The organism is Micromonospora sp. NPDC049497, from assembly GCF_044465805.1.
Lineage (GTDB): Bacteria > Actinomycetota > Actinomycetes > Mycobacteriales > Micromonosporaceae > Micromonospora.
Genome location: NZ_JBITMC010000009.1, coordinates 1 through 115,343 on the forward strand (window position 1 = coordinate 1; position 115,343 = coordinate 115,343).

The window sequence follows — 115,343 nt, forward strand, 5'->3', positions numbered from 1 at the left end:
GCAACACCACCGGACAACTCGCCACCACCGAACAACTCACCGACCCCCACTACTGGACCCGCCACATCCTCGCCCCCGTCCACTACGCCCACGGCGTCACAGCCCTACACGACAAGCACGCCGTCCGCACCTTCCTCGAACTCGGACCCGACACCACCCTCACCGCCCTGCACACCCACACCCGGCCCGAGGCGCTCGCCGTGCACACCCTGCACCGGGAGCGGGCAGACCAGCACACCCTCCTCGCGGCCGCCGCCACCGTGGCCGCCCGCCCCACCGGCGGCTACCCTCATCTCGACCTGCCCACGTACCCCTTCCAGCGCACCCGGCACTGGCTGCCGCCCACCACGGACCCCGCTCCGGCCCACCCGGCCGTCGAGCCGGCCGGCGGTCACCCGCTGCTCGGTGCGCCGTCGGACCTGGCCGGCACCGCGGGACGCTGGTTCACCCGCACCCTGGTCCCCGACCGGCTCCGCCTCGTCGACCAGCACCGGCTGCTGGGCACGGCGGTGTTCCCCGCCACGGCGCTCGTCGAGTGGGCGCTCGCCGCGGGTCGGGCCGACGCCACGGACACCCGGTGGACCATGGAGGGGATCACCTTCGACGAGTTCCTCCGCTGCGCCGACGGGACCACGCTCACCCTCCAGGCCAGCGCGCAGCCCGACGGACGGGGGCAGCGGGTGCGCTGCTTCAGCCGCCCCGCGGATGAGCCGACGGCGCCCTGGGTGCAGCACGTCACCGTCGCCGCCGTGCACGCCGGGACCACGCCCCCACCGCCTCGGCTGCACCTGGCCGGTGCACGGGCCGGCATGACCGCCGAGGACCTCGACGGGTTCTACGACCGGCTCTGGCGGATCGGCGTCGAGTACGGGCCCGGCTACCGGGCGATGACCCGGCTGCTGCGCTCCGGAAGCGAGGCCCTCGCTCTGGTCGAGGTGGACGAGGCGGAACGGGACGGCGACGGGTGGCTGCTGAACCCGATGGTCCTCGACGCCTGCCTGCACGTCGGTGCCGCGTTCGGCGTCAGCGAGGACGACTTCTGGCTCCCCGCCGGCATCGAGCGGATCGAGGTGTACGACCGGTTGCCCCGCCGGGTCTGGTGCCGGGCCCGTTCCCGAAGCGGACCGGAGGGCGGCGAACGGACGATGGACCTCGACGTGGTCACCGCGCTCGGCGAGCCGGTGGCCCGGCTGACCGGCGTCCGGCTGCGCGCGCTGCCGCGTACCGTCGTCACCGGCCTGGCCGGGTCGCGGCTGCACCGCTACGACGTGGCCTGGCAGCCGCTGCCGGGCCGGCCGACGCGGCGGGCCGAGGTCGGCCCACGCGACACCTGGCTGGTCTGCGGCCGGGACGCCGAGGTCGTCGCGGACTGGCACGCCAACCTGCTCGGACTCGGCTGCGCCGCCGCCGCGCTGGTGTTCACCGACGGTGGCCGGGTGCCGGCGACCGCGTCTCTGCGAGGTGGCACCGTACCGGTGGACCCCGCCGACGAGACGGCCCTGGCCCGGCTGGTCGACACGGCCCGCGCGGACGGCGTCAAGCTGCGCGGCCTGCTGCTGCACGGCGCGGCCGACGCCGACGCGGACTCGGCCGACGCCGCCTACCGCGCCGCGCGGGACGCGCTCGCCGTCCTCCGCCAGGTCCTGCGGGCGTACGGCGACGACGCACCGGACGTGGTGCTCTGCACCGCCGGCGCGGAGGCGCCCACCGGGGACAGCGTGCCGGTGCCGGCGCAGGCGGTGCTCGGCGCGCTGACCCGGGCGGTACTGACCGAACACCCGCACCTGCGCTGCGTGCAGGTGGACCTCGACCCCGCCGGCCCCGCGCCGGCGCTCTCCACCGTCCTCGACCGGGTGGTGGACGCCGACGGCGCCACCCACCTCGCGGTGCGGGACGGCACCTGGTACGAGGCCCGGCTGCGGGAGCGCGACCTGCCCCCGCCGGGTGCCGGGCCGGTGCTCCGCGCCGACGCGACGTACCTGGTCACCGGCGGCTTCGGCGGGCTGGGCCAGGCGGTGGCCGGGTGGCTGGCCGACCGGGGCGCGGGGCACCTGGTCCTGGTGGGACGGCGGATGCCGACGGTGGAACCGCCGCTGCTGGCCGCGCTGCGCGAGCGGGGCGTACGGCTGCGCTGCCTGGCGGTGGACGTCACGGACGAAGACGCGCTGGCCGCCGCGCTGGACGGGCTCGCCGGGGAGCTGCCGCCGCTGGCCGGCGTGGTGCACGCCGCCGGCGTGGTCGACGACGCGGCCCTGGCCGAGCAGGACTGGGACCGGTTCCGCCGGGTGCTCGACCCGAAGGTCCGCGGGGGTTGGAACCTGCACCGCGCGACGGAAGGTCTCGACCTCGACTTCTTCGTGCTGTTCTCCGCGTTCGGCGCGCTGGTCGGCTCTGCCGGTCAGGCCAACTACCTGGCCGCGAACGCCTTCCTGGACGCCCTGGCCCGACACCGGCGGGCACGCGGCCTGCCGGCGGTCAGCGTCGGCTGGGGGCCGTGGGCGCAGGCCGGCATGGCCGTCGATCAGGGTGTTCTGGGCCGGCTGGCCGCGCTCGGCCTGGACGCGCTACCCACCGCCGAAGCCCTGGCGGCGCTGGGCGCGCTCCTCGCCCCGCCGGCCGGAGAGCCGGTCGAGCCGGTGGTCGGCCTGGCCCGGGTGGACTGGCGCCGGTCGCTGACCGCGGCCGGCCGGGCCCGGCCGTACCGTCTGCTGGCCGAGGTGACGCCGGCCGACCTGGCCGGCGGCGGCGGTACGGAGCACGGCACGTCGGCGCCGGACCTGGCGATGCTGACGCTGACCGACCCGGTGGCGGCCCGTGAGGTGGTGCTCGCCGGGCTGTTGGAGCGGGCGGCGGTGCTGCTCGGCCTCAGCGCCGCCGACCAGGAGGCGATCCGGCCCACCTTCGCCGGGACCCGGCTGAACGAGCTGGGCCTGGACTCCCTGACCACGGTCCGGCTCCGCCAGCGGCTGCTGGTCGACTACGCCGCCGATGTACCACCGGCGGACCTCTTCGGCGGCGGGACGGCGGCCGAGGTGGCCGAGCTGATCTGCCAGCAGCTGACCCTGCGCAGTGTCATCGCGGCCGACGACGACTTCGACGACGAGGACGCCGAGGTGCTGACGCTGTGAGCGCGGACGGTCCGAACTGGAGGAAGGGTGTTGCGGTGAGCGGAACGGACGAGGGTGCGATCGCCACCCTGGTGGCCGACCTGGCATTGAGCGAGGTGCGGTTGAAGCTGGTCGGTGACGACCATCTGAGCGTGAGCGCCCCGAAGGGGCGGCTCTCCCCCGACCTGCGCGAGCGGATCACCCGGCACCGGGCGGAGCTGATCGGCTGGCTGTCCCGGGCCCGGCGGGCCGCCGATCCGGCCGGACCGCTGCCGGAGATCACCCCCGATCCGGCGGCCCGGCACGAGCCGTTCCCGCCGTCGGACATCCAGATGTCCTTCCTGGTGGGCAGCCGGGAAGGTCTTGAGTACCACGTCCGGCCGCACCAGTACATGGAGGTGGACTTCCCGGCCCTGGACCCGGCCCGGTTCGAACGGGCGCTGAACGCGGCGGCACGGCGGCACCGGCACAGCCTGGTGGTGGTCCGCGAGGACATGATGCTGGAGACGGTCCGCGACCCGGAGCCGATCCCGGTCGAGGTGATCGACCTACGTGGGCTCGACGAGGCCGGGCAGCAGGCCGGCATCGAACGGACCCGGGCCGCCATGCAGCGCCGGGAGCTGCCGCTGGACCGCTGGCCCTGGCTGGACGTACGGCTCTCGCTGCTGTCCGGCGGCCGGGTCCGGATGCACTGGAACAACAACAACTTCTTCAGCGACGCGCCCGGCACCGGCCGGTTCCTCAAGGACCTGCTGCACAGCCACGACCACCCGGACGAGCCGCTGCCGGAGCTGACGCTCGGCTACCGGGACTGCGTCCTGGCCCTGGCCGAGCTGGAGGAGTCGCCCCTGGGACGCGCGTCGAAGCGGTACTGGCTGGACCGGATGCCGGACTGGCCGACCGCCCCGGAGCTGCCCCTGGCACCCGGCTCGGACACCCGCCGCCGGTCGCGGCTGGAACGCCGGGAGCACGTGCTGTCGCCCGCACGGTGGGCGGCGTTCACCCGGCGGGCCGCCGCCCGGGGACTGTCCCAGACCAACGCCCTGTGCGCCGTCTACGCCGAGGTGCTCGCGGCGTGGAGCGGATCCCGGCACTTCCTGATCAACAACATGAACACCCACCGGCTGCCCCTGCACCCGCAGATCGGCGAGGTGATCGGCAACTTCTCCTCGCTCTACCCGCTCGAGGTGGACTGGCGGGCCGGCGGCCCGTTCCAGGAGCGGGCCCGGCGGTTGCAGGCCCAGGTTCTCGCCGACATGCAGCACGTCTACTGGAGCGGGGTGAAGGTGCTGCAGGCGGTCAACCAGTTCCGCCGCACCCCGGGCCGGGCGGTCTGCCCGTACGCGGTGGGCAGCGCGCTCTTCGTCGGGCAGACCGACCGGCCGGCGTACAGCCTGCTGGAGACACCGCAGGTGCTGCTCGACTGCGAGTTCTGGGAGCAGCGGGACGGCAGCATGTGGACGGTGTGGGACGTGCTGGAGGCGATGTTCCCACCCGGCCTGATGGACGACATGCTGGCCGGTTACGGGACGGTGCTCGACGCGCTCGCCGACAGCGACGAGTCCTGGGACCGCGAGTCGTTCGACCTGCTGCCGGCCACCGACCGGGACCGCCGGGCCCGGCTCAACGCGGCGGGGACGCCGGCCCCGCCGGGGCTGCTGCACGCCTCCCTCGCGCGGCAGGCCACCGCCCGGCCGACCCGGGCGGCCGTCGTCGCCGGGGACACCACCCTCGACTACGCCGCCCTGTACGAGCGGGCCGGCCGGCTCGCCGCGGAGCTGCGGGAGACCGGCGTGACCCCCGGTGACCTCGTCGCGGTGGCCGCCGGGAAAGGCTGGCAGCAGATCGTGGCGGTGCACGCCGTGCTGCTGGCCGGTGGCGCGTACGTGCCGATCGACCCCGGCTGGCCGGCTGAGCGGATCGGCTGGCTGCTGGCCGACACCCGAGCCGCCGCCGTGGTCACCGACGCGGACAGCCGAGACAGGCTCGCCGGCGCGGCGCCGGCGCCGCTGGTCGTGGTCGAGGACACCGCCGGTCACGGCCCGACACTCGGGTACGCGCCGCTGCGCGAGCCGGTCGACCTGGCGTACGTGATCTACACGTCCGGGTCCACCGGCCGGCCGAAGGGCGCCATGCTGGACCACCGCGGGCCGCTGAACACGGTGACCGACGTCAACACCCGCTACGGCGTCACCGAGCGGGACGTGCTCCTCGGCATCTCCTCGCTCTGCTTCGACCTGTCGGTGTACGACGTGTTCGGTGCCGCCGCGGCCGGCGCCACCCTGGTCCTGCCGGACCCGACCCGGCACGACCCGGCGTCCTGGCTGGCGCTGGCCAGGGACCGGAAGGTGACCGTCTGGAACTCGGTGCCGGCGCTCATGCAGCTGCTCGTCGAGGAGGCCGAGACGGCCGGGGCCCGCCTGCCCGACCTGCGGCTGGTGCTGCTCAGCGGGGACTGGATCCCGGTGACCCTGCCCGACCGGATCCGCGCGGTCGCGCCCGGGGCCCGGGTGGTCAGCCTCGGCGGGGCGACGGAGGCCTCCATCTGGTCGATCGCCCACCCGGTCGAGCGGGTCGAGCCGGAGTGGGTGAGCATCCCGTACGGGAGGCCGCTGACCAACCAGACCTGGCACGTCCTGGACGAGACGGGCCGGGACGCGCCCACCTGGGTGCCGGGACACCTGTACGTGGGCGGCATCGGGGTGGCCATGGGCTACCTCGACGACGCCGAGCGAACGGCGGCCGCGTTCGTGTCGCACCCGGTCACCGGGGAGCGGCTGTACCGTACCGGGGACCGCGGCCGGTACCTGCCCGACGGCACCATCGAGTTCCTCGGCCGGGCGGACTTCCAGGTGAAGATCCAGGGCTTCCGGGTGGAGCCGGGCGAGGTGGAGCACGCCCTGCTGGAGCACCCCGAGGTGGCCGGCGCGGCCGTGGTCGCCCGGAGCTCCGGCTCAGGGCGCCAGCTGGCCGCGTTCGTGGTCGGTCGGGACGGCCGGGACCGGCCCGACCCGGGGGCCGTCCGCGAGTTCCTCGCCGCCCGGCTCCCCGCGTACCTGATGCCCGCCCATCTGGTGGTCCGCGACGCACTGCCGCTCACCGGCAACGGCAAGGTGGACCGGCGGGCGCTGGAGGCCGTCGGCCTCGCCGACGGCGGCGGCGAACGCCGGCATGTGGCGCCGCGCACCCCGACCGAGACCGTGCTCGCCGAGATCTGGCGGGAAATCCTGCGGGTGGACCGGCTCGGGGTCGAGGACGACTTCTTCGACCTGGGTGGACAGTCCTTCGCGGCGCTCCGGGTGGTCGGGCAGATCGCGCAGCGGCTGGGCCGGCGGGTACCGCTGGGCGCGCTGCTGGAACGGCGCAGCGTGGCCGGGCTGGCCCGCTGGCTGGACGCCGCGCCGGCGGACTGGTCACCGCTGGTGCGGCTGACCGGCGAGCCGGGCGGCCGGGGCGCAGCACCACCCTGGGTGCTGGTGCACCCGGCCGGCGGCGACGTGCTCTGCTACCGGGACCTCGCCGCCCGGCTGGACCGGGACTGCCTCGCCCTGCAGGCACCCGGTCCGGCGGTCGGCCGGGAGCCGGTGGCCGACCTCACCGAGCTGGCCCGGCTCTACCTGGCGGTGCTGCGCCGGGAGCAGCCACACGGCCCCTACCTGCTCGGCGGCTGGTCCTCCGGGGCGGTCATCGCCGCGGAGCTGGCCCGCCAACTGGAGGAGGCCGGTGAGCGGGTGCAGCACCTGGTGGTCATCGACGCACCCGCCCCGCTGACGCCGCAACGGGCGGCTGACGCCGACATCCCGCTCTGGTTCGTGGAGGACCTCGACCGAGGCTTCGACCCTGACCTGGTCACCCCCGAGCAGCGACACGAGCTGGCCGCGCTGCCCGCCGACGAGCGGTTGGACGGCGCGGTGCGGCTGGCGGCCAAGCAGGGCGTGCCGGTGGAGGAGTTGAGCGGCGGCACACTCGCCGCCACGTACGCGGTCTTCGCCACCGTGGTGCGGGCCTGCGCCGGTCACCGGGCGGGGCGGATCGGCGCCGACGTCACCGTGCTGCGCGCCCGCGACGGCCGGGTCAGCGAGTTCGCCGACCACCCGTACGGCGAGCGTGCCGACTGGGGATGGGCCGAGCTGACCGGCGGGCGGCTGACGAGCCTGCCGGTCCCCGGCACCCACCACACCGTGCTCACCGCTGTCGGCGTGGCGCGGGTCGCCGCGGCGCTGAACGCGGCGACCCACGCCTGAGCCCGTCGAGCCGGCGGTTCGCCCCACCGTTCCGCACCCACCGCGCGACCGTCGCCGGTGGCCGACAAACCTTTGAGAAGGAGATCCACGGTGGCCCGTCAGTGGAAGGTCCTGCTGGTCACGTCCGTGGCCGTGATGATGGCACTGCTGGACGTGACGATCGTCAACGTGGCGCTGCCCGCCCTGGCGACGGCCTTCCCGGCGAGTTCGCTCGACGACCTGTCCTGGGTGCTCAACGCGTACAACGTGGTCTTCGCCGCGGCGCTGATCCCGGCCGGACGGCTGGCCGACCGGTGGGGCCGTCGCCGGGTCTTCCTCGCCGGGGTGGCGCTCTTCCTGGCCGGCTCGGCGGCCTGCGGACTCGCCCCCACCGTGGGTGTGCTGGTCGCGGCGCGGTGCGTGCAGGCGCTCGGCGCGGCGGCCATCATGCCGACCTCGCTGGGTCTGCTGCTGCCCGAGTTCCCGGTGCGGCGCCGGGCGACCGCGATCGCGCTCTGGACCGCCACCGGGACGGTCGCCGGGGCAGCCGGCCCGTCCCTCGGCGGTGCGCTGGTGGCCTGGCCGGGCTGGCGGTGGGTGTTCCTGGTGAACCTGCTGATCGGGCTGCCCGGGCTGCTGGCCGCGGCCCGGGTGCTCCGGGAGACGCGCGACGACAGTCCGGGCCCGTTCCCCGACGTGGTCGGGGCGCTGCTGCTCGGCGGCGGGGTCGGCGCGCTCGCCCTGGCGGTGGTCCGGCTGCCGGACTGGGGCGCCACGTCGGTGGCGTTCGGCGGCACCGTCACCGCCGGCGTGGCCCTGCTGCTCGCCCTGACGGTACGGTCGAGCCGGCATCCGGCGCCGATCATCGAGCCAGCGCTGGTCAGGATCCGCTCGTTCAGCGTCGCCAACCTGGGGTCGTTGGTCTTCGCCGCGGCGATGAACGCGCTGCTGCTGTGCAACGTGCTCTTCCTGACGCAGGTGTGGCGCTACGACAGCCTGGCCACCGGCGGCGCTCTCACCGCCGGCCCGGTGACCGCTGCGGCCCTGGCCCCGTTGGTCGGCCGGCTCGGGGACCGCTTCGGGCCCCGGGCGGTGGCGCTGCCCGGCGGGTTGTTCTTCTGCGCCGGGGCGTTGCTGCTCGCCCGCGCCCCGGGCCAGCCCGACTTCCTCGCCGACTTCCTGCCGGCGGCGGTGCTGATCGGCGCGGGGGCGGCGTTCAGCTTCCCCGGGTTCGGTCACGCCGCCTTCGCCGAGTTTCCCCGGGCCCGCTTCGCCACCGGGGTGGCCATCGCCTCGTGCCTGCGGCAGGTCGGCGCGGTCTTCGGCATCGCCGTCCTGATCACCGTCCTGGGCGACGGCAGTGGCACTCCGCTGGCCGTGTTCCACCGCGCCTACCTGGTGATCGCCGCCGGCGGCCTGCTCGCCGCCGGGGTGGCGCTCACCCTCGGGCGGGTGCACGCGAGGGACGTGGCGCACGTACCGGCGGCGCAGCCCGCTGCGGCGGTACGGTCGGCCGCCGGGGCGGCGGCACCGCCAGCCGGGAGCACGTCTGGCCGGTCGACCACCCGCCCGTGACCGGTTGCCTGCACCCTGCTCCTGCCGGCTACCGGGCCGGCCCTGGCAGGGACCGGTTCACCGGCCCCCGAACAGGGCCGTCCGCCAGGCCGTCCGCAGCGCGGCCACCAGCCTCCCGCCGAGGTCGGGGGCGAGCCGGCCGGTGGCCGGCACGGTGAGTCCGGCCGCCACCGCCGCCAGTTCGGTCCAGGTCGGCTCCGCCGGGGCCACCTGGACCCGGTGGCCGTGCCGGGCCGCCCAGGCGCGGACCACCGACCGGCGCGCGGTCTCCTGACCGGCGGCGAGAAGGTGCAGACACCCGTCCGCACGGCCGTCGGCGACCGCCGCCAGGAAGTCGCACAGGGACGGCGGCGAGGCCGCGGGGCCGGCGGGACCGGCGCCGGTCAGGGCCGCGACGACCACACCCGGGCCGGTGGCCGGGCCGGCGCACACGGCCGACACCGACCCCGTGGACACGCCCGACGCCGGGCCGAGGGTGCCGGTACCGGTCGGTGTCGCGACCGGGCCCAGGCCGGTGGCGGAGCCGGCCGGTGCCGGGCCGGCGGCGAGGACGAGCAGGCGGTCCCGGTGATCGCAGTGCAGTCCGACCAGTTCCGCGCCGGCCAGCGCCAGGTCGGGCAGCCCGGGCAGGCGGAACGCGGCGGGCTCGGTCGGACGCAGCCCCCAGCGCCGCCAGATCCGGGCCACCGTGCCGTTGGAGAGACCCAGCTCGACCCCGAGCGCTCGGCTGGACCAGGCAACCCCACCGGGCGGTGCGGTGCACAGCGTCCGCAGCACCACGTCGGTGTCCTGCACCAGCGGTCGGCGGCCGGGGCGTAGCCGGTCGCGTAGGCCCGGCACACCCTCCTCGGCGTAGCGGCGCAGCCAGGTCGCCACGGTCGGCCGGGTGGTGGCCAGCCGGCGGGCCGTCTCCGCGTACGACAGGCCGGTGGCGGCGGTCAGCACGATGGCGGCGCGCAGTGGTTCCCCACCCCGACGGTCACCTGTGGAGAGGAAGACGAGAGCCTTCCGGTCCTCCGGCGAAATGGCGATCGCCCGTTTCTGTGCCGGTTGCCCCATCTATCCAACCCCCCGGATCGAATTGCACACGTCGAGTTCGGACGGTATGGCCGCGCCAATGAGACGGTCAATCGCATGGCTGCGGCTAGGGGACGTCCGAGCAGTTCGTTCCCCACGATAAGGGCAATGTTTACGCGCCGTAGGGGGGTCTTCCAGCACTGCGTGACCGCGTTGTCCCGGTACCCCGAAAATGAGCCCCACACATTGATGTGTCGTAAATATCTTTACGTTTTCCGTATGGCCTTGGGATCGTCGGCCGTCGCACCATGGTGACACCCTGCCGGGCGGTTTTCGAGGAGTCCGCATGTACGACGCGATCGTCGTCGGTGCGCGCTGCGCCGGTGCCACCACCGCGATGCTCCTGGCGCGGGCCGGGCACCGGGTGCTGCTGCTGGACCGGGCGAGCTTTCCGAGCGACACGATGTCCACCCACTACGTGCACCCGCCGACCATCGCGCGGCTGGCCGGCTGGGGCCTGCTGGACAGGCTGCGCGCCACCGGCTGCCCGCCGCTGGAGGTGTCCCGCTGGACGCTCGCCGGGGTGCCGGTGACCGGCTGCGCGCCGGCCGTGGACGGGATCCGGGCCGGCTACGGCCCGCGCCGCTTCGTCCTGGACACCCTGCTGGTCCGGGCGGCCGAGGCGGCGGGCGCCGACCTGCGCGAGGAGTGCAACGTCACCGACCTGCTCTGGGACGGCGACCGGGTGGTCGGGATCCGGGCCCGAGGGCCGGGCGGCGAGTTCACCGAGCGGGCCCGGGTGGTGATCGGGGCGGACGGGCTGGACTCCGTGGTCGCCAAGAAGGTGCGGGCGCCGAAGTACGAGGCCGTGCCCTCGCTCTGCTGCGTCTACTACACCTACTGGAGCGGGTTCACCGCCGACTACGAGGTCTTCGTCGACCATCGCCGGCTGGTCGGGGCGGTACCGACCAACGACGGCCTCGTGATGGTCTGCGTGCAGGCGCCACGCGAGGAGTTCGACGAGGTCCGCAAGGACATCGAGGGCTCGTACCTCCGCTCGCTGGAGCTGGCCGCGCCGAGCGTCCTGGAGCGGGTCCGGTCCGGCCGGCGCGAGGAACGCTACGTCGGCACCGGCCGGCTGCCGAACTTCTTCCGTCGGGGCAGCGGCCCGGGTTGGGCGCTGGTCGGCGACGCCGGCTACCACAAGGACTCGATCGGGGCCAACGGGATCAGCGACGCCATCGGACACGCCGCGCTGCTCGCCGAGCACCTGGTCCCGGCGCTGGCCGGGGAGCGGCCGGTGGACCGGGCCCTGGTCGACTACACCGTCCGGCGCGATCGGGAATCACTGCCCACCTACCACTTCAACCTTCAGGCGGCCCAGCTGCGCCCGGCCGACGAGCTGCTCGACGTGCTCCGGGCGATCCAGGGCCACCAGGAGCAGATGGACCGCTTCTTCGGCTTCATCTCCGGGATGTACGGCTGGCCGGAGTTCGTCGACGGGGTGACCGCCGCCCTGGGCACCCCGGCCGGCGCTCCGGGCCGATGACCACCGTCCCCCGCTGGCGGCACCGCCGGCGGCCGTCCCGCCCCGACGACCCGAGACCCTGGCAGGAGAAATCATGACGGCGCCTGACCTACTGTCCGAACTGCACCGCCGCGGTGTGCGGCTGCGCCTGGTCGACGACCGGCTGGACGTCCGGGCCGCCGCCGGCGCGCTCACCCCGCAGCTGCGGGACGAGCTGCGCGAGCACCGGGACGCGCTGGTCGCGCTGCTGCGCCGGATGTCCGACGGCGGTGCCCCGCCGGAGATCGTGCCCCGGCCCGCGGAGCGGTACGAGCCGTTCCCGCTGACCGACATCCAGCACGCCTACTGGGTGGGCCGCAACCCGGCGCTGCAACTGGGCGGCGTCGCCACCCACTACTACTTCGAGCTGGACGGGCTCGACCTCGACCCGGCCCGGCTGGCGGAGAGCCTGCGCAGGGTGATCGACCGGCACGACATGCTCCGCGCGGTGGTCGACCCGGACGGGCGGCAGCGGATCCTGCCCGAGGTGCCGCCGTACGACCTGCCGGTGGCCGACCTGCGCGCGGTGCCCGACGACGAGCGCGGGGCCGCGCTGGCCAAGACCCGGGCGGAGATGGGACACCACCTGCTGCCGCCGGAGCACTGGCCGCTGTTCGACCTGCGTGCCTCGCTGGTCGACGCGCGCCGGATCCGGCTGCACGTCAGCATCAACGTGCTCATCATGGACGCGTTCAGCCTCCAACTGCTGTTCGCCGACTGGCGACGGTTCTACACCGACCCGGACTGGGCGCCCGAGCCGCTACCACTGTCCTACCGGGACTACGTCCTGGCCGAGGAGGCGGCCCGGGAGGGCCGCGAGTACCAGGCTGCCGAGGCGTACTGGCGGGACCGGCTGGACAGCCTGCCGCCCGCGCCGGCCCTGCCGCTGCGCGCCGGTGCCGGCGGCGGCCCCGGCCCCGACGCCGCGCCGGTGGAATTCGTCCGGCGCAGCGCCCGGCTCCCCCGCCCGCTCTGGGACACCTTGAAGGCAACCGCGCAGCGGTACGGGGTCACCGCGTCGGTGGCGGTGATGACGGCCTATGCGGAGGTACTGCGCACCTGGTCGCGCCAGGACGACTTCACCCTCAACCTCAGCCTGTTCAACCGGCGGCCGCTGCACCCGCGGATCGGCGAGGTGATCGGCGACTTCACCTCGGTGACCCTGCTCGCCGCCACGGCCGGCTCGGGCGAGTCCTTCGCCGACCGGGCCCGCCGGCTCGGTCGCCGGCTCGTGCAGGATCTGGAGCACTCGGCGTTCAGCGGGGTGCGGGTGCTGCGGGAACGGTCCCGGCGGCTGGGCGGCGGTCCGGGCGCCGCGATGCCGGTGGTGTTCACCAGCGCCCTCGCGCTCGGCGACCGGGAGGACCGGACACCGGACTCGCGGTTCTTCGGCGAGTTCGGCTACGGGATCAGCCAGACCCCGCAGGTCTGGCTGGACCACCAGGTCACCGAGGAGAGCGGAGACCTCTGCCTGGACTGGGACGCGGTGGAGGCGCTCTTCCCGGCCGGGCTGCTCGACGACATGTTCGACAGCTACCAGGCGCTGCTGCACCGGCTCGCCTCCGACAGCGGGTCCTGGGACCGGACCGACGCCCCGGTGCCGTTGCCGGCCCACCAGGTGGAGCAGCGGCGACGGATCAACCAGACGGCCGCCGGCATACCTGCGCGTACCCTCTGTGCGCTGGTGGAGGAGCGCGCCGCCGCGCAGCCCGAGGCGCCCGCGGTGATCACGCCGGACGGTTCGCTGACCTACGGCGAGGTGGTCGACCGGGCTCGCCGGCTGGCGGTACGGCTGCGCGAGCTGGGCGCGACCACCGGCCAGCTGGTGGCGGTGGTGCTGGACCGCTGCGCCGAGCAGGTGCCCGCGGTACTGGGCGTGACCCGGGCCGGGGCCGCGTACCTGCCGATCGAGCCGGCCTGGCCGGACGCGCGCCGCGCCGACCTGCTCGACCAGGGCGGGGTGCGGATCGTGGTGACCACCCCGCGGCTGCGCGACAAGCTGCCCTGGCCGGCCGGGCTGCGCCTGGTCACCCTGGACGACCCCGAGGTGCACGCCGCCGACCCGGTCGCGGCCGGTCCGGGCCCGGCCCCGGACGACCTGGCGTACGTCATCTTCACCTCCGGCTCCACCGGCCGGCCGAAGGGCGTGATGATCGACCACCGGGGCGCGGCCAACACGGTGCAGGACGTCAACGCCCGCTTCGGCGTCACCCCGGCGGACCGGGTGCTCGGCCTGTCCGCGCTGAGCTTCGACCTGTCGGTCTACGACGTGTTCGGCGCGCTGGCCGCCGGCGCGGCGGTGGTGCTTCCCGCGCCGGCCCGGGCCGCGGATCCGGAGCACTGGAGCGACCTGGTCCGTCGGCACCGGGTGACGGTGTGGAACTCGGTGCCCGCGCTCATGCAGGCCTGGGTCGACGCGCCGGCGGCGCACGCCGACCCTGCGGAGTCGTCGCTGCGGGTGGTCATGCTCAGCGGCGACTGGATCCCGGTACGGCTGCCCGCCGCGATCCGCCGCCGGCACCCGCGGGCCGCAGTGCACAGCCTGGGCGGGGCGACGGAGGCGTCGATCTGGTCGGTCCACTTCCCGGTCGGCGTGGTCGACGACGGCTGGGCCAGCATCCCGTACGGGCGCCCGATGGCGAACCAGACCATGCACGTCTACGACGACCGGTTCACCCCCTGCCCGGTGTGGACGCCGGGCGAGCTCTGGATCGGCGGGACGGGCGTGGCGCTGGGCTACTGGGCCGACCCCGTACGCACCGACGAGCGCTTCGTCCGGCACCCGGTGACCGGCGAGCGCCTGTACCGCACCGGTGACCTCGGCCGTTGGCTGCCGGACGGGACCATCGAGTTCCTCGGCCGCGACGACGACCAGGTGAAGCTGAACGGCTTCCGGATCGAGTTGGGCGAGATCAGCGCCGCGCTGTCCCGGCTGCCGGGGGTGGCCGAGGCGGTGACGGTGGTGGACACCAACCCGGGCACCGGCCGTCGCCAGCTCATCGGGTACGTGGTGCCGGCCGACCCGGCCGCGCCGGTACCCGCCGAGACGCTGCGCGCCGGGCTCGCCCGGGTGCTGCCCGAGTACATGGTCCCGCACCACTATCCGGTGCTGGAACGGGTCCCGCTGAGCGCGAACGGCAAGGTGGACCGGGGCGCCCTGCCGTCGCCCTGGACCCGGCTCGAGCCGGCCGGGCAGCCCGCCGCCCCCGGCGACGACGTGGAACGGACGATCCTCGCGATCTGGCAGGAGGCCCTGGACCGCGACGACTTCGGGGTCGAGGACAACTTCTTCGAGCTGGGCGCCGACTCGCTGCACGCGGTCCGGATCCTGGGCCGGCTCCGCGAGGAGTTCGGCATCGAACCGGACGCCGACGAGGGCCTGCCGATGCTCTTCGACAGCCCGACCGTGGCCGAGTTGGCCGAAACCGTACGCGGGCTGCTGCGGGAGCGGGTGTGACCGGCGGGCCCGGGGGCGGCTGGGACGACGTGGTGGTGGGCGCGGGTTCGGCCGGCGCCACCCTGGCCGCCCGCCTCTCCGAGCAGGCCGGACGGCGGGTGCTGCTGATCGAGGCCGGACCGGACCGGTTCGGCGGGGACGGCGCACCCGAGCAGCTCGGCCGTCCCACGCTCGCCGGCCTCAACTGGGAGTACGAGACCGTCGACGGGGAGCGGCCGGTGCCGTACCGGGTGGGTCGGGTGGTGGGCGGCTCGTCGGCGGTGAACGGCGCGATCGCTCTGCGCGGCCTACCGGCCGACTTCGACGAGTGGGCCGCCGCGGGCAACCCGGAGTGGGCCTGGTGGAAGGTGCTGCCGTACTTCGTGCGGATGGAGACCGACCACGACGTGACCGGACCGGAGCACGGCGACCGGGGTCCGGTGCCGATCCGTCGACTGACCGCGACCACGCCGCTCAGCGACGCGTTCGTCGACGCCTGCCGGCAGCAGGGGCTGCCCCCGACGGCCGACCTGAACGGTCCGCCGACGCCCGGGGTGGGGCCGCTGCCGACGAACTCCCGGCAGGGCCGCCGGATGGGTACCGCCGAGACGTACCTGGCCGCTGCGCGGAGCCGGCCGAACCTGACCGTCTGGCCGGACACGACCGCGCTGCGCCTCCTCGCCGAGGGGAACCGGGCCACGGGGGTCGAGGTGCGGCGCGACGGGCGTACGGTCCGGGTCCGGGCCGACCGGGTGACGCTCAGCGCCGGCGCGGTGAACACCCCGCTGCTGCTGCAACGCTCCGGCATCGGGCCGGCGGACCGGCTCGCCGCGCTCGGCGTACGGCCCTGGGTGGACCTGCCGGGGGTGGGCGCGAACCTCAGCGACCACCCGCTGCTGGGCATCTGGGCGGTGCCGCGGGCCGGACTGTGCCGGGCCGGCGACCCGTGGCACTCGGTGGTGGCGCGGGCGGCCAGCGACGGCGTGGACCCGGACCTGATGGTCTTCCTGAACTGCAACGTGTCCCCGGAAGATGTGCCCACCCTCGGCCCGATGCTGCGCGGGCGACCCGGCGTGTCGGTGGCGGTGATGCTGATGAACACCGACTCGCGCGGCAGCGTCCGGCTGCGGGACGCGGCCCCGGACAGCACGCCGGAGATCCGGCTCCACCTGGCCCGTGAGCCCCGCGACGAGCAGCGCCTGATGATCGGAACCCGGCTGATCTGGTCGCTGCTGCGGGCACCGGCGATGAGCGGGCTGCTGGACCGGGTGCTGCTCTGGACCGACCGGATGGTCGCCGAGGAGCCGCTGCTACGCCGTGCGGTACGCACCTTCGTCGCGCCCTCCTGGCACCCCACCGGCACCGCCCGGATGGGCCCGGCGGACGACCGGGGCGCGGTGGTCGACCAGTTCCTGCGGGTGCACGGCGTGGACGGGCTGCGGGTGGTGGACGCCTCGGTGCTGCCCGCCGTCCCCCGGGCCACCCCCAACCTGACCTGCGTGATGCTGGGCGAACGGGCGGCCGACTGGATGGTCTGATCCGGTGGGTGGGTGACAGCGATCTGTGCGACGTCTGCCAGCAGCGGTTGCGAACCTCGCCGCATGAGTGACGCCTTCCAGGCCCAGGGCCTGGTCAAACGATTCGGCAAGACGGTCGCGCTGGACGGCATCGACCTGTCCGTGCGCGCCGGTGAGGTGCACGGATTCCTGGGCCCCAACGGCGCGGGCAAGACGACCACGATCCGGGTCCTGCTCGGCCTGCTGCGCGCCGACGGGGGCACGGTGCGGCTGCTGGACGGCGACCCCTGGCGGGACATCACCCGGCTGCACAAGCGGCTGGCGTACGTGCCGGGTGACGTGAGCCTGTGGCCGCGGCTCTCCGGCGGGGAGACGATCGACCTGCTCGGCCGGCTGCGCGGCGGGCTGGACCAGCGCCGCAAGGCCGAGCTGCTCGACCGCTTCCAGCTGGATCCGCGCAAGAAGGGCCGGGCCTACTCGAAGGGCAACCGGCAGAAGGTGGCCCTGGTCGCGGCGTTCGCTTCGGACGTGGAGCTGTTCATCCTGGACGAGCCGACCTCCGGCCTCGACCCGCTCATGTCCGAGGTGTTCAACCAGTGCGTGAGCGAGGTTCGCCGGCAGGGCCGCACCGTGCTGCTGGCCAGCCACATCCTCGGCGAGGTGGAGAAGCTCTGCGACCGGGTCAGCATCATCCGTTCCGGGCGGATCGTGGAGACCGGCTCACTGGGCGAGCTGCGCCACCTCACCCGCACCACCATCCAGGCCCGGCTGGGCCGCCCGGCCGCCGGGCTCGACGAGGTGGCCGGCACGCACAACGTCACGGTGGACGGCGACCAGGTCAGCCTCCAGGTCGACCCGGACGCGCTGCCGGAGGTGCTGCGCCGCCTCGGCCAGTACGAGGCGCGCGAGCTGGTCAGCCAGCCGCCCACGCTGGAGGAGTTGTTCCTACGCCACTACGACGTCGGCCCGAACCGCAGCGGCGAGAAGGTCGGTGCCCGATGAGCGAGCTGGTCGGCACCGGGCGCCTGGCCCGGCTGGCCCTGCGCCGGGACCGGATCGGTCTCCCGGTGTGGGTGCTGCTCGCGATCAGCCTGGGTGCCGGCCCGGCCGCGTCGATCGCCGACGCCTACGCCTCGGCGGAGAAGCAGCGCGGGTACGCCGAGGGGGTGGGCAGCAACCCGGCAGCCGCGGTGTTCAGCGGGCCGAGCATCGGCGTGGAGCACCTCGGCGGGATCGTGGTCAAGGAGAGCGCGGTCTGGGTTCTGCTGCTGGTGGCGATCACCAGCATCATGCTGATCACCCGCTACACCCGCACCGAGGAGGAGAGCGGCCGGGCGGAGCTGGTCACCGCCGCCGCCGTCGGCCGGCACGCCCGGCTGGCCGCCGCCCTGCTCGTCGTCGGCGTCGCCGACCTGCTGATCGGGCTGGGCATCGCGGCCGGGCTGATGGGAGCCGGGCTCTCCGGCGCCGGCTCGCTGGCCTACGGGCTGGGCGTCACCGTGGTCGGCTGGGTCTTCGCCGCCGTCGCGGCAGTCACCGCGCAGCTGGTGGAGGCGGCCCGCACCGCGAACGGCATCGCCCTGGCCGTCTTCGGCGCCACCTTCCTGCTGCGTGGCATCGCCGACTCCGCCGCCGTGGCGAACGACGGCACCGGGGCCGCCCGGCAGCTCGCCTGGCTCTCCCCCACCGGCTGGTTCTACCAGATCCGGCCGTACGCCGGGGAGCGCTGGTGGGTACTGGGACTGGCCGTGCTGACCGGCGTGGCGATCACCGGCGTCGCGGTCGCGCTGAGCCGCCGTCGGGACGTCGGCGCGGGCCTGCTGGCCGCTCGGCTGGGTCGCCCGGAGGCGCGCCCCGGCCTGGCTACCCCGCTCGCCCTGGCCTGGCGGCTGCAGCGTGGCGGCCTGATCTCCTGGACGGTCGGGGTCGCGGTCGGGGCGGCGGTGCTCGGCTCGCTGGCCTACGACATCACCGACATGGTCGGCAGCAACGACAGCGCCGCCACGGCGATCCGGCAGCTCGGCGGTGCGGACGCGCTGGTCGACAGCTACCTGGTCTGGGTGCTGCGGATCCTCGGCCTGGCGGCCGCCGCGTACGCGGTCTCGGCGGTGCTGCGGCTACGGTCGGAGGAGTCCGGGTTGCGGGCCGAGCCGGTGCTGGCCGCGGCGGTGACCCGCACCCGGTACGCGCTCAGCCACGTGCTGGTGGCGGTGACCGGCGTGGTGGTGCTGCTGCTCACCGCCGGTCTGGTCGTCGGTCTGGTGCACGGGGCCCGCTCCGGGGACGTGGGCGGCGAGCTGCCCCGGATCCTCGGCGCGGCGCTGGTGCAGCTTCCGGCCGCGCTGCTGCCCGCCGCGCTGGCCGCGGCCCTGTTCGGGCTGCTGCCCAACGCCACGCTGGCGGCCTGGCTGTTCATCGGGACGATCCTGCTGATCGCCCAGCTCGGCCCGGTGCTCGAGCTCGACCAGTGGGTCATGGACGTCTCCCCGTTCACCCACCTGCCCCGGCTACCCGGGGGCGACGTCACCGCGATGCCGCTGGTCTGGCTGGGGGCGCTGGTGCTGCTGTTGGGAGCGGCCGGCCTGGCCGCCTTCCGCCGGCGGGACCTGGACACCGCCTGAACCCTGCGCACCCCCGAACCGGCCGTGGCCGACCGTGGTGGTCGGCCACGGCCCGTGCCCCGTCCGGGCCACGCGGTCTCGGCGACGGGGTGACAGTGATCTGTGCGGGCTCTGCCAGCGGGCACTGCCAGCATCGACGGCATGCGGTACGGATTCCAGGCTGAAGCCCTCGTCAAGCGTTTCGGCACGAACACAGCGCTCGGCAGCGTCGACTTCGCGGCCCGCCCGGGCACGGTCCTGAGCATGCTGGGGCCCAACGGCGCGGGTAAGACCACGGCGGTACGGATCCTCGCCACCCTGCTGCGCCCCGACTCGGGCACGGCGTGGGTGGGCGGGGTGGACGTGGTCCGCCAGCCGGCCCGGGTGCGCCGGCTGATCGGCATCGCCGGACAGGACACCTCGGTCGACGAGGACCTGACCGGCACCGAGAACCTGGTGCTCATCGGCCGACTGCTCGACCTGCGCAAGGCCGAGGCGGCCGCCCGGGCTGCGGAGCTGCTGGAGCGCTTCGAGCTGACCGAGGCGGCCGGCCGCCGCGCCGGCACCTACTCCGGCGGCATGCGGCGTCGGCTCGACCTGGCCGCGAGCCTGATCGGTCGGCCCGCGGTGATCTTCCTCGACGAGCCGACGACCGGGCTCGACCCGGCCAAACGGGAGGAGGTCTGGCGGATGATCCGGACGATGGCCGGCGACGGCACCACCGTCCTGCTCACCACGCAGTACCTGGAGGAGGCGGACACCCTCTCCGACGACATCGTCGTCCTCAACCGGGGCAAGGTCATCGCCAACGGCAGCCCGGACGAGCTGAAGCAGGTTGTCGGCGGGCAGACGATCCAGCTGCGCGCGACGGACCCGTCCCAGGTGGGCGAGGCCGCGGCCATCCTGGGCAGCGTGGCCGGGCACGTGCCCGAGCAGGTCGGTCCCGGGATGCTCACCGTGCCGGTGGTCGGCGACGGGGCGTTCACCGAGGTGGTCCGTCAGCTCGCCGCGTCGAACATCGCGGTGACCGAGCTGTCCCTGCGGCTGCCCAGTCTGGACGAGGTGTTCTTCACCCTCACCGGCCGGCACACCGCCGAGCCCGAGCGCGAACAGGAGGTGACCGCGTGACCGCGACCAGCGTCCCCAGCCAGTCCGCCGGTACGGTGACCGAGCCGGTCAAGCGCCCGTACGGGCTGCTCCGGCACAGCCTCGCGTTGGCCCAGCGGAGCCTGATCAAGGTGCGCCGCACCCCGGAGGGGCTCGCCCACGCGGTGCTCATCCCGGTGATCTTCCTGGTCATGTTCGTCTACCTGTTCGGCGGCGCGGTCTCCGGCAACACCGGGGAATACCTCCAGTTCATCTTCCCGGCCGCCCTGGTGATGACCGTGATCATCTCCGGCATCATGATCACCGGCGTGAGCCTGAACGCGGACATCCGCACCGGAGTCTTCGAACGGTTCCGCAGCCTGCCGATCGGCCGGTCGGCGCCGCTTATCGGCTCGGTCCTCGGCGACCTGATCCGGTACGTGATCTCGCTGGTCACCGTGTTCGCGTTCGGCTACCTGCTCGGCTTCCGAGTGGAGACCGGCCTCCTGGAGGCGCTCGCCGCCTGCGCCCTGACGGTCTTCTTCGGCTTCTGCCTGAGCTGGGGGTACGTGCTGGCCGGCGTGGTGTCGCGGGACGCCGCCGGGGTGCAGGGCATCGTCACGCTGACCATGTTCCCGCTGGCGTTCGGCACCAACATGGTGGCGCCCACCGACACCCTGCCCGGCTGGCTCCAGGCCTGGGTGAAGATCAATCCGGCGAGTCACGCCATGGAGGCATGCCGGGGCCTGCTGCTCGGCGGGCCGGTGGCCGGGCCGGTGATGCGGACCCTGCTCTGGTCGATCGGGCTGCTCGCGTTCTTCATGCCCCTCGCGGTACGTGCCTACCGACGGCGTACCTGAGCGTCGATGAGGGCGAGGGCGTCGGCCCTGTCGCGGGCCCGCCCTCGCTCGACGGCGACGGTGTGGACGTCCCTGCCCAGTACGTCGGCGAGCCGGCGACCCAGCTCGGTCGCGTCGGGGTGGAAAGAGTCCGGGCCGCGGTGCAGTGCGCTGGCCGCCCCGAGCAGCTCGGCGGCCAGCTCCGCGTCGCCGCACGCCAGGCACGCCGCCGCCGCGGCCACCCCGATCTCCGCCAGCACCGGCACGTAGCCCGGTTCGGCGGCCAGCGCGAACGCGGCGGAGAGATGCTCCCGGGCACCCTCCTGGTCGCCCCGTGCCACCGCCAACTGGGCCGAGGCGCACCGGTGCATGGCCCGGTACAGCGCCGCGTCGAAGGTGATCCGCTCCAGGTCGGCGCGGGCCCGGTCGTACGCCCGGGCCGCCTCGTCGAGGGCGCCGTCGTAGCGGGCCAGGTGGCCGAGCCAGAGGTGAGCCAGCACCAGGTAGCGGGCGGCGACCGGCCGGGCGGCCGGGGCGACCAGTGCGCGCAGTTCGGTCCGGGCCCGGGACAGGTCGCCGTGCCAGATCAGGGCCACGGCGAGCAGCACCCGCTGCAACGCGGCGTCAGCCGTCGGGTCCAGCGTGTGCAGCAGCGCCGCCGCCTCATCGGCGGACGCCATCGCCACCGGAAAGTCACCGAGCACGAGGTGGGCGTGCGCCTCGAAGGTGAGCGCCATGGCCAGACCCCACCGGTCCCCGGTCTCGCGGAACGCGGTCGCCGCGTGTGCCAGGTCGGCCCGCATGGCATCGGTGTCGCCGTCCTGGCCGTGCAGCAGGGCGGCCATCAGCAGGAGCGTGCCGCGCGCCCACGAATCGGGGTGGTCGCGCAGCCGGGCGATGGCCGCCAGGCCGGCGGCGGCGTCCTCCCGGAGGAAGGCCAGCGCCGGGTCGAGCAGGGCGGCGACCGGGTGGTCGTCCGGCCCGTCGCGGTCGGGCAGGCGGGCCAACAGCGCCTCGATCGGGAGGTCCCCACCGACCCGGCCGCCGGAGAGCACCGTGTTGAACAGGTAGGCGGCGGTGGCCGCCCGGCGCGCCGCCGGTGGCGCCTCACCGGGCAGCTCGAGCACCGCCCGCAGCCAGGCGGCCGCCTCCGCGTGATTGCCCTGCACCGTCCAGAGCGGACTGACGGCGGCTGCCAGTCGGACCGCGACCGCCGCGTCGCCGGTGTCGCACGCGAAGTGGAACGCGGCGAGCAGGTTCTCCCGCTCCGCGGTCAGCCGGGGCAGCCAGGCGACCTGCTCGGGCCCGCGCAGCCGGGGCTCCGCCCGCTCGGACAGCTCGAGGAAGTACTCGGCATGCGCCCGCCGGGCGGCGCCGACCTCGTCCTCCTCGGCCAACCGCTCCAGGCCGTACTCCCGGATGGTCTCCAGCATCCGGTAGCGCGGCAGGGGGCCGTCCAGCCGTTGCAGCAGCGACTTGTCGACCAGCGCGGCGAGCAGGTCCAGCGCGGCGGGTCCGATCGCCGGGGACAGCTCGCACAGGCGGGCCGCGCTGTCCGGGGTGACCGCACCGGGGAAGACCGCCAGACGCTGCGCCAGCCGGCGCTCGTCGGACTCCAGGAGGTCCCAGCTCCAGGTCACCACGGCGCGCAGCGTGCGGTGTCGGGGCATGGCCGTCCGGCTGCCGCCGGAGAGCAGCCGGAACCGGTCGGAGAGCCGGGCGGCCAGCTCCTCCACCGGCAACGTCCGGGTCCGGGCGGCGGCCAGCTCGATGGCGAGCGGCAGGCCGTCCAGCCGCCGGCAGACCTCGACCACCGCGGCGACGTTGGCGTCGGTGACGGCGAAGCCGGGCCAGACCGCGGCCGCCCGGTTGACGAACAGCTGCACGGACGAGGACTCGACGGCCTCGGCGACGGTGGCCGCCGGGGCGGGCAGGGCGAGCGGCGGCACCGGGCACAGCGCCTCGCCGACGATGCCCAGCGGTTCCCGACTGGTGGCCACCACCTGCAGCTCGGGGCAGCGGCCCAGCAGCTCGTCGACCAGCCGGGCGGCGGCGTCCACCAGGTGCTCGCAGTTGTCCAGCACCAGCAGCGCCGGCGCGACCGAGAACGCCTCGACCAGCTGATCGAGCAGGTCCCGGGGGGCCGGACCGTCCAGTAGGCCGGCCTCGCGCAGACCGAGCGCCCGCACCACCACCTGCGGTACGTCGTCCGGGTCGATCACGGCCGCCAGCTCCACCAGCCAGACGCCGCCGGGATGGTCGTCAGCGAGCGAGCCGGCGAGGGTGGTGGCCAGCCGGGTCTTGCCGGCGCCGCCCGGCCCGACCAGGGTCACCAGCCGGCCGTCGCGGAGCTGGCCGGCGAGGCGCCGCAGCTCCGCAGCCCGGCCGACGAAGGTGGTCAGCGGTGCCCGCAGGTTGCCCGGCCGGGTGGACGCACCGGGAGAGTCCGGGGTGGCGGCCCCGGCCGGCACTGGACCAACCGGCACCGGGACGGCCTCCGGCGCTCCCGCCGGGGTGAGCGGGACGGTGGCCGGGGTCAGCGCGGGATCGCGGCGGAGCATGGCCACGTGCAGGTCGCGTACCCGGGGGGACGGGTCGACACCGAGCTCCTCGGCGAGCCGGGTGCGGAAGTCCTCGTAGGAGCGCAACGCCTCGGCCTGCCGGCCGGTGGCGTAGAGGGCGTTCATCAGCAGCGCCCGGGGGCGCTCTCGCAGCGGGTGTCGGGCGGTCAGCTCCTCCAGCTCGGCGACGAGCTGGTCCGCACGGCCGGAGAGCAGGTCGGCCTCCGCCCGGTCTTCCAACGCGGACAGCCGCAGCTCCTCCAGCCGGGCGGCGGCCGCTGCGGCGTACCGCGTGTCGGTGGCGTCGGCGAGAGCGGGGCCGCGCCACAGCGACAGCGCCGTGGCCAGGCAGGTGCTCGCGGCGGCCGGGTCACCCGCGCGCAGCGCCCGCTGACCCTCGCGGGCCAGCCGCTCGAACCGGTACGCGTCCACCGCCTCCCGGGGCAGCTCCAGGCGGTAGCCGCCGTGCGCCGAGTGCAGGGCCGAGGCGATCGGCAGCGCCCGGCGCAGCCGGGACACCAGCGACTGGACGGCGTTCGTCGGGTCGGTCGGCGGGGTGTCCGTCCAGAGCGCGTCGGTCAGCGCCTCGACGGAGACCGTGCGGCCGACCTCGAGGGCGAGGAGGATCAACAGCCGGCGCAACCGGGCGCCGCCGATCTCGACCTGCCGCCCGTCGACGGCCACCGTGAGCGGTCCGAGGATGCCAACCTGCATGCGCACCATCATGTCACCGGGTGCCGACGCGGTGACGAACCGTCGACGTCGCGGTGGGCGCGGGCCGGTCGGCTCAGTCCGGCGTGGCGGGGCCGGACACCCGGCCGACCAGGTACGTGTAGAGGACGGCGGAGTTGACCCCGTCCAGGCCGAGGGCGGCGTGCAGCGCGTCGTCGTAGAAGCCGCAGAGCCCCACGCTGGACAGCCCCAGGCCGGTGGAGACCAGCGAGAGGTTCTGCGCCACGTGCCCGCCCTCCAGCAGCACCAGCCGGTAGGAGCGCAGGCCGTAGTGCAGCCGCTGGTAGGTCAGGTCGGCGACCACGAAGAGCCAGAGTGGACAGCCGGCCGCGTCGATCTTGCCGCCGGCCTTGGTGGCGGGCAGCCGGGGATCGGTCGCCGGCACCGCCGGGATGAGCTCGCCGGTCAGGTCCCGGGCGTCGAGCGGGAGCAGCGCGTGGGCGTCGGGGTCGTGCAGGTAGAGCCCGCGCGGCACGCCCTGGACGTCGTGGCAGTAGGCCAGCAGCCGCAGCGGGTAGCGGCTGCCGCCGCTGGGGTGGGGTCGGACCCGCAGCGACGCCTCCGCGCCGGGCATGGCCTTCTCCGCGGTGACCGCCGCGGAGTGGTAGAGCAACCGGCCCAGTTCCTCGGCGGTGAGCGGACCCTGGTACGTGCCGTAGGCGCTGCGCCGGGCGAGCAGCACCTGGGCCAGCCCCGGCAGGTCCGCGTGCTGCCCGGCCAACGGCAGCGGCGCCCCGCGTACGGGCAGCGGCTGCCGGCCCTCGGTGCCCGCGCCGACCAGGTCCGGCATCTGGTCGAGGATGGTGGCGGGCGCGTACTTGGCCTCCTCGTGCAGCCGGCGGTCGAGAGCCTCCGGGCCGTCGGCGAAGAACGGGCCACGGGGCGCGGTGCGGAGCACGGCCAGCGAGACCAGCCAGCTCGCCTGGGCCCGTTCGGCGGGGGTGAGACCGAGCCGCCGCTGGTGCAGTTCGACAAGGCGCCGGAACACCGACCCGGCGGGGGCGTCGAGCCGACCGGCGCGGTCGAGCCGGCGCAGGTCGGCGAGGACGCCGGCGAGGTGGGCGTGCCACTCCCCCAGCCCGGTGCCGGCGGTCCCGGCCTCCGTCCGGGTACGCCGGCACCAGTTCGTCCACTCCGCCTCGTTGCGCAGGAAGGCGGACTCCGCGGCGACCCGCCCCTCGGCCGCCGGTGCGGCCTCCTCCGTCGGGACCCGCATGCCGTCGCCCGGGTCGGCGGGGTCGGCGTCGCCGCGCAGCCAGGCCAGCGACGACGCCCAGTCGAGCCCGGTGGCGAGCACCGCGGCCAGCAGCAGGCCGGCGGCGGCGCGCAGCCGGGCCGGCGCGGACCGGGCCGCGGCCCAGACGGCCTGTTCCAGCTCGGGCGCGGCGGCCAGGTGGCGCTGCACGACGCCGGCCGCCCCGGGGCCGCCCGGACCACCGGCGGCGGGCGGCGGGGTCTCCGGTGGCGCGGCGGAGGCGGTGAGAGTCATCGGCGTACGCTCCCTCGGCGGTCGGGCGGTGAGCGCACGATAGGCAGCCCGGGAAGGCGGTCACAAGCGTCGAATCCGGGCAATCTGGGAGGTGACCGGGCGGCCTCCCGGGTGGACAATCCGCCCCCTCCGGAGCCTGCCGTCCGGCGCCCGGCCACCTGCCGGGACGCGCGCCGCCGCAGGGGTGCCGCCCGGCGGGGCCGACGCGCTGCGGGAACAGCAATCTGCGCGAAGACAGGCCGGCCGCGCAGGCGCACCCTCTAGGCGGACCAGGCCCGGTCCCGACGCGCCGAATCCGGCGCCGACCAGGCCGGATCCACCGGCCGCCCCGGCCGGGCAGCACCCGGAGAACCCCTACCGACACCCGTACCCGCCGGAGGCCCCAGTGACGACGGACCCCCAGTCCCGGGAGACCTTCCCGCTGACCGACCTCCAGGCCGGCTACCTCGTCGGCAGCAGCCGCCTGATCGAGCTCGGCGGTTTCCGCCCCACCATGTACGTCGAGCTGGACGTGGTCGACTTCGACCCGGAGCGGGCCCGGGCGGCGGTCGATCGGCTGATCGACCGGCACGAGCACCTGCGCACGGTGATCCTCGCCGACGGCGGCCAGCGGGTGCTGCCCGACACGGGGGTGAAGCCGTTCCCGCTGGCGGTGACCGACCTGACCCACCTGCCACCGGCCGGGCGGGAGACCGCGCTGCGAGAGGTACGGGAACGGCTGGCCGAGCAGGGGGTGGACCCGACCGGATGGCCGCTGTTCGAGGTGGTCGCCCAGCGGCTGCGCCGACACCGGTGGCGGCTGCACCTGGCGATGAGCCTGCTGCTGCTGGACTCCGGCAGCACCCGGCACCTCCTCGGCGAGTGGTGGCAGCTCTATCAGGACCCGCGGACGGCGCTGCCGCCGGCGGCCCGGACCTTCCGGGAGAGCATCCGCGACCTGGTCGCCTGGCAGGACAGCGAGCCGTACCGGGAGCACTGGCGGTACTGGGAGCGTCGGCTGGACGACCTGCCCGACGCGCCGCAACTGCCGCTGGCCGGCCCGCTGGCCGGAATCGACCCGGTCCGCCTGATCCGTCGGGTCTGCCGTCTGAGCGCGGCGGAGTGGGACCTGTTCTGCGCCGCCGCGCGGCGGCACCGGGTGCTGCCGCCGACCGCGCTCCTCCAGGTCTTCGCCGAGGTGCTCGGGGGCTGGGCCACGCAGCCCCGGTTCTGTCTCAACGTGCTGCACCAGAACCTGCCCGCTTTGCACCCGGAGCTGTCCGGGGTGGTCGGCCAGCTCAGCGCCACCCTGCCCCTGGAGGTGGACCTGGGCACGGGTGAGGACTTCTGGGAGCGGGCGCGGCAGGTGCAGCGCCAGCTCTGGCGGGACATGGCGCACAGCGACGTCACCGCGGTCCGGATCACCCGTGAGCTGGCCGCCCGGCGGGGCTGGACCAGCCGGGCCGCCCTGCCGTACGTCTTCAACAGCATGCTCGCGCCACGGCGGCCGGCCGGGCCGGCACTCGGGCGGCCGGTCTGCCGCCAGGTCGACAGTCACCTGCGGACCCCGCAGGTGCTGGTGGACAACCAGCTCCAGGACGCACCGGACGGCGGTGTGGACTGCATCTGGGACGTGGTGGACGACGCCTTTCCGGCCGGGCTGGCGGAGGCGGCCTTCGCGGCGTACGAGCGGACGCTGCGGGCCCTCGTCGAGACCGGAACGGCCCCCGAGCCGGTGCCACCGGCCCACCGAGCGATGGTGGCCCGGGACAACGCGCCCGCCGGGCCGCCGCCGGCCGGACGGCTGGAGGACGGCTTCCTGCGCCGGGTCGAGGAGCAGCCGGAGCGCCCGGCCGTGGTCAGCGACCGCCGGACGCTGACCTACCGGGAGCTGGCGGACGCCTCGGCCGCTGTCGCCACCACCCTGCGCCGGCACGGGGTCGGGCCGGGTGACCTGGTGCCGGTGGTGATGGCCAAGGGTTGGGAGCAGGTCGTGGCCGTCCTCGGGGTGTTACGCGTCGGCGCCGCCTACTGCCCGGTCGACGTCGCCCTGCCGGCCGAGCGGATCGGCCACCTGCTCGACGAGTGCGGGGCCCGGACGGCGCTGGTCCAGTCGCACCGGCCGGCCGACCTGGCCGGACGGGACGTGCGGGCGGTCCAGGTGGACCGGCTGCCGCCGGCCGGCGAGCCGGTCGCGCCGGCCGGCACGGCGGACGACCTGGCGTACGTGATCTACACGTCCGGCTCCACCGGGCGACCCAAGGGCGTCGCGGTGGCGCACCGGGCCGCCGTCAACACCGTGCTGGACGTCAACGAGCGGTTCGGGCTGCGCCCCGACGACCGGGTGTTCGGCATCTCGTCGCTCAGCTTCGACCTCTCCGTCTGGGACGTGTTCGGCAGCCTGGCCGCCGGCGCGGCGATCGTGCTGCCCGCGGCCGGACGTCAACCCGACCCGCTCGGCTGGGCGGACACGGCGACCCGGCACCGGGCCACGGTCTGGAACTCCGTGCCGGCTCTGGCCCAGATGCTGGTCGAGGTGGCGGCCACCCGACCGCCCGCGAACCGGCCCCCGATCCGGGCGTTCCTGCTCAGCGGGGACTGGGTGCCGACCCCCCTGCCCGACCGGCTCCGGCAGACCTGGCCGGGCACCCGGGTCACCGCGCTGGGTGGCGCGACCGAGGCGGCGATCTGGTCCAACAGCTACGAGATCGGCGCGGTCGACCCGGCGTGGCGGAGCATCCCGTACGGCCGGCCGCTGCCGAACCAGACCATGCGGGTGCTCGACGGCCGGTTCCGGCTGCGTCCACCGTGGGCGGTCGGGGGCATCTACATCGGCGGGACAGGGCTGGCCGACGGCTACTGGCGGGACCCCGAGCGCACCGCCGAGCGGTTCGTCACCGACCCGGCAACCGGGGAGCGGCTCTACCGCACCGGGGACCTGGGACGGTACTGGCCCGACGGCACCATCGAGTTCCTCGGCCGGGAGGACCGGCAGGTCAAGGTGCAGGGCTTCCGGGTGGAACCGGGTGAGATCGAGGCGGTCGCGCGGACCCACCCGCTCGTCCGGGACTGCGCCGTGACCACCCAGCAGGTGCCGGGCGGGCAGCGCCGGCTGGTCGCGATCGTGGTGCCCGGAGAGGGCGCGGCGCCGGACCGGGCGGCGCTCGCCGGATACCTGCGGGAGCGGCTGCCCGCCTACCTGGTGCCGGCGCGGATCCACCTGCTGGACCGGCTGCCGCTCAGCGGCAACGGCAAGGTGGACCTGGACCGGGCCCTCGCCACCGCCGAGGCCGCCACCCGCGACGACTGGTCCGCCACCCCGGACGGCGCCGGCCGTGCCACCCCGTTGGAGGAGCGGATCTGCCGGGCGTGGGCGGAGTTGCTGGAGGTGCCGGCGGTCCGGCCGGACGACGACTTCTTCGCCCTCGGCGGCAACTCGCTCCTCGCCCTGCGCCTGGTGCAGCGGCTCCGCGCCGACCTCGGCACCGAGGTCCCGTTCGGGCAGATCTTCGACGCCCCCACGGTACGCGGGCTGGCCGCCCGGCTCGCCGTCGGCGACGGCACCGTCCGCAGCGCCGTGCCGCTGGCCGACGGCACCGGCCGGCCGCTGTTCCTGTGCCATCCGGTCGGCGGGTCGGTGGCCCGGTACGCCGACCTCGCCCGCGCCTGGGCCGGCCCGGTGTACGGCTTCCAGAGCCCGGCCCTGGCGGGCCACGACCCGACCGACCGGCCCAGCCTGGCCGACCTGGCCGCGACGTACCGGGCCGAGCTGCGGCGGCTGGCGCCGGACGGGCCGTACCTGCTCGCCGGCTGGTCGATGGGGGGCGTGCTGGCCCACGAGGTGGCCGCCCAACTGCACGACGAGGGCGAGGTGGCCCTGGTGGTCATGGTCGACAGCGACATCCGGACCCTGCGGCTGCCGGCCGACGACCGGGAGCGGCACCGGGAGTTCCTCACCGACCTGGCCGGCGGCCGGCTGCCGGCACCGGTGGCCGCCGCGCTCGCCACCGCCACCGAGGCCGGACTGGCCGGAGCCGCGCACGCCGCTGCCCGGAGGGCCGGCCTGCTCCCGGTCGAGCTGGACGAGGCCGGGTACGGACGGCTGGTGCGGGTGCACGGGGATAACCTGTCCGCGCTGGCCGCCCACCGGCCCGCCCGGGGAGTGGCGCCGACGCTGCTGGTCGTGGCCGACCGGGTGACCCGCCCGGACCCGGTGCCCGCCTGGCGAGCGGTCTGCCCGGAGTTGACCGTGGAACGTTGGCCGGAGGACCACCATTCGATCGTGTCGGTCGCCTCCTCGGCCCGGTTGGCCGAGCGCATCGCCCGCTTCGCAGCCGACAGTGGGCTCGCCGAGCCGGCCGAGCCGGTCGAGGCCGGGCCGGCGGGGACGGGGGCCACGGCGCGGGACGCACTCGTCGTACCGTCCTGAGCGGGCGATCCGTCGACGGGGGCCGGATCGGGGTGTCCGGCCCGGTCGGAGGAGCCCTGCGGGCGGCGGGAGCGGTCAGGACCAGTCGAACGCCTGGGCGTCGGAGGAGAGGTAGCTGCCGTCGACCAGGTCCGCCCAGGTGGCGTAGCGGCGCAGGCCGTAGAGCAGGGGTCGTTGCGGACGCAGCCGGGTGACCGCCCGGACCCGGCCCATCACCACGGCGTGGTCGCCGACCACACTGTCGTCGGTCACCTCGCAGTCGGCGATGGTGTGCGCGGCGTCGAGCAGGTGCGGGCCACCGGCCCCGGAGCCGACGGTCCAGCGCACCCGCTCGAAGCGGTCGACCGCTCCGGAGGCGAACAACTCGGCGAAGGCCCGAGCCTGGTCGTGCAGCAGGTTCACCGCGAAGGAGCGACTCGCCGCGATCGCCTCCAGGGTGGGGCTGCCGCAGCGGAGGCAGACCAGCAGGATCGGCGGGTCGAGGGAGACGCTGCACAGCGAGGTGCACGTCATCCCCCGCGGCCGGCCGTCGGTGTGCAGCGCGGTGGTCACCGTGACGCCGGACGGAAAGCTGGCCATCAGGGGTCGCATGTCGACCGGCGGGGTGTCGGCCGGAACGAGCTGGTCCTTGGTGTTCATGGTGGGCTCCTCACGCCGGGGGTGACGCGGCTCCGGCGGCGACCACGCCGGGCGTGGGCCGGGGCCGGGAGGTGGATCGGGTCGCGGCGTGGACCTCCGCCACCAGTGCGGCGGTGAAGGACCCGAACGCGGCGCCGAGGAAGTGGAAGTGCCCGCCCGGGAAGAGCAGCCGCCGGAACGGTCCGGTGGTCTCCTCCGCCCAGGCCGCGATCGCCGCCGGTGGCGCCCAGTCGTCCTCGGCGCCGCCGAAGGCGGTCATCGGCACGGTCAGCGGCGGCCGAACGGGCGACGGGACGTACCCGGCCAGCGCACCGAGGTCGGCGCGGACCAGCCGCAGCAGTTGGGCGCGGAACTCGGGCACCTCGTGGATCCGGTCCGGCATGCCGCCCAGCGCGAACAGGTGACGCAGCATCTCGTCGTCGGAGACGTCGTACGGCAGGGTGGCCTTCGGGCCCCGGTAGCCGGCGGCCGGGCGGCCGGAGACGCCGAGCCAGACGGGTTCGACGCCGTACGCACCGAGCGCCCGGGCGGTCTCCGCCGCGACCACCGCGCCCAGGCTGTGCCCGAACAGGGCGAGCGGCGCGTCGGCCCAGTCGAGCAGGTCCTCGACCACCCGGGCGACGATGCCGGGGATGTCCCGCAGCGGCTCTTCGCGGTGCCGCCGGCCCCGGCCGGGCAGGTCGGGCAGGAGGAGGTCCCACTCCTGCGGGATGCCCCGGCTGAGCGGGAAGTAGGCGCTGCCGGAGCCGCCCGCATGGTGGAACGCGACCAGACGCAGGTCGGGGTCGGGTACCGGCCTCGGCCGGAGGAAGGCGCTCATCGGGTCACTCCCGTCCTCCGGCCGCGACCGGGCGGCCGGTGATGTGGTCGGCGATCGTCGCCAGCAGCGCCGCCAGCGGGCGGTCGATGGGCAGGTCCTCGGGGGTGAGCGCGATCTGGAACCGTTCCTCGATCCGGGTCATGAACAGGGTGGAGACGAAGGAGTCACCCCCGGTCTCCAGGAAGGACCGGCCCGGGTCCAGCTCCTCGTCGGCGTGCAGCACGTCGCGCAGCTCGGTCATCAGGTACGCCTCGATGCCGGCGCGGTCGGTGGGCAACGGCGCCACGTTCCCGCCGGCGGTCTCCGCCGACCCGCTGCCGGCCGCGCCGACCGGCTCGTCGACCCAGAAGCGCCGGCGCCGGAAGGGGTAGGTGGGCAGGTTCGGCAGGAACCGGGCACCGGCCGGACGCAGTTCGTCGAAGCGCACGTCGAGCCCGGCGAGGAAGAGCGCGGCCAGGGCGTCCAGCAGCAGCTCGGGGGCCGCCTCGGGGACGGCGGTGGCCAGCGGCGACAGGTGCTCCGTACCGCCCTCGCCCCGCCACGTCAGGCGGCCCGCCACCTCCGGTCGGCCGACGTCCCGCCGGGACCGGACCCGGATGCCGAGCCGGCCGAGCAGCGCGACCCAGCGGTCGGGCGCCTCGCCGGCCGGGTCGGCGGGGATCAGCCGGGGCCAGCGGGCCCCGACCCTGTCCAGCGCCACCTCCAGGGCGGTGTGGTCCGTGGCGGCCCAGAGGGTGATCGGGCCCAGCCGGCCGGCCGGGCCGGCCGGCTGTCGGACCCCCGCCGCCAGCCGGACGGCCAGCTCGTCGGCGGTGTCGCCGACCACCGCCACCCGGTGCGCGAGCGGGGCGCGGCCGGCGCGCAGGGTGTGGCAGAGCGACGGCAGGTCCGCCGGATCGGTGGCGCGCAGCCGCGCCACCACGGCCGCGCCGACGATGGCCAGGGCCTGGGAATCCCGGGCGGAGAGGGTGAGCAGCTCGGAACCGTGCGGCGCGACCGGCGCGACCGCCTCCCGCGGCCGGTACGCCTCAAGCACCACGTGGGCGTTGGTGCCGCTCATCCCGAACGAGTTCACCCCGGCCACCCGGCGGGGCAGCGCCGCCGGCCAGGGCGCGGTCCGCCGGGGCACGGTGAAGCCGAGCCGATCCCAGGGGATGTGCTCGTTGAGCGGGCCGTCGGACTCGTCGGCGGCCGGCGGAATCTCGCCGTGGTGCAGCATCAGCACGGTCTTCATCAGCCCGGCAACGCCGGAGGCGGCCTCCAGGTGGTTGAGCCGGGCCTTGACGCTGCCGACGCCGAGCGGGACGCCGCGCTCCCGGACCGCCGGGCCCAGGGCGGCGTCCAGGGCGCCCACCTCGACCGGGTCGCCGAGGAGCGTGCCGGTGCCGTGCGCCTCGACCCAGCCGACGTCGGCAGCGGCCACCCCGGCGTCGGCGAGGGCCGCCCGGACCACCTGCTGCTGGGCCGGCCCGCTGGGCACGGTCAGCCCGGAGGCCGCCCCGTCGTGGTTGACCGCGCTGCCCCGGACCACGGCCAGGATCGGCCGGCCCTCCCGTTCCGCCTCGTCCAGGCGCATGAGGACCAGCACTCCGACGCCCTCGCCGCGACCGTACCCGTCGGCGGAGGCCAGGAAGGACTTGGAGCGACCCTCGGGGGAGAGCGCCCGGCTCTGGCACAGCGACACCATCAGGTTCGGCGACAGCAGCAGGTTCGAGCCGCAGACCAGCGCGTACCGGCACTCCCCGGCGCGCAGCGCGCGGACCGCCAGGTGCATCGCCACCAAGGAGGAGGAGCAGGCGGTGTCCACGCTGACCACCGGGCCGGCGAAGCCCATCACGAAGCTGATCCGACCGGCGCCGAAGCAGAGTCCGCCGCCGGTGGCGTAGTACGGGTCGAGCGGCGTCTTGTCCTCCCGCACCGCCAGCCGCTCACCGTACTCGGAGGCCATCATGCCGAGGTAGACGCCGACGTCCAGCCGGTCGGCGCGGCGGATGGCCACCCCGGCCCGTTCCAGCGCCTCCCAGGCGGTCTCCAGCAGCAGCCGCTGCTGCGGGTCGAGCAGTTCGGCCTCCCGCTGGGAGATGCCGAAGAAGTCCGCGTCGAAGTGGCCGATGTCGGCCAGGAAAGCGGCCCGGTCCACGTAGGAGCGTCCCGGGCGGACCGGCCCCGGCCGGTACGCGGCCCGGAGGCCGGGCCGGTCGTCGGGGATGCCGGTGACCGCGTGTGCGTCGCCGCGCAGGAAATCCCAGAACTGCTCCGGCGTCCGCAGGTCTCCGGGAAAGCGCAGGCCGAGCCCGACGACGGCGAGCGGGGGGCGGTGCTCGCGCTCCAGTTCGCGGATCCGGGCCTGCTGCCGGCGGGAGAGCCGCAGCTGGTCCTCCACCAGTCGCCGCAACTCGGTGGCGTCCATCGTCACGTCCCTCACTCCTCCATCGCCAGGTCCGCCCGCACGGCCCGGACCAGCTCGTCGATCGACAGATCCGCCAGGTCGCCGTCCGTCCCGGCCGGGTCGTGCGCCGGACCGACGTACGACCCGGACCAGGCGCCGGCGTGCGACGCGGCGTCGGCCGGCTCGTCGTCGGGGTAGAGCAGGTCGATCGCGTACGCGGCGACCTGCGCGATGCTCGGGTGGTCGATGGCGACCGTGGCCGGCAGGTCGACGGCGAGCGCGTGCGACAACCGGGTCCGCAGGTCGATGACCATGATCGAGTCGAGCCCGAGGTCGACGAAGCCGGCGTCGTCGTCGAGCGCGCCGGGATCACCCAGCGCCTCGCCGGCCACCCCGCGCACCGCCACCCGGAGCCGGTCCTCCCGCTCGTCCGGCGCGGTACGGTCCAGTTCCTCGCGCAGCCAGCCGCGCGGCATCGCCGGGGTTGCCGGCGCGGGCCGGGCGCCGCGGTCAGCCAGCGGGAGCAGCAGCGCCGCCCGGGGGTGACCGGCCGCCCGCTCGACGTACGCCCGGGCGTCCACCGCCACCGCCACGAGCCGGTCCCGGCCGGTGGTGAGCGCGGCGCGCAGGACGGTCTCGGCCTCCTCGTCGGTGAGGGCCCGGACGCCCAGCCGGTCGATGGCCCGCCGGGTCGCCTCGGTGGCGGCGAGGCCGTCCTTCACCCGCGGTGTCCACGGCCCCCAGTCGACGCTCACCGCAGGCAGGCCGCGGTCGCGCAGCCGGGCGGCGAGGCCGGCCAGGTAGCCGTTGGCGGCGGCGTAGTTGGCCTGGCCGGCGGAACCGAGCACGGCGGAGACCGAGGAGAAGTGCACCAGCGCCGCCGGCCGCCGGCCGGTCAGGGCCTCCAGCAGCCGGTCCGCGCCGGCCGCCTTGCCGGCGAAGACCTCCTCGAAGGCGGCCTCGTCGAGCTGGTCGAACGCGCCGTCGGCGGTGCGCCCGGCGAGGTGCCAGACGCTGCCGATCGGGCCGTCGCTCTCCGCCTCCGCCACCATCCGCCGGCAGTCCTCCGGGTCGGTGACGTCGCCGCGTACCACCCGGATCCGGGTGCCCCCGGCGGTGAGCTGGTCGATCGCCGCGCTGGCCGCCGGGTCCGGCGCGGAGCGACCGGCCAGGGTGATGGCGGGGACGCCCTGCCGGGCGAGGAAGCCCGCGACACTCAGACCCAGCGCGCCGAGCCCACCGGTGACCAGCGCGGTGCCGGCGGTGACGGCGTCCGGCAGGTCGCCGTCGGGCGCCGGCAGGGGCCGGAGCCGGGCCACCCGGACGCCGTCGGCGCCCAGCCGCAGCCGGGTCTCGGGCAGGCCGCGGCGCACCTCGTCGAGGAGCAGCGCGGCGGCGTCGCCCGGGTCGGCGTCGGCGGCGAGCACGACCCGGACGAGGCGACGGTCGGTGTGCTCCGCCTCGACCGACGCGAGCATCCCCCAGAGCGCCTCCCGGACCGGGGCGGCCTCGGTGCCGTCGGCGCAGACCACCAGGTACGGCGCGGCGGCCGGGGCGGTCCGCAGGTCGTCGGCGAGTCGGCGGACGGCGGATTGCGCCGCCTCGGCCGACGCCCCCGGCTCGTCGGCCGCGAACCGCAGGTCGAGTACCAGGTCCGGTGGCGCTGCGCCGGGCTCGGCGGTGAGCGCGGCGACCGCCCCGGCGAACGCGGGCGCGACGTCGGCGCCGACGACGTCGACGCGCGGCGGCGCCGGCGCCGGGGTCGGCTCCGGCCGGTCCGGTTCCGGCACGGTCCAGGCCAGCTCGTGGACGTGGACGGCGCTGTCGCGCAGTGACCGCTCGAGCAGGTCCCGGGGGGCGTATCGGATGCGGAACCCGTCGACGGCCAGGACGGTTCGGCCGTGCCCGTCGAAGAGGTGCAGGTCCGCCTCGTCCACCAGCCGGGTGCCGTCCGGGCGGTTGGTCGCCCGCCGGGCCCGCACGTGGCCCCAGAGCTCCGCGGCGGGCTCGGGCCGGCGGGCCAGGGTGAGTCGGGCGGCGGCGAACGGGATCGCCAGGCCGGCTCGGCCGGCCTCCACCACGTCGTCCGTGCCGTCCGGGTCGACACCGAAGGCGACCGTGCTCTGCAGACAGGAGTCGAGCAGGCCCGGGTGGATGGCCCAGCCGGCCGGGTCCTCGTTCATCCGCACCGGTCGGGCGTACCGGACCAGGGCCTCGTCGTCGCGCAGCCACACCTCGGCGATCCAGCGGAACGACGGACCCAGCAGGTAGCCCATCTCCCGGAAGTGCCGGTAGAAGTCCTCACCGGCGAGGTGACGCTCGGCGGCGGCCCGGAAGGCGACCAGGTCGGGCACCGGTCGAGGCTCCCGCTCCGGCGCGGGCAGCAGCCGGGCGGACAGGTGCTCCTGCCAGTGGTCCCGCTCCGGGTCGACCAGGCTCTGCACACTCACCGTCCGGCCGCCGTGCTCCTGCTCGGCCTCGATGACCTGCATCTCGTACCGCTCGCCGTCGTGCAGCACCAGGGCCCGGGGAAAGACCAGGTCGGCGAGGGCCGGCGGGGTGCCGTCGCCGGCCAGCGCGGAGAGCACGGTGGCGGTCTGCGACGCGCCGGGCACCGACACCGTCCCGTAGAGCCGGTGATCGGTCAGGTGCGGCGGGAACTCGGTGCTCCGCTCGGTGCGGAACACCCGGCCGCGCAGGGCCGGTGAGCGGACCGGCGTACCCCAGGCGGGTGCGTCGGCGGCCGGGCCGGCGACCGGCAGCCGGTCGCCGGTCCCCGCGGTGGACGCCCAGTGGCGGGTCTCCGCGAACGGGTAGCGCGGGGCCGCGACGCGGGTGCCGGGGCGCGGGCGGGGCTGCACCCGCGACCAGGTGACATCCTGGCCGAGCGGGTAGAGCGCGGCGACCGCGGCGAGCAGCGCGGTGCGGTCCGGTGAGCCGCGGCGCAGCGACGACAGCAGGCCGCCGGCCGGCGCGAGGCCCGCGGCCCGGACCAGGTTCACCAGGGTACGGTCCGGACCGATCTCCAGGCAGACGTCCACGTCGAGCGCGGCGAGCTGCCCGGCGCCGGCGTGGAAGCGGACCGGCTGGCGGGCGTGGCGCACCCAGTAGTCGGCGTCGTACGTGTCGGGTCCGGCCACCGCTCCGCTCAGGTTGGAGATCACCGGGAGGGCCGGGGCCTCGTGGCGAAGCGCGGCGCACACGGCCCGGAAATCGTCGAGCGCCGGGTCCAACAGTCGCGAATGGAACGCGTGCGAGACGCTCAGCGCACGGTGCCGTACGCCCTCGGCCCGCAGCCGGACGGTGAGCGCCTCGATCTCCTCGGGCAGCCCGGAGACCACGGTGGCCTCGGGGCCGTTGACCGCCGCCACGTCCAGGCCGGTGCCCGCGACGAGGTCACGCACCCGCTGCTCGGTGGCGACCACGCCGAGCATCGCACCGGGACGGGTGGCCTGCATCAGCCTGGCCCGCTCGGCGATCAGGTCGAGGCCGGCGGGCAGGTCCAGCACTCCGGCCACGATGGCGGCGGAGATCTCGCCGACGCTGTGACCCATCACCACGGCCGGGGTGACGCCCCAGGAGCGCCACAGCTCGGCCAGCGCCACCTCCAGGGTGACCAGGGCCGGTTGGGTGACGCGCGTCTCGTTGATCGCGGTCCGGTCGTCGCCGTGCAGGACGAGGTCGGCCAGCGAGGCGCCCAGCGCCGGCGCCAGCCGCCGGTCGCACTCGTCGAAGACGTCGCGGAACACCGGCTCGGTGGCGTACAGCTCGCGGCCCATGCCGAAGAACTGGCTGCCCTGACCGGAGAAGAGGAACGCGATCCGGGGCGGTCGGGTCGCCGCGACCGGGTCGGCCGGCGGCGCGGCGGCGGCCAGCAGCTGCGCCCGGTCGCGCCCGAGCAGGACCGTCCGGTACGGCAGGTGGGCCCGGCCGGTGCCGGCCAGCGCGGCCAGGTCGGGCAGTTCCTCCGCCGGGCAGTCGGCGAGCCGCTCCCGCCATCGCTCGACAAGCCGGCACAGCCCGTCCGGGCTGGGCGCGGAGAGCGGGACGAGCAGGGTGCCCCCCGCCGCGCCGTCCGACGTGCCGTTCGGCGGGGCGGTGCTGCTCTGCGGGGCGGTGCCGTTGGGCAGCCCGTCGCGGTACGGCCCGGTCCAGACCGGACCAGGCAAGGGTCGGGCGCCGACCGGCGCGGGTGCCGGGTCGGCCAGCAGGACGTGGGCGTTGGTGCCCGTGAAGCCGAAGCCGGACACCCCGGCCAGCCGGGACCGGCCGGTCCGCGGCCAGGGCACGGGCGCGTCCACCACCCGGACGTCCATCCCGGTCCAGTCGATGTGCGGGTTCGGGGCGGCGAAGTGCAGGTTGGCCGGGATGGTGCCGTGCCGCAGGGCGAGCACCGTCTTGATCACCGACGCCATGCCGGCGGCCGACTCGCAGTGGCCGATGTTGCTCTTGACCGAGCCGAGCCGCAGCGGCCGGTCGGCCGCCCGCCCTGGTCCGAGCACCCGCCAGGCCGCCCCGACCTCGACCGGGTCGCCGAGCGAGGTGCCGGTGCCGTGCGTCTCCAGGAAGTCCACCGCGGCCCCGTCCACGCCCGCCTCGGCGAGGGCGGCACTGATGACCTGCTCCTGGGCCCGGCCGCTCGGCGCGGTCAGTCCGGAGGAGCTGCCGTCCTGGTTGACCGCGCTACCCCGGACCACGGCGAGAACGGCGTCGCCGTCCCGCCCGGCGTCGGCGAGTCGCTTGAGGACGAGCACCCCGCACCCCTCGGATCGGACGAAGCCGTTGGCGTCGGCGGAGAACGTGCGGCACCGCCCGTCCGGGGAGAGCATGTGCGCCCGGCTCACCGCCACCGAGGCGAGCGGGTCGACGATGACGTTGACCCCGCCGACGATCGCCGCGTCGACCTCGCCGCTGCGCAGTGCCCGGACGGCGAGGTGGAGGGCGACCAACGAGGAGGAGCAGGCGGTGTCCACGGCGAGTGCCGGCCCGGCCAGCCCCAGCACGTACGCCAGGCGGCCGGCGACGGCGTTGAGCGCGGTGCCGGTGCTGTAGTACGCGTCGAGCCGGTCCACCCCGGCGCCGGCCAGCACCCGGGCGTAGTCGCCGTTGCTGACCCCCACGAAGACGCCGGTCCGGGTGCCGGCCAACCCCTTCGGGTCGATGCCGGCGTCCTCCAGCGCGTGCCAGGCGCACTCCAACAGGAGCCGCTGCTGCGGGTCGAGGTTCTCCGCCTCGCGGGCCGGTACGCCGAAGAACCCGGCGTCGAAGCGGGCCACGTCACGCAGGAATCCGCCCTGGTCGGTGGTGATTCGCGGACCGGTGTCGGGGCCGGCGGTATGGAACGTGCGGTGGCTCCAGCGGTGCGGCGGCACCTCGCTGACCGCGTCCCGCCCGGATCGGAGCAGGTCCCACAGCTCCTCCACCGAGTCGGCGCCGGGGAAGCGACCGGCCATCCCGACGATCGCCGCCGGCCCGGCCGGGAGCGCCACCGTCCCGGTCACCGTGGCGACCGGGACGGCCGGCGCCCCGACCGGCGGGGCGGCCGCGGCGAGGTTCGTCGTCGGGACGGCCGGAGAATCGGGGTGGACCGTGGCGGCGGGTCCACCGTCGGGCGCCGGAACGGCGGCGTGGACCCGGGCGTGGTCCACCGGCCTGACGCCGACGGTGCCGTCCGGCGCGGGGTCGACCGCCGGCCCCGGGACGGCGGCCGCGCCGTCGCGCAGGGTCAGCACCTGGTCGGCGAGCTGGCGGACGGTCGGGTGGTCGAACACGTCGGCCACCTGGAGCGCCACCTCGAACGCCTCGGCGAGCCGGCGGGCCAGGTCCACCGCCATGATGGAGTCGAGACCGAGGTCGAAGAAGCCGGCGTCCTCCCGGATGACGTGCCCGTCCGGGTGGCCGAGCTGCGCGGCCAGCAGGCGGGCCACGTGGCCGCGGGCGGCGGCCGGGCGGGCCCCCACCGGCAGCGTGGCCAGCTCGGCCACCACCGACGGCTCCCGCTTCTCGCCGACCGGGAACCCTCCGTCCAGGATGGCGGGGGCACCGTCGGCGGCGGATGCGCCACCGGCGGCATCCGGCGTACCGGCGGCCGTGGCCGGCGCGGTGGTGAACAGCCCGCGCGGGCGCAGGCCGCCCAGCACGCCGTCCAGGCGCGGCCGGTCCAGCGGGCAGGCCACCAGGTAGCCCTCCGGCCCGGGCGTCTCGTCCCGCAGCGCCGCACAGCCGGTGGCCGGGTCCAGCGCGCCGACCCCGAGCCGGGCGAACCGGTCCCGGGAGTCACCGTCGGCCATTCCGGAGACCGCCCACGGTCCGTACGCGATGCTGACCGCGGGCAGCCCGAGCGACCGGCGGTACGCGGCGAGGGCGTCCAGTCCCCCGTTCGCGGCGGCGTACGCGGCGTAGCCCTCGGTGCCCCAGAGCGCGGAGACCGAGGAGACCAGTACGAAGAAGTCCAGCCGCAGGTCCCGGGTGAGCCGGTGCAGCCACCAGGCGCCGCCCACCTTGGCGCGCAGGGCGGCGGCGGTCCGCGCGGTGTCCAGGTCGACGGCGGGTATCCGGGTGATGGTGCCGGCTGCGTGCAGCACCCCGCCCAGCGGCGGCATGCCGCGCAGCGCGAGGGCCACCTGCCGGCGGGAGTCGGCGGTGTCGCATCCACCGCCGACGTAGCCGACCCCTATCCCGTCGTCGCGCAGCCGGGTCAGCAGGTCCTGTGCCGCGGTGTCCAGGTCGGCCTCGGCCCGGCGGCCGACCAGCAGCAACCGCCGGGCGCCACGCCGCACCAGGTCGACGACGAGTTCCCGGCCCACCGCGCCGAGTGCCCCGGTGACCAGGTAGGTGGCGTCGGCACGGACCCGCAGGCCGGACGGGGTGGGATCGGCGTCCCGCAGCCGGGCGGCGAGGATCCGGCCGGCCCGCACCGCGACCAGGTCCTCCAGCACCGGGCCGGGTGGGGCGGTGACCACATCCAGCACGGTGTGCAGATCGTCGTGGCCGGGCCGGGCGGGCAGGTCGATCACCCCGCCGAACGCCGGGCCGAACTCCAGCCCCAGCACCGGGGCGAGTCCGTGCAGGGGCCCGTGGTCGGTGGCGAGCACCTCGTCCGCCGGTCCGGTGCGGCGCGCGCCCCGGGTGACCAGAACCGCCCGCCGTCCGGCGACTCGGCCGCCGGCCAGGGCCGCCACGGCCGTGGTCACCGCGGCGACGGTGACCGCGACCCGGTCGACCGGGTCGTCGGCGTCCTCGGCGGGGTCGTCGAGGACCGGCGTCGCGGCCGGGACCAGCACGAGTGTCCCGTCGGACCGGTCGGCCCAGAACCGGGTCCACTCCCCCGGCTGCTCCGGCAGCGCCGCCGCCCGCCAACCGGGCGGGGCATCGCCCGGTTCCGGGGTGAGCAGCGTGCCGGCCCGGCCCCGGGCCGCCGCGGCGGCGGCCAGCTCGGCGAGGAGGGCGGCGTCGTCGCCGGCGAGGACCAGCGGGTCGGTACGGGTGTCGGGGGCCGGCCGGTCCAGCTCGGTCCAGAACACCTGGTGGGTGTGCGGGGCGGAACGCGGCTCGGCGGGTTCCCCGCCGGTGGGCCGCTCCGGGGCGTACCGCTGGCGTTGCCAGGGATAGCCCGGAAGGTCGAGGACTGCGCGTGGCTCCGGTCCGGCGGACGCGGCGGGGTCGACCTCGACCGGCGGCGCGCCCGCGGCCAGCGCGGTGAGACCGGCGAGCGCGGCGGCCGGGTCGGCGGCGGCGATCCAGGCGGCCACCGGCAGGCGACTGCGCCCCGCGGTGGCGGTGGCGGCGAACGCCGGGTAGTCCGCGAGCGACAGTCGCCGGACCCGCCCGGCGTACGAGGCGGCCAGCTCCCGCAGCGCCTGCGGCGTCCGGGCGGAGACCACGAAGCCGGCCACCGGACCACTCGGCGTGGCGGGTCTCCCGGTCAGCTCGTCCGCCGTCACTGCGCCGAGGACCAGGTGGGCGTTGGTGCCGCTCATCCCGAACGAGCTGACCCCGGCCAGCCGGCCGGCCCCGTCGGCCCAGTCGATCAGCCGGTCGGGCACCACGATCCCGGTGCCCCCGAGGTCGATCCGCGGGTTGAGGGTACGCAGGTGCACCACCGGCGGCACCTGCCGCCGCTGGACGCAGAGCACCGCCTTGACCAGGCCGGCCACCCCGGCCGCGGCCTCCAGGTGCCCGAGGTTGGTCTTGACCGAGCCGACCGCGAGGGGCGCGCCCCCGTTACGCCGGCCGAGAACGGTGGCCAGCGCCTCCATCTCGATCGGGTCTCCGAGCGCGGTACCGGTGCCGTGCGCCTCCACGTAGCCGACGTCGGCGGGGCCGGCGTCGGCTCCGGCCAGGGCAGCCTCGATGAGGGCCACCTGGGAGAGCACGTTCGGTGCGGTGAACCCGCTGGACCGGCCGTCCTGGTTGACCGCCGTACCCCGGATCACCGCGTGGATCCGGTCGCCGTCGCGGACCGCGCGGGCGAGTGGCTTGAGCACGAGCGCGCCGGCGCCCTCGCCCCGGGTGAAGCCGTTGGCCCGGGCGTCGAACGCCTTGCACAGCCCGTCCGGGGCCAGCGACCGGGTCTGCACGACCAGTCGGGTCGAGCGGGGCGACATGATCAGGTTCACCCCGGCGGCGATGGCGGTCTCGCATTCGCCGCGACGCAGCGCCTGGACGGCGAGGTGCACGGCGACCAGCGAGGACGAGCACGCCGTGTCGACCGCCATGGCCGGCCCGGTCAGCCCCAGGCTGTACGCGAGCCGGCCGGCCGCGAAGCAGTGCCCGTTGCCGGTGGCCCAGTAGGCGTCCGGCTCTCCCGGGAGCCAGTCCCGGTAGTCCTGGCCGGTGATGCCGACGTACAGCCCGGTGGGGCGGCCGGCGAGGTGGTCGGCCGGGACGGCGGCGTTCTCCAGCGCCTCCCAGGCGACCTCCAGCAGGAGCCGGTGCTGCGGGTCGAGGGCGCGGGCCTCCCGAGGGCTGATGCCGAAGAAGTCGGCGTCGAAGTCGAGCACCTCGTCGAGGAAGCCGCCGCGCTGCGGCAGCTCCGCCCACTCGGCGGCGAACGGGCCCTGCCGGGACACCGGCATCGGCCCGACCAGGTCCCGGCCGGCTGCCAGCGCCTCCCAGTACGCCTCGGTGTCGTCGATCCCGCCGGGCAGCCGCAAGCCGATACCGACGATGGCGACGGGCTGGTCGCCGCCCTGGTCGTCCAGCTTGCGGCGCAGTGTCCGGATGGTGGCCAGGGCCCGCTTGAGCTGGGCGTCCTGCCGCTTGGCGGCGGCGTTTTCGGTGTCGTCCATGACCTCGGTTCCTCGGGGCGGATGCGGTCGGGCGGGCATTGAGGCGAGGTCAGCCGGCCGGCACGGGCCGGTCGATGTCCGCCCCGTCCGGCACATCCGGTTCGGCGGCGGACGACTCGGCGGTGCGGGCCAGTTGCGCGCAGAGCGCGCCGGCCAGGGCACGGGCGCTGCCGTACGTCCACAGCAGGGTGGGCGACAGCCGCAGCCCGAACGCCTCTTCCAGCCGGTTGCGCAGCTCCAGGCCCATCAGCGAGTCGAGGCCGAGGTCCTTGAACGGGGTCTCCCGGTCGACCCGGTCGGCCTCCAGCCGGAGCACTCGGCCGGCCAGCTCGCGCACCTTCGCCTCGGCCAGGACGGCCTGCTCGGCGGCCGGTACCTGCAGCAGGGTGCCCCGGAAGCCGTGCGACGCGTGGGCGGCGTCGCCGTCCCGGGCCGCCGAGCGCAGCCACTGCCAGCTCGGCAGTCCGGCGGTGTCCGGGTACGCGTCGAACCAGCGCCGCAGGTTCAGCGGCACGTACCCGACCACCGGCTCGTCGCGGCCGAGCATCCGCAGCAGCGCCGGCCACGCCTCCCCGGTGGAGAAGCTCTCCATGCCCCGCTCGGCCAGCCGGGCGCCCCGGTTCTCGTCGGCGGCGGCCAGCCCGACGTCACCGAACGGGCCCCACTGCACGCTGAGCGCGGGCCGTCCGGCGCGCCGGCGGGCCTCGGCGAAGGCATCCAGCCAGGAGTTCGCCGCGCCGTACGCCGCCTGGCCGGCATTGCCGATCAACGCGGCGGCCGAGGAGAAGAGAACGAACAGGTCCAGCGGGTCGTCGGCGGTGACCGCCGCCAGGGCGAGCGCGCCGTCCACCTTGGGCGCCAGCACCCGGGCCACCTGCTCGGCGGTGAGGGTCCCGACGGTGGCGTCGTCGAGCAGGCCGGCGGCGTGGAACACCCCGCGCACCGGCGGCAGCGCGGCGCGCGGCCCGTCCAGCGCCCGGCGCAGCGCGGCCTCGTCGGCGACGTCGCAGCGGAGCACCTCGACGGCGGCGGTGCGGCGCAGCGCCGCGACCCGGGCCTGCACCGCGGGGTTGGGCGCGGAGCGGCCGATCAGCACCAGGCCACCGGCTCCGTGCGCGACGAGGAACTCGGCCAGGGCGAGGCCGAGCGCGCCGAGGCCACCGCTGATCACGTACGTGTCGTCGCGGAAGCGTCCCGCCGGCAACGGCACCGCGGTGACCGTGTCGACGGTGGTCGGGTCGGCCACCACCAGCTTGCCGATGTGGTTGCCGTGCGACATCTCGCGCAGCGCCTCGGCCGCCTCCGGGTACGGGAAGACCCGGGTGGGCAGCGGCGGCAGGGTGCCGTCGGCGATCCGCTGCCACACGTCGGCGAAGAGCCGGGCGAAGCGGTCGGGTCGCCGGTCCATCAGACCGGCGAGGTCGACGGCGGCGAGGGTGATGCCCTTGCGGAAGGCGTCCAGGCCGATCGGCCGTCCGGCGTAGATGTCCTTCTTGCCGATCTCGATGAACCGGCCGTCCTCGGCGAGCACGTCCAGGCCGAGCGGGATCGCCGCGCCGGTCAGCGAGTTGAGCACCACGTCCACGCCCCGCCCGCCGGTCGCCGCCCGGACCCGGGCGGCCCAGCCCAGGTCGCGGGAGTCGAAGACGTCGGTGACGCCGAGCGCCCGCAGGTGGTTGCGCTTGGCCTCGCTGCCGGCGGTGGCTACGACCCGGGCGCCGAGGGCACGGGCCACCTGCACGGCGGCCAGGCCCACCCCGCCGGCGGCGGAATGCACCAGCACCGTCTCGCCGGGGGCGAGCCGACCGAGGTCGGTCAGGGCGTACCAGGCGGTGGCGTAGACCAGCGGGAGGGCGGCGGCGTCGGTGTCGGTGAGTCCCGGGGGCACCGGCCTGGTGTGCCCGGACCGGACGGTGACGTGGCTGGCCAGTGCCCCGAAGGCGCAGGCCACCACCCGGTCCCCGGGCCGGGGTGTGGTGACCCCGTCGCCGACCGCGACGACCCGGCCGGCGCACTCGCCGCCGAGCAGGTCGGCCCCTCCGGACGGGTCGGGGTAGGTGCCGACGGCCTTCATCACGTCGATGAAGTTGAGCCCGGTCGCGGTGACCTCGATTTCCACCTCGCCCGGTCCGGGGGCGCGCCGGGCCAGCGGGACCGGGACGACACCTTCCCACCGTCCCGGCCGGGACGGGACGACCCGGAACGGCTGCGCCGGTGTACGCGGGACGGGCAGTTCGACGGCGTCCTCCCCCGGGCGCTCGCCGCGGGCCAGCCGGCCGACCCGGCGGCCGTCGGCGCGCAGCACCACCTGGTCGTCCTCCCCGCCGAGCAGTTCGGTGGCGCACCGGGCGGGCCGGTCGCGGTCGCCCGGGTCCACGTCGATCACCCGGGGATCCAGTTCGCCGTGTTCCCGGCGAAGCGCCCGCAGGTAGCCCCAGTACAGGGCCGCGCCCGGGTCGGGCCGGTCATCCGCCGCGACCGCCTGCGCCCGGCTGGTGACGACGGCGAGCCGGGGCGGCACGCTCCGGCCGGCGCAGGCGCGGGCCACGGCGGTGAGCCGGAGCAGGCCCTGCCGCTGCGCGGCGAGCCCGGCCTCGGCGTCCGGCGCAACGAAGACCACGCCGGCGGCTTCGGTGCGCGGATCGGTAGCGAGCGCGTCGGTGGCGTCGTCGACCGGGTCGGCGCCGGCCGCCCGCAGGGCGGTGACCAGGTCACCTCGGGCGGCCGGGCCGCACACCAGCCACCGGCCCGGGTTCGCCGGCACCACGGGCGGCTCGGCCGCCGTCCAGGCCAGCCGGTGCAGACGCGCGGCGTCGTCGTTGCCCGCAGCGGTCCGGGTCAGCGGCCGCAGGCGCAGGCCGCGCAGGCTCAGGACCGGCCGCCGCTCTGCGTCGAAGACGTGCACGTCGTAGTGCTCGGGGTCGTGCCGCACGGCGTGCGACCGGACGGTGGTCGGCGGATCGTCGAGGTCGGTGTGCAGCACGATCCGATCGACGGCGACCGGCACCACGGCCCCGTCGCCGGGACAGAGCGCGAGTGCCACCTGGAGGGCGCCGTCGGCGAGGGCCGGGTGCGGCGCGTGCGGCCGGTTGCCCGCGCGCAGCCCCTCCGCGAGGGCCACCTCGCCGATCGCCTCCGCGCCGTCCGGGTGCACCCGGAGGTCCCGGACCCGTCGGAACGCTGGACCGTAGGTGAGCCCGCGACCGGCCCACTCCTGGTAGAAGGCGTCCGGATCGTTCGGGGTCGCGGCGTCGGCCCAGTCGGGGTAGTCGGGGCCCGGTCCGTCGGCCGGACGGTAGGACACCCGGCCGCCGGCCGCCGCGGTCCAGCCGGCGGCCCCGTCGGGCAGGTGCAGCAGGCGTACGCTGCCGCCCTCGGTGACGTCGTCGCGCCACTCCACGGTGAGCCGCACGTCGTCGCCGGCGAAGGTGACCTCCCGGTCGAAGGACACGTCGTCGATGCTGCCGGGCCGCCCACCGGTCCGCGCCCGCGCGGCCAGCAGCAGCAACGCCAGCATGCCGGCACCGGGCAGCACCACCGCGTCGTGCACCCGGTGATCGGCCAGCCACGGTTGCTCGCCCAGCGTCAGCCCGACCGGAGCGTGCCAGGTGTCCACCTGCCCGGGCGCCGGTGCCAGCTCCACCTCGAACCCGCGCCCGCCCGCGCGCCGGGGCCGGGCCGCCGGCCAGTACCGTTCCGGCCGCATCGGATAGCCCGGCAGGTCCACCCGACGGCCGCGGGGCAGCCCGCCGAACGGGGCCAGCCCGGCCACGTACGACCGGGCCAGGGCTCGGGCCATGTCCTCGGCGGTGCCCTGGTCCCGGCGCAGGGTGGAGAGCACCGCGACCGCCTCGGAACGTTCGGCGGCGAGTTGCTCGACGGCGGGGGTGAGCACCGGATGCGGGCTGATCTCGACGACGTGGGTGACCCCGTCGTCGAACGCCCGCCGCATGGCGTCGGCGAAGAGCACCGGGCGGCACAGGTTCTCCACCCAGTACCGGGCGTCGAGGTCGGTGCCGCCGACCAGTCCGACCCGGACGGTGGAGAGAAGCGGCACGGTGCCGGCCCTCGGGCGGACCGGCTCCGCCGCGGCCAGCAGGTCGTCGCGGAGCGCCCCCATCTGCGGGCTGTGCGAGGCGTAGTCCACGTTTACCAGCCGGCAGAAGACCTCTTCGGCCTCCAGCAGCTCCTTGAGGGTCAGCACGTCGTCCCGGTCACCGGAGAGCACGCAGGAGCGGGGCCCGTTGTGCACGGCCAGGGCCACCGTCTCCTCGAAGCCCTGCAACGCCTCCCGGGCACCGTCGCGGTCGAGGTCCACCGCGAGCATCAGGCCCCGCCCGGAGGCCCGCCGGGCGATGGCGCTGCGCCGCGCGATCAGCAGGGCGGCGTCGGCGTAGGAGAGTGCGCCCGCCAGGGTGGCCGCGGTGATCTCCCCCTGGCTGTGCCCGAGCACCAGGTCCGGATGCACCCCGTTGGCCCGCCACAACTCGGCCAGCCCGAGCGACATCGCCCAGAGCGTCGGCTGAAGCATGTCGATCCGGGTGGTCCACTCGTCACCCGCCTCGTCCGCGATGACGGCAGTCAGGTCCCAGGTGACGTGCGGGTGCAGCGCCTCAGCGCAGCGGCGTACCACGTCGGCGAAGACGGGACTGCGCTTGAAGAGCTCCCGGCCCATCCCCCGCCACTGGGAGCCCTGGCCAGGGAAGACGAACGCGGTACGGCGGTGCGGCACGGCCCGGCCGGTGGGCAGGTCGGCGTCGGGGGCGTCCGGCCCGGTGGCGGCGAGCCGCGCCAGCCCGTCACGCAGCGCGGCCGGCCGCTCGGCGACCACCGCCGCGCGGAGCGGGAAGTGGTCCCGGTGCCAGGCCAGGGTCCCGGCGACCGCGGGCAGGTCGGCCTCCGGCTCGGTTACCCGGTCGGCGAGGTCGCCGGCGAACGCGACGAGCGCGGCCGGGTTGCGGGCGGAGAGTGGCACCACCGCGGGCAGGCCCGTGTCCGGCGGCTCGACGGCCGGGCCGGCGACCGGTGCGGGGGCCGGGCCGACCACGACGTGGGCGTTGGTGCCGCCCCAGCCGAAGGAGTTCACCCCGAGGTAGACGGGTTCGTCAGCGGGGAGCGTCAGCGGCTCCCGCACCACGGTGACGTTGAGCCGGTCGAACGGGATCTCCGGGTTGAGCGCGGCGGAGTGCAGGCTCGGCGGAACGGTGCGGTGCCGGAGCGCGAGCAGGACCTTGAACAGGCCGGCCATCCCGGCCGCCGCCTCCAGGTGGCCGATGTTGGTCTTCACCGACCCGATCGGCAGCGGCCCGACGGTGCGGACCTGGCCGAGCACCTCGCCGATCGCGCCGACCTCGATCGGGTCGCCCCGGCCGGTGCCGGTGCCGTGCGCCTCGACGTAGCCGAGCCGGTCCGGCGGCACCGCGCCGTCGCCGTACGCGAGGCGGAGCAGTTCGCGCTGCCCATCCCGACTGGGGGTCACCAGGCTCTCCCCGCCGCCGTCGTTGTTGACCACCGAGCGGAGCAGCACGCCGTGCACCCGGTCGCCGTCGCGCAGCGCCCGGTCGAGCCGCTTGACCAGGACGGCGGCGACGCCCTCGCCACGGACGAACCCGTCGGCGTCGGCCGCGAAGGCGGCGCACCGGCCGTTCGGGGAGAGACCCCCGAAGTGGGTGAGGCCGACGGACACGTCGGGCGCGAGGATCAGGTTCACCCCGCCGACGACGGCGGCGTCGATCTCGCCCGACCGCAGCGCCTGCGCGGCGAGGTGCAGGGCGACCAGCGACGACGAACAGCCGGTCTCCACGGTCAGGCTCGGGCCGCGCAGCTTCAACGCGTACGACACCCGGGCGGCGATCACGTCGAGGGCGTTGCCCACCAGGCTGTGCTGGCTGGTCGGGGCGCCCCGCTCCCGGCGGGCGATCTCGTAGTCGTGCCAGGACGCGCCGACGTAGACGCCGGTACGGGTACCGGCCAGGCCGGCGGACGGCTGCCCGGCGTCCTCCAGCGCCCGCCAGGTGACCTCGAGCATGAGGCGCTGCTGGGGGTCGATGTCCTCGGCCTCCCGGGGCGAGATGCCGAAGAAGGCCGCGTCGAACTGGTCCACCCCGTCGAGGAAGCCCCCCACGGCCTGGATCTCACGTTCCGGGTCGAGCTGGGCCGTGGCGTCCCACCGCTGCGCCGGTACGCCGACGACGGCGTCGCCGCGTCCGGTCAGCAGTCGCCACAGGGCCTCCGGATCATCGGCGCCCGGGAACCGCCCGGCCATGCCGACGATCGCGATCTGGTCTGCCGTGTCGAAGCCTGCCATCGCGTCCATTCACTGCCTCTTCGTCGACGGGACCACGGCGGGAGAGTGCACAAATTGCGGGTGCCATCATTCGTCACCCGTCGCTGTGGGAATTCCGTGGATGGCGGGGTAATTCGTCGCCGCCCACCAGAATCTACGCGGGTGGCGAATGGGCGGTAACCCCGATTCCCCCGGTCCGCACCCGAGGCCGACCCCTATCGCGACGCGGACGAATGACAGCGACCAAAGTCAATGTTGATCGCATCACACGCGCGACGGCGGCGGGCCCGTGACAGGATCAACGAGACCGCCGCCGTACCGCGTGACGGTTGCGGTCAGGGGCGCAGCCGCATCCGGACCAGGCCGGCGGTGGCCCGGGTCATCATTCCGCCGATCTCCTTCGGCGCCTTGCTCCGGCTCCACACCGCGTTGCGCGCCATCTTCGAGGGGGACGCGCTGAAGCAGCGGTTCTCCGGGTCCCCGAAGCCGAACGACGGGGGCAGGTAGTCGGCCGAGGCGATCTCACTGAAGATCCGCGCGGCGGCGTCCTTCGCGGTCAGCGTGCCGGCCTCCACCGCCTGGCAGGTCTGCCGGGTGAAGATGCCCAACTCGTTGAACTTCTCGCTGACCGGAAAGGGCGAGCCCGGGCGACGGCTGTCCTCCAGGGCGAGGAAGACCTTGTCGTCACCACTGCGGGAATAGCGGAAGTAGGCATCCTCGATGACGACGTTCCCGAGCATGGTGCCGAGCTGCCAGGTGCGGTTCACCGCATTCCACAAATCGTAGTCGCGGAACGCGACGAACGAGCTGTAGACGATGTCGTCGTGGAAGTCGAACAGTCCCTGCTGGAGCGTCTCCAGGTACTCGAAACGCTCCGTGGACCAGTTGCCGTCCCGAGCGGCGGCGATCAGCCGCCAGGCCATGATGTTGATCAGTTCGAGCGTGTTCGTCATGCCGCGCGAGTAGAGCGGGTCGATGAAGCCGGCCGCGTGCGAGGTCAGGCAGTACCGATCCCCGACGATCTGCTTGGCCGAGTACTGCAACCGGCCGGTGGAGACCCACGGCCGCACCGGCTTGGCGTCCTCGAACTGCCAGGCGATGTCCGGGAAGCGGTTCAGGAACCGGCGGAACTCCTCCTCCGGGGGGACGTCGGTCTTCGGGTGCACCCGGGGGTCGAGGGTCAGGCCGACGCTGACCAACGGGTTGAGCGAGTCCGGGTGGTTGTCGAACGGGATCACCCACATCCAGCCACCGTCGAAGACATGGTGCAGCGTGCCGTGGTGCCAGGGGTTCGGCTGGTCGTGGCCACGGCCGGCGGCCGGCGACCCGTCGTAGGGGCGTACCCCCATGAGATGGGTGAAGACGCTGCGCGAGTGCACCCGGGCCCGGGTGGGAATCTCGCGCAGCTCGAACTTGTCCGCCAGCGGCGAGCGGAAGCCCCCGGCGTCCACCACGTAGCTGGCCCGGAACTCCTCGCCCCGGTCCGAGCGCAGCACGGCGCCCTCGTCCGGGTCGATCTCCACGTCGACCACCCGGGTGTTGAGCCGGGTGTGCGCGCCGTACTTCACCGCGACCTGGAACAGGTACATGTCCACGTCCTGGCGGAACAGGTGCGACTCGGTCCGCAGCATCGACGGCACGACCAACTGGTTGATCTGCTTCGGGTCCTGCGGCGAGCCCTCGCGGTGGTAGACGAAGCCGAAGTTCTGCTTGCGACCGCAGTTGCGGGACACGTGCTTCTGCACGCCGCGGAAGCTGGACAGCGGCTTGATCTCCGGCACGCCGTACCGGTCAGCGATGATCCTGGTCATACCGGACGTGAACGGGATCGTGGACTCCCCGATCGCGAACCGTGGGTGGGCGCCGGCGTCCAGCAGCAGCACCTTGACGCCGTTGCGGGCCAGCACCGCACCGAGCATGCCGCCAGCGATACCACTGCCGAGGATCGCCACGTCGTACCGGTCGTCGCGTCCCGATCCGGAACTGTCGAGCGGCAATCTTCTCACCTCCTTCTCGTCGGGAAACGGTGTGCGGGGGCCCGACGGCCGGCGGGCGTCAACCCGCCACCGCCATGTCCAGCACGATCTCTTCGGGCAGGTCCGCCCGGGTCTTGACGCCGAGCTTGCGGAACGTCCGGGTGAGGTGCTGCTCCACCGTGCTGACGGTGATGCACAGCCGGCGGGAGATCTCCCGGTTGGTGTGGCCGCGGGCGGCCAGTGCCGCCACCCGGCGTTCCGCCCCGGACAGCAGCGACAGCGCCGCCACCCGGCTCACCTGCTCGGCCGGGTCGGCGGGTTCGGACCGCGCCGGTCCCGCCTCCAACGGCAGTCGCCGCAGGATCGGCCGGGCCCCGCACGCCCGGGCCAGCCGGGCCGCCGTCTCGACCAGCGGGCGGGCGCGGGCCGGGCGGCCGGCCTGGTAGTGCAGGCAGCCCAGGTCGCCCAGCGCCTGCGCGAGCTGGGCCTGGTCACCGCAGCCGCGCAACACCTCGACCGCCTCGGTGAGCAGGTCGGCGCGCTCGCCCGGCGGGCTGACCGCGGCCAGCACCCGCAGCGACATGCCGCGGGTCCGGGAGGCCCGCGAACCGACCAGTGCCAGCTGTTCGCGTGCGAGGGCCCGGGCCCGCGCCACATCGCCGGTGAGCAGGTACGCCTGGGCCGCCTCGGCCCGCCACGGCACCAGCGCCGGGCGGTCGAAGCGCCAGGAGGTCATCAGCTGGCCGCAGGTGGTGAGGTCGTTGAGCGCCGCGTGCGGGCGGCCGTTCTCCAACTGGAAGCGGCCCCGTGCGTGCAGGTAGTACAGGCCGAACCGGCTCTTGAACATGCCCTCCGGCACCGGCATCTCCAGATAGGTCGACGCCGCCTCGTGGTCGCCCGTGTCGGTGGCGGCCTGCACCAGGTTGGCCAGCGGCCCGCCGATGCAGACGCCCCAGCTCTCCAGCGGCACCTGCTTGAGCGCCGCCTCGGCGAGCTGCCGGGCCAGCAGCGGATTGCCCTGCCGCAGCGCGATGCTGGCGCGCAGGGAGGCGAACTCGGCCTCCCACAGCGGCACCTGCCACGCCCGCGCCTCGGCCAGCCAGTGGTCGCACCAGCTGGCCGCGGCGGGCAGCCGGTCGGCGAACTGGAGGGTGGCCACCGCGCACATGAGGGCTTCCTGGGTTTTCTTGGTCAGCCGCATGGCCCGCATGCACGCCTCGGCCTCCGCCACCGCCTCGTCCTCGTCGCCGCCGGCGAGCAGCGACGACAGCGCCGCCGCGCTGCGTACCCGAGGGTCGCGGGCGGAGCGACCGGTGGTGCGCTCCGCCGGGTGCAGCCGTCCGGAGACCAGCGCCGGGTACGACGCGGCGAGAACCTCCCGGGTCGCGCGCAGCTCGGCCGAGCCGGCCGGGTCGTGCTCCTCACCCCGCACCGCGATGCGCTCGATCGCCTCGGCCGCCTCCTCGAAGCGGCCGTGCCAGAGCAGGTACTTGGCCAGCATCAGGGCGTGCCGGTCACCCAGCCGCCCCTGCCGCAACGCCTCGGCCAGCTCACCCAGGTGCCGGACGCTCATCGACGGGTTCAGCAGCCAGGCCGCGCTGGTGAGCAGGGCCTTCAACGGGACACGCAGGCTCTGGTCGGCGCAGATCCGCAACGCCACCTCGACGCAGGCGTACGCGTCGGCGGCCCGGTTCTCCACCAGGTGCCGCTCGGCGGCGGCGCGCAGCACCGCCAGCGCCCAGTCGGGCAACGCCCGGTCGGGCAGCGCCGGGTCGGCGGCGACCAGATGGCGGGCCACCCGGGTCGACGGCGCTCCGTCGGAGTAGAGCAGTTCGGCGGCACGCCGGTGCAGCCGGGCCCGGTGGTGCGCCGGCACGCTGGCGCGCAACGCGGCGGTGGCGGCCGGGTGCCGCAGCGCGTTTCGGTCCAGCAGGCCGGCGGCGTCCAGCGCGGCCAGTCCGCTCCGGACCGTGGCCGGCTCCTCGTCGTCGAGCAGCCGGACCGCCAGCGCGCCGCTGTCGGCGCCCTCGTCGAGCACGGCGAGCGCCTGGGCCACCCGCATCAGCACCGGTCGGCCGCGCAGCACGCAGCTGAGCACCGCGTCCCCGTACGCCTCACCGACCACGACCCGGGCCCGCACGTCCGGCGACCGGTCACCGGCGCGCTGGTCCTCGACGAGCGCACGGACCAGCAACGGGTTTCCCGCGCTGACCTGGTGCACCTCGGTGGACAGCGCGGCGGCGGTGTCCGGATCCAGGTGACGGTGCAGCACCGTCGCCACCCCGGCCGGCGAGAGCCGCTGCAACGGGATCCGGCGGTAGCTGGGCAGCCGCAGCAGCTCGGCGCGCAGTCGCGCGTCGGTCGGCCGGGACAGTACGCACTCGGCGACGACGACGGCCACCCGGGCGTTGCGCAGCCGACCGAGGAGCTGGATCAGCCAGTGCTGGGAGACCGCGTCAGCGAACTGCACGTCGTCCACGCAGATGAGGACCGGCACCCGCTCGGAGACCTGGAGCAACTCGGTGCAGAGCTGGTGCAGGGTGGCGCTGGTGGCAGCGTCGAGGGTGCGCGGCTCGGCCTCCGGGATCGGTCCGGCGGCGCCGAGCCCGGCGAGCAACCCGGCGATCCGGTCGGCCGAGGCCCAGGGCGCGTCGGCGTAGCGGAGCAGTTGCCCGAGGACGCCGCCGGACGACTCCCGTTCGGCCCAGCAGCCCACCGCGGCCAGCACCAGAAAGCCGTTCTGCTCGGCCCGTCCCCGTACGGCGTCGAGCAGCTCGGACTTGCCGCAGCCGATGCCGCCGTTGACCAGGACGGCCCCGCCGGTGCCGCCGACGGACGCGGTCAACACCTCCGCCACGGCAGCCAGCTCGGACCCGCGTTCGACCAGGTGCATCTCTTCCTCCTCCTAAGCCGACGACCGGGCCGCCGGTACCGGGTCCGGCGCCTCCGCCGGCATGGCGATCTCCACCGGCCGGCGGTAGATCCAGGCGAGCATCGGTCCGGTCATCGCCGTGGTGACCAGCGCCATGACGACCATCAACGAGTAGAGGGAGCCGTCGAGCAGGCCGATCCGCAGCCCGACGCCCAGGATGATCAGTTCGGTGAGTCCGCGGGTGTTCAGCAACGTGCCCAGCGCCAGCGACGCACGGGGTGGAAGGCCCTGCAGGCGCGCTGCGAGATAGGTGCCGCCGAGCTTGCCGGCGACGGCGACCAGGAGGATCATGCCGAAGTCGAGCAGACCGTCCAGGCCCACTCCGCCGAGGTCCACGTTGAGCCCGGCGACCACGAAGTAGACCGGGAGCAGGAGTGCGGTCAGCTGGCCGGTCTGCCGTTGGATCGCCTCGCTGCGTTCCTCCGCGCCGCCGGTCGGCATCACCAGGCCGAACAGAAACGCGCCGAAGATGAAATGCATACCCATCGCCTCGGTGGCCGCGGCCGAGAGCAGGGCACCGCTGAGCACCGCCACCAGCCGGGGGACGCTGACGGGGTTGTCCGAATCGCCACCGGTCACCAGACGCCGCAACAGCGGGCGGACGACCAGGAACATCACGGCGACGTACGGCAGGAGCAGCAGAACGCGCCAGTGCCCGCCCTCGCCGCCGACGGAGGCCTGCACCGCGGCGAGGGCGACCCAGGCCACCACGTCGACCACGGCGGCGGTGGCCAGCGCGAAGGTGCCGACGGTGGTCCGGGCCAGTCCGCGGTCGGCGATGATGCGGGCGAGCACCGGGAACGCGGTCACCGACACCGACAGGCCGATGAAGATGATGAAGGCGATGGCGTCGCCGTTGCCGTTGCCCCGCAGCAGGTACCAGCCGAGCCCGAGGCCGAGGACGAATGGCAGCAGGGTGGCACCGACCGCCACCCCGGCGGTCTTGCGCCCCATGCCGCGCAGCACGCCGCGTTCCAGTTCGAGGCCGACCACGAACATGAACAGGGCCACCCCCACGTCCGCCATGCCGGAGAGCAGCGGCCGGACGGCGGTCGGGAACAGGTTCTCGGCGATCCAGCCGTTGAACAGGGTCGGCCCGAGCAGGATTCCGGCGAAGATCTCACCGACCACCGGCGGCTGCCCCAGCCGGACGGCGAGCACACCGAACCCGCGGGCGAGCAGCAGGATCAGCGCCAGGTCGACGAACAACATCTGGATCGTGTGGCTGGTCATCAGGCCCCTATTCACCTCCGGCGGTCCACGCGGCAGCCGCCGGGGCGGCTGCCGCGTGGGTGGGTCAGGCTCCGACGGCGGCGGTCGCCGCGTGTTCGGCGATGAGGTCGTCGACGTCGATGTTGAACAGCGGGTGACGGCCGCTGAGACCGGAGACCAGGGTGACGAAGTCCTCCCGCGGGTCGCGCTCGCGCTTCGGGTCGACGATCGTCTGGGCCTGCTCCCAGTAGAACTCCTTGTACCTCGTACGGTCGTAGAACTTGCCGACGAAGGTGCGGATCTCGTCGAAGAACGCCCGGTACGCGGTCGCGTACCGCTCCAGCGCGACCTCCTCGATCTCCGGGTGCTCCAGCACCTTGTCGACGATCTTCGACAGGGAGCTGCCGGCCAGGGTGGCCAGCGCCACCCCCGTGGAGAACAGCGGGTCGACGAAGGCGGCCGCGTCGCCGACCAGCGCCCAACCCGGGCCGTAGAACCGGTCACAGGTGTACGACCAGTCCCGGGCGGAGCGGAAGCCGCTGGACTGGCGGGCGTCCTTCAGCAGCTCCTTGAGCTGGGTGGACCGCCCGAGCTGGGCCCGGAACAGGTCCTCCAGGGACTCGTCCGAGGTGGCGGCCGCCGCCGAGGCGGTGACGTAGCCGACGCTCATCGTGCCCTTGTCGATCGGGATGCCCCAGAACCAGCCCCCCTCCAGCCCCTCGATGAGGATGTTGGTGTACTCGTCCCCCGGCAGCCGATCGGCGTTGTCGAAGTACGTCCAGACGGCGACGTTGCGCATGTCCTCGTGCCAGTTGACGTTGCTCAGCTTGCGCCCGAGGACGCGGGCCTGACCGGATGCGTCGATCACCAGCGAGGCCCGGGCCTCCTGGACCTCGTCGGAGCCCCGGATCGAGTAGCGGACGCCCACGACACGGCCGTCCTCCTCGATGTGCTCCTTGACGGTGGCTTCCTCGATGACGTGCGTGCCGAGCTCCCGCGACCGGTCCAGGATCATCGAGTCCAGGTCGGCCCGACGGACGTGGTACGAGTAGCTGTACGGGCCACCCTCGATGAAAGAGAAGCCCCACGGGATCTTCTGCGCGCCCCAGACCAGCGTGCCGCCGTGCTTCTTCTCGAAGCCACGCTGCTCCATCCGATCGAGGAGCTTCAGCTCCTCCATCGGGCGCATGAAGCCGGGGATGAGGGACTCCCCGATGTGGTAGCGCGGGAAGCGCTCGCGGTCCAGCACGAGGACGCGCCGGCCGCGCTCGCTCAGCAGCGCGGACAGCGTGGCGCCAGCGGGGCCGCCACCGATGACGACGACATCGAAGTCGTCTGGGATGCCGTAGAGATTGGACGACATTCGCAACTCTCCCTTGATCGGGCCACGAAAGGGGCGGGACGACCCGGGCGGACCGATGCCTGAAAACCGGCCCCGCGCGGTCCGACGGTGGTTCCCGGGTGCGCCTGGCCAGTCTGCGCAGGCTGTTCTGCAGACCCTCTGGACGTGGTCTTAAGGGCTTCCCTCGGCCTCTCCCGGTCCCCCACGACGCCCGCCGCCGGCCATCCGCGCCCCGTCCTCTCTCCTACCGGCATCCGGTCAGGTCAGCGGCCATCACAGGGCTCCTCGGCCCGACAGTCCACAGTGGTTACGAGATCGGCGCCAGAGGTGATCGGCAGCGGCCACGGGGGAAGCGCCACCTCTGCCCGATCCGGCCGGCGGCCCCGGACGCGGCGCGGCCCGTCCGCGTCTGTCGAGGCGCGGACGGGCCGGACGGAGGATGTGCGGCGCCGTGGAGGGTCAGGCGGGGTGATCCGTGGCGGCGGGGGCCGGCTGCCGCACCGCCGGAACCCGCCCCCCGGTGGGCGGCCCGAACCGCCCGGTGGCGGCGATGCCGGCCGCCAGCAGGGCCAACCCCACCCCGACCAGCGCCGCCGCGTGCAGGCCGTCCACGTACGCCAACCGGGCCGCGACGCGTGTCTCGGCACCCACCGGGCCGGCCTCCTGTGCCTGGCGCAGGGCGGCGCCCAGGTGGGCTCCGACCGCCGACGGGCCGTCCCGATACGCCAGGGTCAGCACCGTGCCGGCGAGCAGCACCCCGACCGCCCCGGCGACCTGGCGTACGGCGGTGGTGAAGCGGACCACGCCGAGCAGATCGTCCGGGGCCTCGGCGGTGGCCGCCCGCAGGGCGCCGGTGAGCATCGCGCCGAGGCCCGCCCCCACCGCGACCAGCCCCACCGTGACGCGGGCGGCGGTGGTGGCGGTGCCCACCGTGGTGAACAGCGCCAGACCGACGCCGAGCAGGATGGCCCCGGTCACCGCGGGTGCCCGCGGGCCGACCCGGGCGCCGAGCCGCTCGCCGAGGACCGCGCCGACCAGCAGCGCTCCGACCAGCGGCAGCAGCCGCAGACCGGCGGCGAGTCCTCGGGCGGAGCCCACCCCGTCGAGGTACGGCGTCAGCACGAACAGGAACCCGGTCATGAGCACGTAAACCAGTGCCAGGAGCAGGACCGGACGGCTCAGCCACGGACGGCGGCCGGCCGGCGGCGGCCGGAGTGCCGTCCGGGTCTCCGGGAAGAGCACCGCGACGAGTAGCGCGGCCACCACCACGATCGGCAGGTCGACCAGGAAGACCGAGCCCCACCAGTACCGCTCCAGCAACACGCCGGCGACCAGCGGACCGAGGCAGAGACCGAGGCTCACCGCGGCGGAGGCCACCGCGAACGCCCGCCCCCGTTCCTCCGGCGGAAACAGCACCGGCAGCATCGCCATCGCGGTCGGCATGACAGCGGCCGCGCCGACGCCCATGACCACCCGGGCGACCAGCAGCGCGGCGACGCTGTCGGCGAGCGCCGCGCCGGCCGCACCGAGCCCCAGGACCAGCAGGCCGGCCAGGAGTACGCGCCGCCGGCCGAGCCGGTCGGCGAGGTTGCCGAGCGGCACCATCAACAGGCCGAAGGTGAGCAGGTAGCCGACGAAGACGCCCTGGAGCTGCCCGGCCGACGCCGGTAGCCGGGTCATCAGCTCCGGCAGCGCCAGGAAGACGGTGGTGGTGTCGAGCCCGATCAGCAGCAGGCAGGCCACCACGGCGGCCAGTGCCCACCAGCGACGTGGCGGGGGCGGGGTCGACGGTGGCACGGCAGCTCCCTCATTCGGCGGTGGACGGACCGGCGGAACCGGACGGACGACGGCCCGCTGCGGCGGGTCTCAGCGGGCGGGCGCGGCGGACCGGGCGGTCACCTCGGCCCGGGCCGGTGACCGGCGGGCGGCCACCAACGAGCGCAGCACCGTGGCCGGTCGCAGCAGCGCCGACGGCGGGCAGAGCAGGTGCTGCATCTCCAACAGCACCTTGTGCACCTCCGGCGACACGTGACTGGCCAGCATCGCCTCGCGGGCGTACCGGTTGAGGAGGTCGGTGCCGAACGGCTTGGGGCCGGTGGTCTCGGGGTAGGCGAAGTCACCACCCGTCGCCATCCGCCACGGCGTCTCCAGCACCTTCGCCGCGGCCCGGTAGTAGTGCCGGGCCATCTCGGCGGAGGCGACGCCGAACTTGTCGAGGCTGCGGCCGAGCGCGAGCGCCTCCAGGGTGGCGGCGGTCATGCCCTGGCCGTACAGCGGGTTGAAGCTGCAGATGGTGTCGCCGAGGGCGACGTACCCGACGGGCAGCCGGTCGAGGCGCTCGAAGAAACGGCGGCGGGCGGCCGGGAACTGGCGGGTCTCCGGGTCGCTGAGCGGCTCGGCCCTCTTGATCAGATGAGCGATGGCCGGCGACGGAAGACCTTCGGCGAAGGCGAGGAAGCCGGCCGGGTCAGCCGGGGCGTGGTCCTTGTGCCAGCCGCCGATGGTCACCACCCAGCGGTCGCCCTCGACCGCGAAGGCCGCCGCGGCCCGCTTGTGGTGCGGCGGCACCGCCGCCATCAGGGCGAGCAGGGTGCCGTCGGGAAGGTCGCCGGGCTGGCGGCGGTAGATCCGGCTGGTGTAGCCGACGTCGATCCGAACGACCGCGTTCTCCGGAGCCGGGCAGTCGAGCTTCTCCAGCCAGCGGTCGGACCGGCCACCGCTGCGGCCGGTGGCGTCGACCACGAGATCCGCGGCGAGGGTACGGCCGTCGTCCAGCGCCACGCCGGTGACGCGACCGCTGACCCCGGTGAGGTCGGAGACGGCGAGCCGGTCGTGGATGGTCACGTTGGGCATCCGCATGACCCGCCGGCGCACGGTCAGCTCCAGGAAGGCCCGGGTCTGGCTGATCCCCAGCATGCCGCTGCGGAACCGCACCCGCAGCGCGCCCATCTGGTGGAACAGCAGGTCGGCGCCGGGGTCGAAAGGCACCGCCCCACCGGCGATCAGTTCCTCGGTCAGGCCCGGGTACAGCTCGTCGAGGGCGAGCCGGCCGCTGATGAGCAGGGCGTGCGCGTGCATGCCGTGCGGCACGCCGCGGCGGTCCTGCGCCTGGTCGGTCGGGAGGGTGTCCCGGTCGATGACGGTGACGCGGTCGAACCGGCGGGCGAGGGCGGTGGCCGCGGCCATCCCGCCGATGGAGCCACCTACGACGATGGCATGGCTACCGATCATGCTCACGGACTCTCCTCTGGGCTGGCTGTCGCGAAGCGAGACCATCGGGCGGCGCGCAACTCGCCGGCACCGCCGGGTGTGCCGAGTCTGCCGTCGCTGGTCTGGAGGTCTTCTGGTCGATGTCTGCACAGGCTCAGGCGGCACTCTCCTCGTACTGGTGGAGGACCTCCTCGTGGCGCTGGAGGCCGAGCATCCGGCCCAGTGCCGCCATCCGGCTGGCCTGGCTCTCGGCCTCGCTGCACTCGGTGGCGTAGACCCGGACCAGTGCCGGGAACCGGTACAGGCAGCCGGTCACCTCCTCGAGGAGGTGGTGGTCGACGAGGATCTGGAGCTGGTGGTGCGCCTCGACACGGGTCAGCCCGCCGAGCGCGGCCGCCATCGGTGTGGTGACCGCCGCGCTGGGGCAGCAGCCGAGCCTCCGGAACAACCGTGCGGCCTCCGGCGGCAGCCCGTGGTAGGAGACGGCCAGGGCGGCGCGGACGTCGGTGATCGAGTCGCCGCGTACCGCGAGGTGGTCCAGCCGGGTGTGCGGCAGCCGGTACCGACGGACCAGCTGGCCGGGGGTGAGGGCGGGCTCGGCGGCCAGCGTCACGGCCGCGATCCGCAGCGCCAGGGGCAGGCGTCCACACAGCTCGGCCAGCTCGGCGACCTCGTCCGGCTGGCCGGCCACCCGGCCGGCGCCGGCCAGGTTGGCGACCAGATCGGTGGCCTCCGCCGTGGACAACGGTCCCAGTGTCAGCCGGTACGCCCCGTCCCGTGCCGCCAGTCCGCGTTGCCGCCGCCGGCTGGTGACCAGGACGCAGGCCGGCCCACCGGGGATGAGCGGACGGACCTGCTCCGGGTCCGCCGCGTCGTCGAGCACCACGAGCATCCGTCGCCCGTCCAGCACGCTGCGGTAGAGGGCGCTGGCCGCGGGGAGGTCGTCGGGGATGCACCGAGGGTCGATGCCGAGGCCCTTCAGCGCGAAGGTGAGGGCGTCCAGCGGGGACAGCGGCGGTCCACCGTCCGGGGCGGCGCCGCGGAGATTGACGAAGAGCTGCCCGTCCGGGAAGCCGCCGGCTATCTCGTGGGCCAGTTCGAGCGCCACCGCGGTCTTGCCGGCACCCGGCCCGCCCTCGATGACGGCAACGGTCGTCGCACCGTGGTGCCGGCGGTCCCGCTCGACCACGTCGCGCAGTTGGGCGAGGTCGGCGTGCCGACCGGCGAAGCCGCGCGGCCGGCAGGGCAGCTGGGCGGGCCGCCGCACGTCGCCGTGCCGCGGCTCATGCGAGGCCGGCACCTCGGCCAGCAGCTCGGGCGGCGCCGGGTCGTTCAGGTCGGGGTGCCCGGCCAGGATCTGGTTGTGCAGGTCGCGCAGTTCCAGGACCGGTTCGATGCCCAACTCCTCGCGGAGCAGATGCCGGGTCTCCCGGTAGAGGCTCAGCGCGTCGGCCTGCCGGCCGCTTCGGTAGAGGGCGAGCATCAGCAGGCCGCGCAGCTTCTCCCGCAGCGGTTCCTTGGTCACCGCCTCGGCGAGCACGGTGACCGCGTCCGCCGGCCGGTGCAGGTCGAGCAGGAGCTCGGACAGCTCCTCCATCACGGTCAGCCGCAGCTCCTGCAGGCGGGTCCGCTCCACCGCGGCGAACGGCCCGGGCACGCCGAAGTACGCCTGGCCGCGCCACAACCGCAGCGCCGCCTGGTAGACCTCGGCCGCCTTCGCGCCCTCTCCCGCATCGCGCATCCGGCGCGCCTGGCGGTGCTGGGCCGCGAAGAGGGTCGTGTCCAGGTCGTCCGGGTTCATGAACAGGGCGTACCCGCCACCGGTGGAGACCAGGACGTCACCGAGGTCCCGACGGCTGCGTCCCGGTTCCAGCACCCGCCGCAGACCCGCGACGTAGGTGTGCACCCCGTTGGCCGCGGTCGGTGGCACCTCGCTGCCCCACACCGCGTCGATGATCTCCTCGAAGCCGACCACGTCGTTGACCCGGCTGGCCAGCAGGCCGAGCAGGGCCCGCTGCTTCGGCGGGCCGAGCGTGATCTCGTCCCCGTGCCGCCATGCGCGCATGGGCCCGAGCACGGCCAAACACAGTTGTTCCTGACGTTGTCGCACCGAACGCCTCCCCCGCGTCCGCGCGGGCCCCGCCGGCCGGGTGACACCCGGCCCGCGGGCCCGGCGGCAGACCACCCGTCGTTGCCACCCGCCGCCTCCTACGCCCGGACGGTCGACCCGCACAGGCGCGTGGGCCGAGCCGTCCGAACGTCATCCCGGTGGGCTTTTGGATGGGGGCCCGAAAACCGGCAGGATACGGTCGGAATCCGGACGCCCCAATTGCGTACTGTTGATTCTGGTTCTTTTTTTGTCGCTCTGCGTTTCCTTTCGGCGATGCCGCGCGGGCGGGTCGGCGTGGCGACGGTGAAGCACCGGCCCCGGTGCCGACGGCATCGGCAGGATCGGAGAAGACTCTCCCAGGGAAGGCGCATCCGCAGCCACTCCCATATTGCTACGGTAAGGAATCACCTGCGGTGGGTAGTCATCGACCACGGGCTATTTGGGTCGCACTCCCGACAAACGTCGCATGGGGGGTATGCGGCATTCAACCGGAAGCGACATCTGCTGGAAACACTGCCGTCGGCACTGTTTACCGGACGGCTCGTCGGGCCCGGCGAAATGCCGGTGAACGTTTCCCGCGGCAGATTCACGCGGCGCATTCACGCGGACGCGCGTGGTGGGATATTGTGGTTGATCCGGAACATGTTCCCCGGGTCGTACTCGGTCTTGACGGCCACCAGCCGCTCGTACGCGGTGGGGTCGAACGCCGCCCGCACGGTCTCCTCGGTGGCGTCGTGCACGCCCAGAAAATTGAACAGGCCCGGGGCCAGCCATGGCCGCAGCCGCTCGTGCAGGCCCTCGTGGGCCGCCCGCAGCGCGTCCAGGTCGACGCCGTTGGCCAGCGACATCGAGGAGAGGCTGAACACCGCGTCCCGGCCGCCGACCGCGTTCGGCACCGCCGGTGGGCGAGCGTACGCCCCGCCCAGGTGGCGCAGCTCCACCGCGTACGGGGCGCCGGCGTCCGGACCGGCCGCCGCCAGCAGCGCCGCCACCGTGTCCGGCGCCAGAGCGCGCAGTGTGACGTTGCGGCCGTAGCTCGCCGCCGGTTCGGTGGGCTCGTGGTGGATCGATCCGACCCGCTCGTACGGCAGCACCCCGAGGGTGTCCATCAGCGGGGACGCGGCCGCCCGCAGCGGCGCCACCAGCCGCTCCCCCTGCTCGGGCGCGCCGCACCAGGCGATCCGCAGGTGCATCACGTACCGCCCGCGCAGCGGCGCGGGCGCGGCCTCGATGTCCGGCACCATGACCATCAGCACCGAGGAGGTCATCTCGTCGGGCACGGTCCGGGTCCACTCGGCGTACGCGTGCAGGGCGTCGGGTGCCGCCTCGGCGCCGAAGTACAGGCCGCCGCCGTAGAGCTGGGTGACCGGGAACAGGCCGATCTCGATCGCGGTGACCACGCCGAAGTTGCCCTTGCCGCCGCGCACCGCCCAGAACAGGTCCGGCTCGTGCGCCGCGGTGAGGTGCCGCAGCCGGCCGTCGGCGGTCACCAGGTCGACGGCCCGCACGTGGTCCGCGGCGAAGCCGTGCCGCCGGCCGAGCATGCCGATCCCGCCGCCGGTGGTGTAGCCGACCGCGCCGACCACCGGGCTGGAGCCGTTCAGCGGCGCGAGGCCGTGCGGGACCGTCACGGCCAGCACGTCGCGCCACCGCACCCCGGCCGCCAGCCGGGCCGTACGCGCGGTCGGGTCGACGCGCACCCCGGTCATGCGTCCCGTGTGGACCAGCACCGCGTCGTCGGCCGGCACCGCCGGACCATGCCCGGTCGCCTGCACGGCGACCGGCCGCTCCTCGGCGGCGGCGAGGAGCACCGCGGCGGCCACGTCGTCGGCGTCCACCGCCTCGATCACCCGGGCGGGCTTGTGCTCGATGACCCGGTTGTACCCGGAGCGGTGTGTGTCGTAGCCGGCGTCGCCGGGACGGTGGACCGCTCCTGAGAACCCATTCATGGCAGCCACCATAATCGGCGGCCGGAGGATTCGAGACTACTTAACCCGCATGGGAAACATACTCTGTCGAACCTCCTTCCGGCACGACAGAGAGGCAGCATACGGCAAATGGCGGGCATCCGTCCCGCAGATGTCCGGAAGGCGACGGGTGAATGTCACCCAGCCCGCACACCACTCCGGCGTACACCCTGCGTATCGGTCTTCGACCTGGGATTTCGTCCGCTTTCCAGGGCACTCCGGCGACCGGAACCCGCCGACGGGCCCGAAGAGAGCAACCTGCGCGAAGACTTCTCGGCGATCGGCCGACATGCTGAAGCGGGCCGACCGGGCCATCGGCGCGCCCGCGTCCATTCCGCAGCGCCTGAGCCCGCACCGGCCCGCCCTTTTCCGCACGTGCTCGGCGGCCGTGATTGGTGACTCATGACAACCAAGTCGCATCTGAATGCCCGCGACGCGCCCGACCTCGACGACGTCGCCGTCGTCCGCCGGCACCTGCTGGGCGCCCCCGGACCGGAGGCGCCGGTGATCCGACGCCAGGTCGGCGCCAGGATCGAGGCGGCCGACGGCTCCTCGTGGCTCGACGCGGCCTCGGCCGGCTTCGGTCCCGGCCACCCGACGGTGACCGAGCGGCTCGTCGCGCAGGCCGGGCGCACCGCCCTGTCCAGCCGGATCCTGGTCAGCCGGCCGCTGGCCGAGGCGGTGACCGCGCTGCACCGGCTCTGCCCGGACCCGCTGACCGTGTCGTATCTCTGCAACAGCGGCGCCGAGGCCCTGGACTCCGCGCTCAAGCTCGCCAAGGGCACCCATCCGCGCCGTCGCCTCGTCGTCGGCTTCGCCGGCGCCGACCACGGCACGCTCCTGCACGGCCTGTCGCTGACGCACGGCTTCGCGGTCCTGCCTGACCAGCCGCTGCGTCCGGTGGCCGTGCCCCGCGACCGCCCGGACGAGCTGGTCGCCCGCGTGCGCGACGACGTCGCGGCGGTGGTGGTGGCGCCGGCCGCCCCGGGCCGCCGGCTGGCCGACCTGACCGCCGGCTGGTGGCGCCGGCTCCGGGCGGCCTGCGACCGGAGCGGGGCGTTGCTGGTGCTCGACGAGCGGCTCACCGGGCCCGCCCGGCTCGGCGTCGGCCTCGCCGCCGACCGGCTGCCGGCCGCGCCGGACGCCCTGGTGCTCGGCGAGACGCTCGGCGCCGACGCGGTTCCAGTCGGGTGTGTGGTCACCGGTCGGGACACCTACGACCGGGTCTACGCCCGCCGCAACCCGAGCCTGCACGGGTCGACCTTCGGCGCCAGTCCACTCTCCGCCGCGGCCGTCGCGGCCGTGCTGGCCGTCTGCGACGACGAGCGACTGGCCGACGGGCAGCGGGCGGTGGAGAACCTCGCCCGGTCACGGCTGGCCCCGCTGGTCGGTACCGGCGCGGTGACCGACATGGGGGCCGACGGCGCCCTGGTCTGGCTGCGGCTCGCCACGCCCGCCGCCGCGCGGGCGCTGGCCGCGGAGCTGACCCGGGAGCGCGTGCTGGTGCGCCCGCCGGACGGGGACGTGGTCGCTGTACTGCCCCCGCTCACCGCCGCGCCCGAGGACGTGACCGAACTCCTCGACCGGGTCACCACCGCCGGTGGCCGGTTCGCCACGACCTGGCCCGACGCCGGGCAGGAGGTACGCGCATGACCTCGCTGGACGACCGGCAGCAGATCTTCTCCGCGCTGGGCCGGCACTGGAACCCCACCGCCGCGACCATGCTGGCCGCCGCGGGGCGGCCGGTAGAGAGCCACGCCAGCGGCAGCCGGGTGTACGCGGAGGACGGCACCGACGCCCTCGACTTCGCCGCGAGCTACGGCGTCTTCCTGGTCGGGCACGGCAACCCGCGGGTCGCTGCGGCGGTCACCGAGGCGCTGCGCCAGGCCCCGGCGGCACCGCCCGGCACGGTGCACCCGGCGACCGCCGCGTTGGTCCGCGCGCTGCGCGAGATCCTGCCGGCCGGGCTCGACCGCTTCGTGCTGGGCTGCTCGGGCGCGGAGATCGCCGAGACGGCACTGCGCGCGGTCCAGCTGGCCCGGCCCGACCGGCACCGGATCGTGGTGGCCGACGGCAGCTACCACGGCAAGACACTGGCGGCCCTCTCGCTGCTCGGCCAGGGCAATCACCGCACCCCGTTCGAACCGCTCGGCGACCGCCTCGTCGTCGTGCCGTACGGCGATGCCGCGGCGGTGCGCGCGGAGGTGGCGGCCGGTTCGGTGGCGGCGGTGTTCCTGGAGCCGGTGCTGGGCGGTGCGCACCTCACGGTCCCGCCACCGGGGTACGTCCGCGAGGTCGCCGAGGCCTGCGCGGCCACCGACACCCTCTTCGTGGCCGACGAGATCCAGACCGGGTTCGGCCGCACCGGCCGGATGTTCGCGGTCGAGCACGACGGCGTTCGGCCCGACGTCATGCTGCTCTCCAAGGCGCTCACCGGCGGATTCGTACCGATCGGCGTCTGCGCGCTCAGCGCCGCGGTGGCCGACGACGCCGCCGGGCACCCCCGCTGGCACCCGTCCCTGCTGACCTCGGGCACCGCGGTCACCGGCGTCGCGGTGGCCGCCGCGGCGGCCACCGTCGAGGAGGTACGCGCCCGCGATCTGCCGTACCGGGCAGCCGAGCTGGGCCCCCGCCTCACCGGCGGCCTGGCAGAGGCCGTACGCCGGCACCCGAAGCACCTGCGGGGGGCGCCGGGGATCGGGCTGATGGCCGGCCTGCGGACGGCCAACCCGGCGGTGGAGCTGATGGTGTCGATCGGCATGGGACAGCGGGGTGTGCACACCGGGCACTCGCTCAACGAGCAGATCGCCGAGCCGGTGCTGCGCATGTACCCGCCACTGACCTGCACCGCCGAGGAGATCGACCAGGCGCTCGCCGCGCTCGAGGAGACGCTGACCTGGCTCGACCGGCAACCCCGTGCGATGACCCGCGCGGCGACCGCGTTGCTGCGCCGGCAGTACCGGCTGCCCCCGCGGCTGCTCCTGCGGATGAACAGATCCCCGATCCGGATGGACTGGCAGGCGGCATGACGATCACCCGATCCGCCACCGCCCCGGCGGCGCCGGCGGCAGCGACCATCGACGCCGACCCGCTGCGGGTGCGCGTGACGAGCCCTCCGTCGCCGGAATGGGACGCGGCCAGCGCTTTCGTCCGCGCCGGTTACGCCGAGATCTACGGCGCCCTCATCGACCCGTCACCGGACTGCTTCGTGCTGGCCGCCCGGCACCGGCCCGACCGGCTCGAGGAGATCGTGGCCTGCGGCGGCATGACCTTCAACTCGCCCCGCGGCTTCTTCTCCGAGCGCTACCTGGACCACTCGTTGGAGGAGGCCCTCCAGCGGGTCGCCGGGGCACCGGTGTCCCGCGACGACGTGGTGGAGGTCGGCTCCTTCGTGGCGGTCGGCGGCAGCGGCGCGGAGCTGATCCGCCTGCTGCCGCTGCTCGCCTGGTGCCAGGGCATGCGCTATGCGCTCTGCACGGCGACCGGTGCGCTGGCCGCGGCGCTACCGCAGTTCGGGGTGCCGTTCCTGGCCCTGGGTCGGGCCCGGCCGACGTGGATGACCCCCAGCGAGCGGAGGCGCTGGGGCACCTACTACGACCACGCGCCGACCACCGGCCTGGTGCCGCTGGACCGGATCGGCGATCTGGTCCGTGCCTGCACCGGCCGGTACCGCTTCCTCAACCTCGACGTCGCCCTGCGCCGCACGCTGCCCCGGGAGGCGATGACCGATGCTCGTTGAGGAACGGCTGACCCGCCTGGCCGCCGACGGGCGCACCCTGGTGGAGGCGCTGGACCACGACGGACGGCCGACCGCCGTGCTGTCCTACCGGGACGCCGTCGGTGCCGCCCGCGTGCTGTCCGCTCTGCTCCGGCTGGCGCAGACCCGGCCGGTGGTCGGGGTACTCACCGGCAACACCGCCGAGTTCGTGGTCGCCGACCTCGCACTGCTGCTCTCCGGCGCGGTGGAGGTGCCCGTACCGCTGGCGTTCACCGCCGAGCAGGCGGGCAGTCTGCTGCAGGAGGCCACCATCTGCCTGGTCGACGAGGCGGGCCGGCGGCGGCTGGCGGAGTGGGGCGCCGGGCGGGTGCTTCCGGCGGGCTGCCGGGTGGTCCCGGTTGAGCTGGCCGACCTGGTTGCCGAGGCGTCCGTGGCGGCTCCGCCGTGGCCCGACTCCCCGTGGCGCGACGAGCAGGCGATCTGCAAGGTGGTGCACACCTCCGGCACCACCTCCCGTCCCAAGGGCGTCCGCATCCGGGGCGCCGGCCTGGACGCGCTGATCCGGTCGCTGGACCGGGTCATGCCGGCCGACGCGTACACCCGCTACCTGTCGCTGGTCCCGTTCAGCCTGCTGATCGAGCAGGTCGCGGCGATCTACCTGGTGATCTGTCACGGCGGCACGGTCATGCTGCTGCCCCCGGACGAGCCGCTCGTCGGCACCTCGTCGTTCGCGGCCGGCGCGGTGCTGCGCTACACCCCGACCGCCCGACCGACCGCGCTGGTGGCCACGCCCGCCCTGGCCGAGGAACTGGCCGACCGGGCGGACCTGGTCGCGGCACAGGGCCAACCCGTGGTCCGGGAGCTCTTCGGGCGGGACGAGGCGCCGCTGATCTGCTGCGGCGGCGCGCCGGTCGACGTCAGCACGCTGCACCGGCTGGACCGGCACGGCCTGACCGTCTACGAGGGCTACGGGCTGAGCGAGAACAGCTCGACCGTCTCCTGGAACGTCCCGGGCAACCGGCGGATCGGTACCGTCGGGCAGCCGCTGGACCACGTCGAGGTGCGCCTGGCCGACGACGGCGAACTGCTGGTGCGCAGCTCGTCGCTGTTCGCCGGCTACACCGGCACCGACCCGTCCGCGTGTCTGGTCGACGCGGACGGCTGGTTGCACACCGGCGATCTGGCCGAGATCGAGGAGACCGGCCACATCCGCATCGTCGGCCGCAAGAAGAACGTCATCGTCACCTCGGCGGGACGCAACATCGCTCCGGAGTGGGTGGAGGCGCAGTACGCGACGCTGCCGTTCGTCCGGGCCGGCGCGGTGGTGGGCGACGGGATGCAGACGCTGCACGGCCTCTTCCTCATCGCTGACGGGACTGACGAGACGGCCGCCCGACACGGCCTCGCCGCCCTCGGTGCGGAGCGGCTCTCCGCGGTGGAGCGGGTCTCCGCCGCCTGCCTGCTACCCGCCGACGACGACCTGTACGGCCGGTACTTCACCGTGACCGGCCGTCCCCGGCGGGACGAGATCAGGGCGGCCATCGCCGACGGACGGCTGCCCTGCCGGCCGCTGGACCCGCCGGCCGACCGGCCGCCGTCGACCCCCACCCCCTTTGAGACCACCCTCGGGAGATGACCGCAATGCTGACCACAACCTTCGCCATGAGCCGCTACGGCGCCGGCAACGGGCTGCTCTGCACCGCCCCGGCGACCGCCGCGCTCACCGACCTCGACCCGCTGGTGACCGTCCGGCTGCTGCGCGAGTCGGGCTTCATCGTGTTCCGCGGCTTCCGCGCCGACCTGGAGCTCTTCTCCGCCCTGGTGCACGCGGTCTCCGGCCGGATCACCCTGGACCCGGCCCGCGAGTTCCACGGCGGGGACGTGGCGCAGAAGGTGGACGCCGGCACGGACGCGATCGGCCTGCACATCGAGAACGGCAACAGCCCGTTCGCCCCCGACCTGACCTGGTTCTTCTGCGAGAAGGCGGCGGCGGAGGGTTCGGAGACAACGGTCTGCGACGGGTACCGGGTCTGGGACGAGTTCAGCGAGGAAACCCGGGCGCAGTTCACCGCACAGGACATCGCGTACAGCCGCCGGGTCGAGGAGGACCGTTGGAAGGCGTTCGTCCGCCACCAGCTCGGCGACGCCAAGCCGGCCGACGAGATCACCGTGGACGACATGCGGGGGCTGGCCACCGGGCCGGGGAAGACCCTGATCGAGCCGCTGGACGGCGGCGCGATCCGCTACGAGTTCCAGGTTCCGGCCGCACACGCGACCCTGTTCGGCTCCCGCCTCGCGTTCGCCAACAGCATCCTGGGCCCGTCCTACAACTACGAGAAGCCGCGGATCACGTTCGCCGACGGCACCGAGTTCGCCGCCGAGCTGATGCGCGAGACGGAGGAGCGCACGGCGGCCCTCACCGAGGACCTCGCCTGGCAGGATGGGGACGTGGCGCTCATCGACAACACCCGGGTGATGCACGGCCGCCGGCGGATCCTCGACCCGGCCCGCACCATCTACAACGCGCAGAGCTATCTGTCCGACGACCTCCGCGCGGCGGTATGACGCACGTCGTCCAGGAACGGATCACCGTCCGGGCGCCGGCCGCCGCGGTGTACGCGGCGGTCAGCGACGTCCGGCGGATGGGTGAATGGAGCCCGGAGTGCGTCGGCGCCACGCTCGACGACGACCCGGGCTCGTCGCTCACCGTGGGCAGCACCTTCCGCGGCCACAACCGGCTCGGCCGGTGGCGCTCCTGGACGACCCGGTGCACGGTGACCGACGCCGACCCCGGTCGCCGCTTCGGCTTCGACGTCCGGCTGGCCGGCGCGTTGGTCTCCAGTTGGCGGTTCGACCTGACCTCCGCCCCGGACGGCGCCGGGACGGAGGTCGTCCAGTCGTGGTGGGACCGTCGCGGACCGGCCCGACGCCGGGTCAGCGCCCTGACGTCGGGTGTCCGCGACCGGTCCCGACACAACCGCGACGGCATGCGGCGGACTCTGGCAGCGCTCCGGGCTACCGTCGAGTGCGCAGCACCGCCTCACCGTTGATCTGCCGCTGCACGAACTCGAACGCTCGGTCGCCGACCTTCCGGCCGATCTCCCACGAGGCCTTGATCGCGGGTAGGAAGTGCACCCCGCCCCAGTAGCGGCTCATCCCGCAGTCGTGCATCCAGTCGGTCCAGGTGTCCCAGCTCAGCACGAGGTCCTCGCGCGGAGTGAGGCCCGGCTCGATGATCGAGGAACCGGCCGGCCGCTCGAACCGGAAGTGCACCTGGTCGGTGCCGAGGAACCGGCGGGCCGCCTGCACCTCGGCGGCGCAGAGCGCGGTCGAGCCGGAGGGATACTCGGCGTGGTCGGCCACCAACAGGTAGCCGCGCCACTGCTCGGCGGGCAGGTCGGTCACCCTGCCCTTGCCGGGCCCGCCCCAGGCGGTCACCGTCCGGCCCCGGTACACGTGGTGGACCGCGCTGAACGGGCGTACCGCGTCGTGGATGGTCTTGTTGTGCCAGGCGGCGATGGCGGCGTCGAAGGTGGCGGTCTCCACCGCCGCGTGCAGGTGCACCCAGGCGTCCAGGTCCAGCCCGGCGTTCTGGATCGCCGCCCCGACGGCGAGTCCGAGGCTGGCGAACTTGTCGTCGAAGAACTCCGCCTTCATCTTCTGCTCGTCGGTGAGGCCGGCGGAGGTGGCCAGCATGTCGTCCACCTGCGCCTTGTAGGCCGCCCTGTTGCGGTGGTCGCTGGCGGTCGGTGCCGGCAGCCGGAACGCCGCCGGGTCGGGGTAGCTGTACGGGGTGACGTGCTTCAGCTGCGGGGTGACGAACTTCTGGATCTGGAAGATGCCGTTGCCCTTGGTGACGATGGCCGGCTGCCAGTGCGACGGGTCGACCAGTTCGTCCGCGGTGTTGCGGGGTCGGTAGCCGGTGTAGTCGTCGTACGGCTGGCGGTGGTAGATCCGGCCGTCGTGGTCGCCGAGCTGGTTCATGCCGTCGTGCTCGCGCCCGGTCACCACGCCGTGGCCGGCGAGGTTGCCGATGCCGACCGGGGTGCTCGGGTCGGTGCTGTCGTCGGCCGGGTCCAGGCCGACCGACTGGAGCATCTCCCGCCAGGTCTTGGCGAACTGCGGCATCAGGCTGTTGAACACCCGGAACGAGGCGTACAGGATGGCGATGTTCTTGTAGCGGTTGGTCGCCGCCTCCGCGCGGGGCCGGCGGGGCAGTTGGGAGTAGATGCCCACCGCCGTCGGGTGGTAGGGGGCGATCGCGTCGAACCAGCAGATCTCCAGCAGGTTCGCGAACCGGATGATCAGGGTCGCGTCACTCGGCGCGACGGTGGCGTAGACCGCCGGACCGGCGAATGGCCCGAGCACCGACTCGGCGGCGTTGCCCTTGTCGAAGTCGAACGGCGGCAGCTCGGTGGCGGTCTCGGACGGCGCGGCGGCCGAGGCGGCACTGGTCCCGCTGAGGGCCAGGCCGACGCCGGCACCGGCCGCGCCGAACAGCACCGCGCGGCGGGAGGTGGCGTGCTGGCGCAACCGGGCCAGCCAGTAGTCCTGCATGAGTCGTCCTTCACGGGGAGGGCGCCGGCGATCGGCCGGCGCGAGCGAATTTCTGGACCGGGCCGCCGCCGGCCGGCGTGGCACGCCGGGACGGGGCCGGACACGCGATACCGGCGTGGATGGAGGCGGCACCCGGCCGCGTGACCGGGGTGGCGGGCGAGATCCGACGAGAACGGTCGGATCGGTCCGAGACAGCCGGACCGACGTCGGGAGGCGAACGGGCCGTCCCCAGGCGCGGTTCTCATCCTGGGAGTGAGGACCATCACTGTCTTCTCCCAGATTGCTGCGGGGACGGCCTACCGCGAACCGTGTCCGAACGACCCGCCGCCAGTTGCCCGACCGGCCAGCGTTACCCGTCGGTCAGCGTTCCCGGCGGGCAGCGCAACCGGTTGGTTAGGGGCCGTCCGGCCCGGGCTAGGGGTTGTCCACTCTGGTCGGCTGCGTTTGGCTGAGGTCGACGCACGCGTCGGCGCATCGTCGCGGTGGACGGACCGGCGCACCGCCCGCCCCGGATGGGGCGGCCACACTCCGGGGAGGAATCGCATGACGGAACGGGTCGAGACGGTCGTGGAGGCGCTCTACGACGGCTTGAAGCGGATGGACGCGCCGGCGGTGGTCAGCCTGTTCCACCCCGACGCGGAAATCGTCACCCCGAAGTCGCTGCCGTGGTCGACCGGCCACTACAGCGGGCTGGACGGAGCGATGGCGTACTTCACCGGGGCCCTGGCCATGCTCGACGACAACCGGTTCGACGTCGAGGAGATCCGGGTCTCCGGCGACGACTGGGCCGCGGCCATCGGCTGGTGGTACGGCCACTTCCGCAGCGGCGGCGAGTTCACCGTGCGCTTCGTGCACTTCTGGACGCTGCGCGACGGCAAGGTGATCAAGGGCGAGGGCATCTCCGACACCGACGGCATCGTCCGGGCCAGCCGCGGCGAGACGGTGAGCTGACTTCTCGGCGCTGCTCGACATCCTCCCCCCGGGGCGCCCCGGACCGGGGCGCCGCAGCCCCGCCCGGGGCCCTGACCGGTTGACGAAGCGTGAAGGGTTGACGCGTCCAGGCCGGACCTCGCGACGGTGGCACTCATGCCGGCGACCTGCCCGAGCGCCCCCGCGAGACAGGCGTCGACGTCCGTGGCGTGGTAGACCCGTTCGCTCGCCTCGATCCCGGCGAGGAACATCGCGTACACCGCCGCCATCCGGAGCGCCGCCACCGGTCGCAGCAGTTCCACGGCCCGGTCCGGGTCGCACCCGGGCAGGCCGGCCCGCCACCGCGCACACCATTCCTCGACCACCGGCACCGACGAGGCGGCGTCGAGCCCTTCGACCAACCGCAGGACGTCGAAGGCCGGGTGCCCGACGAACGCGTCCCCCCAGTCGATGATCACCCTCCGTCCGGAGCCGGCGCGGACGTTGCCGGGGTGCAGGTCGCCGTGGACCAGCGTCTCCGGCAGTCCACATCCACGCACCTCCGCCAACCGCGCCTCCAGCCCCGCGAGCAGGTGGTCCACCGACGAGGTGTCGTAGGCGGCCAGCCAGTCGCGGATCCAGCCGGCCAGGGTGTGCCCGCGCAGGTCCGGCACGCCCGCCGCCACCAGTTCATCCACGTCGGGGACGGACCGCAGGTGCACCGCGTGGATGTCGGCGACCATGGGCAGCCGCTCGTCGGCGCCCGCCCCGTAGCGGTCCTCCCCCGGCACGTGGTCGAGCAGCATCCGACCGTCGCCGTCGTCGGCGAGCAGCGTCGAGGTCCGCCCCGGCACCGTCCGGCCGAGCCAGCGCAGCACCGCGGCCTCGTGCCGGAAGAAGACCGGCACCTGCTTCAGCCAGGCCGTCCCGGACGGGCCGTCGAGCCGCCAGATCGCCGACAGGTTCCAGGTGCGCTGCTGGGTGGCGGTCTCCACCGGCCGTGCGAGCCGTCGCAACTCCTCGGTGGCCCAGGCCAGGCTGCGCGCCGGGCCGCCGGGTTCGGCGTAGGGCGCGCGCAGCGGGTCCGGCGCCAGGTCGACGTGCGCCGCGACGAGCGGCGTGGCGGGTGGGTCACCGACCTGTCCGAGGTACGTCACCGGGCCGCCGACCGCTCGCGGCAGGTCTCCGGCGAGCAGGCGCAGGACGGTCACCTCGACGCCGTACCGCCGGCGGGCCTCCGCCACCACGTCGCCGACCTCCTGCCACCACGGCACGGGCACGTCGAACGGCGGCAGAGCGCCCAGCGGCGTGCCGACGGAGTCGACCAGCACGAGGGTCACGGTTCGGGACACGCCGGCACGCTACCGTCGGTCCTCGCTTGGAGCGAGCGCATATCGGACGGCAAAGCATTAACGCTCGCGGCCGACAGCGCGGTCCCGTGCCGGGAGACCCGGCGCGGGACCGTCCGTGGTTGTCGTTCGTGGTCAGCGCGGTGGTCGTTCCTGCGGGGTGTCGGTGCTCTCGACTCGCGCGATGAGCAGCTTCAGCCGCGTGATCTCCTCGGCGAGTGCGGCGCTGCCGGCGGGGGTCAGCGTGATCCAGGTACGGCCGCGCCGACCCTCGTAGCCCTTCTCGACCCCGATCAGGCCGGCCGTCTCCAGCACGCTCAGGTGCTTGGAGAGGTTGCCGGCGGTCAGGTCGAGCTGGGTGCGCAGGAAGCCGAACTCGACCCGGCGGGCCTCGTGCGCGATGGTGAGGATGCCGAGCCGGACCCGCTGGTGCACCACGTCGTCGATGTCGGTGACCGGGTGCGCGGGTGCGGTCTCGTCCGGCGCGGGGTTGCCGGCGGGGTCGGTCATCGGGATCGCCGCAGCCGCTGGGCGAGCGCGAAGCCGACGCTGCCCAGCAGCAGCAGGCCGCCGGTGACGACCAGCATGGGCGCCGACTGCCACCGGCCGCCCCAGTGGGCTCCCCAGCCGAAGGTGATCGGCACGAGCACCACCGTCAGGTACCCGAGGGCGAACACCAGCAGCGCGGGGTGCCGTTCCAGCCAGGCGAGCACCAGCAGGGCGAGCCCGATCCCGCCGGCCGGGGTGAGCAGTCGGAACAGGACCTGGACGGGGGTGGACGGGTCGACGAGCTGCGGGGCGGGGACGATCCACGCCCCGGCGCCGGCGGCGAGGGCGGCGAACAGCACGACCGTGAGCGCGACACCGGTGAGCACGTACGGTCGCACCCGGGCGTCCACTCCACGGGCCCGGGCCACGCGCAGGTATCCGCCGGCGATCACCACGTACGCCAGGAGCAGCGCCGCCAGCCAGTAGAGCTGCGGGACCGGTTCCCAGACCTTGCACACCTGAGCGCCGTCCACCGCGCGGCAGTCGCTGGTGACCGTGGGACCCCACCCGGAGGCGAGAATCGCGCCGAAGGTCACCACGGCCAGCACCAGCAGCGGGAGCCACGTCACCCGCTGGGTCAGCCGTACTCGGCGCGCGAGGTCGCGCATTTCAGCCAGGAGCCGGTGGGGATCGCCGTCGGCAGGAACCGCGTTGGAAGTCATGCCAACAGGTTTCCATAACAAACCTATTGGCGCTAGCCCCAACCGCATCCTGGGCCGCTCGGCGTAGCTAGGGCGTGATCACCGCCGCTCGGGAACGGTCGGCGGCGATCCGCACCGCCAGGCCGGCGAGGACGGTTCCCATGACGTACCGCTGGACGCGCTGCCAGGTCGGACGGCCGCGCAGGAAGGCCGCGACCGAGCCGGCACCGAGCACGATCAACGTGTTCACGGTCAGCGCCACGGCGATCTGCGTGATCCCGAGCAGGAGGCTCTGCGTGGCGACCGAGCCGCGCCCCGGCTCGACGAACTGCGGTAGCAGCGCCACGTACAGCACGGCGATCTTGGGGTTGAGCAGGTTCGTCACCAGGCCCATCGTGAACAGTCGCCGCGGACCGTCGGGCGGCAGCGGCTGCGGGTCGAAGGGTGACCGGCCCCCGGGACGCACGGTCCGCCAGGCCAGGAAGAGCAGGTACGCGGCGCCGGCGAGCTTCACCGCCGTGTACAGCGCCGGGACCAGCACGAACACCACCGCGATCCCCCCGACGGCGGCCAACAGGTAGACACCGAAGCCCGCGGCGACGCCGGCCAGCGAGATCAGACCGGCCCGGCGTCCCTGCGTGATGGACCGTGACACCAGGTACAGCATGTTCGGGCCGGGCGTGAGGACGAGTCCCAGTGCCACGAGGGCGATACCTACCAGAGCGCCGAGGCTGATCATGAACACGATGCTATGCCGGCGCCTGTCGGGCAGTGGTGGGGTCGGCCGAGCTGGCGGCGCGGGTGGGCCGAGGGGTCAGGACCCGGGGGCCGGAAGCCGTGATGGCGACGGTGTGTTCGGAGTGGGCGGTGCGGGAGCCGTCGGCGGAGCGGATCGTCCAGCCGTCGTCGTCAAACGTGATCTTGTCGGTGGAGCGGCAGAACCAGGGCTCGATGGCGATGGTGAGACCGGGAGCGAGCTTCATGCCGCGACGGGGGCGGCCGTCGTTGGCCACGTGCGGAGCCTCGTGCATGGTGCGGCCGATGCCGTGGCCGCCGAACTCGCCGTTGACGCGATAGCCGTAGGAGCGGGCGACGTCGCCGATCGCGGCGGAGACGTCGCCGAGGCGACCGCCGGGCTGGGCGGCGGCGATGCCGGCCTCCAGAGCGACCTCGGTGGCCTCGATCAGCTTCAGGTCGGCCGGGTCGGGGGTGCCGACGACGACGGAGAGCGCGGAGTCGGCGACCCAGCCGTCGATGCCGACGGCCATGTCGATGCTGAGCAGGTCACCGTCCCGCAACACGTAGTCGTGCGGCAGGCCGTGCAGCACCGCGTCGTTGACCGACAGGCACAGGACGTTGCGGAACGGGCCGCGGCCGAACGAGGGGGCGTAGTCCCAGTAGCAGGATTGGGCGCCGCGTTCGGCGATCCGGCGGCGGGCGTGGTGTTCGAGGTCCATCAGGTTGACGCCGACCGCGGCGACACCGCTCAACTCGGCGAGCAGTTCGCCGACGAACTGGCCGGCCACCGCCATCCGGCCGATCTCCTCGGCGGACTTGAGCTCGATCACGACAGCCTCCCTCTCCGTATGCGGTATTTTTATACCACGCTAGGTCGGGGATCTCCGGAGGGATATCCTGCGGGCATGGTTCGCCAACCACTCACCGCCGAACAGGTCGCCGCCGGCCAGCGCCTCGGAGTCGCCCTCCGGGCGGCGCGGGCCGGCCGCAGCCTCGTCGAGGTGGCCCTGGCAGCCGGCATCTCCCCCGAGACGCTGCGCAAGATCGAGGCGGGTCGCCTTCCCGCACCGGCGTTCGGCACCGTGGTCTGCCTCAGCCAGGCCCTCGACGTCCCCCTCGGCGAGCTGGCCGACGTCTGGCTGGCCGACATGCCCGTCCGCCAGGCGTCCTAGAGACCAGCCGCCCCGCAGCAACTCACCACGTGTCGCTGGCGCCGCCTCCACCGGACGCGCCGCCGCCACCGCGGTAGTCCGAGCCGCGCGCGAGGCGGGTCGGGCACGGCACCGCGACCCGGCGCAGGATGTCCCGGGCGGCCCGTCCGCCCGACTGCAACGCGCCCTCCATGTAGCCGAAGAAGCCCGGCGACGTCTGCTCACCGGCGAAGTAGAGGTGCCCGTGGTGCGGCTGGAGCTGCGCGGGGAAGATCCGGGCGGCCTGGCCGACGGTGGGGACGGCGTATCCGGTCATGATGTGCGGCACGGCCGGCCAGTTGACGAAGAGCGTCCCGGCGGGCTGTCCGTGCGGGAACATCGTGGCGACCTTGCCCGGGTAGTCGGCTTGGCGCTGCACGTACTGCCCGCCGGAGAAGACGGAGAGGGCGAACGGCCCCTGCGCCGGATCGGGCCGGGGCGGTGTGTGCCTCGGCCCCTGGTTGTCCGTGCCCTCCCACAGCGATCCCATCTCGTCCCACCGCGCTCCGGGGTACCGCTCCGGAACCGGCTGCTGCTCCCAGAACCGGGTCGGATAGCGGGTGATGAACTTGACCGCCGGCCCGTGGGTCAACGTCCGGCCACCAGCGGGGAACGGTGGGGTGACGGTCAGGCCGCTCCAGACCGTGGGCGGCGCGGTGAGCACGACGTGGTCGAACCGGGCGGCGCCGCTCGTCGCCTGCCCGCCCGGCCGGCGTTGCCGGAAGGTGACGGCGACCGGTGGCACGAGAGCCGGCTCGATGTGGACGGCGGTGACCGCCGTGTCGAGGCGGATCAACCCACGCCGGTGCAGGTCGGCGGCGAGGGCGGCGCCGAGCAGGTCGTTGCCGCCGACGCAGCGGTGCGTCTCGGTGGAGAGCCAGTACCCGCGCATGCCGGGCGTGTCGCTGCCCATCCGGGCGGCGCTGATCGAGCCGATCAACCCGAGGAAGCTCTGCTGCCCGGTCGGGGCGCAGTTGTCGTTGCCGAGAGTGAAGGCAAACCACTGCCGGGCGAGCGGGCCGGGGCGCCGGCCGCCCAGCGCCAGGGCGAGCCCCTGGTCGACCGAGAGCCGGTCCCAGGCGGGCGCGGACGGGTCCAACCACGGCTCGGTCTCGCTGACGGTGACGGCGAGCGCGCCGAGTCGGCGTTGCAGCTGGGCGACCTCGGTGTCCATCCGCTGCCGCTGGGCGGGGGTGAGGTCCCGGCCCTGGAACCGGAGCCGGGCGTCCGGATACTCGCTGATCTCCTCGAGTGGAAGGTGGAACCGGGCGGCCAGATCAAGCCAGAGAGGATGGTTCTCCCCGATCAGCTCCGCTCCCGCCTCCACGTAGTGGGGGCGGACGAACGTGCGGTCGGTGACCACCCGGCCGCCGATCCGGTTCGAGGCCTCGAAGACGGTGACCTGCACCCCGCACCGGTCGAGGTACCAGGCCGCCATCAGCCCGGCGAAGCCGGCTCCGACGACCGCCACCCGTACGCCCCGATCGGGCAGGCAGAGCCGTCCCCGGGCCTCCAGGAACCAGTCCGGTGTCAGCCCGCGCCGGCGGGCCTCCTCCTGCTTGGCCCGGGACCGTCGGCGGCGTTCGGCCTCGTCGAGGTAGTCGTCGTCGCCGAGAGGGACGTGGGCGGAGCGCACCATGGCGTGCCGCTCAGACGAAGCTGGGCAGGGTGCCGTCCGGCTGGAGCCAGACGAGGGTGGTCGGCAGGGTGAACTCCCAGGGCTCGCCCTCCGGCACGGCGCCACCCAGGTCGTCGGTCTGGTTGCGGAACTCCTCCGCGAGCGAGACGTAGAGGTCGGAGTCGAGGGTGGGCGGGTCACCGCCGCCCCACACCTTGTCGGCGAGGTCGGCGGCCCGGGACTGCAACAGGTAGAGCACCGCGTCGACGTACGCGATGGGCACCGGCACCACGACGCGGCAGGAACCGGCGGTGAGGAACCGCTGGAACAGCGGGTCCGGGTCCGCGACACCGGTGAGCTGCACCCACTTCCGCTTGCTGCCCCAGAAGTACGGGTAGAACAGGTAGGTCATCTGCTCCCACTCGAAGGCCTGCTCGAAGAACTGCACGACCGGTCCCTCGCGCAGGGCCTCGAGCACGTCGACCTCGGGATGGTGGGTCGGGGCGTCGGGCGGGTCGGTGACGGCCCCGAACTGCCCGAAGTGCTGGCCGGTCATCATGGTGATGCAGAGCTTCTTCAGCTCGGTCTGCTCGATCTGCCGGTTGAGCGCCGGGTTCTGACCCACCACGGCCGCGTCCCGCGCCGCCTGGTTCGCCGTGGCCAGCTTCTGGTCGTACGCCGTCTGGAGCGCCTGGTACGCGGCCTGGATCTTGTCGTACGTCTGGTGCTGCCACTTGGCGTACGCGGCGTCGTCCCGACGGCACACACCCTGGACGTTCAGCGCGAACGCCCGCACGTCGTACGCGGCCACGCCGACCGCAACGGACCCGGTGGCCGTGCCGGGCAGCGTGCCGCCGCCACCGCCGACGGGCGCCGCCGGCCGGGTGACGAGTCGGGCGTGGCCCCCGCTCCCGTCGTTGACGACGGTGTAGATCCGCCCGCCCACCTGCACCGTGAGCTTCGGGTAGTTCGTCCAGAGCACCGAGACGGCGATCTCGTGCGACTCCAGCGTGTAGCCCTCGGGCACCACGAAGTCCTTGCTCGTCATGGCGATCGACTTGCCCTCGTCGAGGCCGTCCTTCATCAGCGAGGTGCTGATGTAAGTCGTCGCCGGGGGCGGGGGCGTCAGGCCGGTGGCGCCGTACCGGGCCGCGTACCGCTGGTAGTTGCCCTCGCTCAGGTCGTCGGCGGCCAAACGGCTCCAGTAGCGCCGGGGCAGGAAGGGGGTCAGGTCGTTGAGGAACGGCACCGGCGGCTGCGCGTCCACCTCAACGCGACTGCCGGAGCGCGCCGCCCGGTAGAAGGCGGCGGGCTCGGGAACGACGAACTCGAGCAGCAGGCGGGAGCCGTAGTTGTGCACCTGGGCCCGGTACCGCTTGTCCACCCAGCGGTAGACCCCGACGACGTGCTCGGCACCGCCGGTGTTGTCGACGCCGTGGGTGCTCGTCTCCTCCGTCTCGTCCGTCGTGGTGGCCGTCCGCGACGTGAGCGTCTTGACCTGGACCTTCGAGACCGACCGCTCGATCACCTCCCGCGCGAAGGTGCTCGACGCCTTCTGGCTCTCCTCCTTGGAGGTGGAGTACGCGAAGTCGCCGGAGGCGGTGGCGACGACCGGCCCGTACGAGGCGGTCACCTGCAGCCCCGCGCGGACGCTCATGTCCTCCTTGATGGTGTTGCCGGCTTCCCGCTTCAACTCGTACCGGTCGGTCGACTGGGTGTCCCGCTCGGACACCCGCGTCTCCTCCTCCGAGGAGACCAGCGTGACCTGGGTGCGGTGCAGCGTCCGGTGCACCCGCGACTTCGACTCCCGGGCCAGCACGTTCTCGATGTACGCCACCTCGCCCGGCTGGTACGCCAGCAGCGTCTGCTTGACCACCTTGAGGTCGCCGATGCCCAGCGGACGGATGCGCCCGTGCACGTCTACGTCGGCGGCGGTGCCCGGGTCGACCGCGGCCGGCGTGGGAGCCGGCGGTGTCGGCAGCGGGAACGGAAAGATCAGCTCTCCCGACTCGACGAGGTCGGCCAGCGCGTCCTGGAACGCCGGGTCCCCGGCCCGGCTGAGCGTGCGCTCCCCCAGCCCCGCCAGGTGTCGGTCGAGCTTGTGGCGCGCCTCCACGACCGGCGTGTCCGTGCCGACCTTCACCCGGTCGAGGAAGGTCGCGACCCGGGGCGCCAGGTCGGCACCGAGGACCTCCCCGGCCGACACGGTGGTGCTCATCGACAGGTTCTGCCGGGACAGCGCCCCGAATGTGGTAACCGGACCGCTGACCGTACGCGGGTCGGCCGCCGTCGCCCCGCCGAGCCGGTCGAGCAGGTCGCGGGTCATCCGTACCTCGTCGACGATCCGACGCGCCGCCTCGGTGGCGGACCGGTCGGCCCCGCTCGGCGGGGTCTCCGGAGTCGCCGTCCCGGCGACCCGGCCGCTGGCCCTCGACGGACGCAGCATCTCGTCGACCTCCGGCGCGATCGCCGGGGTGGCGCCGAGCGCCCGCAACGCCAGCGACCGGCTGGGGTTGGGCGTCTCCGCCAGGAGGCGCAGGAAGTGCAGCGCGCGCAACGCCGCGGTCGGTCCGTCCAGCCGGACGCCGGCCTCCGGGCCGGTGGCGTGTGCGACGTAGAGGGCGTCCCAGAGCTGGTCGGACGCCCGCCGGTCGTTCGGGTCGACGTCGGCGAGGCCGGCGTCGCCGACGAGCTGCGCCGCCGGCGGCACCGGCTCACCCGGCCGGAGCGACGCGTACGCCTGGACCAGGCGACGGCGACCGTCGACGAGCCCGGCGAACGGCGTCAGATCGAGCTGGGCCCACCCCCGCACCGCCAGGTCCCGGGACGAGTACTGCCGGGCGAAGGCGACGAGCTTCTTGCGGCCGGCGGCGTCGGCCGCCCGTGGGTCGCGGATCACCACGACCCGACCCTCCTGCTCGGTCGCGAGCTGAACCGGGCGTACGGCGACGAACTTGAAGACCTCGGACGGCGTGATGGCCATGCCTCATGGTGAGCCCGCGTCGACGGGCGCGGCACAGCTCTGTCGGTAGCCCGTCAGGGCTGTGTCGAAAATATTCGCGATCGTGCGAGACCTCAGTCCTCTGGCGAACCGACAGCCTCGACGATCGAGACGGGGGTACCGAGTTCGACAGTGCGGGAGACGGTGCAGAGCCGTTCGTGGGACTGCTGGAGCGACCGGGGCACTGCCTCCCGCGCCCGATCACCGTCCGCGCCCGCGGGGAACGTGACGGCGAACTCGACCCTCAGGTTCTGCATCCGGTTTCCGCCGGTCTCGTCGCGGATCTTGTCGCCGGTGACGTCGACGGTGAACCGGGTCGGCTCGGCGCGGCGGCTGGTGATGTGGTCCACGTCGATCGCCGTGCAGCCGCCGAGGGCCGCCAGGAGCAGTTCCACCGGCGTGAAGCTGGCGTCCCCGCCCGCGCCCATCGACATCGATCCGCCGCGCGCGTTCCGCACGACGTACTGCCCCACGCTGGTGCGCTCGATCTCGACCGAGCGGAAGGTGTCGTCACTCATGACAGGAAGCTACCCAGGGCCGCTGACCCGTCGCCGCACGGGTCCGCCGGCGCGCTTTCACGATGTGGCCGAGGCGGACTCGTCGTACGCCCGGCGGGCCGCCTCGATGGCGCCGAGGTGATGGTCGGCCCAGTCGAGGAGGGCGTCGATCGGCTGCCGGAAAGTCTTGCCCAGCGGTGTGATGCGGTACTCGACGGCGACCGGCCGCGACGAGATGACGCGACGCTCGACGATGCCGTTGCGTTCGAGTCGGCGCAGGGTCGCGCTCAGCGACTTCTGGGAGACGGCCGGGATCGCCTGACGCAGCTCGTTGAACCGCGAAGGTCGTTCGCAGAGCCGGTTCAGCACCGCCAGGGACCACTTGTCCAGGACCTGGTCCAGGAGTTCACGGTGCGGCCGGGTGACCTCGAGACGTTCCGCCGGGCTGGGGTCGGTATCTGCCATGACACCTAGTCTCGTTGAAGTTTCCTCAACCCACCAGGTATCAATGGGATACCAGCGATTGATTCGAGGAAGGACGTTCGATGGGTGTTCAGCTCCATTCCCCGCAGGGCATGATGCAGCCCGTCCCCTATCACCACGTCGCGGTCGCGTCCGGGTCACGCCACGTTCACGTGGCCGGTCAGGTCAGCCGCGACGAGGCGGGGCAGCCGGTCGCGCCCGGCGACCTCCGGGGCCAGGTCAGCCAGGCGCTCCGCAACACCGCGCGCGGGCTGGCCGGGGCCGGCGCGGGCTTCCGGGACGTCGTCCGCCTCACCTTCTACGTCACGAACTGGTCGCCGGACAGGATCGGCGACTTCATGGCCGGCGTCGACGACGTCGCACAGGAGATCGGTCTCCCGCAGCCCATGCCCCCGGCCTCACTCATCGGCGTCGCCTACCTGTTCGAGCCCGATGTCCTCGTCGAGGTCGAAGCGACGGCGGTCACGGACTGACGTCGCCGAGGCGGTTCGGGCCGGCACCGGATGACGAGTCGTGCCGGTCCGAGCAGGCCGATCCGAGATTCTCGGCGAGGAGGCGTTGCAGCAGACTGCGTCACCGAACAGGCTGAGCTACGCCATTTCAACGGGAGATGGGCTGTGACGATCTACGACATACGCCGCTTGGCCGCTGGCGAGTGGCGGCAGTTGAGGGCCATCCGGCTGGAGGCACTCCAGGACTCACCGACCGCGTTCAGCACGCCACTCGCCGAGGCGACCGCCTTCAACGACGCCGTCTGGCAGAAGGAGGCGGCCCGCGAAGCCCACTCCGCGTCCTCAGCGACGCTCGTCGCCATCGGCGAGGCAGGCGACTGGGTCGGGACGGCTGCCGTCGCGCCGCTTGCCGACGTCCCCGACCACGCCCACGTCCACGCGGTCTACGGCACCCCGGCGCACCGCGGCGCGTCTGGACCCGCCGCTGCTCTGATGGCGGCGGCGATCCGCTTCGCCAGCGACCACACCGACGCGGCGTGGCTGACCCTGGGCGTCCACGAGGACAACCACCGGGCCCGGGCGTTCTACCGCAAGCTCGGGTTCGTCGAAACCGACAAGGCCATACCCTACGTTCTGAACCCGTCCCAGACTGTGCACATCCTGGGCTACCAGGACTTCCGCGGCGCGCGACGTTGACCGAGTCCCTCACCTGAAGCCCTTCCCACGCTGGGTTCGGCGCAGAGATCGATGGCAAGTCCGGTGCGGCTTCACACGAGCCGTTTCATCCCCGCCGATGCCGCCCTCCGGCGTCAGACGTGGGGCAGGCGTCGGGCGCTGAGGATCGGCTGATCCCCAGCGCCCTGCCCGACATCTGTTCGGCGATCCGGGACGGCTACTCGCAGCCCAGGGCCTCTTCGTACTGGGCCGGCGGCTTTCCGGCGGCCACCTTGTCGGCGGTCTCCCAGAACACCTCCGGCCAGTCACCCTCGTCGTTCATCTGGTGCAGCACGGTCCACTTGTGGCTGCTGCGCAACGCGTCAGCGGCCCGTCGGAGGGCGGCGTCGTCGCCAGCCTTCTTCGCGCGCAGCCATTCGGCGATCCACCCGCAGCCGACCCGGCTGGTCACCTTGGCGCCGAACTGATAGGCGTCGTTGGTGCCGACGTCGCCCAGTGTGCTGGTGTCGAAGCCGGGAGGGAGCGGCACGTCGGCGAGCACCTTGGCCGCCTGCGCGTCCACCCGCTCCGGCGTGACGATCTCCGTCGGCAGCGCCGCCAGCCACGTACGAGCGTCGACGCGCACCACGTCGGCGAGAACCCGATCGAACTCGCTGCGCGTCCAGGCGCCCCCGGTACGCAGTTCGACGAAGGAACCGTCGCGGGGCCGGAGCATGACCGCGAAGTCGCTGGCGCTGTACCGGAACAGGTCCGCCGGCCAGCCGTCGACCTTCACCGGTTCGGGCTTGCTGACGTGGAGCCGATCCTCGTGGTAGCCGTCGTACTGGCCGGCCGGGTACCAGTTCATCTCCACCTGCCGTTCGCCGTCGCTGAACGCGATGGTGCCCGTTTTCTCGCCGAAACCGTAGACCGTGGTCGCCTTCCAGCCGGGCTGGTCGATCAGCAGTCGCGGGTTCTCCTCGGCCGCCTTGAGCACCATCGCCGAATGCGCCGCCGGGTCCGTCGCTTCGGAGGTGATCGCCGGGGTCGTCGGTCGCCCTTCCGGCTGGTCGGACTTCATGATCGAGACGGTCAGGACACCGGCGAGAAGGGTGGCCGCGACGCTTGCGCCGGCGAGGCCGCTCATCACGCCGCGGCGCGCCCGGAAGCGCTTGCCCGGCGGTTCGGCGACGGGGTCGAGGGTCGGCACGGACATGATCTCCTCCACGAGGTTCTGCGCGGCCCCGTCGAGGTGCTTGATGACACCGGGTCGGTACGGGTCGGCGTCTCGGACCATCCGGTCGAGGTGCTCGTCGGTCATCTGCCCTCCTCTGAGGTGCGTACGGCCATGACGTCGAGTACATGTCCGGGCGGGCCGAGGTCGTCACCGACGAGTTCTCGCAACCGGGCCCGGGCACGCGACAGCCGGGTACGGACCGCAGCCGGGTTCACCTGAAGGACCGCAGCGGCCTCGCGCGGCTCCAGGCCCTCCCAGAAGGTCAACATCAACACCTCCCGGTCCAACTCACCCAGCCGGGCCAGCGCGGCCTGGACCGTGAGCCGTTCGGGCACCTCGCTGCCCGGGTCGACGGCGACGGCGACCTTGAGCCGTTGCCGCAACCGTTCACCCAGCCGTTCCCGGCGGACGCCGCCGCGGTGGTGGTTGGCCAGCACCCGCCGGGCCACGCCGTACAGCCACAGCCGGGCCTCGCCCTCGGGCGGCATGTCACGGCTGCGCCGCCAAGCGACGAGGAAGGTCTCGGCGACCACGTCGGCCGCGTCCTCGGGCTGCCCGACGCGCCGCATGGCGTACGCCAGCAGCGGCTCGAAGTTGGCCGCGTAGACGCGTCGGAAGCGGTCCTCGTGCTCAGCCCCGGAACTCACGTCTACTCCATGTCCGGTCAAGTGCCCATCGTGACAAGCCCGATCCAGAATTCGCGGAGCTCGTCGGACCGGCCTCGACCACCAGCGTCTTGGCCGCAACCCGAGCTCGGCCGACTGCTGGCATCCACTGGTCCAGGCCACCCATGCCCGCGGTGCCGGTGACGATCCTGACCACCATGACGCGGTCCGAGAATGCCACGAGCGACGCGAACGGTACGCCTGACGCCACCGCCTGTCCTGCTTCACCGCCGGCCGTCCATCGGGCCGAGGTCAGATGCCCACCTCTGATGCCGCCGCGCGTCAGGCGCACGGATCTAGCCGCGATCCGCGCGCATGCAGCGTGACGGCTGGAGCTGCCGCTCGCCATCCGGAACTGCCGAAAGTAGGGGCCTGCTCCACGTAAGCCATTTCCGTCGTCCGCCGTAGGTCCGGCGGCCAACACGGCAGGCCCAAGCGGCGACATCCATCTGGACTTTGTCCAGACGATGACGCGCTGTCCGCTCGTGCCGCCGTCCGCCAGTCGTCAGCGCTACGCGTGTCATGCAAGCGCCGGCGAACCGGACAGGGGCTGTCAGTCGCTGTCCGAGAGGCGGTAGCGGAGGTGTACGACGCCGTTCCGGAATCGGCGCTCATCGAGGAGCTCGAGCTCTGCGCGTATGCCGGTCGGCAGCCCTGGCTTGCCCCCGCCGACGACAATGGGCAGGACGAACAGCTGGCACTCGTCGACCAGACCGGCCTTGAAAGCCTGCGTCGCGAGGTTGGCACCTCCTACGGTGAGATCGCTGCCGGCCGTGGCCTTCAGTTCGTGTACTGCGGCGGGGTCGAAACGGCGTTCGAGTCGGGTGTCGGCAGTTGACACCGCGGCGAGGGTCGTGGAGTACACGACTTTGCTCGCCGCCTGCCAGGCGCTCGCGAAGCCGGCCATGAGGTCGGACTGCGCGGCCAGAGCGGCGTCGGTCTCCCAGACGGCCATCGCCTCGTACAGGCGCCGCCCGTAGAGAAACGTGCCCACAGACCGCAGGAGGTCGGTGTGGAGCGCGAACACCTCGTCGTCGGGTGGGAACCAGTCGAACGCCCCGCGTTCGTCCTCGATGTAGCCGTCAAGCGACACGTTCGTCACGTAGATGAGCTTGCCCATGCCGTTACCTCTCGATGGTCGATCGAACTAGATCAAGTATCGGGCCGTCTCACGACTCCCTTGTCCTGGGAGACCAAAGCCGACTGCCCTCACCTGTTCTACGAACGACCTGCGGCAGATCCGACACCGTGCCGGAAACGTCCTCAGACTCCCGGCACCCGGCACCCATGCTCGTGAAGCACCCATGCTCGTCGAGATCATTGTCTCCGTACCGGCCGCGCCCTCATCCGCCGATCGTGCGCGCCGACAACCAGCGAGTTGTCTGGGCCTGGTGCGGGCCAGTACGGATGCGGTGGCGAGACGTCGGCCGAGCCGGCGGGCTGTCGGCCGTCGACGCTGCAGGTTGGGCGACCGGGGACCAGCTCGGGCCGTGGCCGACGCACGGTCAGCCCAAGGAGTGAGAGCAGACCAAGGTTGCTCCGCCGTAGCCGTTCGCGCTACGGACAGTTGTCGTGACGCGAACGAGCGCGGTCCGGGATAGCCTTGACGTTATATGGCTACCTATCGCAGCGCCTCAGTGCTTCTCTCCTCGGACGGCACCAGGACCCCTGGCACCGCCGCGCTCTTCGCCGAGCCCGCCCGCAACGGTGGGATCCCGCCGTGGGCAGGCGACTTCCGACCCGCCAACAGCGCCGGCAATGGCCCCAAGAACGCGGTCGGGAAGACCTTCACCTTGGAGCTGCCCGACGGCAGCACCGGCACGGTCGTGGTCCAGAGCCTCAAGCGCGGGAAGGGAGGCGTCGTGCTGGCGTTGATGGGCGAGAACGCACCTCCCTTCTGATCAGAAAACTGCTCGCTGCCACACAAACCGGCTGAAGACGGCCGCTGCGCGACCCTGCCGATGCAATGCGTTCGGTTAGCTGCCGGACGCATTGCCTCACCCGTGGCTGGGCGTCAACAACGTCAGGTGTACCGATCTGCCGCTCAGAACGCTCGACCCGCTCGCTGCCGTCAACGCTTGCGGCCACCGGCAGTCCGGGCACCAGCCGGGAGAACCAGTCGACCAGCCGGTCCGCCGCCTCCTGGGCGTCCGTCGTGCTCGGACAGCGGGCGAGCAGCTCGCGGTCACCCTTGCGCTCGATTCGCTCGACGACAGTGATCAGCGGCGCAGGCTCCACCACGTGCAGACGGTCCGGCCAGGCGATGACCTCCTTGACCGCGCCCTCGCCGTCGAACGCAGCATCAACGTCGACATTCCTCGTGAAATGATCTGCGTATGCTGACCCGCCGCGATCTCAACCGTGCCCTGCTGGCGCGGCAGCTGCTGCTGGAGCGTTCGCCGCTGGGCCCGCTGGCGGCGATCGAGCATCTCATCGGCCTGCCCGCCCAGGCGCCGAACCCGCCCTACCTCGGGCTGTGGACGCGGCTGCGGCGGTTTCAGATCGAGGACCTGTCGGCACTGCTCACCTCCCGCGTGGCTGTCCGCACCGGGCTGATGCGGGCTACGCCGCACCTGGTCAGCGCCGGCGACGCCACGGACCTCCGGCCACTCCTGCAGGCTGTGCAGGACCGCCACCTGGGCCCATCGGGGCGCGAGCGGCTGCGCGGAGCCGATCCCGGCCCGGTTGCCGCCGCGGGACGCGCCCTCGTCGAGGAGCGGCCGCGCACCCTCAAGGAGCTCGGCGCGGAGCTCAACGCACGCTGGCCCGACGCCGAGCCCGCTGCGCTCGGCGCGGCGGTGCGCGCGGCCGTGCCGCTGGTGCAGGTGCCGCCGCACGGGCTGTGGGGCGCGGTCGGGCAGCCCGCGTACACCAGCGCCGAGCACTGGCTGGGCGTCGGCGGCGGCCCGGGGACGACGCTGGACGACCTGGTGCTGAGGTATCTGGCGGCGTTCGGCCCCGCGACGGTGCAGGACGTGCAGGCCTGGTCGGGGCTCAGCGGGCTGCGCGAGGTGACCGACCGGCTCGGCGACCGGCTGATCGCCTACCGCGATGAGGACGGCGCCGACCTGCTCGACCTGCCCGACGCCCCGCTGCCGCACCCGGACACCCCGGCACCGGTGCGTTACGTCGCCGACTTCGACGCGATCGTGGTCTCCCACGACGACACCAGACGGATCATGGACGACCGGGACCGCCGCGACGTGTTCGGCGTGCCCGGCGTCATCCCCGGGACGGTGTTGGTCGACGGGTTCGTCCGGGCCACCTGGAAGATCACCCGGCGGAAGGGCGCGGCGACGCTGGTCGTGCGGCCGCTGTTCCAGATCCCTACCCGCGACGTGCACGACCTGACCGAGGAGGGCGAGCGGCTGCTCGCGTTCGCCGCGCCCGACGCCGTACACCACGACGTGCGGTTCAACTCCCGCCGGTGAGCCGTGCCCGGGACAGGCGCAGGAGCGGCAGCGGCCGGTGCGTCCGACGGACGACGGTCCTCGGCGTGATCAACGAGTATCAGCGAGCAGCCTGACCCTGAACACCATGATCCCGAGGCGTTCGAAAACGCCCACCTGGTCACCGTGGCCGGATTCCTGGTGGCGTTGGGCCTGTCGCAGGCCGGCGGATGGTTCCGGGGCCACCCCGGACCCCCGTTTCCGGTGACAAGACGCGTCGGTCCTACCCGCATACGGTGAGCCTGATTGGCCCCGCATTCCTCCTCATTTCGAGGTGGCCCAGGCCCGGTAGGCACCGTCGTGAAAGGAAGACAAGGTGGCTGAAAGCATCACCGGAACGGCAACCCAAGGGTTGACGGCCGAACAGGTCAAGTCCTTCCAGGAGAACGGTTTCCTCGGACCGTTCGACCTCTATTCCGAGGAGGAGGCTCCGCTCCTCTGGAGCCAGGCCATGATCGAGATGGTCACGTCCCGCAACAAGCCGCACGACTCGAACATCATCAATTACGACCGCCACCTGGACTGCGACACCCTGTCGCGGCACATCGCCCACCCGACGGTCGTGCACAAGCTGCGCAGCCTGATGGGCGACGACATCATCTGCTGGAAGACGAACATCTTCGAGAAGCAGCCGGGTGAGAACGGAACCGGATGGCACCAGGTCGAGGCCTTCACCGTCTTCGAGTCCGAGACGGTCGCCTACCCCTCGCTGCGCTACACCGAGGAGAGCACCGCTGCCACGCAGGAGCTGACCGTGTGGACGGCGTTCTCCGAGGCCGACGAGGAGCACGGCTGCCTGCGCTTCATCCCGGGCAGCCACAAGAAGTGGTACTACGACGAGACCAAGCCGATGTCGCGGAACGTGGAGAGCAAGTCCCACGACTTCTTCGGCTACGACTACTCGGAGCTCAAGCTCGACCAGGACTGGGACCCGGACGCCGGCGAGGTCGTCAACATGCCGATGAAGCCGGGGCAGTTCGTCATCTTCCTGGCCAAGTGCATCCACGGTTCGCTGCCCAACGTCAGCGACACCAAGCGGCTCGGGCTCGCCACCCGGTACGTCTCGCCGTCCGTGCGGGTCTACGAGCACATCGACGGCCTCAGCGGGTTCGGTGACGCGATCAGCCTCGACTACCACGGCAGCGTCCTGGTCTCCGGCGAGGACCGGTGGGGCCACAACCGCATCCACACCAACAACCTCAACGGCTTCCCGTTCCCGAAGGTCGGCTGATGGCCACCGACGACTACCGGCGCAAGTTCGCCGACTTCCTCGCCAAGCAGCCGATGACCAGCGACATCACGTACGAGCAGGTGGCCCGAGCGAAGACGCGCGACGAACTGGGGATCACCTCGCTCAACATGGTGCTGGTGCTCGTGAACTACATCGACGAGTACACCGGCAACACCGTCACGATGCGCCCGGAATGGGTCCTCCGGCTGGGCGACATCGACGGCATCCTCTCCGTGCTCCGCGAGATCGATGCGAGCGCGGTGGTGCCGACCCGAGCCTGACGTCCGCGGGGCCGAGCCCGGCGCCGGCATTCCCCCATCCGATCGGCCGATCGAAGGAACCATGATCTTGGATCTCGAAAATGTCGGCATCGGCTCGTTCGCGTGCGCCTTCGGCGACCTGGAGAACAAGCCGGAGAACATTCCCGATTTCGATTCCCTCTGGGAGACCGCGTCGTTCGGGACGGACTTCGCCGAAATGGGCTGTACCACCTATCGGAAAATGTCTGGGCCGGTGCAGGAGTACGTCGTGGACGCCGTGCGCCGGACCCTACGGGGTGCCGGCGCCGGTGCCACGGACATCGACCATCTCGTCATCGCGACCAGCGACCCGGCCCTGGCCCTGTTGCCTCCCGACTTCGCCGAGCAGGTGCTGATCGCCCTGGGACTCGACGACTGCGTCCCGCACCTCGTGTCCTACCAACGGTGCTGCAGCTCGCTGACCGCGCTGCGGCACAGCCGGGACCTGTTCGCCGACCCGGACGTGACACACGTGGTCATGGTCGCCCTGGACTTCGTGCCGGACGACCGTGACCGGGTCCGCCCGTACGCCCTGTTCGGCGACGCCGCGGTCAGCTGCCTGCTGACCCGGCACGATCCCGGGCTGGTGCGGCTCTCCTCGTCCGCCGTCAAGGTGGACCCGGACGGGCTGCGCGGACGCGACACGTTCGTCTCCCGCAAGGCGGTCGCCGACCGTACGCTGTCCGCGGCCCTGCGCGCCGGAGGGCGGCAGCTGCCGCAGGTGACCAAGGTGTTCGCGGCCAACCTGTACAAGCCGTTGACCCTGTTCAACGCGAGCTCGGTCGGCCTGCCGCCGGACCGGCTGCACTTCGCGGACACGCTCTCCGCGTACGGGCACTGCGGCAACGCCGACTGGATGATCAACCTGGTCGACTATCACGAGCGGGTCGGCATCCGCGGCGGGCAGACGTACCTCGCGCAGTCGCTGGCGCCGGGCTTCTACGCCTGCGTGCTCCTGGAAGGGACCGCGCCATGAACGGGCTGCTGTCCAAGACCGACTGCATCGGGCCGATCCTCGTGCCCGTCGGCGTGATGGGCACCCTGCACTCGCTCGCCGCGGCCGCTGGCGTCGATGCCTTCGTCGCCCTGTCCATCGGCGCGGGCGTGCTGGCCGAGCGGTTGCCGCGCCCGGGCACGGACTGCCGCGTCCGGGTCACCCGGCGGGACCTTGAGACGATCCTGCCGCGGTCCGGCGCGCCGGACCTGAGCATCAGCTTCCGCGACGCGCTGCGGCAGGCCGCGAAGTCCGAGGCCGTCGCCACCACGGAGGCCGACGACGACGCCCCGGTCGCCGTGACGATCCTGATCACCCGGGCCGGACGGCACCTGTACGTCGAGACCATGACCGACTCGTCGGACGTCCCCTCCACGGAGGCCTGGGCACACTCGTTCCTGCAGTTGCTCGCCGGCCTGACCAGCGACCCGGACGCACCGATGATCAGCCACCCGCTGGTCGGCCCGGAGGAACGCGAGCGGATCCGGCACGGCCTCAACCCGCACCACGACCCGGAGATCCGCTACCGCACGATGGCGGAGCCGTTCGAGGAGCAGGCCCAGCGCACCCCGGACGCGGTCGCCCTGCAGGAGGAGGACGGTCACACCGTCACCTACCGGGAGCTCAACGAGCGCGCCAACCGGCTGGCCCACCACCTGCGCGGGCTCGGTGCCGGGCCCGGCACCCGGGTCGGTGTCTGCCTGCAGCGCGGGATACCCCAGGTCGTCGCGATCTACGCCGCGGTCAAGACCGGCGCCACCTACGTACCCCTCGACGCCGATCTGCCGGACCAGCGCATCGCCCTGATCCTGGCGGACTCGGCGCCCCGGCTGGTGCTGACCGATCAGGCCTGCCGCGGCCACCTGCCCGACGGCCCGTGGGAGATCCACGACGTCGGCACCGAGCAGGTCGGGTCCGGCCGGCCGGCGACGAACCTCGTTCTCGACGGCGGGCCGGGGCTGGTGCACATCCTCTACACCTCCGGGACCACCGGCCGTCCCAAGGGCGTGGTCTCGCGCACCGCCGGGACCCTGGCCAACATCTTCTGGATGCAGCGGCAGTACCCGTTCGGCACCGGCGAGACGGCGCTCTTCAAGGCCTCGCCGGGTTTCGACATCTCGATCTGGGAGCTCTTCTGGCCGCTCTACCAGGGCGCCCGCCTGATGATCTGCCGGCCCGGCGGCGAGCGCGATCCCCGGCACCTGGCCCGGCTCACCCGCGACCACGGCGTGTCGCTGATCTTCCTGGTGCCGACGATGATGACGGCCTACCTGGAGGAGCTGTCCGGCGCCGCTCCGGAGACCCTGAAGTGGGTGGTGTGCGGGGGCGAGCCGATGAGCCCGCGGATCCCCGAGGCGTTCGCCGCCGTCCTGCCCGGCAGCAACCTGATCAACGCCTTCGGCCCGACCGAGGCGGGGCCGGTCACCGACAACGTCATCGATCCGGGCTGGACCGGCGGGTCCGTTCCGGTGGGCCGGCCCGCCGACAACTTTCGGGTGACCGTGCTCGACGCCAACCTCGATCTCGTGCCGGTCGGCACGCCCGGTGAGGCGTACATCAGCGGGCGGGTCGGTCTGGCCGACGGGTACTGGCGCCAGTCCGCCCAGACCGCCGAGCGGTTCGTCGCGGATCCCTACGGACCTCCGGGGTCACGGATGTACCGCACCGGTGACCTCTGCCGGTACCGTGCGGACGGCACGCTGGAGCATCTCGGCCGTATCGACCGGCAGGTGAAGATCCGTGGGTTGCGGATCGAGCCCGGTGAGGTCGAGTCGGTGCTGGCCGCGCACCCCGCGGTCGGCGATTGCGCGGTGATCGCCCACGGGAAGCCGCTGCGCCTGCTCGCCTTCGTCGTGCCCGCCGGCCAGAGTTCCGTCGCCGACCTGGACCCGGCGGCGATCCTCGACCAGGCGGCCGGGGGCCTGCCCGCGCAGATGCGGCCGGACCGGGTGGTGCCGGTCGACTACCTCCCGGCGACGGTGAACGGCAAGATCGACCAGGGCGAGCTGATCAAGATCTGGCAGGAGCTCACCGACCGCGAACGTACGGTGGAACCGCCCGCCGACGAGGTGGAAGCCGCCCTGGTCCACATCTACCACCGGGTCCTCGACCGGTCCTCGATCAGCGTGCTGGACACGTTCGTCCAGCTCGGCGGCCACTCGTTGCTCACCTTCCGGCTGATCGACGAGTGCAAGGCGACCCTGCGGGCCGAACCCGACCCGGCCCAGCTGATGCACGGCACGCTGCGTGACGTGGCCGCGGCGATCCGCACCACGACGATCCCGTCACCGCAGGACTAGGACCGGAGGACCACGGCTTTGAACACCATCACGACCGGCGACGCCGAGAAGCTCGCCGACGCGCTGCGCGGCGATCTCATCACCGCCGCCGATCCGCGGTACGACGAGGCCCGCAAGGTCTGGAACGGAGACATCGACCGGCGCCCCCTGCTGATCGCGCGCTGCACAGACGTGGCGGACGTGACCGCGGCCGTCACGTTCGCCGCCGAGCGCGGGCTGCCCATCGCGGTCCGCGGCGGCGGGCACAGCGTGGCCGGCCAGGGCATCTGCGACGACGGCATGGTCATCGACCTGTCCCGGATGCGTGCGGTCCAGATCGACCCGGAGCGCCGGCTGGCCCACGTGCAGGGCGGCGCGCTCTGGCAGGACGTCGACCGGGCCAGCCAGGCGCACGGACTGGCGACGACCGGGGGGATCGTCAGTGAGACCGGAGTCGGCGGGCTGGCCCTGGGCGGCGGCATCGGCCACCTGATGCGCCGCTGCGGGCTCACCGTGGACAACCTGGTGGAGGCCGATCTGGTGACCGCGGACGGCCGCCGGCTCAAGGTGGACGCCACGACGAACCCGGAGTTGCTGTGGGGCCTGCGTGGCGGCGGCGGCAACTTCGGGACGGTGGTGCGGTTCGGCTTCCGCCTGCACGACATCGGACCGACCGTCCTGGCCGGGATGATCATTTATCCGCTGGACGTCGCACCGGCGTTCCTGGCGCACTACCGCGACCTGGTCGCGGACGCCCCGGACGAGCTCGGGACGATACTCAACCTGCGGTTGTGCCCCCCGGTGGCGGCCGTCCCGGAACGGCTGCACGGCTCCCCCGTCGTGGCCCTCAACGTGTGCTGGTCCGGTGACATGGACGAAGGGCTGGCGTTCCTGCGCCCGCTGCGCGAGTTCGGGCGTCCGCTGCTCGACACGGTCGGCCCGATGCCGTACGTCGAGCTGCAACAGATGGTCGACCGCACCTCCCCGCCCGGCAAGCAGTACTACTGGCGCTCGGTGGACTTCGGCGAGCTCAGTGACCAGGTCATCGCGACCGTCGTCGAGCACGCGTCACGGATCACCTCGCCGCTGGCGGCCGTGCCGATCTACCACCTCGGCGGGGCGGTCGGCCGGGTGCCGGCGACGGCCACCGCCTTCGGTTCCCGGCACGCCGGTCACAACATCAACATGTTCGGCGCGTGGGAGCCGGGCCGGGGCGACCGGGAACGGCACGTCGGCTGGGTCCGCGACTTCAGCGAGGCGATGGCGCCGTACTCGGTCGGGCAGTACGTCAACTTCCTCAACGACGAGGGCCGTGACGGCGTGCGCGCGGCGTACGGCGAGCGGTGGCGTCGCCTGGTCGCGCTCAAACGGCAGGTCGACCCGCAAAACCTTTTCCGCTATAACTTCAACATCGATCCCGGTCGTCATGAGGGAGACGCATGAGATTCGGCATCATGATCGTCCCGGAGGACCGGTGGCGGACGGCTCGGCGGAAATGGCGCCAGGCCGAGCAGATGGGATTCGACCACGCCTGGACCTACGACCATCTCAACTGGCGGGCGTTCCGCGCCAAGGAGTGGTTCACCCTCGTGCCGACGCTGACGGCGGCGGCGGTGGAGACCGAGCGGATCGGGCTCGGCGTGCTGGTCGCCTCCCCCAACCTGCGGCACCCGGTGCACCTGGCCAAGGACGTCACCGCCATCGACGACATCTCCGACGGCAGGCTCGTGCTCGGTCTCGGCGCGGGCGCGGAGGGTTTCGACTCCACCATGACCCGCCGGACCAGGTGGAGCCGGCGTGAGCGCTCCGAGCGGTTCGCCGAGTACGTCGAGCTCACCGACCAGCTCCTGACGCAGCCGGTGACCACCTACGACGGCCGTTACTACCTGGCGGACGAGGTGCACTCGTATCCCCTGTGCCGGCAGCAACCCCGCGTCCCGTTCGCGATCGCCGCGTCCGGGCCCCGGGGCATGCGCCTGGCGGCCCGGCGCGCGTCGTACTGGGTGACCACGGGCGAGCCGAACCGGTTCGCGAGCGCCCCGTACGAGCAGGCGCTGCCCGTCCTGCGCCGGCAGGTGGAGGCCCTGGAGAAGGCCTGCGTGGAGATCGGCCGGGATCCGTCCACGGTGTCCCGGCTGCTGGTCGCCGGGCCCACCGTCGGCGGTGTCCTCGACTCGCCGACGGCGTTCTTCGACGCGGCGGGCAGATTCGCCGAGGTCGGAATAACGGACCTCGTCGTGCAATGGCCACGGCCGGACGAGCCTTTCCAGGGCCGGGTGGACGTTTTGGAAAAGGTCGCCGAGGATCTGGATCGTCACCGAATCACGTGACTTAGCCCCGGAGAAGAACGCACCTACCGTCTCAGGAGAACCCCGGTTTCGACTGAGAAGGGCGCCTGATCCTATGCGAACGCATTATGTAGCGGACACCTGGCTCGACGACTCCCGCCTGGCGAAGGATCTCGCGCAGACCGATTCCATTCCGTGGTCCGAGGCGTACAGCGATTACGTTTTCGGCGGCGCGTGGAAGAGCTGCATGCTCTGGGCCCGGGGCGGGAGCGCCGGTGACGGCGTGGTCACCAATTATGACCACGGCCGGCCCGCCGCCTTCACCGAGTTCGCCGATCAGCTCCCCTATCTGCGGGAGCTGATCGAGAGCGTCGCCGACCTGGACCGGCTGAACTTCGTCCGGCTGGCCAAGGTGCAGAACAGCGTCATCATCCCGCACCGGGACCTGCTGGAGCTCAGCGAGCTCGCCGACGAGACCCGCAACGCCCACCGGATGCACATCCCCCTCGCCACCAACGAGGACTGCTTCTTCAACGAGGGCGACACCGTCTACCGCATGCGCAAGGGCGAGGTGTGGTTCCTCGACGCCTCGGAGATCCACTCGGTGGCGGTGCTCTCCTCGGAGGAGCGGGTGCATCTGATGTTCGACTTCGTGGACGTGCCCTCCACGAAACCGCTGATTACCGTCGAGGGCGCGGGCCCGGAGGCCGGCATCCCGGCCGACCGGACGGTGAAGCGGCCGCCGCTGACCGACGCCGAGCGTGCCGGCCTGATGCGGCTCGCCGACCTGCTGACCGTCGAGACGGTCAACGAAATCTTCAGCATTGTCATCAAGAAGCATTTCCGGTACGACGGTGGCGAGAATTTCGTGTGGGGCACCATGATCGATATTGCGCGCGCCGCCGCGGATCCCGCGGTTCTCCCGCACGTCGAGGAACTCCGCCGCCACTACACCTTGGAACGGTCGGCCCGATAATTCCAACAACGGTTGTCCCATAAAGCGGGGAACTTTGCCGACCGCATTCCGGGGCCATCATGACATGGCGACAACAGTGTCCGGATGCGCCTTTCCTCCGCTGGAGTGGTGAGACATGAGAGAGACGTCATCGGCCGTCGACGTGGCGGCCCAAGTCCGATTCCCCGACCTGCGGTTTCATCACGTCGGCGTGCAGACGACGGACCTCGAGAACAGCGTCCGCTGGTACGAGGACTTCCTCGGGTGCCGGCGGGCGTGGTCACTCGACACGTTCTCCGAACTCACCCGCAGCCGCCTGCCGGGAATCCGCGAGCTGACCGAGATGGTTCTCGGCGACGTCCGCTTCCACCTCTTCGAACGGCCGGGGCGCAAGTCCGAGCCGACCGAGAGCGGCGTGCAGTTCCAGCACTTCTGCTTCAACGTGGGCGCCGCCGAGGACCTGGTACGGCTTCGGCGGCGCTGGATCGAGCTCCGGGAGTCCGGCCGCTACACGTTCGCCGTCGACGAGCAGCCGACCGACATCGTGACCGATGAGGACGGCGTGCAGAGCTTCTACACGTACGACGTCAACGGGCTGGAGTTCGAGTTCACCTTCGTCCCGGACGGCCTGTCGTGAAGCCGGCCGGAAGTGGTGCGCTGTGCGACCTGCCGGCCCACGGGCGCTGGGACTTCGGCGGGTTCGCGTACGGCCTGGAACCGCTGATCCTGCCGGCGGTGGGCGACCCCGACGGCCCGGCCGGTGCGGTGCCGGCCGGGGACTACGCCGAGATCTGCCAGCGCCTGGGCGCTCTCGCCGAAAGCGGCCCGCTGACGCCCGAGGTCGCGCCGTGCGACTCGCCGGACGAGCTGTTCTGGTTCCGGTGGATCACCGGGCACCAGGTCTGCTTCGTCGTGTGGCGGCTGATCGCTCAGCTCGTGGACGACCTGAACCAGGGCCGCCGGTCCGCCGACGAGGTGCTGTCGCCGATCAGCCACTACGTGGACGGCTACTCCGCGATGCTGCTCTACACCGGCTCGTGCCCGCCCGACCTGTACAACGTCCTGATCCGGCCGAGCATGCGGTTGCGGCACCGCGCGTTCAGCGGCGCCTGGGCGCCGGACTACTGGCCGATCCGGGACCTCTTCCGCCGCCGGTGGCTGCCCGGGAGCATCGGCGCCGACGCCGGTGAGCTGCTGGACGCCATCGCCCTGCTGCACCTGGTGCACGACGGGGTCGCCGCGCGCCTGGTCAGCAACGGCCGGTCGCTGCTGCGCGAGGCCGCCGTCCGCGGGCCCGGTCACCGGCCGGCCGGGCTGATCTACGACTCCTACTTCACGACGCTGCGGGCACCGGTCCCCCGGCACGAGGTCGTGGCGCAGTTGCTGCGCCGGCTCGTGGCCATCGCCCAGGACGTCGCCGCGAACGGGCTGTACGCGGCGGGTGACGCCGACGACCGCCCGGCCGAGCTGCAGAAGGCCGAAGTGCTCAAGTGCGAGAACGGCCTGGTCGACATTTTGCTCGGCGTCGCGCAGCACGCCTGTGACCTTCCGTCCCGGCGCGAGCGGGGAGTGAACCGATGACCGTCCTGCGACCGGCGCTGACCGGAACCCTCGGCGGCGTGGCCGCCACGCACTGGCTCGCCGCCGCCGTCGGCATGAGCGTGCTGGAGCGTGGCGGCAACGCCTTCGACGCGGCGGCGGCCGCCGGGTTCGCCCTGCAGATCGTCGAGCCGCACTCGAACGGGCCGGGCGGTGACGTCGTGATCGCCGTCTACTCACGCTCGACCGGCACGGTCCGCATCATCTGCGGGCAGGGGCCGATGCCGCAGGCGGCGACGATCGACGCATTCGCCGCGCTCGGCATCAAGCAGATGCCCGCGGGCGGGCTGCTCCCGGCCACCGTGCCGGGAGCGTTCGGGGCCTGGATGCGGTTGCTCGGCGAGTTCGGCACCATGTCGCTGGACTCGGTCCTCGAGCCGGCGATCGGGTACGCCTCCCGCGGCTATCCGCTGCTGCCCGCCGCGGCGTCGACGATCGGGGCGATGGCCGGGCTGTTCCGCACCGAGTGGAGCGAGTCGGCCCGTACCTACCTGCCGGGCGGCGCTGTCCCGGCCGCCGGGTCCCGGATGCGCAACGAGGTGCTGGCCGACACCTATCGACGGCTGATCCGCGAGGCGCGGGCCGCGTCGGCGGACCGGGAAGCGCAGATCGAGGCGGCCCATACCGCGTTCTACCAGGGCTTCGTCGCCGAGGCGATCGACCGCTTCGCGCGCAGCAGCGAGGTGTTCGACTCGACCGGGCGGCGGCACCGCGGCCTGCTCACCGGCGACGACCTGGCGACGTGGCGGCCGGGCGTCGAGAACTCGTGCGCCCTGCCGTACCGGGAGTTCACCGTCCACAAGCCGGGACCGTGGTCCCAGGGTCCGGTGTTCCTGCAGCAGCTCGCCCTGCTCGACGGATGTGACCTGCGCTCGATGGGGCTGGGCAGCGCCGAGTACGTGCACACCGTCGCCGAGGCCGCCAAGCTCGCGTTCGCCGACCGGGAGGCGTGGTACGGCGACCCGTTACACACGCCGGTGCCGATGGACGACCTGCTGGCCGCCGGATACTCCGCCGAGCGGCGCTCGCTCATCGGCGAGCACGCGAACCTCGACCCGCAGCCCGGACGGCCGGACGGCGCCGAGCCGTGGATCCCGCAGGCCGAGCCGGAGGAGCCGGGCGCGGACGAGCCGGAGTGGATGACCCACCTGCGCAGCGGCCTTCCCACCGTCACCCCGGCCGGCCCCCGGGCCGGCGCCGGGAACACCTGCACGGTGGCGGTCGCCGACGCGTGGGGCAACCTGGTCGTCGCCGTACCCAGCGGTGGCTGGCTCAAGAGCTCCCCGGTCATCCCGGAGCTCGGTTTCGCCCTCGGCACCCGTGGCCAGACGGCGTGGCTCGCCGACGGACACCCCAACTCCCTCGCGCCCGGACGGCGGCCGCGCACCACGCTGAGCCCCAGCATCGTGCTGCGCGACGGCGCGCCGTTCTCGGCCTTCGGCACGCCGGGCGGTGACCAGCAGGACCAGTGGACGCTGCACGCGTTCCTGGCGGTCGCCGAGTTCGGACTCGAACCACAGGCGGCGGCCGAGCTGCCCGCCTGGCACATCGACCACTTCGCCCAGTCGTTCGCGCCGCGCGTCTCGCGCCCGGGTGTGGTGGTCGTGGAGCGCTCGTTCGGCCCTGCCGTGCTGGCCGAACTGGAGAGGAGAGGTCACCGGCTCGACGTGGTGCCGGAGTCCACGCTCGGCAAGGTCTGCTCCGCCGGCGTCGACCCGGCCACCGGTTTCCTGCGGGCCGCGGCCGGCCCGCGCGGCCGCCAGGCGTACGCCGTCTGCCGTTGATCTCCCTTTCTCCTCTGAGGCGGTAGCCATGTTCGTGCCCAGCCACTACCAGATCCAGGACGAGAACTGGCACCGCCGGATCATCGACGGTCACCCGCTGGCGACGCTCACCACCAACGGCGAGACCGTGCCGTGGGCGTCGCGCCTGCCGGCCCTCGTCGCCCCGGGCCAGCCGGAGTCCGGCCCGCTCACCGGCACCGAGCTCTACGGCCACCTCAACCGGGCCAACCCGCACTGGAAGGCGCTGACCGACGGCGGACACGCCCGGCTGATGTTCGACGGGCCGGGCGGCTTCGTCACGCCGGCCGTCTACCCCGGTGACCCGTCGGCCCCGACGTGGAACTTCGCGGCCGTGCACGTGTGCGGGCGCCTGCGGCTGATCCATGATCCGGAGGAGACGCTCCAGGTCGTGCGGTGGACGGCGGAGCAGCTGGAGAAGCGCTTCGGCGCGGGCTGGGACCAGACCGCGTCGGTCGGCTACTTCCGCCGGATCCTGCCCGGCGTGGGTGCCTTCCGGCTGCGGATCGAGGCGGTCGAGGGGCTGTTCAAGTTCAGCCAGGAGAAGCCGGCCGACGTTCAGGAGTCGGTGATCCGGCGTTACGAGGCCGATGACAGCGGAACCGGCCGGCCGATCGCCCGGCTGATGCGTGAGGCCGGGATGGGCCAGCCGGCCGGGGACGGAGTACCTGGCCAGACACGTGACGGCGCCGCCGGGGTCTGCCCGTTCTGACCGTTCCGGGATAGCCTCAAGATCAATCGACCACAGCGCAGTGTGCCCCGTAACGTCCCGATGTATGGCACTCATCGCTCACACCGCGCAGGCGCTGCCCACCGAGACGCTGGACCAGCTGCGTTCGGCCGTCGCGAGGGCCACCCGACCCGAGCAGCTGGGCGGCCGCAGCCCCTACCACTACACCTTCTGGTACTCGCTGGCGACGCCGCCGCGCAACATCGTCGAGGCGGCCGTCCGGGACCACCTCGTGCATCACATCCCCGCCGAGGTCCGCACGGCCGCCGTCGGTGTCGAGTGGTGGCTCGGGCGGCTGGCTCCCCCGTACGCCTCGAACTTCGAATTCGGTCTGCACCGGGACATCGGTGAGGACCCGGAGACCGGCGCCCTGGATTCCCCCATGCTGTCCAGCGTCATGTACCTGACCGACGTCGACGACGGCCCGCTGATGGTCTTCGCCGGCGAGCCCTCGCCGGAGGCGCAGGACCGGGAGTTCGTCTTCCCGGCCGAGAATCTGTACGTCACGTTCCCGGGGCATCTGTGGCACTCCGTGGGCAATCGGGCCGATGTACGCCGAGAACCGCCGGCCGCTCCGGAGCATCGGGAGCGGCTGACGGTCCTGGTGAACTGGTGGCCGTACCAGCCGGGTGACATCGCCGCCGAGCCGATGAAGCAGGTCGCCGCGGCGTACGACGGGTCGATGTACCCCGAGCTGCGGGCCGCGGTCGCCAGCGCTCAGATCTCCTCGTAAGCCATCCGCCGGGTGACGGCGCCGCTGATCGCCGAGGCCAGCTGGTCGACATGCCCGGGATCGAAGACGCTCAGGTGGCTTCCCTCGATCTCGGTGATCTCCAGCTCGGCGACGAAGGCGCCCCACCCGCGGTCGTCGTCCAGGTAACCCGGGGGGAACTGCGGCGCGCCGGCGGGCAGCGGGTCGCTGGCGCGCAGCAGGTCCACCTCGGCCGGGTAGAACTCCGGCCAGTAGTCGAGGAACGCGGCGCGGTTACGCTCCACCATCCCGGTCAGCTCGGCCAGCGCCACGGCGGCGCCGGCCTCGGCGCCCTCCAGGCGCAGCACGTCGAGGGCCAGGCAGGCGGCGCGCACCTCGGCGGCCTCCTCCGCGGAGGACATGAACGAGGGCGGCGCCCAGGTGTCGAGCAGCAGCGTCGCGGCGACCCGCTCGCCGCGCAGCAGCCACTGCCGGGCCATCTCGACCGCCACGCAGCCGCCCATCGACCAGCCGGCGAGCACGACGGGGGCGACGCCGCGCACCGCGTCGACGGCGGCCACGTACCGGGCGGCGATCTCCTCGATCGTCACCGCCGGGTCGTCCGGCAGCGACTGCAGGGCGTACACCGCGAACTCGGTGCGCAGCCGCTGGGCCACCTCGTAGAAGGGCAGCACCGACCCGCTCGCCGCGTGCACGAACACCACCAGGGGCGCGCCGGGGTTCTCGGTCAGGTTGATCAGGTGGTCCTCCGGCGCCGGGGCGGCCTGCGCCGCGCCCAGCGTCGCCGCCAGGTCGCGGACCTTCGGGCCGGTGAAGACGTCCTGTACGGACGGCCGCAGCCCGAGCTCGCTCGCGCACTCCTCGATCAGTTTGAACACCAGCAGCGAGTGACCGCCCAGGTCGAAGAAGCTGTCGGTGACGCTGACCCTGTCGCGGCGCAGGAGCCGGGCGTAGATCGCGGCGAGCCGGGCCTCCAGCTCGGTCTCCGGCGCGACGAAGTCCTCTTCGTCGACGAGCACGTCGTCGCCGTGCAGGTCGAGCAAGGCGGCGACGTCGATCCCGCCGTCGCCGGTACGTGCGATCCGGTCCACCACCGTGACGCTGCCCGGCACCAGATAGTCGGGCAGCCGCCCGGCGGCGCCGGCGGCGAGCTCCGCCACCGACAGGGTCCGGTCACCGGAGGGCACCACGAAGGCGGCGAGACCACCCTCCGGCGCCGCGATGACCGCGCACAGGGCCACGCCGCCCTGCCCGGTGAAGGCCGATTCGACCGTGGCCCGCTCGACGCGCATCCCGTGGACCGTGATCTGCCGGTCGATCGGGCCGAGGAGTTCCAGCACGCCGTCCGCCCGGCGCCGGCAGAGTTCGCCGGTGCGAACCATGCGGGCGCCGGGCACGCCGAAAGGGTCGGCCACGAACCTCTCCGCCGTGGCCGCGGGCAGCCGGTGGTAGCCGCGGGCCAGGCCCGCCTCCCCGCCGACATACAGCTCGCCGGCCACGCCGACCGGCACCGGCTCCAGCGCCTCGTCCAGCACGTACCGGGCGTGGTGTGCCGCCAGCCGGCCCGTCTCCGGCCACCCCCGCCAGGTGATGATCTCGCCGGGGAAGCCGGCGACGGTCACCGGTTCGCCGCCGCAGAAGACCCGGCGCAGCGACCCGCCGCCGACGCCGTCCAGCGGCACCGACGGCGTGGTCGCCAGGGTGGTGACGCGGTACTCGTTGACGTAGTCCAGCAGGCGCCGCGGGTCCTGGTGCACCACGGGCGGGCAGAGCAGGACCGTGCCGCCGTACGACAGCGGCCAGAACGCGCCGTCGGGCGTCTCCGGGAGCACCACCTCGCCGGGGCTGACGGGATGGGTGCGCTGCAGGTCCGCGACTTCGGCCAGCGCCGCGCCCACGGTTCGGGCGACGGAGCCCACCAGGCTGAGCAGGTCATGTCCCGTCTCCGCGACCGGCGGGTCGTCGGTGGCCGTCTCGGGCCACCGCTCGGCGTCCGCGAACGAGACCACCTGCCACGGTCCGGCCGGCACCTGAGCCGCCGTCGCCTGATCGGTGATCACCACGTCCGGGGCGGTGCCGGCCAGCCGCTCGGGCTCGATCTCCGTGTACGGGGCGCCCAGCTTGGCTGCGGCGTACCGGGCGACGATCTGGTCGGCGCCGTGGGCGAGGCACAGTGCCACGACGGCACCGGGCCGGACGCCGGCATCGAGGAGCGCCCACGCCAGCCGGTTGGCCCGGCCGTTCAGCTGCGCGTAGGGCACCGCCCCCTCGTCGGTGCGTACCGCCACCGCCTCCGGGGTGCGGCGGGCCTGCTCCTCGAACGGCTGCGCCATCGTCCGGTACCGGATGTCCGGCCGCTCGGACCCGGCCGTCCCACGCATGCTGCGCTCGCGTTCGGCCGGGGACAGCAGCGGCAGCTCGAACGCCCGCTCGTCGGGGTGCTCGGCACCTGCGACCAGCAGGTTCTCCAGGACGCCGGCGAAGCGGAGCGCGGTCGGCCTCTCGAACAGGTCGGCGGCGTAGATGAGCACGCCGCTCATCCCGTCCCGGTCGGTGAACAGGCTCGCCGCCAGGTCCCACATCGCGGCGTTCGTGTCCAGCTCGGCGCCGAGGTCGGCGGTGCCGCCCGCTCCGGTGGACTGCACGTTGACCATGGTCTGGAACACCGCCTGCACGCCGGAGAGCCGGGGCAGATTCAGTTCCGCCACCACCCGGTCGAAGGGCACCGTCTGGTGGTCGTGTGCCTCCAGGACGGTCTCGTGCACCGCGCGGACGACCTCGCGGAACGTCGGGTCACCGCTGAGGTCGGTACGCAGCGGTGCCGACTTCACGAAGCAACCCACGATCGACTCGGCGACCTCGTGGTCGCGGCCGGCCAGCGGGGCGCCGACGATGATGTCGCGCTGCCCGGTCATCCGGGCCAGGAACAGCTTGTACGCGGCCATGACGACGACGAACAGGGTGACACCCTCGTCCACCGCGAGCTGCCGCAGCCGGGCCAGCGCCGGGGCGGAAATCGCGAGGGGTACGGTGCCACCGGCCCGCCGCGACGTGGCCGGCCGGGGATGGTCCCGCGGCAGGTCCAGCACCGGCAGGTCACCGGCCAGCTTGGCGGTCCAGTAGGACAGGTCCCGCTGGACCGCCGCCTCGTCGGCGTTGCGCTGCTCCCAGGCCACGTAGTCGAGGAAGCCGACCGGCGGCGGCGGGTCGAGCGTACGGCCGGCCAGCAGAGCGTCGAGCTCGGCGACGACCATCGCCCGGGACAGCCCGTCGATGACGATGTGATGGAAGTTGACCACCAGCATGGTCCGGTCGCCGGGCAGGGCGAACCCGATGACCTGGAAGAAGCACGGCCCGTCGAGCGGGAACGGGCGCTGAGCGGCCTCGTTGCCGGCCGCGGTGGCGCGCGCCTGCGCCTCGCCGGCCGGCAGGTGCCGCAGGTCGTGCCAGCTCACCGGCGGCTCGACCGGGCCGTCGTCCTGCTGCATCGGCACGCCGTCACGCTCGAACATCCGCACCCGCAGCACATCGTGGCGGGCCATCAGCTCCGCGATGGCCGCGCGCACCGTCGGCAGGTCCAGTGCCCGGTCCAGGGTCCGTAGCTCCGGCAGGCTGTACTCGCTGGTGTCCGGGTACTGGCGGCAGGAGAACCAGATCCTGGCCTGCGGCGGGTTGAGGGGCACCGGGGTGCCCTGCGGTACCCGCGCGATGCGCGGGCCCCGCGTCGCGGTGCTGCGCTCGCGCAGCAACTCCATGAGCATCCGCTGCTTGTCCATGTCCAAGGTGGTCATCCCATCATCCCTCCTGGCCGCCGCGGTGCGCGGCGTCGTCGTCGGAGAGCGCGGCCAGCTCGGCGACCAGCGCCTTCTCCAGGAACTCAGCGACACCGGCGATCGTCGGCGCGCTGAAGAACTGTCGTACGGTGACCGCCACCCGGAACCGGGTCTTGACCCGGTGCAGCATCTGCAGGGCCGACAGTGAGGTGCCGCCGGCCTCGAAGAAGTTCTGCCGCCGGCCGATCTGCTCGACGTTCAGCAGGTCACGCCACACCTCGGCGAGCTGCGACTCGATCAGCGAGGTGGTCTCGGAGACCCCGGCGCGGGCGCCGCGGTCCTGCGCGGTCGGCGCCGGCAACGCCTGCCGGTCGACCTTGCCGGACGGGGTGAGCGGCAGCGCGTCGAGTTTCACGTAGACCGCCGGCAGCAGGTACCGGGACAGGTAACCGGCCGCGTGCTCCGCCACGTCGGTGACGTCCGCGCCGGGCCCCACCAGGTAGGCGACGATCTCCTTGGTCCCGGGCTCGTCCTCCCGGATCCGCACGGCCGCCTGCTCGACCGCCGGGTGGCCGCGGAGCACCTCCTCGATCTCGCCGGGCTCCACCCGGACGCCCCGGACCTTGGCCTGCCCGTCGGAGCGCCCGGCGTAGTGCAGAAGGCCGTCGTCGTCGCGGACCGCCAGGTCGCCGGTGCGGTAGATCCGCTCCCCCGCTGTCACCGGCCAGGGGTGCGGCAGGAAACGTTCGGCGGTGAGGCCCGGCCGGCCGAGGTAGCCGCGGGCCAGGCCGTCGACGCCGGCGACGTAGAGCTCGCCCACGACGCCGGGGGTGACCGGCTGCAACGCCTCGTCGAGCACGAACAGCCGGTAGCCGTTGACGGCCCGGCCCATCGGGACGCCGCCGCCGTCCGGGAAGTCCCGGCCGCTCCAGAGCGCGACCTCCGACGTCTCGGTCTGGCCGTACGCGTTGTCCAGCTCGACGTCGAAGTGAGCGGCGAAGCGGCGCAGCAGCGCGGCCGGTACCGCCTCGCCGGAGGTCTGCACACGGTCGAGGTCCGGGTATTTGGTGGCGGAGACCGTGGCCAGGTACATGTCCAGCATCGACGGGACGAAGTGGGCGAGCACGGTGTCCGGCGCGGCGAGCAACTGGGCCAGGTACGGCACGTCGGTCTCGGTGCCGGCCTCGGCCAGCAACACCGTCGCGCCGGCCCCGAGCGTCGCGAAGATCTCCCAGATCGCCACGTCGAAGATCAGCGGGGTCTTGTGCACCACCCGGCGGCCCGGGCCCAGCTGGTAGCGGTGGGCGATCCACTCCACTCGCGACGCCGCGCAGCCGTGATCGATGATCACGCCCTTGGGCTGGCCGGTCGAACCGGAGGTGTAGTAGACGAACGCCGTGTTGCGGGGGTGTATCGCGACGTCCGGGCCGTCCTTCGCGGTGGCGGCGGCCGGGTCGATGACCGGCACGCCCTCCAGCCCGTCCGGAGCCGCGGACGTGATCACCGCGGCCATCGCGGAGTCGGCGGCGATCCAGCGCAGGCGCTCGGCCGGATATCCGGCGTCCAGCGGCACGAACCCGGCGCCGGCGCGGAGCACACCGAGCACCGCCGCGACCGAGGTGACCGAGCGCTCGACGCAGACACCGACCAGCGCCTCCGGGCCGATGCCTTGGGCGGCCAGGGTGGCCGCGACCGCCTCGGCACGGGCGTCCAGCTCGGCGTAGCTGACGGCAGTCGTCCCGGCCTGCACGGCCACCGCCGACGGGTCGCGGGCCAGCGCCGCGCGGAAACCGTCGTGCAGCAGTGTGCCGGCGGCGCCACGGTCCCGGTGGTCGGCGTTGATCGCAGTGACCTGGGCGGCGGCCGCGGCAGGCGCCAGCAGCGGCAACTCGGCCAGCCGCGCCGACGGGTCAGCCACCGCCGACGCGACGAGCGTGACCAGGGCGTCCTGCCAGCGGCCGGCGGACGGGCGGTCGAAGCGGCGGGTGGCGTACTCCACCTCGCCGGTGACTCCCCCGGGGTCCAGCCGCAGCGTGCAGGTCAACGCCATCTTGGCGGTCCCCGAGTGGATCAGCTGTTCGGTGATCTCGAGGCCGTCGATCGAGCCGCCGTCGTCCATCGGGGTGGACTGCAGGACGAACATGGTCTCGAAGACCGGGTTTTCGGTGGCGTCCCCGCCCTGGGCGACGCCGCCGGCGATCTCGGAGAACGGCAGGTCCTGCCGGGACAGCGCCTCGGCCAGCGCCGCGTCGGTGCGCTCCACCAGCTCCCGGAAACTCATCCGCGGTGTGAACCGCATCCGCAGCGGCACGGTGTTCACCACGTATCCGATCAGCTCCTCGGTGCCCGCCCGGCCCCGGCCGGCCATCGGGACACCGACCACGATGTCGTCGGCGCCGCCGGTCATCCGGTGCAGCGTGGCGAGGAAGCCGGCGAGCAGCACACCGAACGGGGTCGAACCGCAGGCCCGGGCCACCTCCTCGACCTGGGCCGGTCCGAGCCCGCCGAGAGCGAGCGGTATCGAGAACCCGGCCTGCCCCGGCGCACCGGTCGAGCGGCCCGGCTCCACCACCGGCGCGGCGCCGGCGAGCCGGTCCGTCCAGTACCGCCGCTGCTCGGCCGCTTCCGGCGAAGCCAGCCAGCGCTCCTGCCAGGCGACGTAGTCGGCGTACCGCACGGTCGGCTCAGGCAGTCGGCGGCCCTGGTACAGCGCGGCGAACTCGCGCCAGAACACCCCGAGCGACCAGGCGTCGAAGGCGCTGTGGTGCACGTCGAGCAGCCACAGGTGGGTCTCGTCGTCCACCCGGTAGCAGGAGGAGCGCAGCAGCGGGCCGGTGGACAGGTCGAACGGCCGGGCCGCGTCCGCCTCGGCGCGGCGGGTCGCGGCGGCGCGGTCGGCCACGGCCGTCACCCGGGTGCGGACCGGCGCCGGCGGCTGGAGCCGGGACCAGACCCGGCCGTCGCGTTCGGCGAGGGTGGTGCGCAGCGCCTCGTGCCGGGTCAGCAGCTCGGTGAGCGCGGCGTCCATCCGGTCGACGTCGAGCGGACCGGAGATCCAGTACCCCAGGGGTACGGCGTACGTCGCCGCGCCGCGGTGCAGCTTGTCCAGGTACCAGAGGGCAGCCTGGCCACGGGACACCGGCCGCCATTCGCCGTGCTCGCCGGCCGGCGTGACGGCTGCCAGGCCCGGCTCGTACCGTCGTGCGCCACCCACCAGCGCGGTGAGGCCGGTTATGGTCGGCGCCGAGCGCAGCTGGTCGAAGGTGAGCGCCGCCCCGGTGGCCTGGGCGATGCGGCTGAGCAGCTGCAGTCCGCGCAGGGAGTCGCCGCCCGCCGCGAAGAAGTCCTCGTCGGCGCCGGGCGACCGGCCCAGCACCTCCGCGACCAGACCCGCGATGGCCTGCTCCCCGGTGGTCGGCACGGCCGGGGCGGGCCGGTCGGCGACGGCCGGTGGCGGTGGCAACTGGGCCGGGAGAACCTTGCCGCTCAGCGGGGACCGGGGGATCCGGTCCAGCCGGACGACGGTCTGCGGGAGCATGACAGCGGGCAGCCGGCGGGCCAGCTCGGTGCGGAGCGCGGTCTCGGCGTCCGGCGCCGCGTCCGCCTCGACGTAGGCGATCAGGCGCGCGCCGGAGACCGGGTCGTCGGCGGCGACCACGACGGCGTCGCGGACACCGGCGCAGGCCCGCACCGCGTTCTCCACCTGGCCGGGCTCGACCCGGAATCCGCGGATCTTCACCTGGCGGTCGGAGCGGCCGAGAAACTGCAGGTTGCCGTCGGGCAGCAGCGCCGCCCGGTCACCGCTGCGGTACATGCGCGTGCCGGGCGGGCCGAACGGGTCGGGGGTGAACCGGTCGGCGGTGGCCGCGGGTGCGCCCAGGTAGCCGCGGGCCAGCCCGGAGCCGGCGATCCACACGTCGCCCGGTTCTCCGTCGGCCACCGGCGTCAGGTCGTCGTCGAGCAGGTAGACGGTCATCCCGGGCAGCGGCCGGCCGATCGGCACGAGCCCGGTGTCGGGCAGGTCCGCCGGATCCGGCCGGTACGTGGTGCAGCTGATCGTCGTCTCGGTGGGCCCGTAGTCGGCGACGAACCGCACCGGCCGTGCGCCGACGACCGCCGTCCAGGCGGCGAGCTTGTCCATGCGAATCTTGTCGCCGCCGATGAAGACCGTGCGCAGGGTCTCCGGCAGCGTCACCACCCCGGCACGCAGGTCGTCGGTCCACTGGTGCCAGTACGCGCTGGGCAGGCTCACCACGGTCACGCCGCGCGTGTTGATCAACCCGGTCAGCTCGACGCTCGTCGGCCGCGGCGCGTCCGGCAGCACGACCGCCCCGCCGGCGAGCCAGACCGGCAGCACCTCCTCCAGTGAGGCGTCGACGGCCATCGAGGTGAACTGCAGGAACCGGTCGACCGGTCGCAGGTCCAGCTCCGCGCGGATGCCGGCGGCGTGGCCGGCCAGGGAGGCGTACGAGATCCCGACCGGCTTCGGCCGGCCGGTGGAGCCGGAGGTGAACATGCAGTAGGCGAGGTTGTCCGGCCGCATCGTCGGCGCCGCCCCGTCGACCGGGCCCGCGGCGGCCATCCCGGCCAGCTCGGCCAGCTCGACGACCGCGAAACCGGAACCGGACGGCACCGGACCGGATCCGGCGTGCAGCAGCAGCTCCACCTCGGCGTCGGCCAGCATCGAGGCGGCCAGTTCGGCGGGGAGCGCGGCGTCGACCGGGACGTAGACGCCGCCGGCCTTCCAGACGGCGAGCAGCGTCACCAGCCAGCGCGCTGACTGCTCGACGGCGAGCCCGACCCGGGTCTCGGGGCGTACACCACGTGCGGCGAGCAGGCCGGCCAGCCGCCCGGCCTGCTCGTCGAGGTGGGCGTAGCTCAGGACTCCGTCGCCGGACACGATCGCGGGCGCGGCCGGCGTCCGCGCCGCCTGTGCCTCGATCAGATGATGTACGCAGAAATGGGACATGGATCGCCTGCCTCCGTAATCCGAAAGGGCGTGGAATCGCGCAGGGGGAACGGGGATCTGCCACCGTTTCCAAGTGTGCAAAGTGCTCGGTCGGACAAGGCGTCGAGCAATACCTCAGCAGGCTAGAGGAACCCCGCGGAGGGCGTCGAAAGGCGGAGAACGCGTGAACCTCAGGCGCGGGCGCTGTCGGCGGTGGCCTGCCGCCAGTCGTGGTACAGCCCGGCGTACGCGCCGTCGGCGGCGAGCAGCTCGTCGTGGCGGCCACGCTCCACCAGCCGGCCGCCGTCGAGCACGATCACCTCGTCGGCCCGCTCGGCGACGGCCAGCCGGTGCGCGACGGTCACCGAGGTACGCCCGGCGGTCAGCCGGCGCAGCGCCTCGATGAGTGTCAGCTCGATCTCGGGGTCCACGGCCGAGGTGGCCTCGTCGAGGATCAGGCAGGCCGGGCCGGCTATGTGGGCGCGGGCCAGGGCGACCAGCTGTCGCTGCCCCGCGGACAGGCTCTCGCCGCGCTGCCCCACCGGGGTGTCCAGGCCGTGCGGCAGGCCGGCGAGGAACGCCTCCGCGCCCAGCTCGCGGAAGGCCTGCTCGATCTCGGCGCGGGTGGCGGACGGGCGGCCGTAGCGGACGTTCTCCTGCACGGTGGTGTCGAAGAGGAACGGCTCCTGCGGCACGACCACCAGACGCGAGCGCAGCGACTCGGTGGCGATCTCGCGGACGTCCACGCCGCCGATCAGGATGCGGCCGCGGTCCGGGTCGGCCAGCCGAGCGATCAGCTTGGTCAGCGTCGTCTTGCCGGATCCGGTCGCGCCGACCAGCACGACCTGGCGGCCGGCGGGCACCTCGAACGACACGTCGTGCAGCGTCACGCCGGCGCCGGGGTAGCCGAAGACCACGTTCTCGACGACCACAGCGGGCGGGTCGGGCGGCAGCTGCCGGCCGTCGGCCGGCTCGGCGATGTCCTCGGCGACGTCGAGCAGGGCCAGCACGCGCCGCCACCCGGCGACCGCGCTCTGGGTGAAGTCGATGACCTGGGTGAACTCGGTGATGGGCGCCAGGAAGAGGGTGACCAGCAGGATGAAGGCCACCAGCTCCCCGGCGGTGTGCCCGGTGGACGGGCCGAAGGCCAGCCCCACCGCCACGACACCGACCACGATGATCACGGCGAACAGGTCGGCGAGGGAGAACAGCAGGCCGCCCAGGTACCCGGCGCGGATCCGCGAGTCCCGCCACCGGTGGATGGTGGCCCTGGTGCGGCGCAGGCTCGGATCCACGACGCCGTAGGCGCGGATGACGGCGGTGCCCTGGATCGTCTCCGAGATCACCGTGAGCAGCTCGGCGACGCGGACCCGGACTGCGGTGTGTGCGGGGCCGAGGCGCCCGACCACCATGCGGACCAGCAGCAGCAACGGCACGGTCAGCACGAGCGTGACCGCGGTCAGCGTGATGTCGTAGAAGGCCATGCCGGCCAGGGCGGCCAGCATGATGGCGCCGTTGACCAGCCACGCGATACCGCCCCACTGCAGGAACATGCTGAGGGTCTCGACGTCGGAGGTCACCCGGGACACCAGCTTCCCGCGCGCCTCGGCCGAGTGGTACGCCACGCTCAGCCGGTGCACGTGGCTGAAGGCGCGGACCCGCAGGTCGTACAGCGCGCGTTCGCTGGCGATCGCGAGCCGCGCCAGGCTCGCCCAGTTGATCACGGCGGTGATCGCCACGACGAGCCCGGCCAGCGTGCCGAGCGCCAGCAACCGGCTGCCGCTGATGTGACCGGTGCTGAGGCCGCTGTCGATGACCTGCTGGATCAGCACCGGTACGGCGAGCCGGCCGATCCCGCCGAGCAGGGCGAGAACGACCGTCAGCGCCAGGCCCTGACGGATCTGCGGGATGGCCGCCAGGCCGCGGCGGATCACCGCGGTCGTCGACCCGGTGACGCTCTCGGGGTCGGCCGGCTCGATCTCGGTCATGCCTGCACCCGCTCTCGCTCGTAGGCCCGGATCAGCCGGTCGTAGCCGTCGAGCCGCAGCAGGTCGGCGTGGGCGCCGACACCGGCCACCCGGCCCTGGTCGAGGTAGACGACGGCGTCGGCGAGGGCCAGCGTGGCGGCGCTGGTGGTGACGACGATCGTCGTGGTGGACGTCAGCCCGGCGGTGAGGCCGCTCATGATCTCCTGCCGGGTGGTGGCGTCGACGGCGGAGGTCGCCTCGTCCAGCAGCAGCAACCGCGGCCGGCGGGCCAGCGCCCGGGCGAGGGCGATGCGTTGCCGTTCCCCACCGGAGAGCGTGACGCCGCGCTCGCCGACCGGCGTGTCCGCCCCGTGGGGCTGGCCGTCGACCAGGGTTCTCGCCCGGGCCAGGCGTAGCGCCTCGTCCAGCCGCGGACCGGCGTCGGCCGCGGCGGCGCCGTCGAAGTCGAGCAGCACGTTCTCGGCGAGCGAGCCCGCGAACAGGAAAGGCTCCTGGAAGGCGGCCGCGATGGCCGTCGCGCGCTCGGCCGGGCTGATCCGGCTCAGATCAGCGCCGTTCAGCAGCACGGTGCCGCCGGACGGCCGGAGCAGGCCGGCCAGCGCCAGCAGCAGGGTGGACTTGCCCGACCCGGTGCCGCCGGCGATCGCGACGGTGGCGCCGGCCGGGACGTGGAAGCTGACGCCGCGCAGCGCGGCCGCGCCGCCCGGGTAGGTGACGGAGAGGTCGCGGACCGCCACGTCGAGCGGGCCGTCCGGCAGCGGCTGCGGATCCGCCGCGGGCGGCGGCAGCGGCTCGTCGAGCACCGACTGGACCCGGGCGTACCCGGCCAGCATGCGCGGCACGTCGCCGAGCACGTTGCCGATGGTGCGTACCGGAACCACCAGCATGGCGAACACGTTGACGAAGCTGACCAGGGCGCCGACGGTGATCTCTCCGCTGTTCACCCGCAACGCGCCGACGACGACCATGATCAGCGAGGTGGCGGTCGGGATCGACTCGATCAGCGAGTCCAGCATCCAGTCACGGACGGCCAGTTTGATCTTCGCGTCGCGCAGGCCTGCCGCCTCCGCGGCGAACCGGTCCCGCTCCGCACGGCCACGGCCGAGCGTCTTCACCAGGGCTGCGCCGTCGAAGCTTTCGTGGGCGACCTCGGTCACCCGCCCCAGCCGATCCTGGACGTCCTGGGCGGGCCCCGCGACCTGCTTCTGGTAGACCGAGTTGACCAGCAGCAACGCCGGGATCATCGCGCCGCCGACCAGGGCCAGCACCGGGTCGACCACCACCGCCCAGCCGGCGGTGACCACGAACAGCACGAACATGCCGAGCACGTCCGGCAGCCGGGCCGGCAGCTCGGCGGCCGCCTCCGCGTCGGTCGTGACGTAGGCCAGTTTCTGCCCGGTCGGGTGGGCCTGGTGGTAGGTCATCGGCAGGCGGTGGTAGCGCTCGACGACGGTGTCTCGCAGGGTGGCGTCGAAACGGGCCCTGGTCACGACGAGCGACCAGCGCCGGATCAGTCCCGCCGCCCCCTGCAACACACCGACCGCGGCCACCACCAGCAGCACGGCGACGATCGTGCCGCTGGCGATCCGGCCGTCGTCGAACCTCGGAATCACCACGTTGTTGACCAGCTCGCCCAGCGCCACCGACCAGGCGACCAGGCTCGTGCCGTACAGCAGCGAGCCGGCGAGGCCGGTGAGGATCGGGCCGG

The 115,343-nt window shown here is 73.6% G+C and carries 67 protein-coding genes and 1 pseudogene (1 of these 68 running past the window's edge); 35 read left to right on the forward strand and 33 right to left on the reverse strand.

What is annotated here, in order from left to right:
• The 3 genes from ACIBR0_RS14795 to ACIBR0_RS14805 form a co-directional block, all read left to right on the forward strand.
• Positions 1 to 3,128: SDR family NAD(P)-dependent oxidoreductase (locus ACIBR0_RS14795; protein WP_396715793.1), on the forward strand; the 3,128-nt coding region annotated here is incomplete at its 5' end.
• A 35-nt stretch (positions 3,129 to 3,163) separates the two neighbouring features.
• Positions 3,164 to 7,351, forward strand: a complete 4,188-nt coding sequence (locus tag ACIBR0_RS14800; RefSeq protein ID WP_396715795.1) for an amino acid adenylation domain-containing protein — start codon at positions 3,164 to 3,166, stop codon at positions 7,349 to 7,351.
• A gap of 90 nt (positions 7,352 to 7,441) precedes the next feature.
• Complete coding sequence (locus ACIBR0_RS14805) at positions 7,442 to 8,905, forward strand: MFS transporter (protein ID WP_396715797.1); 1,464 nt, start codon at positions 7,442 to 7,444, stop codon at positions 8,903 to 8,905.
• A gap of 57 nt (positions 8,906 to 8,962) precedes the next feature.
• Here ACIBR0_RS14805 and ACIBR0_RS14810 read toward each other — a convergent pair whose 3' ends face one another.
• Positions 8,963 to 9,964 carry a helix-turn-helix domain-containing protein gene (locus ACIBR0_RS14810; RefSeq protein ID WP_396715799.1) on the reverse strand — a complete coding sequence of 334 codons (1,002 nt, stop codon included), beginning with the start codon at positions 9,962 to 9,964 and terminating at the stop codon, positions 8,963 to 8,965.
• A 304-nt stretch (positions 9,965 to 10,268) separates the two neighbouring features.
• Here ACIBR0_RS14810 and ACIBR0_RS14815 point away from each other — a divergent pair, with 304 nt between their 5' ends.
• From ACIBR0_RS14815 to ACIBR0_RS14845, 7 genes are all read left to right on the forward strand, one after another.
• Positions 10,269 to 11,471 carry an NAD(P)/FAD-dependent oxidoreductase gene (locus ACIBR0_RS14815; RefSeq protein ID WP_396715801.1) on the forward strand — a complete coding sequence of 401 codons (1,203 nt, stop codon included), beginning with the start codon at positions 10,269 to 10,271 and terminating at the stop codon, positions 11,469 to 11,471.
• 73 nt (positions 11,472 to 11,544) lie between these two features.
• Positions 11,545 to 14,946: an amino acid adenylation domain-containing protein gene (locus ACIBR0_RS14820; protein WP_396715803.1), complete on the forward strand. Its 3,402-nt coding sequence runs from the start codon at positions 11,545 to 11,547 to the stop codon at positions 14,944 to 14,946.
• Positions 14,943 to 16,463, forward strand: coding sequence for a GMC family oxidoreductase (locus ACIBR0_RS14825; RefSeq protein WP_396715805.1), 1,521 nt, complete (start codon positions 14,943 to 14,945; stop codon positions 16,461 to 16,463). The genes ACIBR0_RS14820 and ACIBR0_RS14825 overlap by 4 nt, the downstream gene beginning before the upstream one ends.
• Positions 16,464 to 16,526: 63 nt before the next feature.
• Entirely contained in the window at positions 16,527 to 17,444 is a 918-nt protein-coding gene (locus ACIBR0_RS14830) for an ATP-binding cassette domain-containing protein (RefSeq protein WP_396715807.1), read from the forward strand.
• Complete coding sequence (locus ACIBR0_RS14835) at positions 17,441 to 19,063, forward strand: ABC transporter permease (RefSeq protein ID WP_396715809.1); 1,623 nt, start codon at positions 17,441 to 17,443, stop codon at positions 19,061 to 19,063. The genes ACIBR0_RS14830 and ACIBR0_RS14835 overlap by 4 nt, the downstream gene beginning before the upstream one ends.
• A 141-nt stretch (positions 19,064 to 19,204) precedes the next feature.
• Positions 19,205 to 20,170 (forward strand): ATP-binding cassette domain-containing protein, encoded by a 966-nt coding sequence (locus tag ACIBR0_RS14840; protein WP_396715811.1) that lies wholly within the window; start codon positions 19,205 to 19,207, stop codon positions 20,168 to 20,170.
• Positions 20,167 to 20,988 (forward strand): ABC transporter permease, encoded by an 822-nt coding sequence (locus ACIBR0_RS14845; protein WP_396715813.1) that lies wholly within the window; start codon positions 20,167 to 20,169, stop codon positions 20,986 to 20,988. The genes ACIBR0_RS14840 and ACIBR0_RS14845 overlap by 4 nt, the downstream gene beginning before the upstream one ends.
• On the opposite strand, the gene ACIBR0_RS14850 is transcribed toward ACIBR0_RS14845, so the two are convergent.
• Together ACIBR0_RS14850 and ACIBR0_RS14855 are read right to left on the reverse strand one after the other, a co-directional pair.
• A complete protein-coding gene (locus tag ACIBR0_RS14850) occupies positions 20,970 to 24,242 on the reverse strand; it encodes an AfsR/SARP family transcriptional regulator (RefSeq protein ID WP_396715815.1) in 3,273 nt (1,090 codons plus the stop codon). The genes ACIBR0_RS14845 and ACIBR0_RS14850 overlap by 19 nt on opposite strands.
• 73 nt (positions 24,243 to 24,315) lie before the next feature.
• The gene (locus tag ACIBR0_RS14855) at positions 24,316 to 25,749 is read right to left on the reverse strand and encodes a SagB family peptide dehydrogenase (RefSeq protein WP_396715817.1); all 1,434 of its coding nucleotides are present in this window, start codon (positions 25,747 to 25,749) and stop codon (positions 24,316 to 24,318) included.
• A 385-nt stretch (positions 25,750 to 26,134) separates the two neighbouring features.
• On the opposite strand from ACIBR0_RS14855, the gene ACIBR0_RS14860 reads away from it, so the two are divergent.
• Positions 26,135 to 30,157: an amino acid adenylation domain-containing protein gene (locus ACIBR0_RS14860; protein WP_396715819.1), complete on the forward strand. Its 4,023-nt coding sequence runs from the start codon at positions 26,135 to 26,137 to the stop codon at positions 30,155 to 30,157.
• A gap of 75 nt (positions 30,158 to 30,232) precedes the next feature.
• On the opposite strand, the gene ACIBR0_RS14865 is transcribed toward ACIBR0_RS14860, so the two are convergent.
• From ACIBR0_RS14865 to ACIBR0_RS14925, 13 genes are all read right to left on the reverse strand, one after another.
• Positions 30,233 to 30,796 (reverse strand): flavin reductase family protein, encoded by a 564-nt coding sequence (locus ACIBR0_RS14865; protein WP_357041556.1) that lies wholly within the window; start codon positions 30,794 to 30,796, stop codon positions 30,233 to 30,235.
• Between the two features lie 10 nt (positions 30,797 to 30,806).
• The gene (locus ACIBR0_RS14870; protein WP_396715821.1) at positions 30,807 to 31,616 is read right to left on the reverse strand and encodes a thioesterase II family protein; all 810 of its coding nucleotides are present in this window, start codon (positions 31,614 to 31,616) and stop codon (positions 30,807 to 30,809) included.
• Positions 31,617 to 31,620: 4 nt separating this feature from the next.
• A complete protein-coding gene (locus tag ACIBR0_RS14875) occupies positions 31,621 to 34,026 on the reverse strand; it encodes a beta-ketoacyl synthase N-terminal-like domain-containing protein (protein WP_396716066.1) in 2,406 nt (801 codons plus the stop codon).
• Positions 34,027 to 34,037: 11 nt separating this feature from the next.
• A complete protein-coding gene (locus ACIBR0_RS14880) occupies positions 34,038 to 43,295 on the reverse strand; it encodes an SDR family NAD(P)-dependent oxidoreductase (protein ID WP_396715823.1) in 9,258 nt (3,085 codons plus the stop codon).
• Between the two features lie 49 nt (positions 43,296 to 43,344).
• Complete coding sequence (locus tag ACIBR0_RS14885; RefSeq protein ID WP_396715825.1) at positions 43,345 to 49,611, reverse strand: SDR family NAD(P)-dependent oxidoreductase; 6,267 nt, start codon at positions 49,609 to 49,611, stop codon at positions 43,345 to 43,347.
• A 305-nt stretch (positions 49,612 to 49,916) separates the two neighbouring features.
• Positions 49,917 to 51,587, reverse strand: coding sequence for an NAD(P)/FAD-dependent oxidoreductase (locus ACIBR0_RS14890; RefSeq protein WP_396715827.1), 1,671 nt, complete (start codon positions 51,585 to 51,587; stop codon positions 49,917 to 49,919).
• A gap of 49 nt (positions 51,588 to 51,636) precedes the next feature.
• The gene (locus tag ACIBR0_RS14895) at positions 51,637 to 54,450 is read right to left on the reverse strand and encodes an AAA family ATPase (RefSeq protein ID WP_396715829.1); all 2,814 of its coding nucleotides are present in this window, start codon (positions 54,448 to 54,450) and stop codon (positions 51,637 to 51,639) included.
• Positions 54,451 to 54,462: 12 nt separating this feature from the next.
• Positions 54,463 to 55,722 (reverse strand): cation:proton antiporter, encoded by a 1,260-nt coding sequence (locus ACIBR0_RS14900; RefSeq protein WP_396715831.1) that lies wholly within the window; start codon positions 55,720 to 55,722, stop codon positions 54,463 to 54,465.
• Positions 55,723 to 55,786: 64 nt separating this feature from the next.
• Positions 55,787 to 57,064: an NAD(P)/FAD-dependent oxidoreductase gene (locus ACIBR0_RS14905; protein WP_396715833.1), complete on the reverse strand. Its 1,278-nt coding sequence runs from the start codon at positions 57,062 to 57,064 to the stop codon at positions 55,787 to 55,789.
• Between the two features lie 438 nt (positions 57,065 to 57,502).
• Positions 57,503 to 58,840, reverse strand: a complete 1,338-nt coding sequence (locus ACIBR0_RS14910) for an MFS transporter (RefSeq protein WP_396715835.1) — start codon at positions 58,838 to 58,840, stop codon at positions 57,503 to 57,505.
• Between the two features lie 69 nt (positions 58,841 to 58,909).
• The gene (locus tag ACIBR0_RS14915; protein ID WP_396716068.1) at positions 58,910 to 60,274 is read right to left on the reverse strand and encodes an FAD-dependent oxidoreductase; all 1,365 of its coding nucleotides are present in this window, start codon (positions 60,272 to 60,274) and stop codon (positions 58,910 to 58,912) included.
• Between the two features lie 133 nt (positions 60,275 to 60,407).
• Positions 60,408 to 62,318 (reverse strand): BTAD domain-containing putative transcriptional regulator, encoded by a 1,911-nt coding sequence (locus tag ACIBR0_RS14920; protein ID WP_396715837.1) that lies wholly within the window; start codon positions 62,316 to 62,318, stop codon positions 60,408 to 60,410.
• 644 nt (positions 62,319 to 62,962) lie between these two features.
• A complete protein-coding gene (locus tag ACIBR0_RS14925; RefSeq protein ID WP_396715839.1) occupies positions 62,963 to 64,312 on the reverse strand; it encodes an FAD-binding oxidoreductase in 1,350 nt (449 codons plus the stop codon).
• A 420-nt stretch (positions 64,313 to 64,732) separates the two neighbouring features.
• Between ACIBR0_RS14925 and ACIBR0_RS14930 the strand changes: the two genes are divergently transcribed.
• From ACIBR0_RS14930 to ACIBR0_RS14955, 6 genes are read left to right on the forward strand one after another with little or no spacing between them, the layout of a single operon-like run.
• Positions 64,733 to 65,983, forward strand: a complete 1,251-nt coding sequence (locus ACIBR0_RS14930; RefSeq protein ID WP_396715841.1) for an aminotransferase class III-fold pyridoxal phosphate-dependent enzyme — start codon at positions 64,733 to 64,735, stop codon at positions 65,981 to 65,983.
• Positions 65,980 to 67,359, forward strand: coding sequence for an aspartate aminotransferase family protein (locus ACIBR0_RS14935; RefSeq protein WP_396715843.1), 1,380 nt, complete (start codon positions 65,980 to 65,982; stop codon positions 67,357 to 67,359). Before ACIBR0_RS14930 ends, ACIBR0_RS14935 begins: the two co-directional genes overlap by 4 nt.
• Positions 67,356 to 68,069, forward strand: a complete 714-nt coding sequence (locus ACIBR0_RS14940; protein ID WP_396715845.1) for a thermostable hemolysin — start codon at positions 67,356 to 67,358, stop codon at positions 68,067 to 68,069. The genes ACIBR0_RS14935 and ACIBR0_RS14940 overlap by 4 nt, the downstream gene beginning before the upstream one ends.
• Positions 68,059 to 69,684 carry an AMP-binding protein gene (locus ACIBR0_RS14945; RefSeq protein ID WP_396715847.1) on the forward strand — a complete coding sequence of 542 codons (1,626 nt, stop codon included), beginning with the start codon at positions 68,059 to 68,061 and terminating at the stop codon, positions 69,682 to 69,684. The genes ACIBR0_RS14940 and ACIBR0_RS14945 overlap by 11 nt, the downstream gene beginning before the upstream one ends.
• Complete coding sequence (locus ACIBR0_RS14950) at positions 69,681 to 70,613, forward strand: TauD/TfdA family dioxygenase (RefSeq protein WP_396715849.1); 933 nt, start codon at positions 69,681 to 69,683, stop codon at positions 70,611 to 70,613. The genes ACIBR0_RS14945 and ACIBR0_RS14950 overlap by 4 nt, the downstream gene beginning before the upstream one ends.
• The gene (locus tag ACIBR0_RS14955) at positions 70,610 to 71,098 is read left to right on the forward strand and encodes an SRPBCC family protein (RefSeq protein WP_396715851.1); all 489 of its coding nucleotides are present in this window, start codon (positions 70,610 to 70,612) and stop codon (positions 71,096 to 71,098) included. The genes ACIBR0_RS14950 and ACIBR0_RS14955 overlap by 4 nt, the downstream gene beginning before the upstream one ends.
• Here the strand turns inward: ACIBR0_RS14955 and ACIBR0_RS14960 are convergent.
• Positions 71,064 to 72,605, reverse strand: a complete 1,542-nt coding sequence (locus ACIBR0_RS14960; RefSeq protein WP_396715853.1) for a vanadium-dependent haloperoxidase — start codon at positions 72,603 to 72,605, stop codon at positions 71,064 to 71,066. The two genes, ACIBR0_RS14955 and ACIBR0_RS14960, sit on opposite strands and share 35 nt — an antisense overlap.
• A gap of 597 nt (positions 72,606 to 73,202) precedes the next feature.
• On the opposite strand from ACIBR0_RS14960, the gene ACIBR0_RS14965 reads away from it, so the two are divergent.
• Complete coding sequence (locus ACIBR0_RS14965; protein WP_396716070.1) at positions 73,203 to 73,556, forward strand: nuclear transport factor 2 family protein; 354 nt, start codon at positions 73,203 to 73,205, stop codon at positions 73,554 to 73,556.
• Positions 73,557 to 73,867: 311 nt separating this feature from the next.
• Here the strand turns inward: ACIBR0_RS14965 and ACIBR0_RS14970 are convergent.
• The 5 genes and pseudogenes from ACIBR0_RS14970 to map all read right to left on the reverse strand — a co-directional run.
• Positions 73,868 to 74,866: pseudogene (locus ACIBR0_RS14970) on the reverse strand (aminoglycoside phosphotransferase family protein); the annotation flags it as partial.
• A gap of 132 nt (positions 74,867 to 74,998) precedes the next feature.
• The gene (locus tag ACIBR0_RS14975) at positions 74,999 to 75,373 is read right to left on the reverse strand and encodes a transcriptional regulator (protein ID WP_396715855.1); all 375 of its coding nucleotides are present in this window, start codon (positions 75,371 to 75,373) and stop codon (positions 74,999 to 75,001) included.
• Positions 75,370 to 76,074, reverse strand: a complete 705-nt coding sequence (locus ACIBR0_RS14980; RefSeq protein ID WP_396715857.1) for a hypothetical protein — start codon at positions 76,072 to 76,074, stop codon at positions 75,370 to 75,372. The genes ACIBR0_RS14975 and ACIBR0_RS14980 overlap by 4 nt, the downstream gene beginning before the upstream one ends.
• A 67-nt stretch (positions 76,075 to 76,141) precedes the next feature.
• The gene (locus ACIBR0_RS14985) at positions 76,142 to 76,792 is read right to left on the reverse strand and encodes a LysE family translocator (protein WP_396715859.1); all 651 of its coding nucleotides are present in this window, start codon (positions 76,790 to 76,792) and stop codon (positions 76,142 to 76,144) included.
• 10 nt (positions 76,793 to 76,802) lie between these two features.
• Positions 76,803 to 77,621 (reverse strand): type I methionyl aminopeptidase, encoded by an 819-nt coding sequence (gene map / locus ACIBR0_RS14990; protein ID WP_396715861.1) that lies wholly within the window; start codon positions 77,619 to 77,621, stop codon positions 76,803 to 76,805.
• A gap of 75 nt (positions 77,622 to 77,696) precedes the next feature.
• Between map and ACIBR0_RS14995 the strand changes: the two genes are divergently transcribed.
• Complete coding sequence (locus ACIBR0_RS14995; RefSeq protein WP_396715863.1) at positions 77,697 to 77,963, forward strand: helix-turn-helix domain-containing protein; 267 nt, start codon at positions 77,697 to 77,699, stop codon at positions 77,961 to 77,963.
• A gap of 22 nt (positions 77,964 to 77,985) precedes the next feature.
• On the opposite strand, the gene ACIBR0_RS15000 is transcribed toward ACIBR0_RS14995, so the two are convergent.
• The 4 genes from ACIBR0_RS15000 to ACIBR0_RS15015 all read right to left on the reverse strand — a co-directional run bounded on the left by ACIBR0_RS15000 (position 77,986) and on the right by ACIBR0_RS15015 (position 83,562).
• Positions 77,986 to 79,620, reverse strand: coding sequence for a flavin monoamine oxidase family protein (locus ACIBR0_RS15000; protein WP_396715865.1), 1,635 nt, complete (start codon positions 79,618 to 79,620; stop codon positions 77,986 to 77,988).
• 10 nt (positions 79,621 to 79,630) lie between these two features.
• Positions 79,631 to 82,582, reverse strand: a complete 2,952-nt coding sequence (locus ACIBR0_RS15005) for a hypothetical protein (protein WP_396715867.1) — start codon at positions 82,580 to 82,582, stop codon at positions 79,631 to 79,633.
• Positions 82,583 to 82,674: 92 nt separating this feature from the next.
• Entirely contained in the window at positions 82,675 to 83,118 is a 444-nt protein-coding gene (locus tag ACIBR0_RS15010; protein WP_396715869.1) for an OsmC family protein, read from the reverse strand.
• A gap of 57 nt (positions 83,119 to 83,175) precedes the next feature.
• Positions 83,176 to 83,562, reverse strand: a complete 387-nt coding sequence (locus tag ACIBR0_RS15015; protein ID WP_357039897.1) for a helix-turn-helix domain-containing protein — start codon at positions 83,560 to 83,562, stop codon at positions 83,176 to 83,178.
• An 80-nt stretch (positions 83,563 to 83,642) separates the two neighbouring features.
• Between ACIBR0_RS15015 and ACIBR0_RS15020 the strand changes: the two genes are divergently transcribed.
• Positions 83,643 to 84,053 carry a RidA family protein gene (locus ACIBR0_RS15020; RefSeq protein WP_396715871.1) on the forward strand — a complete coding sequence of 137 codons (411 nt, stop codon included), beginning with the start codon at positions 83,643 to 83,645 and terminating at the stop codon, positions 84,051 to 84,053.
• Positions 84,054 to 84,197: 144 nt separating this feature from the next.
• A complete protein-coding gene (locus tag ACIBR0_RS15025; RefSeq protein WP_396715873.1) occupies positions 84,198 to 84,728 on the forward strand; it encodes a GNAT family N-acetyltransferase in 531 nt (176 codons plus the stop codon).
• A 196-nt stretch (positions 84,729 to 84,924) separates the two neighbouring features.
• On the opposite strand, the gene ACIBR0_RS15030 is transcribed toward ACIBR0_RS15025, so the two are convergent.
• The 3 genes from ACIBR0_RS15030 to ACIBR0_RS15040 all read right to left on the reverse strand — a co-directional run bounded on the left by ACIBR0_RS15030 (position 84,925) and on the right by ACIBR0_RS15040 (position 87,708).
• Positions 84,925 to 86,007, reverse strand: a complete 1,083-nt coding sequence (locus ACIBR0_RS15030; protein WP_396715875.1) for a hypothetical protein — start codon at positions 86,005 to 86,007, stop codon at positions 84,925 to 84,927.
• Positions 86,004 to 86,570 carry an RNA polymerase sigma factor gene (locus tag ACIBR0_RS15035; protein ID WP_396715877.1) on the reverse strand — a complete coding sequence of 189 codons (567 nt, stop codon included), beginning with the start codon at positions 86,568 to 86,570 and terminating at the stop codon, positions 86,004 to 86,006. Before ACIBR0_RS15035 ends, ACIBR0_RS15030 begins: the two co-directional genes overlap by 4 nt.
• Positions 86,571 to 87,141: 571 nt before the next feature.
• Entirely contained in the window at positions 87,142 to 87,708 is a 567-nt protein-coding gene (locus tag ACIBR0_RS15040; protein WP_396715879.1) for a dihydrofolate reductase family protein, read from the reverse strand.
• A gap of 493 nt (positions 87,709 to 88,201) precedes the next feature.
• Here ACIBR0_RS15040 and ACIBR0_RS15045 point away from each other — a divergent pair, with 493 nt between their 5' ends.
• The 14 genes from ACIBR0_RS15045 (at position 88,202) to ACIBR0_RS15110 (ending at position 102,947) form a co-directional block, all read left to right on the forward strand.
• Positions 88,202 to 88,489, forward strand: a complete 288-nt coding sequence (locus ACIBR0_RS15045; RefSeq protein WP_396715881.1) for a hypothetical protein — start codon at positions 88,202 to 88,204, stop codon at positions 88,487 to 88,489.
• A gap of 435 nt (positions 88,490 to 88,924) precedes the next feature.
• Positions 88,925 to 90,019, forward strand: a complete 1,095-nt coding sequence (locus ACIBR0_RS15050; protein ID WP_396715883.1) for a winged helix DNA-binding domain-containing protein — start codon at positions 88,925 to 88,927, stop codon at positions 90,017 to 90,019.
• Between the two features lie 334 nt (positions 90,020 to 90,353).
• Positions 90,354 to 91,268 carry a chlorinating enzyme gene (locus ACIBR0_RS15055; protein WP_396715885.1) on the forward strand — a complete coding sequence of 305 codons (915 nt, stop codon included), beginning with the start codon at positions 90,354 to 90,356 and terminating at the stop codon, positions 91,266 to 91,268.
• Entirely contained in the window at positions 91,268 to 91,549 is a 282-nt protein-coding gene (locus tag ACIBR0_RS15060) for a hypothetical protein (protein WP_396715887.1), read from the forward strand. Before ACIBR0_RS15055 ends, ACIBR0_RS15060 begins: the two co-directional genes overlap by 1 nt.
• Before the next feature lie 67 nt (positions 91,550 to 91,616).
• Complete coding sequence (locus ACIBR0_RS15065) at positions 91,617 to 92,543, forward strand: hypothetical protein (protein WP_396715889.1); 927 nt, start codon at positions 91,617 to 91,619, stop codon at positions 92,541 to 92,543.
• Positions 92,540 to 94,861, forward strand: coding sequence for an amino acid adenylation domain-containing protein (locus tag ACIBR0_RS15070; protein ID WP_396715890.1), 2,322 nt, complete (start codon positions 92,540 to 92,542; stop codon positions 94,859 to 94,861). The genes ACIBR0_RS15065 and ACIBR0_RS15070 overlap by 4 nt, the downstream gene beginning before the upstream one ends.
• An 18-nt stretch (positions 94,862 to 94,879) precedes the next feature.
• Positions 94,880 to 96,283 carry an FAD-binding oxidoreductase gene (locus ACIBR0_RS15075; protein WP_396715892.1) on the forward strand — a complete coding sequence of 468 codons (1,404 nt, stop codon included), beginning with the start codon at positions 94,880 to 94,882 and terminating at the stop codon, positions 96,281 to 96,283.
• Positions 96,280 to 97,170, forward strand: coding sequence for an LLM class flavin-dependent oxidoreductase (locus ACIBR0_RS15080; protein ID WP_396715894.1), 891 nt, complete (start codon positions 96,280 to 96,282; stop codon positions 97,168 to 97,170). The genes ACIBR0_RS15075 and ACIBR0_RS15080 overlap by 4 nt, the downstream gene beginning before the upstream one ends.
• A gap of 73 nt (positions 97,171 to 97,243) precedes the next feature.
• Positions 97,244 to 98,104, forward strand: coding sequence for an aspartyl/asparaginyl beta-hydroxylase domain-containing protein (locus ACIBR0_RS15085; protein ID WP_396715896.1), 861 nt, complete (start codon positions 97,244 to 97,246; stop codon positions 98,102 to 98,104).
• A gap of 115 nt (positions 98,105 to 98,219) precedes the next feature.
• Positions 98,220 to 98,720 carry a VOC family protein gene (locus tag ACIBR0_RS15090; RefSeq protein WP_396715898.1) on the forward strand — a complete coding sequence of 167 codons (501 nt, stop codon included), beginning with the start codon at positions 98,220 to 98,222 and terminating at the stop codon, positions 98,718 to 98,720.
• Positions 98,717 to 99,664, forward strand: a complete 948-nt coding sequence (locus ACIBR0_RS15095; protein ID WP_396715900.1) for a hypothetical protein — start codon at positions 98,717 to 98,719, stop codon at positions 99,662 to 99,664. Before ACIBR0_RS15090 ends, ACIBR0_RS15095 begins: the two co-directional genes overlap by 4 nt.
• On the forward strand, positions 99,661 to 101,466 hold the full coding sequence (locus tag ACIBR0_RS15100; protein ID WP_396715901.1) for a gamma-glutamyltransferase family protein: 1,806 nt from the start codon (positions 99,661 to 99,663) through the stop codon (positions 101,464 to 101,466). Before ACIBR0_RS15095 ends, ACIBR0_RS15100 begins: the two co-directional genes overlap by 4 nt.
• Positions 101,467 to 101,494: 28 nt before the next feature.
• Positions 101,495 to 102,196: an FMN-binding negative transcriptional regulator gene (locus ACIBR0_RS15105; protein ID WP_396715903.1), complete on the forward strand. Its 702-nt coding sequence runs from the start codon at positions 101,495 to 101,497 to the stop codon at positions 102,194 to 102,196.
• A 64-nt stretch (positions 102,197 to 102,260) separates the two neighbouring features.
• Positions 102,261 to 102,947, forward strand: coding sequence for a hypothetical protein (locus ACIBR0_RS15110; protein ID WP_396715905.1), 687 nt, complete (start codon positions 102,261 to 102,263; stop codon positions 102,945 to 102,947).
• Here ACIBR0_RS15110 and ACIBR0_RS15115 read toward each other — a convergent pair.
• The 4 genes from ACIBR0_RS15115 to ACIBR0_RS15130 all read right to left on the reverse strand — a co-directional run.
• On the reverse strand, positions 102,932 to 106,717 hold the full coding sequence (locus ACIBR0_RS15115) for a condensation domain-containing protein (RefSeq protein WP_396715907.1): 3,786 nt from the start codon (positions 106,715 to 106,717) through the stop codon (positions 102,932 to 102,934). The genes ACIBR0_RS15110 and ACIBR0_RS15115 overlap by 16 nt on opposite strands.
• Before the next feature lie 4 nt (positions 106,718 to 106,721).
• The gene (locus ACIBR0_RS15120; RefSeq protein ID WP_396715909.1) at positions 106,722 to 111,668 is read right to left on the reverse strand and encodes an amino acid adenylation domain-containing protein; all 4,947 of its coding nucleotides are present in this window, start codon (positions 111,666 to 111,668) and stop codon (positions 106,722 to 106,724) included.
• 170 nt (positions 111,669 to 111,838) lie between these two features.
• Positions 111,839 to 113,635, reverse strand: coding sequence for an ABC transporter ATP-binding protein (locus tag ACIBR0_RS15125; protein ID WP_396715911.1), 1,797 nt, complete (start codon positions 113,633 to 113,635; stop codon positions 111,839 to 111,841).
• Positions 113,632 to 115,343: the 3' portion of an ABC transporter ATP-binding protein gene (locus tag ACIBR0_RS15130; RefSeq protein ID WP_396715913.1), read on the reverse strand. Its footprint extends 82 nt past the window's final position; only the last 1,712 of its 1,794 coding nucleotides appear in the window; its start codon lies off the right edge, out of view; the stop codon is at positions 113,632 to 113,634. The genes ACIBR0_RS15125 and ACIBR0_RS15130 overlap by 4 nt, the downstream gene beginning before the upstream one ends.

What these genes read in the sequence shown, in the direction of transcription:
- ACIBR0_RS15090 (WP_396715898.1), top strand. Translation starts at nt 98,220, where the DNA reads ATGAGAGAGACGTCATCGGCCGTCGACGTGGCGGCCCAAGTCCGATTC.
- ACIBR0_RS14855 (WP_396715817.1), bottom strand. Translation starts at nt 25,749, where the DNA reads ATGACTCTCACCGCCTCCGCCGCGCCACCGGAGACCCCGCCGCCCGCC.
- ACIBR0_RS14820 (WP_396715803.1), top strand. Translation starts at nt 11,545, where the DNA reads ATGACGGCGCCTGACCTACTGTCCGAACTGCACCGCCGCGGTGTGCGG.
- ACIBR0_RS15020 (WP_396715871.1), top strand. Translation starts at nt 83,643, where the DNA reads ATGGGTGTTCAGCTCCATTCCCCGCAGGGCATGATGCAGCCCGTCCCC.
- ACIBR0_RS15120 (WP_396715909.1), bottom strand. Translation starts at nt 111,668, where the DNA reads ATGTCCCATTTCTGCGTACATCATCTGATCGAGGCACAGGCGGCGCGG.
- ACIBR0_RS15110 (WP_396715905.1), top strand. Translation starts at nt 102,261, where the DNA reads ATGGCACTCATCGCTCACACCGCGCAGGCGCTGCCCACCGAGACGCTG.
- ACIBR0_RS14945 (WP_396715847.1), top strand. Translation starts at nt 68,059, where the DNA reads ATGCTCGTTGAGGAACGGCTGACCCGCCTGGCCGCCGACGGGCGCACC.
- ACIBR0_RS14905 (WP_396715833.1), bottom strand. Translation starts at nt 57,064, where the DNA reads ATGTCGTCCAATCTCTACGGCATCCCAGACGACTTCGATGTCGTCGTC.
- ACIBR0_RS15005 (WP_396715867.1), bottom strand. Translation starts at nt 82,582, where the DNA reads ATGGCCATCACGCCGTCCGAGGTCTTCAAGTTCGTCGCCGTACGCCCG.
- ACIBR0_RS14915 (WP_396716068.1), bottom strand. Translation starts at nt 60,274, where the DNA reads ATGATCGGTAGCCATGCCATCGTCGTAGGTGGCTCCATCGGCGGGATG.
- ACIBR0_RS14975 (WP_396715855.1), bottom strand. Translation starts at nt 75,373, where the DNA reads ATGACCGACCCCGCCGGCAACCCCGCGCCGGACGAGACCGCACCCGCG.
- ACIBR0_RS14900 (WP_396715831.1), bottom strand. Translation starts at nt 55,722, where the DNA reads ATGACCAGCCACACGATCCAGATGTTGTTCGTCGACCTGGCGCTGATC.
- ACIBR0_RS15100 (WP_396715901.1), top strand. Translation starts at nt 99,661, where the DNA reads ATGACCGTCCTGCGACCGGCGCTGACCGGAACCCTCGGCGGCGTGGCC.
- ACIBR0_RS14955 (WP_396715851.1), top strand. Translation starts at nt 70,610, where the DNA reads ATGACGCACGTCGTCCAGGAACGGATCACCGTCCGGGCGCCGGCCGCC.
- ACIBR0_RS14815 (WP_396715801.1), top strand. Translation starts at nt 10,269, where the DNA reads ATGTACGACGCGATCGTCGTCGGTGCGCGCTGCGCCGGTGCCACCACC.
- ACIBR0_RS15010 (WP_396715869.1), bottom strand. Translation starts at nt 83,118, where the DNA reads ATGAGTGACGACACCTTCCGCTCGGTCGAGATCGAGCGCACCAGCGTG.
- ACIBR0_RS15115 (WP_396715907.1), bottom strand. Translation starts at nt 106,717, where the DNA reads ATGACCACCTTGGACATGGACAAGCAGCGGATGCTCATGGAGTTGCTG.
- ACIBR0_RS14840 (WP_396715811.1), top strand. Translation starts at nt 19,205, where the DNA reads ATGCGGTACGGATTCCAGGCTGAAGCCCTCGTCAAGCGTTTCGGCACG.
- ACIBR0_RS15015 (WP_357039897.1), bottom strand. Translation starts at nt 83,562, where the DNA reads ATGGCAGATACCGACCCCAGCCCGGCGGAACGTCTCGAGGTCACCCGG.
- ACIBR0_RS15030 (WP_396715875.1), bottom strand. Translation starts at nt 86,007, where the DNA reads ATGACCGACGAGCACCTCGACCGGATGGTCCGAGACGCCGACCCGTAC.
- ACIBR0_RS14995 (WP_396715863.1), top strand. Translation starts at nt 77,697, where the DNA reads ATGGTTCGCCAACCACTCACCGCCGAACAGGTCGCCGCCGGCCAGCGC.
- ACIBR0_RS15045 (WP_396715881.1), top strand. Translation starts at nt 88,202, where the DNA reads ATGGCTACCTATCGCAGCGCCTCAGTGCTTCTCTCCTCGGACGGCACC.
- ACIBR0_RS15000 (WP_396715865.1), bottom strand. Translation starts at nt 79,620, where the DNA reads ATGGTGCGCTCCGCCCACGTCCCTCTCGGCGACGACGACTACCTCGAC.
- ACIBR0_RS14865 (WP_357041556.1), bottom strand. Translation starts at nt 30,796, where the DNA reads ATGAACACCAAGGACCAGCTCGTTCCGGCCGACACCCCGCCGGTCGAC.
- ACIBR0_RS15105 (WP_396715903.1), top strand. Translation starts at nt 101,495, where the DNA reads ATGTTCGTGCCCAGCCACTACCAGATCCAGGACGAGAACTGGCACCGC.
- ACIBR0_RS14930 (WP_396715841.1), top strand. Translation starts at nt 64,733, where the DNA reads ATGACAACCAAGTCGCATCTGAATGCCCGCGACGCGCCCGACCTCGAC.
- ACIBR0_RS15040 (WP_396715879.1), bottom strand. Translation starts at nt 87,708, where the DNA reads ATGGGCAAGCTCATCTACGTGACGAACGTGTCGCTTGACGGCTACATC.
- ACIBR0_RS14985 (WP_396715859.1), bottom strand. Translation starts at nt 76,792, where the DNA reads ATGATCAGCCTCGGCGCTCTGGTAGGTATCGCCCTCGTGGCACTGGGA.
- ACIBR0_RS14810 (WP_396715799.1), bottom strand. Translation starts at nt 9,964, where the DNA reads ATGGGGCAACCGGCACAGAAACGGGCGATCGCCATTTCGCCGGAGGAC.
- ACIBR0_RS14980 (WP_396715857.1), bottom strand. Translation starts at nt 76,074, where the DNA reads ATGACTTCCAACGCGGTTCCTGCCGACGGCGATCCCCACCGGCTCCTG.
- ACIBR0_RS14965 (WP_396716070.1), top strand. Translation starts at nt 73,203, where the DNA reads ATGGACGCGCCGGCGGTGGTCAGCCTGTTCCACCCCGACGCGGAAATC.
- ACIBR0_RS14835 (WP_396715809.1), top strand. Translation starts at nt 17,441, where the DNA reads ATGAGCGAGCTGGTCGGCACCGGGCGCCTGGCCCGGCTGGCCCTGCGC.
- ACIBR0_RS15085 (WP_396715896.1), top strand. Translation starts at nt 97,244, where the DNA reads ATGCGAACGCATTATGTAGCGGACACCTGGCTCGACGACTCCCGCCTG.
- ACIBR0_RS14940 (WP_396715845.1), top strand. Translation starts at nt 67,356, where the DNA reads ATGACGATCACCCGATCCGCCACCGCCCCGGCGGCGCCGGCGGCAGCG.
- ACIBR0_RS14885 (WP_396715825.1), bottom strand. Translation starts at nt 49,611, where the DNA reads ATGGACGCGATGGCAGGCTTCGACACGGCAGACCAGATCGCGATCGTC.
- ACIBR0_RS14895 (WP_396715829.1), bottom strand. Translation starts at nt 54,450, where the DNA reads ATGCACCTGGTCGAACGCGGGTCCGAGCTGGCTGCCGTGGCGGAGGTG.
- ACIBR0_RS14880 (WP_396715823.1), bottom strand. Translation starts at nt 43,295, where the DNA reads ATGGACGACACCGAAAACGCCGCCGCCAAGCGGCAGGACGCCCAGCTC.
- ACIBR0_RS14875 (WP_396716066.1), bottom strand. Translation starts at nt 34,026, where the DNA reads ATGGACGCCACCGAGTTGCGGCGACTGGTGGAGGACCAGCTGCGGCTC.
- ACIBR0_RS15080 (WP_396715894.1), top strand. Translation starts at nt 96,280, where the DNA reads ATGAGATTCGGCATCATGATCGTCCCGGAGGACCGGTGGCGGACGGCT.
- ACIBR0_RS15125 (WP_396715911.1), bottom strand. Translation starts at nt 113,635, where the DNA reads ATGACCGAGATCGAGCCGGCCGACCCCGAGAGCGTCACCGGGTCGACG.
- ACIBR0_RS14925 (WP_396715839.1), bottom strand. Translation starts at nt 64,312, where the DNA reads ATGAATGGGTTCTCAGGAGCGGTCCACCGTCCCGGCGACGCCGGCTAC.
- ACIBR0_RS14960 (WP_396715853.1), bottom strand. Translation starts at nt 72,605, where the DNA reads ATGCAGGACTACTGGCTGGCCCGGTTGCGCCAGCACGCCACCTCCCGC.
- ACIBR0_RS14830 (WP_396715807.1), top strand. Translation starts at nt 16,527, where the DNA reads ATGAGTGACGCCTTCCAGGCCCAGGGCCTGGTCAAACGATTCGGCAAG.
- ACIBR0_RS14850 (WP_396715815.1), bottom strand. Translation starts at nt 24,242, where the DNA reads ATGCAGGTTGGCATCCTCGGACCGCTCACGGTGGCCGTCGACGGGCGG.
- ACIBR0_RS15070 (WP_396715890.1), top strand. Translation starts at nt 92,540, where the DNA reads ATGAACGGGCTGCTGTCCAAGACCGACTGCATCGGGCCGATCCTCGTG.
- ACIBR0_RS14935 (WP_396715843.1), top strand. Translation starts at nt 65,980, where the DNA reads ATGACCTCGCTGGACGACCGGCAGCAGATCTTCTCCGCGCTGGGCCGG.
- ACIBR0_RS15060 (WP_396715887.1), top strand. Translation starts at nt 91,268, where the DNA reads ATGGCCACCGACGACTACCGGCGCAAGTTCGCCGACTTCCTCGCCAAG.
- ACIBR0_RS14870 (WP_396715821.1), bottom strand. Translation starts at nt 31,616, where the DNA reads ATGAGCGCCTTCCTCCGGCCGAGGCCGGTACCCGACCCCGACCTGCGT.
- ACIBR0_RS14920 (WP_396715837.1), bottom strand. Translation starts at nt 62,318, where the DNA reads ATGCGCGCATGGCGGCACGGGGACGAGATCACGCTCGGCCCGCCGAAG.
- ACIBR0_RS14950 (WP_396715849.1), top strand. Translation starts at nt 69,681, where the DNA reads ATGACCGCAATGCTGACCACAACCTTCGCCATGAGCCGCTACGGCGCC.
- ACIBR0_RS15050 (WP_396715883.1), top strand. Translation starts at nt 88,925, where the DNA reads ATGCTGACCCGCCGCGATCTCAACCGTGCCCTGCTGGCGCGGCAGCTG.